The organism is Morganella sp. EGD-HP17 (genome assembly GCF_000512315.2).
Taxonomy (GTDB): domain Bacteria; phylum Pseudomonadota; class Gammaproteobacteria; order Enterobacterales; family Enterobacteriaceae; genus Morganella; species Morganella morganii.
The window spans coordinates 115343-222672 of record NZ_AZRH01000006.1 but is presented as its reverse complement, the minus strand read 5'-3'; the positions used below and the strand labels follow the sequence as shown (position 1 = coordinate 222672).

At 50.8% G+C, this 107330-nt stretch carries 106 protein-coding genes, 1 tRNA gene and 2 pseudogenes (1 of these 109 cut by a window edge); 75 read left to right on the top strand and 34 right to left on the bottom strand.

The window, feature by feature from the left end; all coding sequences use genetic code 11:
* The 3 genes from X965_RS08955 to X965_RS08945 all read left to right on the top strand — a co-directional run.
* A partial coding sequence (locus X965_RS08955; protein ID WP_036417830.1) for a molecular chaperone occupies positions 1-568 on the top strand: 568 nt, incomplete at its 5' end.
* Positions 569-575: 7 nt separating this feature from the next.
* Positions 576-2978, top strand: coding sequence for a fimbria/pilus outer membrane usher protein (locus tag X965_RS08950; protein ID WP_036417828.1), 2403 nt, complete (start codon positions 576-578; stop codon positions 2976-2978).
* A gap of 151 nt (positions 2979-3129) precedes the next feature.
* Entirely contained in the window at positions 3130-4041 is a 912-nt protein-coding gene (locus tag X965_RS08945) for a fimbrial protein (protein ID WP_225806424.1), read from the top strand.
* Between the two features lie 61 nt (positions 4042-4102).
* Here the strand turns inward: X965_RS08945 and X965_RS08940 are convergent, their stop codons facing one another.
* The 8 genes from X965_RS08940 to rluE form a co-directional block, all read right to left on the bottom strand.
* Entirely contained in the window at positions 4103-5224 is a 1122-nt protein-coding gene (locus X965_RS08940; RefSeq protein WP_036417799.1) for a cupin domain-containing protein, read from the bottom strand.
* A 112-nt stretch (positions 5225-5336) separates the two neighbouring features.
* Complete coding sequence (gene phoQ, locus X965_RS08935) at positions 5337-6806, bottom strand: two-component system sensor histidine kinase PhoQ (protein ID WP_032098670.1); 1470 nt, start codon at positions 6804-6806, stop codon at positions 5337-5339.
* A gap of 32 nt (positions 6807-6838) precedes the next feature.
* Entirely contained in the window at positions 6839-7513 is a 675-nt protein-coding gene (phoP, locus tag X965_RS08930) for a two-component system response regulator PhoP (protein WP_032098669.1), read from the bottom strand.
* 174 nt (positions 7514-7687) lie between these two features.
* Complete coding sequence (gene purB, locus X965_RS08925) at positions 7688-9055, bottom strand: adenylosuccinate lyase (RefSeq protein ID WP_004238113.1); 1368 nt, start codon at positions 9053-9055, stop codon at positions 7688-7690.
* A gap of 21 nt (positions 9056-9076) precedes the next feature.
* On the bottom strand, positions 9077-9706 hold the full coding sequence (gene hflD / locus X965_RS08920; protein ID WP_004238114.1) for a high frequency lysogenization protein HflD: 630 nt from the start codon (positions 9704-9706) through the stop codon (positions 9077-9079).
* A 2-nt stretch (positions 9707-9708) separates the two neighbouring features.
* On the bottom strand, positions 9709-10812 hold the full coding sequence (gene mnmA / locus X965_RS08915) for a tRNA 2-thiouridine(34) synthase MnmA (protein ID WP_004238115.1): 1104 nt from the start codon (positions 10810-10812) through the stop codon (positions 9709-9711).
* Positions 10813-10982: 170 nt separating this feature from the next.
* Complete coding sequence (locus X965_RS08910) at positions 10983-11447, bottom strand: NUDIX domain-containing protein (RefSeq protein WP_036417826.1); 465 nt, start codon at positions 11445-11447, stop codon at positions 10983-10985.
* The gene (gene rluE, locus X965_RS08905) at positions 11401-12090 is read right to left on the bottom strand and encodes a 23S rRNA pseudouridine(2457) synthase RluE (protein ID WP_036417797.1); all 690 of its coding nucleotides are present in this window, start codon (positions 12088-12090) and stop codon (positions 11401-11403) included. The genes X965_RS08910 and rluE overlap by 47 nt, the downstream gene beginning before the upstream one ends.
* Before the next feature lie 140 nt (positions 12091-12230).
* Here rluE and icd point away from each other — a divergent pair, with 140 nt between their 5' ends.
* Positions 12231-13484: an NADP-dependent isocitrate dehydrogenase gene (icd, locus tag X965_RS08900; RefSeq protein WP_036417795.1), complete on the top strand. Its 1254-nt coding sequence runs from the start codon at positions 12231-12233 to the stop codon at positions 13482-13484.
* A gap of 385 nt (positions 13485-13869) precedes the next feature.
* Here the strand turns inward: icd and X965_RS08895 are convergent, their stop codons facing one another.
* From X965_RS08895 to X965_RS08875, 5 genes and pseudogenes are all read right to left on the bottom strand, one after another.
* On the bottom strand, positions 13870-15165 hold the full coding sequence (locus tag X965_RS08895; RefSeq protein ID WP_036417792.1) for a hypothetical protein: 1296 nt from the start codon (positions 15163-15165) through the stop codon (positions 13870-13872).
* A gap of 5 nt (positions 15166-15170) precedes the next feature.
* Complete coding sequence (locus X965_RS08890) at positions 15171-16262, bottom strand: nucleoid-associated protein (RefSeq protein WP_051997329.1); 1092 nt, start codon at positions 16260-16262, stop codon at positions 15171-15173.
* A gap of 181 nt (positions 16263-16443) precedes the next feature.
* A pseudogene (locus X965_RS08885) lies at positions 16444-17118 on the bottom strand (IS3 family transposase); the annotation flags it as partial.
* Between the two features lie 39 nt (positions 17119-17157).
* Positions 17158-17625: pseudogene (locus X965_RS08880) on the bottom strand (tyrosine-type recombinase/integrase); the annotation flags it as partial.
* A 64-nt stretch (positions 17626-17689) separates the two neighbouring features.
* Complete coding sequence (locus X965_RS08875; RefSeq protein WP_004239793.1) at positions 17690-18070, bottom strand: helix-turn-helix domain-containing protein; 381 nt, start codon at positions 18068-18070, stop codon at positions 17690-17692.
* An 89-nt stretch (positions 18071-18159) separates the two neighbouring features.
* Between X965_RS08875 and X965_RS08870 the strand changes: the two genes are divergently transcribed.
* The 12 genes from X965_RS08870 to X965_RS08810 all read left to right on the top strand — a co-directional run bounded on the left by X965_RS08870 (position 18160) and on the right by X965_RS08810 (position 26753).
* Positions 18160-19008, top strand: coding sequence for an SDR family oxidoreductase (locus tag X965_RS08870; RefSeq protein ID WP_032098665.1), 849 nt, complete (start codon positions 18160-18162; stop codon positions 19006-19008).
* A 480-nt stretch (positions 19009-19488) separates the two neighbouring features.
* Entirely contained in the window at positions 19489-19761 is a 273-nt protein-coding gene (locus tag X965_RS08865; RefSeq protein WP_051997327.1) for a helix-turn-helix domain-containing protein, read from the top strand.
* A 229-nt stretch (positions 19762-19990) separates the two neighbouring features.
* Positions 19991-20347, top strand: coding sequence for an MmcQ/YjbR family DNA-binding protein (locus X965_RS08860; protein WP_004235029.1), 357 nt, complete (start codon positions 19991-19993; stop codon positions 20345-20347).
* A 290-nt stretch (positions 20348-20637) separates the two neighbouring features.
* Positions 20638-21684 carry an ABC transporter substrate-binding protein gene (locus X965_RS08855; protein ID WP_036417790.1) on the top strand — a complete coding sequence of 349 codons (1047 nt, stop codon included), beginning with the start codon at positions 20638-20640 and terminating at the stop codon, positions 21682-21684.
* On the top strand, positions 21684-22397 hold the full coding sequence (locus tag X965_RS08850; RefSeq protein ID WP_036417788.1) for a substrate-binding domain-containing protein: 714 nt from the start codon (positions 21684-21686) through the stop codon (positions 22395-22397). The genes X965_RS08855 and X965_RS08850 overlap by 1 nt, the downstream gene beginning before the upstream one ends.
* 101 nt (positions 22398-22498) lie before the next feature.
* A complete protein-coding gene (locus X965_RS08845; protein ID WP_015422798.1) occupies positions 22499-23071 on the top strand; it encodes an alpha/beta hydrolase in 573 nt (190 codons plus the stop codon).
* A gap of 330 nt (positions 23072-23401) precedes the next feature.
* Complete coding sequence (locus X965_RS08835) at positions 23402-23710, top strand: DUF3088 family protein (RefSeq protein ID WP_036417820.1); 309 nt, start codon at positions 23402-23404, stop codon at positions 23708-23710.
* 440 nt (positions 23711-24150) lie between these two features.
* The gene (locus X965_RS08830) at positions 24151-24534 is read left to right on the top strand and encodes a hypothetical protein (RefSeq protein WP_015422797.1); all 384 of its coding nucleotides are present in this window, start codon (positions 24151-24153) and stop codon (positions 24532-24534) included.
* Between the two features lie 153 nt (positions 24535-24687).
* Positions 24688-24909: a YdcH family protein gene (locus X965_RS08825; protein ID WP_004239807.1), complete on the top strand. Its 222-nt coding sequence runs from the start codon at positions 24688-24690 to the stop codon at positions 24907-24909.
* Positions 24910-24977: 68 nt separating this feature from the next.
* Entirely contained in the window at positions 24978-25466 is a 489-nt protein-coding gene (locus X965_RS08820) for a GNAT family N-acetyltransferase (RefSeq protein ID WP_015422796.1), read from the top strand.
* Between the two features lie 118 nt (positions 25467-25584).
* On the top strand, positions 25585-25770 hold the full coding sequence (locus X965_RS08815) for a YegP family protein (protein ID WP_004235045.1): 186 nt from the start codon (positions 25585-25587) through the stop codon (positions 25768-25770).
* Positions 25771-25877: 107 nt separating this feature from the next.
* Positions 25878-26753 (top strand): sulfite exporter TauE/SafE family protein, encoded by an 876-nt coding sequence (locus X965_RS08810; protein WP_004235047.1) that lies wholly within the window; start codon positions 25878-25880, stop codon positions 26751-26753.
* Positions 26754-27117: 364 nt separating this feature from the next.
* On the opposite strand, the gene X965_RS08805 is transcribed toward X965_RS08810, so the two are convergent.
* From X965_RS08805 to X965_RS19540, 3 genes are all read right to left on the bottom strand, one after another.
* Positions 27118-27336, bottom strand: a complete 219-nt coding sequence (locus X965_RS08805; RefSeq protein WP_004235049.1) for a hypothetical protein — start codon at positions 27334-27336, stop codon at positions 27118-27120.
* A gap of 245 nt (positions 27337-27581) precedes the next feature.
* Positions 27582-27752 (bottom strand): hypothetical protein, encoded by a 171-nt coding sequence (locus X965_RS19545; RefSeq protein ID WP_004235050.1) that lies wholly within the window; start codon positions 27750-27752, stop codon positions 27582-27584.
* A gap of 130 nt (positions 27753-27882) precedes the next feature.
* Positions 27883-28029, bottom strand: coding sequence for a hypothetical protein (locus X965_RS19540; RefSeq protein ID WP_172794083.1), 147 nt, complete (start codon positions 28027-28029; stop codon positions 27883-27885).
* A 42-nt stretch (positions 28030-28071) separates the two neighbouring features.
* On the opposite strand from X965_RS19540, the gene X965_RS08800 reads away from it, so the two are divergent.
* Together X965_RS08800 and X965_RS08795 are read left to right on the top strand one after the other, a co-directional pair.
* Complete coding sequence (locus X965_RS08800) at positions 28072-29343, top strand: Xaa-Pro peptidase family protein (protein WP_024473390.1); 1272 nt, start codon at positions 28072-28074, stop codon at positions 29341-29343.
* Between the two features lie 32 nt (positions 29344-29375).
* Positions 29376-30038 carry a CerR family C-terminal domain-containing protein gene (locus X965_RS08795; RefSeq protein WP_225904180.1) on the top strand — a complete coding sequence of 221 codons (663 nt, stop codon included), beginning with the start codon at positions 29376-29378 and terminating at the stop codon, positions 30036-30038.
* A 40-nt stretch (positions 30039-30078) separates the two neighbouring features.
* Here the strand turns inward: X965_RS08795 and nlpA are convergent, their stop codons facing one another.
* From nlpA to X965_RS08780, 3 genes are all read right to left on the bottom strand, one after another.
* A complete protein-coding gene (nlpA, locus tag X965_RS08790) occupies positions 30079-30894 on the bottom strand; it encodes a lipoprotein NlpA (RefSeq protein WP_024473388.1) in 816 nt (271 codons plus the stop codon).
* Between the two features lie 473 nt (positions 30895-31367).
* The gene (locus X965_RS08785; protein ID WP_051997326.1) at positions 31368-31652 is read right to left on the bottom strand and encodes a hypothetical protein; all 285 of its coding nucleotides are present in this window, start codon (positions 31650-31652) and stop codon (positions 31368-31370) included.
* A gap of 144 nt (positions 31653-31796) precedes the next feature.
* A complete protein-coding gene (locus X965_RS08780) occupies positions 31797-32504 on the bottom strand; it encodes a LexA family transcriptional regulator (protein ID WP_004235063.1) in 708 nt (235 codons plus the stop codon).
* A 365-nt stretch (positions 32505-32869) separates the two neighbouring features.
* Between X965_RS08780 and X965_RS08775 the strand changes: the two genes are divergently transcribed.
* The 6 genes from X965_RS08775 (at position 32870) to X965_RS08755 (ending at position 34724) form a co-directional block, all read left to right on the top strand.
* On the top strand, positions 32870-33307 hold the full coding sequence (locus X965_RS08775) for a hypothetical protein (RefSeq protein ID WP_036417782.1): 438 nt from the start codon (positions 32870-32872) through the stop codon (positions 33305-33307).
* 73 nt (positions 33308-33380) lie between these two features.
* Positions 33381-33575: a phage holin family protein gene (locus X965_RS08770; RefSeq protein ID WP_004239823.1), complete on the top strand. Its 195-nt coding sequence runs from the start codon at positions 33381-33383 to the stop codon at positions 33573-33575.
* Positions 33565-34041, top strand: coding sequence for a lysozyme (locus X965_RS08765; protein WP_004239825.1), 477 nt, complete (start codon positions 33565-33567; stop codon positions 34039-34041). Before X965_RS08770 ends, X965_RS08765 begins: the two co-directional genes overlap by 11 nt.
* Positions 34023-34181 (top strand): hypothetical protein, encoded by a 159-nt coding sequence (locus X965_RS19535; protein ID WP_164478935.1) that lies wholly within the window; start codon positions 34023-34025, stop codon positions 34179-34181. The genes X965_RS08765 and X965_RS19535 overlap by 19 nt, the downstream gene beginning before the upstream one ends.
* Complete coding sequence (locus tag X965_RS08760; protein ID WP_004235070.1) at positions 34178-34555, top strand: hypothetical protein; 378 nt, start codon at positions 34178-34180, stop codon at positions 34553-34555. Before X965_RS19535 ends, X965_RS08760 begins: the two co-directional genes overlap by 4 nt.
* Entirely contained in the window at positions 34527-34724 is a 198-nt protein-coding gene (locus tag X965_RS08755) for a hypothetical protein (RefSeq protein ID WP_036417780.1), read from the top strand. Before X965_RS08760 ends, X965_RS08755 begins: the two co-directional genes overlap by 29 nt.
* A gap of 358 nt (positions 34725-35082) precedes the next feature.
* Here the strand turns inward: X965_RS08755 and X965_RS08750 are convergent.
* Positions 35083-35157, bottom strand: a tRNA-Arg gene (locus tag X965_RS08750).
* Between the two features lie 191 nt (positions 35158-35348).
* Positions 35349-36314, bottom strand: coding sequence for a DNA-binding transcriptional regulator DsdC (gene dsdC / locus X965_RS08745; RefSeq protein WP_004239828.1), 966 nt, complete (start codon positions 36312-36314; stop codon positions 35349-35351).
* 217 nt (positions 36315-36531) lie between these two features.
* Here dsdC and dsdX point away from each other — a divergent pair, with 217 nt between their 5' ends.
* Positions 36532-37869, top strand: a complete 1338-nt coding sequence (gene dsdX / locus X965_RS08740; RefSeq protein ID WP_036417779.1) for a D-serine transporter DsdX — start codon at positions 36532-36534, stop codon at positions 37867-37869.
* A gap of 12 nt (positions 37870-37881) precedes the next feature.
* A complete protein-coding gene (gene dsdA / locus X965_RS08735; RefSeq protein ID WP_036417777.1) occupies positions 37882-39216 on the top strand; it encodes a D-serine ammonia-lyase in 1335 nt (444 codons plus the stop codon).
* A 65-nt stretch (positions 39217-39281) separates the two neighbouring features.
* Here the strand turns inward: dsdA and proC are convergent, their stop codons facing one another.
* Positions 39282-40091, bottom strand: coding sequence for a pyrroline-5-carboxylate reductase (gene proC, locus X965_RS08730; protein WP_036417775.1), 810 nt, complete (start codon positions 40089-40091; stop codon positions 39282-39284).
* A 182-nt stretch (positions 40092-40273) separates the two neighbouring features.
* On the opposite strand from proC, the gene mlaA reads away from it, so the two are divergent.
* Entirely contained in the window at positions 40274-41032 is a 759-nt protein-coding gene (mlaA, locus tag X965_RS08725; protein WP_004239833.1) for a phospholipid-binding lipoprotein MlaA, read from the top strand.
* Positions 41033-41105: 73 nt separating this feature from the next.
* Here mlaA and fadL read toward each other — a convergent pair whose 3' ends face one another.
* Positions 41106-42446 carry a long-chain fatty acid transporter FadL gene (fadL, locus tag X965_RS08720; RefSeq protein WP_004235077.1) on the bottom strand — a complete coding sequence of 447 codons (1341 nt, stop codon included), beginning with the start codon at positions 42444-42446 and terminating at the stop codon, positions 41106-41108.
* A 338-nt stretch (positions 42447-42784) separates the two neighbouring features.
* On the opposite strand from fadL, the gene X965_RS08715 reads away from it, so the two are divergent.
* The 4 genes from X965_RS08715 (at position 42785) to sixA (ending at position 47466) form a co-directional block, all read left to right on the top strand.
* Positions 42785-43081, top strand: a complete 297-nt coding sequence (locus X965_RS08715; RefSeq protein ID WP_004235078.1) for a DUF406 family protein — start codon at positions 42785-42787, stop codon at positions 43079-43081.
* A gap of 210 nt (positions 43082-43291) precedes the next feature.
* Positions 43292-44584: an acetyl-CoA C-acyltransferase FadI gene (gene fadI / locus X965_RS08710; protein ID WP_036417773.1), complete on the top strand. Its 1293-nt coding sequence runs from the start codon at positions 43292-43294 to the stop codon at positions 44582-44584.
* 12 nt (positions 44585-44596) lie between these two features.
* A complete protein-coding gene (fadJ, locus tag X965_RS08705) occupies positions 44597-46750 on the top strand; it encodes a fatty acid oxidation complex subunit alpha FadJ (protein WP_036417771.1) in 2154 nt (717 codons plus the stop codon).
* A 245-nt stretch (positions 46751-46995) separates the two neighbouring features.
* A complete protein-coding gene (gene sixA / locus X965_RS08700; protein WP_036417769.1) occupies positions 46996-47466 on the top strand; it encodes a phosphohistidine phosphatase SixA in 471 nt (156 codons plus the stop codon).
* Here sixA and smrB read toward each other — a convergent pair whose 3' ends face one another.
* The gene (smrB, locus tag X965_RS08695; RefSeq protein WP_004235084.1) at positions 47467-48012 is read right to left on the bottom strand and encodes an endonuclease SmrB; all 546 of its coding nucleotides are present in this window, start codon (positions 48010-48012) and stop codon (positions 47467-47469) included. It abuts the gene before it with no gap.
* A 194-nt stretch (positions 48013-48206) separates the two neighbouring features.
* On the opposite strand from smrB, the gene prmB reads away from it, so the two are divergent.
* The 7 genes from prmB to X965_RS08660 all read left to right on the top strand — a co-directional run bounded on the left by prmB (position 48207) and on the right by X965_RS08660 (position 53231).
* Positions 48207-49136, top strand: coding sequence for a 50S ribosomal protein L3 N(5)-glutamine methyltransferase (gene prmB, locus X965_RS08690; protein WP_015422786.1), 930 nt, complete (start codon positions 48207-48209; stop codon positions 49134-49136).
* A gap of 79 nt (positions 49137-49215) precedes the next feature.
* The gene (gene aroC / locus X965_RS08685; protein ID WP_004235086.1) at positions 49216-50304 is read left to right on the top strand and encodes a chorismate synthase; all 1089 of its coding nucleotides are present in this window, start codon (positions 49216-49218) and stop codon (positions 50302-50304) included.
* 52 nt (positions 50305-50356) lie between these two features.
* Complete coding sequence (locus X965_RS08680) at positions 50357-51157, top strand: sulfite exporter TauE/SafE family protein (RefSeq protein WP_004235088.1); 801 nt, start codon at positions 50357-50359, stop codon at positions 51155-51157.
* Between the two features lie 25 nt (positions 51158-51182).
* The gene (locus tag X965_RS08675; RefSeq protein WP_004235090.1) at positions 51183-51734 is read left to right on the top strand and encodes an elongation factor P hydroxylase; all 552 of its coding nucleotides are present in this window, start codon (positions 51183-51185) and stop codon (positions 51732-51734) included.
* Positions 51735-51770: 36 nt separating this feature from the next.
* The gene (locus tag X965_RS08670; protein ID WP_036415102.1) at positions 51771-52052 is read left to right on the top strand and encodes a YfcL family protein; all 282 of its coding nucleotides are present in this window, start codon (positions 51771-51773) and stop codon (positions 52050-52052) included.
* Positions 52049-52576: a GNAT family N-acetyltransferase gene (locus X965_RS08665; RefSeq protein WP_036415099.1), complete on the top strand. Its 528-nt coding sequence runs from the start codon at positions 52049-52051 to the stop codon at positions 52574-52576. The genes X965_RS08670 and X965_RS08665 overlap by 4 nt, the downstream gene beginning before the upstream one ends.
* A gap of 391 nt (positions 52577-52967) precedes the next feature.
* Positions 52968-53231 carry a hypothetical protein gene (locus X965_RS08660; protein ID WP_004239841.1) on the top strand — a complete coding sequence of 88 codons (264 nt, stop codon included), beginning with the start codon at positions 52968-52970 and terminating at the stop codon, positions 53229-53231.
* Positions 53232-53490: 259 nt separating this feature from the next.
* On the opposite strand, the gene glsA is transcribed toward X965_RS08660, so the two are convergent.
* Both glsA and mnmC read right to left on the bottom strand, forming a co-directional pair.
* Entirely contained in the window at positions 53491-54498 is a 1008-nt protein-coding gene (glsA, locus tag X965_RS08655) for a glutaminase A (RefSeq protein ID WP_004235095.1), read from the bottom strand.
* 244 nt (positions 54499-54742) lie between these two features.
* Positions 54743-56770, bottom strand: a complete 2028-nt coding sequence (mnmC, locus tag X965_RS08650; protein WP_032098423.1) for a bifunctional tRNA (5-methylaminomethyl-2-thiouridine)(34)-methyltransferase MnmD/FAD-dependent 5-carboxymethylaminomethyl-2-thiouridine(34) oxidoreductase MnmC — start codon at positions 56768-56770, stop codon at positions 54743-54745.
* Positions 56771-56965: 195 nt separating this feature from the next.
* Between mnmC and fabB the strand changes: the two genes are divergently transcribed.
* The 4 genes from fabB to X965_RS08630 all read left to right on the top strand — a co-directional run bounded on the left by fabB (position 56966) and on the right by X965_RS08630 (position 59525).
* Entirely contained in the window at positions 56966-58180 is a 1215-nt protein-coding gene (gene fabB / locus X965_RS08645; protein WP_004235099.1) for a beta-ketoacyl-ACP synthase I, read from the top strand.
* 118 nt (positions 58181-58298) lie between these two features.
* Positions 58299-58568 (top strand): DUF3811 domain-containing protein, encoded by a 270-nt coding sequence (locus X965_RS08640; RefSeq protein ID WP_004235101.1) that lies wholly within the window; start codon positions 58299-58301, stop codon positions 58566-58568.
* Between the two features lie 202 nt (positions 58569-58770).
* Positions 58771-59067 (top strand): hypothetical protein, encoded by a 297-nt coding sequence (locus X965_RS08635; RefSeq protein WP_004235102.1) that lies wholly within the window; start codon positions 58771-58773, stop codon positions 59065-59067.
* A gap of 8 nt (positions 59068-59075) precedes the next feature.
* Positions 59076-59525: a colicin-like pore-forming protein gene (locus tag X965_RS08630; protein WP_072144569.1), complete on the top strand. Its 450-nt coding sequence runs from the start codon at positions 59076-59078 to the stop codon at positions 59523-59525.
* 627 nt (positions 59526-60152) lie between these two features.
* Here the strand turns inward: X965_RS08630 and X965_RS08625 are convergent.
* Positions 60153-61082: a DMT family transporter gene (locus X965_RS08625; RefSeq protein WP_015422784.1), complete on the bottom strand. Its 930-nt coding sequence runs from the start codon at positions 61080-61082 to the stop codon at positions 60153-60155.
* A gap of 101 nt (positions 61083-61183) precedes the next feature.
* Between X965_RS08625 and X965_RS08620 the strand changes: the two genes are divergently transcribed.
* The 11 genes from X965_RS08620 to X965_RS08570 all read left to right on the top strand — a co-directional run bounded on the left by X965_RS08620 (position 61184) and on the right by X965_RS08570 (position 71717).
* Positions 61184-61960, top strand: coding sequence for a helix-turn-helix domain-containing protein (locus tag X965_RS08620; protein ID WP_004239847.1), 777 nt, complete (start codon positions 61184-61186; stop codon positions 61958-61960).
* 144 nt (positions 61961-62104) lie between these two features.
* A complete protein-coding gene (gene pdxB, locus X965_RS08615; RefSeq protein WP_036417766.1) occupies positions 62105-63235 on the top strand; it encodes a 4-phosphoerythronate dehydrogenase PdxB in 1131 nt (376 codons plus the stop codon).
* A 72-nt stretch (positions 63236-63307) separates the two neighbouring features.
* On the top strand, positions 63308-64318 hold the full coding sequence (locus X965_RS08610) for an aspartate-semialdehyde dehydrogenase (protein WP_004235112.1): 1011 nt from the start codon (positions 63308-63310) through the stop codon (positions 64316-64318).
* Positions 64318-65139 (top strand): tRNA pseudouridine(38-40) synthase TruA, encoded by an 822-nt coding sequence (gene truA / locus X965_RS08605; protein ID WP_036417765.1) that lies wholly within the window; start codon positions 64318-64320, stop codon positions 65137-65139. Before X965_RS08610 ends, truA begins: the two co-directional genes overlap by 1 nt.
* Before the next feature lie 45 nt (positions 65140-65184).
* Positions 65185-65856 carry a DedA family protein gene (locus X965_RS08600; protein ID WP_004235117.1) on the top strand — a complete coding sequence of 224 codons (672 nt, stop codon included), beginning with the start codon at positions 65185-65187 and terminating at the stop codon, positions 65854-65856.
* Between the two features lie 101 nt (positions 65857-65957).
* Complete coding sequence (accD, locus tag X965_RS08595; RefSeq protein ID WP_036417763.1) at positions 65958-66908, top strand: acetyl-CoA carboxylase, carboxyltransferase subunit beta; 951 nt, start codon at positions 65958-65960, stop codon at positions 66906-66908.
* Positions 66901-68199, top strand: coding sequence for a bifunctional tetrahydrofolate synthase/dihydrofolate synthase (folC, locus tag X965_RS08590; RefSeq protein WP_036417807.1), 1299 nt, complete (start codon positions 66901-66903; stop codon positions 68197-68199). The genes accD and folC overlap by 8 nt, the downstream gene beginning before the upstream one ends.
* Positions 68189-68881, top strand: a complete 693-nt coding sequence (dedD, locus tag X965_RS08585; RefSeq protein ID WP_004239852.1) for a cell division protein DedD — start codon at positions 68189-68191, stop codon at positions 68879-68881. The genes folC and dedD overlap by 11 nt, the downstream gene beginning before the upstream one ends.
* Before the next feature lie 179 nt (positions 68882-69060).
* The gene (cvpA, locus tag X965_RS08580; protein WP_004235126.1) at positions 69061-69567 is read left to right on the top strand and encodes a colicin V production protein; all 507 of its coding nucleotides are present in this window, start codon (positions 69061-69063) and stop codon (positions 69565-69567) included.
* Positions 69568-69582: 15 nt separating this feature from the next.
* The gene (gene purF / locus X965_RS08575; RefSeq protein ID WP_004239854.1) at positions 69583-71100 is read left to right on the top strand and encodes an amidophosphoribosyltransferase; all 1518 of its coding nucleotides are present in this window, start codon (positions 69583-69585) and stop codon (positions 71098-71100) included.
* Between the two features lie 23 nt (positions 71101-71123).
* Positions 71124-71717, top strand: coding sequence for a UbiX family flavin prenyltransferase (locus tag X965_RS08570; protein WP_036417761.1), 594 nt, complete (start codon positions 71124-71126; stop codon positions 71715-71717).
* Positions 71718-71757: 40 nt separating this feature from the next.
* On the opposite strand, the gene X965_RS08565 is transcribed toward X965_RS08570, so the two are convergent.
* A complete protein-coding gene (locus tag X965_RS08565) occupies positions 71758-72669 on the bottom strand; it encodes a TIGR01777 family oxidoreductase (RefSeq protein WP_004239855.1) in 912 nt (303 codons plus the stop codon).
* A gap of 258 nt (positions 72670-72927) precedes the next feature.
* Between X965_RS08565 and yfcD the strand changes: the two genes are divergently transcribed.
* Positions 72928-73503: an NUDIX hydrolase YfcD gene (yfcD, locus tag X965_RS08560; RefSeq protein WP_004235136.1), complete on the top strand. Its 576-nt coding sequence runs from the start codon at positions 72928-72930 to the stop codon at positions 73501-73503.
* A 353-nt stretch (positions 73504-73856) separates the two neighbouring features.
* Positions 73857-75935, top strand: a complete 2079-nt coding sequence (locus X965_RS08555; RefSeq protein WP_253280770.1) for a M48 family metallopeptidase — start codon at positions 73857-73859, stop codon at positions 75933-75935.
* A gap of 119 nt (positions 75936-76054) precedes the next feature.
* On the opposite strand, the gene pta is transcribed toward X965_RS08555, so the two are convergent.
* Together pta and X965_RS08545 are read right to left on the bottom strand one after the other, a co-directional pair.
* Positions 76055-78202 (bottom strand): phosphate acetyltransferase, encoded by a 2148-nt coding sequence (pta, locus tag X965_RS08550; protein WP_004239858.1) that lies wholly within the window; start codon positions 78200-78202, stop codon positions 76055-76057.
* 72 nt (positions 78203-78274) lie between these two features.
* Positions 78275-79477, bottom strand: coding sequence for an acetate kinase (locus tag X965_RS08545; protein WP_004235141.1), 1203 nt, complete (start codon positions 79475-79477; stop codon positions 78275-78277).
* 367 nt (positions 79478-79844) lie between these two features.
* On the opposite strand from X965_RS08545, the gene yfbV reads away from it, so the two are divergent.
* From yfbV to X965_RS08525, 4 genes are all read left to right on the top strand, one after another.
* Positions 79845-80300: a terminus macrodomain insulation protein YfbV gene (gene yfbV, locus X965_RS08540; protein ID WP_004239859.1), complete on the top strand. Its 456-nt coding sequence runs from the start codon at positions 79845-79847 to the stop codon at positions 80298-80300.
* Between the two features lie 214 nt (positions 80301-80514).
* Positions 80515-81009: a YfbU family protein gene (locus tag X965_RS08535; protein ID WP_004235144.1), complete on the top strand. Its 495-nt coding sequence runs from the start codon at positions 80515-80517 to the stop codon at positions 81007-81009.
* 30 nt (positions 81010-81039) lie between these two features.
* Positions 81040-81708, top strand: coding sequence for a sugar phosphatase (locus X965_RS08530; RefSeq protein WP_036417757.1), 669 nt, complete (start codon positions 81040-81042; stop codon positions 81706-81708).
* A gap of 116 nt (positions 81709-81824) precedes the next feature.
* Positions 81825-83654: an SLC13 family permease gene (locus X965_RS08525; RefSeq protein ID WP_036417805.1), complete on the top strand. Its 1830-nt coding sequence runs from the start codon at positions 81825-81827 to the stop codon at positions 83652-83654.
* Positions 83655-83686: 32 nt separating this feature from the next.
* Here X965_RS08525 and yfbR read toward each other — a convergent pair whose 3' ends face one another.
* A complete protein-coding gene (gene yfbR, locus X965_RS08520) occupies positions 83687-84268 on the bottom strand; it encodes a 5'-deoxynucleotidase (RefSeq protein ID WP_004235147.1) in 582 nt (193 codons plus the stop codon).
* A gap of 114 nt (positions 84269-84382) precedes the next feature.
* A complete protein-coding gene (locus X965_RS08515) occupies positions 84383-85597 on the bottom strand; it encodes a pyridoxal phosphate-dependent aminotransferase (protein WP_004235148.1) in 1215 nt (404 codons plus the stop codon).
* 740 nt (positions 85598-86337) lie between these two features.
* On the opposite strand from X965_RS08515, the gene hexA reads away from it, so the two are divergent.
* From hexA to nuoN, 14 genes are all read left to right on the top strand, one after another.
* The gene (gene hexA, locus X965_RS08510) at positions 86338-87249 is read left to right on the top strand and encodes a transcriptional regulator HexA (RefSeq protein WP_004235149.1); all 912 of its coding nucleotides are present in this window, start codon (positions 86338-86340) and stop codon (positions 87247-87249) included.
* A gap of 678 nt (positions 87250-87927) precedes the next feature.
* The gene (locus X965_RS08505) at positions 87928-88374 is read left to right on the top strand and encodes an NADH-quinone oxidoreductase subunit A (RefSeq protein WP_004235150.1); all 447 of its coding nucleotides are present in this window, start codon (positions 87928-87930) and stop codon (positions 88372-88374) included.
* Between the two features lie 18 nt (positions 88375-88392).
* On the top strand, positions 88393-89067 hold the full coding sequence (locus X965_RS08500; RefSeq protein WP_004235152.1) for an NADH-quinone oxidoreductase subunit B family protein: 675 nt from the start codon (positions 88393-88395) through the stop codon (positions 89065-89067).
* Positions 89068-89145: 78 nt separating this feature from the next.
* Positions 89146-90942, top strand: coding sequence for an NADH-quinone oxidoreductase subunit C/D (nuoC, locus tag X965_RS08495; RefSeq protein ID WP_036406509.1), 1797 nt, complete (start codon positions 89146-89148; stop codon positions 90940-90942).
* A gap of 2 nt (positions 90943-90944) precedes the next feature.
* A complete protein-coding gene (nuoE, locus tag X965_RS08490) occupies positions 90945-91493 on the top strand; it encodes an NADH-quinone oxidoreductase subunit NuoE (RefSeq protein WP_036417756.1) in 549 nt (182 codons plus the stop codon).
* Positions 91490-92842 carry an NADH-quinone oxidoreductase subunit NuoF gene (gene nuoF / locus X965_RS08485; RefSeq protein ID WP_004239866.1) on the top strand — a complete coding sequence of 451 codons (1353 nt, stop codon included), beginning with the start codon at positions 91490-91492 and terminating at the stop codon, positions 92840-92842. The genes nuoE and nuoF overlap by 4 nt, the downstream gene beginning before the upstream one ends.
* A 49-nt stretch (positions 92843-92891) precedes the next feature.
* Entirely contained in the window at positions 92892-95624 is a 2733-nt protein-coding gene (gene nuoG, locus X965_RS08480) for an NADH-quinone oxidoreductase subunit NuoG (protein WP_036417755.1), read from the top strand.
* Complete coding sequence (nuoH, locus tag X965_RS08475) at positions 95621-96598, top strand: NADH-quinone oxidoreductase subunit NuoH (protein WP_036417753.1); 978 nt, start codon at positions 95621-95623, stop codon at positions 96596-96598. The genes nuoG and nuoH overlap by 4 nt, the downstream gene beginning before the upstream one ends.
* Before the next feature lie 14 nt (positions 96599-96612).
* Positions 96613-97155, top strand: coding sequence for an NADH-quinone oxidoreductase subunit NuoI (nuoI, locus tag X965_RS08470; protein WP_004235164.1), 543 nt, complete (start codon positions 96613-96615; stop codon positions 97153-97155).
* 13 nt (positions 97156-97168) lie between these two features.
* Positions 97169-97705: an NADH-quinone oxidoreductase subunit J gene (gene nuoJ / locus X965_RS08465; RefSeq protein ID WP_004235166.1), complete on the top strand. Its 537-nt coding sequence runs from the start codon at positions 97169-97171 to the stop codon at positions 97703-97705.
* A complete protein-coding gene (gene nuoK / locus X965_RS08460; protein ID WP_004235168.1) occupies positions 97702-98004 on the top strand; it encodes an NADH-quinone oxidoreductase subunit NuoK in 303 nt (100 codons plus the stop codon). Before nuoJ ends, nuoK begins: the two co-directional genes overlap by 4 nt.
* A complete protein-coding gene (gene nuoL, locus X965_RS08455) occupies positions 98001-99842 on the top strand; it encodes an NADH-quinone oxidoreductase subunit L (protein WP_004239868.1) in 1842 nt (613 codons plus the stop codon). The genes nuoK and nuoL overlap by 4 nt, the downstream gene beginning before the upstream one ends.
* Positions 99843-99861: 19 nt before the next feature.
* Complete coding sequence (gene nuoM / locus X965_RS08450) at positions 99862-101382, top strand: NADH-quinone oxidoreductase subunit M (protein ID WP_024473343.1); 1521 nt, start codon at positions 99862-99864, stop codon at positions 101380-101382.
* A gap of 6 nt (positions 101383-101388) precedes the next feature.
* Positions 101389-102846, top strand: coding sequence for an NADH-quinone oxidoreductase subunit NuoN (gene nuoN, locus X965_RS08445; protein ID WP_004239870.1), 1458 nt, complete (start codon positions 101389-101391; stop codon positions 102844-102846).
* Between the two features lie 43 nt (positions 102847-102889).
* On the opposite strand, the gene X965_RS08440 is transcribed toward nuoN, so the two are convergent.
* Both X965_RS08440 and X965_RS08435 read right to left on the bottom strand, forming a co-directional pair.
* Complete coding sequence (locus X965_RS08440) at positions 102890-103876, bottom strand: alpha-xenorhabdolysin family binary toxin subunit B (RefSeq protein WP_032098405.1); 987 nt, start codon at positions 103874-103876, stop codon at positions 102890-102892.
* 14 nt (positions 103877-103890) lie between these two features.
* Entirely contained in the window at positions 103891-105090 is a 1200-nt protein-coding gene (locus X965_RS08435) for an alpha-xenorhabdolysin family binary toxin subunit A (RefSeq protein ID WP_004239873.1), read from the bottom strand.
* A gap of 184 nt (positions 105091-105274) precedes the next feature.
* Here X965_RS08435 and X965_RS08430 point away from each other — a divergent pair, with 184 nt between their 5' ends.
* Both X965_RS08430 and menD read left to right on the top strand, forming a co-directional pair.
* The gene (locus X965_RS08430) at positions 105275-106606 is read left to right on the top strand and encodes an isochorismate synthase (RefSeq protein ID WP_004239875.1); all 1332 of its coding nucleotides are present in this window, start codon (positions 105275-105277) and stop codon (positions 106604-106606) included.
* A 126-nt stretch (positions 106607-106732) separates the two neighbouring features.
* A protein-coding gene (gene menD, locus X965_RS08425; RefSeq protein WP_032098402.1) for a 2-succinyl-5-enolpyruvyl-6-hydroxy-3-cyclohexene-1-carboxylic-acid synthase crosses the window boundary here: on the top strand, positions 106733-107330 show its beginning. The gene runs 1073 nt beyond the window's last position; the window shows 598 of its 1671 coding nt (coding positions 1-598); the start codon lies at positions 106733-106735; its stop codon lies off the right edge, out of view.

Sequence of the window (107330 nt, the reverse complement as noted above, 5' to 3'; positions counted from 1 at the left end):
TAAAAAAATGATCACAATTCCTGTTGATAATACGGATAAAAAATCAGCCTATTTAATTCAGAGCTGGGTTGAAAAAAAAGATGGCATGACGAAAAGTAAGGACTTTATTCTCACGCCGGTTATTTTTCAGCTGGATGCAGGAAAAAAAGGAATTTTGCGTGTCATGCTGAAAAAAACAGAATTTCCGGATGACAGAGAGTCATTACTCTGGCTGAATATAAAAGGCATTCCGGAAACAGATGAAAACAGAGAAAATAAACTTCAGATTGTTATTAATTCAAAGTTTAAATTATTCTATCGCCCTGCAGGATTAACTGAGCCTGATTATAATAAACTGAGGTATGAACGAAAAGGAAACAGAATAAAAATCATTAATGACTCACCTTTTCATATCACCGTCAGAAATATTTTGGTTAATAATAAGGAATATACTGTTTCGGAGATGATAGTTCCCTTCGAATCATTAACTGTACCGGTAACAACTATTCATAGTAATGACGAAATAACCATAAGCTACATCTCCGATTTTGGCGGGATTATTTCTAAACCTGTTGTTTTTGATAAATAATATTATTATGCAATTGAAAACACCTTATTTTTTTCTTCTGGCAGTGGTGATCGTTTTTCCTCCGGTAACCGTTTTTGCTGCACCTTATTTTAATCCGGCGGCGCTTGGTCTGGACGGAGATGATCCGGTGATGGATCCTGCACAGTTTCAGTATTTGCGGGAACGGCAATTTCAGGAAGAAGGCCGTTACTTCGTGGCTGTAACTGTCAATCAGCAGGCAGTCAGTGGTCAGTGGCTGGAGTTTCGTTATCATCCGCAGCAAAAAAGATTGCTGCCATGGGTGAACCGCAGGCAATGGCTGATATGGGGATTACGGCCGGATGCATCGCCGGCATTTGCAGAAACAGAAAATACAGCGCCGGTTGCGGATATTACTGCGCTGGTCAGCGGGGTCTCGCTGAGTTTTGACTCCGCGCGGCAGTCGCTGGATATTACTATCCCGCAACGTTTTTTTCTGACAGAAGCACAGCGGGCCGCAGATGCTTCGTTATGGGAACCGGGTATTACTGCATTTATGCTCAATTATGATTATCGCTTTTCGCGGGACAGTAACAGCTTCAGTCAGCGTACCGGACATACTCTTTTGCTGCAAAGTGGTGTTAATGCGGGGGACTGGCGGTTGCGGCATCACAGCAGGGCGGAACACCGTGAGGGTAAACTGACATGGCAGTCAGAGCGGTTGTGGATGTACCGTGCCATTGCTTCCCGGCGCAGCGAGTTACAGCTGGGGGAATTGTTCAGCGGGGATGTGCTGTTTGACAGCCGAGCGTTCAGAGGGATCCGGCTGGCTTCACAAAGTGATATGTATCCGCTGAATCAGCAGGGTTATGCACCGGTTATCCGCGGAATAACCGGTCAGAGTGCAGAACTGACTATCAGGCAGCAGGGAATGACTATCCGCCGTGAAACATTACCTGCCGGTGAATTTGTTATTGATGATCTGAATACGTCTTTTCAGGGAACTGAACTGGATGTCACCATTGAGGAGGCGGACGGCACTGTACAGCGTTTTACACAGCACGGAACCTCAGTTCCGGTTATGCAGCGGGAGGGCCGGCTCAGCTACACGCTGGATACAGGAAAATACAGAGGAAACAGAAATAATAACAAAGACCTGTTTGTGAAAAGTACGGCAGCATACGGCATTAATTCAGTCCTCACACTGTACGGTGGCGGCTATGCAGCACAACACGCTCTGAGCAGCGGTGTGGGGGCCGGTGTCAATATGGGCGCGGCAGGCGGGGTGTCTGCTGATATTCTGATGCGGCATACAACAGCAACGCAGCATCCGCGTTACCGGCTGAATTATCAGAAATTTTTTCCGCTGGCCGGAACATTGGTGAATACAGGGGCTGCACATGAGCAACAATCTAGGCAATGGCAGGTCAGGTTGCTGCAACCGCTGCCGGGGGATAACGGTACGCTGTCGGCAGGCTATCACTATAACCGCACAGGCCATGACGGGCGCGTATACCGGGCGATGATTAACAGGGATGCCGGCTATTCCGGTCACATCGGCCGGGTACATTACGGAGTGAATGCACAATACCGTACAGGCGGGCATTTTCGGAAGGCAGATAAACGGGTGTCTGTTGCGTTGTCGGTGCCGCTGGATTTTGCCGGACAACAAGCCCGCAGTCATTTTCATTACCACCAGCGGGCAGGAAAGGCTTCTCTGCAAACATCCGTGAATGGTTTGCTCGGAGATGAACAACGTCTCGGGTATTCAGTTACACACAGTTATCAGCAGCAGGGGGCTGCACATTACCGCGGGGCGGAGCTGCGCTGGCGTCACGACCTGGCCGATATCCGGGGACGTATTAATCACAGTCAGGGACACAATACCCTGAACGGGGATATACAGGGCGGGCTGATTATTCACGGTGACGGCATCACATTGTCACGTCCGCTGGGTGAAACCAACGGGCTGGCAGATACCGGCGGTACCGGGGGGATCCGTGTGGCCTCAAGGGCAGCGGCGCAGACTGACAGTGCGGGGTTCAGTGTTATTCCGCAACTGAGTCATTATCATCAGAATGTTATCCGTATCGACCCCGAAACCCTGCCGGATAATGCGGATGCGGATGATCCGGTCGTACAGGTGATCCCGTCAAAAGGGGCGCTGGTGCCGGTTCGTTTTGCAGTGAATACCGGTTATCGCGTGATTTATGCACTGCGGACTGCACAAGGCCCGATACCGTTTGCCGCACGGGTGAAGGTGAAAAAAGCAGATGGCAGCAGCGTCAGCGGTATTACCGGTGAGGACGGGGAAGTGTATCTCAGCGGGTTACCGGCTCAGGGGCATTTACAGGCTGTCTGGGGGAAAGGAATGCATGAGCAGTGCGGGGCGGATTTTACTGTCCCGGAAGATCAGCAGGGACTGATAACTCTCCCTCTGATATGCCGGTAAAGGAGAAGCAATGCTTACTCAGATCAGAGCACTATGCCGGGCAGTTTTTTTCCTGTGGCTGACAGCCGGATATATTCCGGCCGCTCCGGCCGGGGAAACCTGTGCACTTATCACACCGGAAACGACTCTCCGCATACCAGCCGGCTATATCATGGCTGCGTATAATGTACCGGTTGGCGGTATTATCGGGGAGACAATATTTTCGGATAGTATTGATGTCTCTCAGTGCCGGATCGACAGCGGCAGAGAGATTGAATTTGTGCTGGTTGGCGGAATGCCGGGTAACAGAACACAAAATGCGTCGGGACACACTATCTATGAACTCTCCGGTGGTATCGGCTACAGCCTGGGGGCGGTGGCGGAGCATCCGGAATGCATGAAATCGTCGCGCTATGTGGACGGTCGTGATTCACCGGACAACAACACGGCCAATAAACGACTGTGTACGATCAGCAGCGGCATGGATCCGTCTCAGCCATATCGGGTACGGGCAGCGGTGACACTCTATAAACTGGAACCTGAAATAGCTGTTCACCATCCGGGAGGCTATCTGGGTGAAATCGCTATGCGTGTGGGCGGGTACTGGGCTGCAGGATTGTATAGTATGCCGGAAACCAAAATCTATCTGGACGGATTTACTGTCCGGCAACATTCCTGTGATCTTGATCCACAAACAGAAACAGATGTGGATTTAGGTGTCGTATCGCGGACTGATTTCAGCGGCAAAGGGTCTGTTGCCCCGGGAAGCATCCGTAACCTGACTATTGCACTGCAGTGCAGCCATGTGACAACGGCGGATATCCGGTTAACAGGCAATGTATTTACTGCCAGAAACAGTCCCGGAACACTGAAGTTACAGCGGAGAAACGGCAGTGCATCCGGTGTGGGAGTCCGGCTGACAAATAAGGGGCAGCCGGTCACTTTCGGAGAGCCACTTTTATTTGATGAAATCACCACTCAGCGGGCCGTATTGCGGTTACAGGCCGCCTTTATACAGACGAGGGATACTATTGAGCCGGGCACGGCGGAAACAATTCTGAATTACACCATTCGTTACCAGTAAAAAAACGCCGCATAATGGTGCGGCGCTTTTATCTGAACGATGAATACAATTTTATTGCGGATTAATCATCAAAATACCAGTAACCGTTATTAATCAGCACTGTCAGCAGGGTCACAAATTCCGGATCGCTGAAGGCAACTCCCAGCATTTCGGCAGTGACTTCATCATACTGGCAGAGCACATCCGCTGCTTCAATATGCGGGGTTTTCAGGGCTTCGCCGTTAACGAAACAGGTATCACCGACACGCAGTACCCGCAGTCCATTGAGGCGGAACAGAGATTCCCCCTGTGACAGCAGTTCCTGAATTTCATCCGGGCTGTATGCCGGCTCCGGCGGTGCCAGATCCAGCTCATGGCGGGACTGGGAAATAAATTCACCGAACCACTTGCGGAACACATCCGGCTGGTCGAGCAGATCCTGCATCATACCATGCAGCTTGGCCAGTTCGCCCTGCTGAATCAGCGCCGGATTATCACGGAACGCCAGATCCGGGTCGCTGTAGCGGTAACTGCCGAGCTCATTGGCAATCACATAGTCGGCAAAGCCGCTGAACAGTTCGCGGGCATTCGGGGCGCGGAAACCGACAGAATAGTTCAGTGATTCCTCAATGGCATAGCCTTCGTGCGGGAATCCCGGCGGAATATAGAGGATATCGCCCGGCACCATTTCATCATCAATAATGGCATCAAACGGATCCACCTGTAACAGATCCGGATGCGGCGCGTGCTGTTTCATCGGGATTTTTTCCCCGACACGCCAGCGGCGGCGTCCCTGGCCCTGAATAATAAACACATCATACTGATCCAGATGCGGACCCACACCGCCACCCGGAACAGAATAGGAAATCATCAGGTCATCCATCCGCCAGTCAGACAGGCAGCGGAACGGCTTCATCAGTGCGGCAGACGGAAAATGCCAGTGATCAACGGCCTGAACCAGGATAGACCAGTCTTTCTCGCCCAGCCCGTCAAACTCCTGAAACGGCCCGTGGCGCACATCCCATTTTCCGCTGAAACGGGTGACGATACGGCTGTCGATTTCATCTTCCATTGCCAGCCCCGCCAGTTCATCCGGGGAAATGGTGTCGCGGAAATTGCGGAAACCGCCTTTGATCAGTAACGGACGTTTTTGCCAGTGGCTTTCCATAAAGGTCTGCCAGTCTATATTCAGTTCATAATCCATGTGTTCGTCCTCAATAAACGCCGTGATCAGGCAGATGAAGGGAGTATAACGGAAAAAGACATATTATATTCATGCATATATTTATAACTTGCCGGCAACAACAGACTGACTCTCAGTCTGTGTCTTCGTCGTGAACAGTCTGACGCCGGAATGTCACAGTAATACGGGCACCGCCCAGCGGGCTTTCAGTGACAACTGCGCCGCCGTCATACTGCTCCAGAATATCGGTGACAATTGCCAGCCCCAGTCCCTGACCCGGCCGCAGGGTATCAACCCGCTGACCGCGGCTGAAAATCAGTTCCCGTTTCTCCTCCGGCACACCCGGACCATCATCATCGACAATCAGAATAACCGCATCATGCTGCCACTGCGCCGTCACCTCGACAAACTCCAGACAGTATTTGCAGGCATTTTCCATAATGTTGCCCATGACTTCCATAAAGTCATTCTGCTGTCCCAGCCAGGTGATATCCGGCGGAATATCGACGGTAATATCCACGCCCTTGCGCTGATACACTTTTGACAGCGCACTGGCGAGACTGTCAATCAGCGCCGGAACGGAGGAAATGTCCCGCATCAGCACGGTATTGTCACCGCCGATACTGGCGCGGTGCAGATAATAACCGACCTGCTGGGAAATTCGTCCGATCTGCTCAAGCATGACAGGCTCGGCGGTTTCAATCGTCATATCTTTGCCGCCGCGCAGTGAGCGCAGGGTACTCTGCAGCACTGCCAGCGGGGTTTTCAGGCTATGAGTCAGATCAGAAAGCGTGCGCTGATAGCGGGTATAGCGCTCCCGCTCACTGTGCAGCAGCAGGTTCAGGTTACGCACCAGTCCGCGCAGTTCGCTGGGCGGGGTTTCATCCAGATCTTCCCGCTCGCCTTTTTCAAGGGCGCTGATCTGCCCGCTGAGAGCATTAATCGGCCGCAGGCTCCAGTGTGCGGCCAGCCAGATCAGCGGTGTGAGCAGAAACAGGTTGGCGAGCACCACGTAACCGAACCATTCCCAGACACGGAAGGTCTTCTGCAGATTCTGCGGGATGGTATCCACCACCACAATCGTCAGCGGCGGCAGGGTACCGGTTTTGCCGTAACGGCTGACAGACACGGAGTGGATCATCCGTCCGTCGTGATCATCATCCAGGTCATTAATCCGGATATCTTCCGTGGCAAAGAGCGGGGTATTGACCAGCAGGGATTTGGTGGCTTCCAGCGAGGTATTCAGATCATACAACCCCTCTTTGGTCAGCCATTTGGCCGGAATGGCTCTCTCCAGCGCGTCAATATGATACTGCCGCCAGAGCAGATTCTGATTGTCATCATAAATCAGCACCACAGACGGGGCATTCAGGGAGAAATTCGGCGGAAAACGGATATTGAGTTTTCCGTCATCCCACTGCGACAGGCTGTAGAACAGATTGCTCTGGCTGCGCAGCATGGTGTAGGTGGTTTTATCAAAGCTGACCAGGTAACCGACCAGCGCCACGGCGCCGTAAGAGAGCGTCATGGCGAGGATCACGGCAAACGTTGCCAGTAAAAACCGGGTCCGCAGAGAGAAAGGGCGCGTTGTCCGCCTGGTCATGCGCAATACCTCAGTGGCTTAAGCCGTGTCTGTTATTTCCCGGCGTCGAAACGGTAGCCCTGTCCGCGGACAGTGACGATGGCATCAATATCGGTAAATGCCTGGATTTTCTTGCGCAGACGGCCCATCAGCACATCAATGGTATGGCTTTCACGCAGTTCGGCATCCGGATAGAGCTGGCGCATCAGGGAATCTTTACTGACGACTTTACCATTATTCCGCATCAGTGTTTCAATAATGGTGTATTCAAATGCGGTCAGTTTGACGGCATTACCGTCAACGAGGAATTCTTTGCGGGAAAGATCGATCACAAAAATGCCCAGTTCCAGTGTCTGGGAGGCGAGGCCGCTGTTACGGCGCATCAGTGCCTGCATACGGGCAACAATCTCTTCCAGCTGGAAAGGCTTGGTGACATAATCATCCGCCCCGGCATTCAGCGCGGCGACTTTTTCCTGCCAGCTTTCACGGGCGGTCAGCACCATAATCGGGATTTTGACCTGCTGCTGACGCCAGCGGGCAATCATCACCATGCCGTCCTCGCCGGGCAGACCGAGGTCAACCACTGCGATATCCGGCTGACTTTCCTGAAGAAAATAATCTGCTTCTTTTGAATCTTCCGCCGCATCAACCTGATGGCCGAGCTCGCGGAGCTGAACCGTCAGATGATGACGGAGTAAATTGTTATCTTCCACGATGAGCACGCGCATACATAATTCCTTACAAAGACAGACATCCCAACAGGAAACGATGTGAATTGTAACAGTTTATATGAAGGATAGGGAACTTGTACGCCAAATAATACGCGCGATATGCGTTTAATCATAAAAAAAAGAGGCAGATATCCTCTGCCTCTGTGTGATTAATTATCAGTGAGTTAATAATTACAACTCATCTGCCAGACGGATAGCATCCCCGAGATAGTTTTGCGGGGTCAGGGTTTTCAGCCGGGCTTTTTCTGCGTCAGGCAGCTCCAGTCCGTCGATAAAGACCTGCATCGCCTGAGCATCAACACGCTTGCCGCGGGTCAGCTCTTTGAGCTTTTCATACGGTTTTTCGATACCGTAGCGGCGCATCACGGTCTGAATCGGCTCTGCCAGTACTTCCCAGTTCTGATCCAGTTCATCACGCAGATGTTTTTCGTTCACTTCCAGCTTGTTCAGGCCTTTTTGCGTGGACTGATAAGCGATCAGCGAGTAACCGATCCCCACACCCAGGTTACGCAGCACAGTGGAGTCCGTCAGGTCGCGCTGCCAGCGGGACACCGGCAGTTTGGTTGCCAGATGGCCGAGTACCGCGTTAGCCAGACCCAGGTTACCTTCTGAGTTTTCAAAATCAATCGGGTTGACTTTGTGCGGCATGGTGGACGAACCGATTTCACCGGCGATCGTCTTCTGTTTAAAGTGATTGAGGGCAATGTAACCCCAGATATCACGGTCGAAATCGATCAGAATGGTGTTAAAACGCGCCACGCAGTCAAAAAACTCAGCGATATAATCGTGCGGCTCAATTTGTGTGGTGTACGGGTTCCACTGAATACCCAGCGAGGTCACAAAGTCACCGCTGAATTTATGCCAGTCAATATCCGGATAGGCAGATAAGTGTGCGTTATAGTTACCGACCGCACCGTTGATTTTGCCGAGGATTTCGGTCTGCTGTAACTGGCGGTACTGGCGCTCCATCCGGTAAGCGACGTTGGCAAACTCTTTACCGACGGTGCTCGGGGTTGCAGGCTGCCCGTGGGTACGGGAGAGCAGCGGCAGGTCGCGGTAATCCGCCGCCATGGCACGGACAGTATCGATCATCTGACGCCATGCCGGCAGCAGCACGGTTTCACGGGCGGTGCTGAGCATCAGGGCGTGAGAGAGGTTATTGATATCTTCGGATGTGCAGGCGAAATGGATAAATTCAGACACCGCGTGCAGGGCAGGCACGGCTTCGGCTTTTTCTTTGAGGAAGTACTCCACCGCTTTCACATCGTGGTTGGTGGTGCGCTCAATCTCTTTGATCCGCATTGCGTCTTTTTCGCTGAAATTCGCGACAATTGCATCCAGGTAAGCGATTGCGTCATCATCAAAAGCCGGAACTTCGGGGATGTCTGCACACGCCGCCAGTTTTTGTAACCAACGCACTTCGACCTGTACACGGAATTTCAGTAAACCGTATTCACTGAAAATATCGCGCAGTGCGCGTGTTTTGTCACCATAACGGCCATCGACAGGGGAAACGGCGGTAAGTGAGGATAATTCCATTGGTTGCAACTCCCGGTAATTTTAGTGTTGAGCGAGAAGATATTTGGCAGTGTCCACCAGGCGTGAACGGGAAAACAGCAACTGTAAACGGTTGCCGCCGACCTGGCGCCAGAGCACGGCGCTGCGGATCCCGCTCAGTAACAGCGAGCGGACTTTAGCCTGAATCAGGGTGTTACGCAGGATCTCCGGCGAGCCGGTTACCTGGATGCGCGGGCCGAGGCTGCTGATGTTGTCCACATAGATACCAGCGATGGTATTAAGCATAGCTTCCTGTGACAGCCCAAAATGGTCGCGCTGGTGTTCAAGATTATCAATACGGCGGCCGAGTTCATCCATCGCGCCCGGCGCTTTGTTCAGGCGGCGCTCCAGCAGCATCACACCCAGCATATAGCGGGTCAGCTCGGCATTCAGCCCCTGAGAGCCGGTCATATTGAACATCCCGGCGAACGCGGACAGGCCGGTATGCAGGTTCTGCACATTGTCGCCGTAGACATTCAGGACAGAAGACGGATTATTATTGATGATGCTGTTGATCATCACATCAACCGCATCATTATCTGTCTGACCTTCATGCGCCAGTTGCTGCACCAGGCGCGCGGCCTGGCAGATCCCGGCCAGGGCGAGGGTTATGTCTTCGTAATTTTTAGCCATAATCACTCCGTAATACGCGCTTCAATGACTCCGCCGCCCAGGCAGACTTCATCCTGATAAAAGACAGCGGACTGACCCGGCGTGACCGCAGCAACCGGGTTATCAAACCGGACACTGATTTTGTCATCACCGAGCGGGGTGACAGTACAGGGAATATCTTCCTGACGGTAACGGGTTTTCACCACACAGCGCATCGGCTGAGTCAGCGGCTCCCGCGATACCCAGTCCAGCTGCTGCGCGATAAGCCCTGCAGACATCAGACGCGGGTGTTCATGGCCCTGTGCGACAATCAGAATATTGTTTTCAACATCTTTATCGACAACATACCACGGCTCGTCGGAACCTTCACGGGTTCCGCCGATTTTCAGCCCTTTGCGCTGGCCGAGGGTATGGTACATCAGCCCGTCATGCTGACCGATTTCCTGACCATCAACCGTCATAATCGGACCCGGTTTGGCGGGCAGATAACGGGCGAGAAAATCACGGAACTTGCGCTCACCGATAAAGCAGATCCCGGTGGAATCTTTTTTCTTCGCGGTGATAAGCCCTAATTGTTCCGCAATCCGGCGGACTTCCGGTTTTTCCAGTTCACCGACCGGGAACAGGCTCTGTGCCACCTGGTCGTGGCTCAGTGTATACAGGAAATAGCTCTGATCTTTATTGCTGTCCAGGCCACGCAGTAACTGCGTGGTACCGTTGATATCACGGCGGCGCACATAATGTCCGGTGGCGATATAATCCGCCCCGAGATCTTCTGCGGCATATTCCAGGAAGGCTTTGAATTTGATTTCTTTGTTGCACAGAATATCCGGGTTCGGCGTGCGTCCCGCTTTATATTCTTCCAGGAAATGCTCGAACACATTATCCCAGTATTCCGCCGCGAAGTTGATGGTCAGCAGTTCAATGCCGAGTTTATCGCAGACGGCCTGTGCATCCGCAAGATCTGCGGCGGCGGAGCAGTATTCGGTATCATCGTCCTCTTCCCAGTTCTTCATAAACAGCCCGGTCACCTGATAACCCTGCTGTTGCAGTAAATAGGCTGAGACGGAGGAATCCACACCGCCGGACATTCCGACGATGACTTTTTTCTGGCTGTTATCTGACATGGCTGATCTCGCGGCGATTCGGTCTGCTCCGCAAACAGTGACGCGAAGAAGAACCGGGGAAAAAAACAAGCGCCGTACTTTACCATGATACGCACAGCGGCGCATCATTCAGGTGCGGGATCGGCACTTTTTTCGCAAAGAATTTTCCGCAGTCTGTTCCCCGCAATGCATTACGGCGCGACCGGTTCCCCGAACGCATCCCCGAACGTTCCCAGCAGCGAGAGTGGCAGCGGTTCGGCGGCAAACCAGGCAAACATACTTTCTTTTACCAGCGGGGAGCGCAGGATCGGACTGTGAATAATCTCATCCGCACTGACCCAGTGGCAGCGGTCGATATCGTTGTCCTGCGGGTGTGTCTCACATTCACTCTCCAGCAGCACACGGAACAGAAAACGGATAAACGGTGTGCCGTCCGGTGCAACCCACTGATGAATTTTCAGCAGGGCATCGGGAGCAGCACGGATCCCGGTTTCTTCATACAGCTCGCGCTCTGCGGCGGCAAGCAGGGTTTCCCCGGCTTCCAGATGCCCGGCGGGCTGATTCCAGGTGGCTTTGCCGTTAACGGTTTCTTCCACCACCAGAAATTTTTCACCGGCGCTGACCAGGCAGGCCACTGTCACATGAGGTCTGAATATCATTCACTTCTCTCCATTCGCCGGGGGCAAGGGTATCAAGGGCAAAATCACCAATCCGCACGCGGATCAGACGCAGGGTCGGGTGGCCGGTATGGGCGGTCATCCGGCGTACCTGGCGGTTACGGCCTTCCCGCAGTGTCAGTTTCAGCCAACTGACCGGTACCGATTTCCGCTCGCGGATAGGCGGATTACGCGGCCACAGCCAGTCCGGCTCATCCACCAGCTCGGCACCGGCAGGGCGGGTCGGGCCATCATTCAGGGTGATACCATTACGCAACTGATTCAGCGTGTTTTCGTCCGGCACACCTTCCACCTGAGCATAATACACTTTCGGGGCTTTGTTCTCCGGCTGTGTCAGCGATGCCTGCAATGCGCCGTCGTTGGTCAGGATAAGTAACCCTTCGCTGTCGCGATCCAACCGCCCGGCGGCGTACACATCTGTAACCGGAATGTAATCTTTCAGCGTGCTGCGTCCGGCTTCATCGGTAAACTGCGGCAGTACATCAAACGGTTTATTGAACAGAATAATTTTGCGCGGACCGCGCGGCCGGGGTTTGCGGGCAGCTTTCTGACGCGGATGGGCGCCTGCCGGACGGGATTGCGGCTTTCGGGAGATGCGGGAGTTCGTGGTTTTACCTGTCATTATCTTTTTTTTACATAAAAATGAGACTTACATTATAGCTTAAAACAGTTAGGATTTGCGTGATGCGATTATTCAAGTAGTATTGACAGGACCATTACAAAAAATTAACAAAGCATTGCGCTTACATAAAGGAGAGGTTGATGGAAAGCAAAGTAGTTGTTCCGGCGAAAGGCGCTAAAATTACCATTGACGCAAAAGGCAAATTAATCGTTCCGGACAATCCGGTTATCCCGTTTATTGAAGGGGACGGAATCGGGGCTGATGTAACGCCAGTAATGATTAAAGTTGTTGATGCCGCTGTAAAAAAAGCCTACGGCGGTAAGCGTGAAATCTCCTGGATGGAAATCTACACCGGTGAGAAATCCACAAAACTGTATGGCAGTGATGTCTGGCTGCCGGATGAAACCCTCGATTTTATCCGTGACTACCGCGTGGCTATCAAAGGCCCTCTGACCACTCCGGTCGGCGGCGGTATCCGCTCCCTGAACGTGGCACTGCGCCAGATTCTGGATCTGTATGTTTGTCTGCGCCCGGTGCGTTACTACGCCGGTACACCAAGCCCGGTAAAACAACCTGAACTGACTGATATGGTGATTTTCCGTGAAAACGCGGAAGACATCTACGCCGGTATCGAGTGGAAAGCCGGTTCTGCGGAAGCTGATAAAGTGATTAAGTTCCTGCAGGACGAAATGGGTGTGACCAAAATCCGCTTCCCGCAGGATTGCGGTATCGGTATCAAGCCGTGCTCTGAAGAAGGGACAAAACGCCTGGTCCGCGCAGCGATTAACTACGCCATTGATAACGACCGTGATTCCGTCACCCTGGTTCATAAAGGCAACATTATGAAGTTCACCGAAGGTGCCTTCAAAGACTGGGGATATGAACTGGCACGCGAAGAGTTCGGCGGCGAGTTACTGGACGGCGGCCCGTGGTTAAGCCTGAAAAACCCGAAAACCGGCAAACAGATCATTATCAAAGACGTGATCGCGGATGCGTTCCTGCAACAAATCCTGCTGCGTCCGGCAGAATATGACGTTATCGCCTGTATGAACCTCAACGGCGACTACATTTCTGACGCCCTCGCGGCACAGGTTGGCGGTATCGGTATCGCACCGGGCGCGAACATCGGTGATGAATGCGCGCTGTTCGAAGCCACCCACGGCACCGCACCAAAATACGCCGGTCAGGACAAAGTCAACCCGGGCTCAGAAATCCTCTCCGCTGAGATGATGCTGCGCCACATGGGCTGGTTTGAGGCTGCTGACTTAATCGTTAAAGGAATGGAAGGGGCAATCGCTGCTAAGACCGTCACTTACGATTTCGAGCGTCTGATGGACGGCGCTAAACTCCTGAAATGCTCAGAGTTTGGTGACGCAATCATCAAACACATGTAATTAAGTTTACAGTAAAATAGTTAACGGGAACTGATTAGTTCCCGTTTTTTATTGTTCAGTCTGAAACGGTTATCAAAAAGTTTGCAAAATGATTTAGCAAAACGGTGTGAAATTTGTGTGGTTTTGGATGGTGTTTTTAGGTCATGTATGTGGGATTTTGAGGTATAGGAGGCTACTTTTGTAAGTAGTACACCCGTTTCAGTTCCACACACTTTTTGAGATTTCGTTATTTTCAGCTAATAACCGGTATTCTTCCGGTGTCAGATTATTCAGGGATTCATGCGGACGCGCCCAGTTATGCCCCAACGCTAGCTAGAGTCTTTGTGCAACAGATCTGTTTTCTCATGCTTTCGCTAATGGAGTGCATTCACGTAATTACCTTGGATTATAATGTTGCTAGCTTAGCTTTAGTCCAGTGACAAACTATTTTAGACATTTCTACTCCCCAATCCCAAATAGCTTTGACCTCTTCTGGATGGTCGGTTTTGAAAACCAATATGAGCATAATAAATGCCAACACTAACCCAAATCCAAGCATCCAGTTGGACATAGTACCGATAAAATCAACTCTTCCTTTAGCTTTATTTAATTGAGTATCAAGCTTTTTCTGTGCATCCATTGCATGAGATTTCACTTCTTCAGCTTCAGTTCTAGATTTCACATAGTGACCTAATGCTCTGTCAAAGGTGTCCTTAAAGTGGTTTAAGTTCTCATGAAGAAGCTCATTAGACTTTGCTATCAGGATTTTTGTCATTACAACACCAACAACAATAGCAACTATTCCTAGGAAGTTGTTTGTCCTTGCAAGTGCACCAATAGCAACCATAACACCAGGCAATGCAAATGCTTTGGTTTGTAATGATGTAACCAAATCCTGTAGTTTACCAATAAAGCTTAAATGCTGTTCATCAATCTCTCGAAGCTGACTATCTACAGTGAATCTATTCACATAGATTTCATAGTTCTCGCAGTACCTATCATGGAACTTTTTGGTACTTGATAGAAACACCTTAAATGGGTTTTCTCCATCTTCCATTGAAGACATAATCTCAGCAAATGAAACCAACATGACACTTTGTCTGTCTTTGGTCTGAGCATCTTCTAAATGCCAGCTTCCGTGCAAACGTTCATATCTAGACTCATCACAGTCTAGTTCCAATTCTTCAATTACTTGAAGATCAACGAACGGATTAATCTGATATGGCTTAGTCTTCCCTTCTTTGTGATGAACAAAGAACACCAGGACATTGTTATCTTGAATATGGTCAGCCATATCAGACAACAACTTCACCCACTTAGTAACCTGAATAACCTTCTTTAATAAGGAGTCGTCTGTATCCGATTCTGATAGTTTCCTATCAAGAATACAGAACTTAGATGGTATGCTCCTTTTTTTAACGCACACTCGCATGAAGTTATCTAAGGTCGGGTAGAAATAGCTCATGAAATCGTCTTGCCAGTGTTCGCTACCAGCTTCAAATTCAAGGCATAATTTCCCACCTTCAATTCTCAGACTACATGAACTATTGACCTCTTTTAGAGCCTTCTCAAAACGCTCAAAGTCCTTGCATTCAGCAATGTCCTCATCAAGCTCATAGGCATAAAGCAGTATATCTCTGTCGTACTCTGTTTGCTCACCACCCTTGATGAACGAGCTAAACAAATGGCTTGAATCATACATCAGACTTAACTCCTATCTGGTAATGCTTCCAATAATTCACGATGCTGCTCTTCATCTTGTACTTCTATATATATAGTTCGTGTTCTGGCATCGTACCTAATGCTCTTTTCCTCATCATCAACATCCCCCAAAGCACTTCTTTTAATGCGATAAAAGTAATCCTGCCCTTTTTGACCTTCAATGTTAGTCGCTTTCTGCAATTGACCGCGTGTTACATCAAAAATTTCACTGATTTTGTAATCATTTTCATTGATGAACATGACAAAATCTTCAGCTGTTATCTCATCATTGCCATCTGGTAGATTCGCAATTACTTTTCTAGCAACACTGTTTACGCTAACTTGCTTACCTTTCTTGTCGGTAATTAATAGCTCAACTTCATCTCGAAGCTTACGAATATGAGCAGTCCTTAGACCCAACTCTTTACCAAACTGTTCAACTGCATCAAAAACACTGGATACACTTACAGTATTATCTATCATGTCATTCGTGCCAAGAGCTTCTTGGAAAAATTGTCCTTTTGAACGACCCGAGATAAATCGTAGGTAAGCTTTATCTTGGTGCTCCTCAATATGGTCAGGATAGACTGAATCGAATAGAGTCAAATCATACAACACAGCTTGTCGCAGCGTATCAACATCAATAGACTTAAATCTTGTAGGTACAAGACCCGCACCAAAATCAAACACGTCTTTCTTGTCTACCATAACAACAAGCAAACGACCTAAGTCTTCTTCTTCACCTTCATTACAGTAATGAATAAAAACCATATGACCGACTTGTGTGTTACCGCGACCATCTTCATTCAATGATGATTTTAGCCTTTCCATCATGCTTTGGGTGGTGTCCTCAAAAGCACTATCAGTATTGGCATTGAAATTAGTCAATATTGTTGGTATCGAATTTCTACCAGTATCCACACTTAAGAAGCCATAAGTCTTAGTTTTACGTCTAAATTTTGCTTCTATCTCTTGAACAAAATTAAGCGCATGCTCATTGCCTCCGTCCCAGACATCTCCAAACTCATAGCCAAAACGACCATCTTGTTTACTAACCTCTGCGGCAATAGCGTTAAGTACAACTAGCGATGCAACCATATTCCTTCCTGATGATGAAGTAATAAAAACTATACGGGTATTATAATGCCGGATGTATATATAAAACTAGGTCATTAAATAATTAATGACTTAGTTTTATATATCTGTTGGGATTATAACTATCGTGATATTTACACGGACTTACCTTAAGAGCGGATGCCCTGTTGTAAGTACACCCGTTTCAGTTCCACACACTTTTTGAGATTTCGTTATTTTCAGCTAATAACCGGTATTCTTCCGGTGTCAGATTATTCAGGGATTCATGCGGACGCTCCCGGTTATATTCCCTCAGCCAGTGTTCCGTGATCTCCAGTACTTCATTCTGTGTCCGGAACAGATAAAAATCCAGTATTTCGGTCCGGAATGTCCGGTTAAAACGTTCGATAAAGGCATTCTGAGTCGGTTTACTCGGTTTAATAAATTCCAGTATTGCTCCATGCTCTTCCGCACAATGTGCGAGTGTCAGTGATATAAGCTCCGGACCATTATCCATTCGCATTTTCACCGAGTATCCGCGTGTTGCAACTATTCTGTCCAATACCCGGACAACACGTTGGGCCGGGATATTCAAATCAATTTCTATCGCTAGGGCTTCACGGTTAAAATTATCCACGATATTGAACGTCCGGAAACGCCTGCCGCAGATCAACGCATCATGCATAAAATCAACCGACCAGCTCTGATTCAGTGCCTCCGGCGTTGCCAGTGGTGCCGGATTACGCACAGGCAGACGTTGTTTGCCTTTACGGCTAAAGTTCAGCTTCAGCAGACAATAGATCCGGTGAATACGCTTATGATTCCACCCGTTGCCCTGCCTGCGCAGGAACTGAAACAGCTTTTTAAACCCGTAACCTGGAAGGTCGACACACAAGTTCAACTATGGGCCAATAAAATATCAGATCAACACCCTTATCCAATCTTTGCCACGATCATCATGATATTTATCAGTTTGCTGCTGGTTTTTATGACCCAACAGGTTTTTGGTATTAATTCCCTGTTCCCGGTATAAACGCTCCGATAATGACCGCATTTCATGAAATGTCGCTGGCGTACTTTCTCCCCGGTCGATATCGGTTTTATCCCTGGCTTTTTTAAAATTGGTGGTCAGGGTATTTGCGGTTACCTGGCCGCCGGGCTGTGACTGTGATGTGTTTCGTGTGTGGTGGACTAAATATTTGCTGACATACAGATCACGGCATCCGGCAATCACATCCCGCAGGCTGATATTGAGTGCCTGACACCGGAGGGAGAGGGGGATAGCAAGGTGCTGTCCGGTAACAACAGCCAGCAACATGGCATTCCCGGGATATTTATGGTCCTTACAAGGGATATCGTAAATTTTCTGCCACTGAAAAGCGGACAGAAATTTAACGGGACAAAGCGTCCGGAATAATGTCTGACGACCCGGGAACCAATAGTGTAAAGCACTATGCTGTTTTATCTTCCTTTTGCGCCAGTATTTTCGAAAGATTTATCTCTATCCAGTCTGCCAGTATGGTGACTTTTTCACTTATCTGTTCACCAAGATCGGTCAGTGTATACTCGACGTGGGGCGGTAATACCGGATATGACACGCGATTAATGAAGCCATCCTGTTCCAGCGCCTGTAATGACTGAGCTAACATTTTCTCACTTATTCCGCCGATTTTGCGTCGTAAATCGCTGAAACGGTGTGTCCCGTCACGAAGGGAAATTAAAATCAGTATCCCCCAGCGGCTTGTTACATGTTTAAGAATTTCCCGGGAAGGGCACTGCGCGGCAAATAAATTACCGTCGCGTAACTGTTGGGATAATGTTGAAGCTGCCACGTTGCACTTACCTTTTTGTATGTACTTACTTTAAGTAAGTCTAGGTGTTATGTTAACGAAACACAAGTGATACATTAAGGAGCTATCTTATGATTGCAATTACCGGTGCGACAGGCCTCCTGGGCCAGCATGTTATTGAAAATCTGCTGCAAACAGTCCCGGCAGGCCAGATTGTGGCGATTGTCCGTAATCCGGCAAAAGGTGCATCCCTGAGCCGGAAAGGAATTTCTGTACGTCAGGCTGATTACAATGATGAAGCATCATTAATCAGGGCCTTACAGGGGGTTGAGAAATTGCTTTTGATTTCTTCCAGTGAAATCGGACAGCGTGTCACGCAACATCGTAATGTGATTAATGCGGCAAAATCAGCTAATGTGAAATTCATTGCTTACACCAGTTTGTTACATGCCGACACCTCTCCGCTGGGTTTACATACTGAGCATGTGGAAACAGAAAAAATGCTGGCTGATTCCGGTATCCGGTATGCCCTTCTGCGCAATGGCTGGTATACGGAAAACTATCTGGCCAGTGTACCTGCTGCACTTGAGCATGGTGTCTTTATTGGTGCGGCCGGAGAAGGCAAAATCGCTTTCGCTGCCAGAGCTGATTATGCGGCGGCTGCCGCCTGTGTTATCAGTGAAGACGGGCATGCGGGTAAGGTGTATGAGCTTGCCGGAGATGAGGCCCGGACATTAAGCCACCTGGCGAAAGAACTGACTGAACAGAGCGGAAAGAATGTTGTGTATCAGAATTTAAGTCAGGCTGATTTTGTTGCCGCACTGAAAAATGCGGGCTTGCCTGATGAGTTGTCTGAAATGCTTGCTGACTCTGATGTTGGTGCGTCCGTAGGAGGATTATTCGATGATAGTCATACTCTGAGTAAACTGATTGGACGACCAACAACAACACTTGCTGAGAGCATCAAAGATATTCTGTAATCTCTCTTTCGGTACAGAACACAGTATTTTCTGGTGGTAAATACCTTCGGGAAAAAGAAACTACGGGGATGATATGCGGAGGGGAAAGTATATCAAACTGGCACCTGCCAGGTCGGATAAACAGACACGATAACCGATGGATATTATTAAAGCAGATACAACTGAAAAAAAACAGCCCGGCTATTGCCGGGCAAATTGATTAACGGAAGGGATACTTGCGACTTCTGCAACCGAATATACCTGCCAAAAGTTAAACGTAATATAAACAAGTATAAATACTTGGCATTAGGTTTATAATTAAGGCTAATGGGGTTAATTGGTCTTTTTGCTTGTCGTTAAATAATAATTTAAGATTTTTTTCCGTCAATGCCTTTTGTTTTTAGATAATTATTCTGAGTTGTATATTTTTTGTTGATAGCTTGGTTTGTCAGTCAGCATATTATGCTTTACCTTTAATATATGTTTATCAGGAGGTTCATAATGAAAGATATTAATTTTATTGTAGGGCAGAATATCCGCGACTTAAGACACCGTAATGGCTTGACTACAAAGATGTTAGCTAAAATGCTGGGGGTCTCACAGCAGCAGTTGTCAAGGTATGAACGAGGTGTTAATAAAATAGATGTCAGTGTTGTATTTAAGATAATAAATATATTTCATGTGTCTTATGAATTTCTGTTTCCTGAAACTCAGAATGATTATACTGAATCAGTAAAAAGCTCCTTTGTATATATAGAGCCTTTAGCAATCTGATGATGCAAAAAATACAATCATAAATGTTATTCATTACCATATAAAAAATGAATATCATTCTTATTTAAGAAGAACAAATACATAATAAAGCCAGCTTAACATATTGTGAGCTGGTTTTAATTTGTACAAAAATATCACTGCATAAAAACAGGGTATATCAGAGCGCCATGATAAATGCTGTAATATCGGTATCTGACATAGCCATTGATGATTTACTTAAGGTGCTGATATGAAAAAGAACGATCTGATTGAATATATCCGGACTAATTACGGCTCAGCCCCTGACTATCCGTGGATTAAATATCCGGATTATGCGGTATTCAGGCACCGCGGAAATGCCAAATGGTTTGCTATCATAATGTCAGTATCTGCTGATAAAATAGGCGCCGGAGACGCAGAGAAAGTAGTGGATATTGTTAATGTTAAGGCTGCGCCGGAAATGGTTGGCTCTCTTCGTTTAAAGGATGGTATCTATCCTGCGTATCACATGAACAAAGAACACTGGGTTACGATAATACTGGATGCTGAGTTCAGTAGTGAAGAACTGAAGTCATTAATTGATGATAGTTACAGACTGACCTGGTAACGATAATTTACAGGATAAACTCTCCGCAATTCCTTGATAGTTAGCATGTTTCGTTATTCCGGAGCCCATATATTAAATTTTCATTTTGTACCTTTATCCAATCTTTGTTGTGATCATCATGATATTTATCGGTTTGTTGCTGATTTTTATGTCCCGGCAGATTTTTGGTTTCCGGGGCATTTACTGGCATGCAGAATATCGCATTCCGGTGCTGTAATACCCCCGGAAACAGTTGACCCATGAAATCAATCGATATATAACCAAGTATATATCGATTGAAGTGGGTAATTATGATGAAAAAGTATCTGATTGGGTTTATTGCTGTCATTTTTTCATTCTCCGGCCAGGCGGCGCGGGAGTTTACAGATCAGCTGGGGCGCAAGGTTGTTATTGATGATCATGTTGAGCGCGTGGCTGTTCTTCAGCATCAGACACTGAATTTACTGGTTCAGATGGATGCAACAGACAAAATTGTGGGCGTGATGGGAAACTGGCGTGAGCAGCTCGGTCAAAATTATGAACGGCTGGCACCTGAATTAGTGAAAGTGCCCAATGTAGGCGATCTGAAAAACGTCAATCTTGAAAGTCTGGTGCAGTTAAAACCGCAGGTGGTTTTTGTCACTAATTATGCGCCACAGGAAATGATCGATAAAATTACGCAGGTGGGTATTCCGGTTATCGCCATTTCATTGCAGAAAGACAACGGCAGTCACGCCAAAAATAATGTGAATCCTGAGCTTGATAATGAAGAGCAAGCCTATAATGACGGGCTGAAAGAAGGGATTACCCTGATTGGTGATATTGTTAATAAGCCGGACAATGCAAAAGAGCTGATTAAACAAACCGTTGACAGCAGAAATAGTGTGACTCAACGTCTGAAAGATATCCATGAAAGTCAGCGTGTCCGGGCCTATATGGCAAACCCGGATTTAACCACTTACGGCTCAGGAAAATATACCGGTTTAATGATGCAGCACGCCGGCGCAATGAATGTCGCCGCTGCGACCATTAAAGGGTATAAACAGGTTTCTCTCGAGCAGGTTATCAGCTGGAACCCGGAAGTTATTTTTATTCAGGATCGCTACCCGGGCGTTGTTGACGAAATTAATAACGACCCCCGCTGGCAGGTTATTGATGCAGTGAAAAACAAACGTGTTTATTTAATGCCGGAATATGCCAAAGCCTGGGGATATCCGATGCCGGAAGCGATGGCAATCGGTGAGTTATGGATGGCGGCTAAATTGTATCCGCAGAAATTTGCCGATATTGACGTGGATGCTGATGTTAATAACTGGTATCAGAAATTCTATCGCACTCAATATCAGGGCAGTCATTAATGCATATTATGGCGGCCGGCAGTCTGCGGGGAGCGCTGACTGTCATTTTAGCCCGTTATTCCGGTAATAAAATACCGCCGGTAACCTGTGATTTTGGTCCGGCCGGTTTATTGCGGCAAAAAATTGAATCCGGGGTAAAGTGCGATCTGTTTTTGTCTGCGGACCGGGCACATCCGGAAGCATTATTCCGGAATAAGACAGCATTCAGGGTTGAGCCTTTTATTGCCAATTACTTAGGAATTACCACCACCATTGAATTAGCTGAACAATATCCTGACTGGCAGCAATTACTGCGTGCTCCGGATTTAATTATCGGTACCTCAACGCCGGTTGATGATCCCTGTGGGGATTATGTGGTGCAGTTTTATTCTGAACTCAGTAAAGCCGATCCGGAACTGGCGGAAAATATCCGCAATCGTACACGGCATCTGGTGGGCGGAAAAAATTCCCCGGTGATCCCTGCGGGACAAATGGCGTCTCAGTGGCTGATTCATTCTCATCAGGCAGATATATTTATTGGTTACCGGCACTATCAGAAAAAAATGTCAGAACTTCCCGGACTCGCGACAATAGCTATCCCGGAGGCGCATAATGTCAAAGCAATATATTGTATGGCCTTAATGTCGCCGATAGCTCAGACTTTTGTTGATTACCTGTTACAGACTGAATCACAACAGATTTTTATGGAAAATGGTTTTGTGTCTCTTAGTTGAAACAACTAAAAAACGGCTAAAAATATGACGGGAAATGTTATATTAAAACAGTCAGATAAAACCAATATGTTGAAAATTCAACCTGAATACCGGGGCTGAGAGTGAAAGGAAAAAACGTTATTATTGTTCATGGTTATACTGCATCACCGGCAGATAACTGGTTTCCGTGGTTAAAAAAAGAACTGGAATTGCTTGGTGCCACAGTTGCCGTTCCTGCGATGCCGGAACCGCATTCTCCTGATCCGCAAAAATGGCAGCAATGCCTTATCAGCAACAATATAACAGCGGATGAAAATACAATTTTTGTCGGGCACAGTCTTGGTTGTATTACGGTGCTGCGATATATCACTGAACATATTCCGGAAGGGACAAAACTGGGTGGTTATATTTTAGTCTCCGGTTTTGATTGCAGTCAGGAAACACTGCCTGAGCTGGAGGCGCATGTTCAGTATCCTCTGGATTATACTAAGCTGACAGAGATTTCTGATAAACGAATTTCAGTCATATCTTCTGACGACTGGGTGGTCAGTCCGCAGGCATCGAAAACGCTGGCGGAGTCGTTGCAGACTCAGGTTATTATTGAAAATAACGCCGGACATTTTTTGGACAGGGAAGGATATACTGAGTTTTCGGCGCTGCTTAATATATTCAGAACTGTCTTTTCTGTTTCCTGAAATGCAATTTATATTATTCCTTATTATTCATGTCGTGCTGACAGGATGTTCAACCTGGCCGGAGGTCGGGCACAACAAAACGGATTGGCCGCAACCCCATAAAAATTCACGTACAGCGGAGCAGAAAAGGGCTGACAGGGCACCGGTGCATGAACAGCAGCGGGCTGTTATGAGAGGGGAGCGCCCTGATTATGAGGTATTTGAACGCTACTGAACCTGTTTTGCGGAAAGAGAATATTTATCCTTTTTTTCATTGGATCTGAGTGAGTTATGGAAATTATTTCCACCGGATGAATGGTAGATTATTTTTATAACAAAACGGAGGAACACATGAAAAATACACTGTATCTTTTAAAAATGGGATTTTCTGACTTAAATTATCCCGGTAGTCTCTTTCTTTGCCCTGACTGCACGCTGTTAGAAGGCGTTCTTGCCACGAATCCTGAATTGCGTGAATCAACAGATGTTGTTTATATTGATTTTGATAAACCAAGAAAACTGCTGGTGGATCTTATCGGGGAAGAAAACCAGTCATTGCCTGTATTAGTTTTCGCGGACGGACAAAACTTTATTAATGACGTTGATGGTATTCTGGCCGAATTTGCCATGACAAACGGATGTCCTGCAAAACATCCTTAAGCGTCATCGATACACCAGAAATCAGCCTCACTTCTGGTGAGGCTTTTTCTGTGTCTTATCCGGTTTTACATCAGTCAATAACGGTTATTTTTAAAGGACGGAATTTACTGTAGCACCATAATCCGATAAAAATCATTGTTCCGAAGATAACAGTAAACGCACCAATAAGCACCGCAATAATCTCACAGGCGGGAACAGGAAATCCTTATAACTGATTAAAATATTAAAAGATTTATTTCAGCGAATAAATCATCTATTAAATGGATAAATATAGGTTATTTATTTTACAAATAAAAGTAATAGTGGTGAAATTCATTTTATATTTTACTTAGTCTCAGGTGGTATTATCAGTTGGTAACATATCGTTATTTTTCATTGTGTTTACATATAAAATAATCTTATGTAATAATGCATGGGTTAAATTATCAGGAATTAACCTTATGCATTATGTAGTTATATCTCATTTGTCATTATGTCTTCTTGTCGGATGTGCTGAAGCAGGCAATAAAACTAACGCCGAATTAACCGTCGCCACCAAAAAAACACCTGAAAATCTTATGAATAAGCCGACCTATATGCTTGCCGGTCATTCGAAATTTGAACAGGATGCAGAGAAAAGCCGAAATAAACAGAATGAACTTTTTAAAGCCGGATTAAAGGAGAGCAGAAATACCGGTATCGATAGTGATTTTTCTTATAAGCCTGCGAAATTTCCTTCTTATGCATATGGCCAGTATGCATCGCCGGAATTTGTCTGGAATAGTGAAAAACAGCTCTATGAAGTAAAACCATCAGCCAGTATGACCTTAACAATAACCCCTTGATTTGTTGTCCGGTCGGTCGCTGCATAATCTTCATGCAAAACGGATACGGTATTAAACCGCAAACCTATGTCAAATTTTTTAAATCCGGCCTTTGATTTGCGAACTGAAATCGCAGATGATGGCACTATAGTCACTGACAGGAGGTAAGTTGTTATGTTTCCGGAATACCGTGATTTGATCTCCCATCTTCGCCAGAATAGTCATCAGTTTCGCACGCTGTTTGATAAACACAACCAACTCGATCATGAAATTGCCCGTCTGGAAAAATCGGACAGAAGCGGCTACAGTGAGGAAGTGGTGGAGCTGAAAAAACAGAAATTACGCCTGAAAGAAGAAATCCACCAGCTTCTTAAAGATCCGCCGGAAGATGACTGAATTTCCTTAATATGCCATCGGTTAATCCGGTGGCTTTTTGTTTACAGGGACAAAAAAGAGGAGGAAACATGATTTGTTACCGGCAGATGGTTAATACAGATTGCGGGCAGGTGGCGGCATTATTACAGGAGAATGCTCAGTCACGGCAGGGCGGATTGCTGGGGGAATATCCCCTGAAGAAAGTTGAAAATATGTTTGCGCATGCACTGACGGTGATTATTGCGCAGGATGGTGACGTGATTGCCGGGGTGGTGTTCAGTTTTCCGGTGCAGTCCGCACAAATATCGCCGGTGACCGCGGTGATTTCACAGCAATTCGGTGAGTTACTGGAAAATAACTGGTTTTACGGCCCGGTCTGTATTGGGGCAGATTATCGCGGGCAGGGAATCTTACCGGCGCTGTATCAGCGGCTATGTGCGGAAAACAGCGGAAAACCGGTTGCCTTTATTAACCAGGATAATGAACGTTCGGTTCGTGCACATCTGAAATCCGGTATGAAAGAAGCCGGTCATTTTATCTGTGATAATACCCCTTACTTACTGATGATTGGCCGCTGAATATCAGTGAATTTTATCTTTTCCGGTTTTTATTTCCTGTTTTTACGTATTAGTGACTATACTGAAATCGTCATTATGATTTGCCGTATTAACATGATTTTCAACCGAGGAGCTTGTTATGGGGTATTACGAGTTAAAAAAATCAACCAAAGATACACCGCAGCCGTACTATTTTGTTCTGAAAGCCGGAAACCATGAAATTATTGCCACCAGCGAAATGTATGCCTCAAAGCAGGGGGCAATGAATGGTATCGCGTCTGTACAGAAAAATGGCCCTTCTGAAGTGATTAAAGATTTGACCTGATCAATAAGCAGCAGATTTATTAAGGCCCCTGAGCACATCAGCGGGCCTTTTCTTTTTCCTGTGCCGCTGAATTCATCCTGGCTGAAATACAATACCGGTTGTCCTGCATGCAAAAGCAGATTGCCTGTCTGCTGTTTATAGTATGGGTAACAATTATGTTCAGCGGGGCGGTTCCTGTGTTTTTACTCTTATTTGCGTGTGGCTGTATTGTCGGGTCGACAACGGTATTGTTTGGTTTTGGCGGCGGATTTTTTATTGTTCCGCTGCTTTATGCATTGTTAACAGCCACGGCAGACAGCCATACCGCGGCGGCGGCCATGCATATTGCAGTGGCGACATCCACCGGGGTGATGATATTCAGCGCATCATTGGCAACCCTTCGCCAGCATCGTGCCGGAATGATTAACTGGCCGCAGGTACGCCCGCTGGCGGGATATATTGCCGCCGGTGCGGTGGCAGGTGCATTGCTGGCGATTGCAGTTCAGGGGATATGGGTTAAGTGGATGTTTATTGCTTACCTTGCCATCACTATTCTGGACAGTATTTTCCGCCCCGGGTTTATGACACAGTCAGCGTCTCATCTGCGGACAATGCCAGCGGGTGCTGTTGCGGTGGCCGGTACTGTGATTGGTGTGGTGGCAGCGTTTCTGGGGGTGGGCGGCAGTGTGATGACCGTTCCGTTGATGCGCCGTCGTGGTGCGGAAATGGCACAGGCGACGGCGATGGCCAATCCGCTGTCTTTGCCGATGGCACTGGCCGGTACGCTGACTTATATTTTGCTGGCCCGCCATGAAACGGCAGAATTCGGCAGCGGTTTTGCCGGTTATGTGGATATTCAGGCTTTTATGTTACTGATTGCCGGATCCTGGCTGGGGCAAAAACTCAGCGCGCCGCTGATTGGCCGGATCCCGGATAAACTCTATGCTAAATCTTATCTGGCGCTGCTGATATTTGTTCTGCTGGTGATGGTGATTGTGCAGTAAGCAGGATATCTCCGCCGAAAAGTAATCATCTGCAGCGAATTAACAGAGTGCAGGTTGCCGGTTGATTTTGTGATCTATCAGCTTTACTTATATCTCCGGATGTCCTTAAATATCTGCGGGTTCTTTGTTTGTCAGATACTAAGTAAGGTTTACAGGAGATTCGATCATGTCACCAATGACGAAAAGTACGATGGTATACCCTATTGGTTTCTTCACCTGCATGGCACTCATTATCTTTATTGTTGCGTTAGTGATTTGATAACGGGTAATGAAGAAGAAAGGAAAACCTCCCGCGTGAACGGGAGGTTTTTTTACGGCCCCGGTATGGCGCCGGTTTAATCCGCGGATAACACCGTTATAATGATCAGATTGCGCCCTGTTTTTCCTCTTTAACTTTTTTCGCTTTTTTCCCTTTTTCACTTTTTACTTTTGCTTCATGTTTTACGGCTTTCGCATGGCTGTCCGCTTTAGTGGCGGTAATACCGGAATGCGCAGCGGAAACTGCCGGTGCCGGAGTCGATGCCATTGCACCGAAAGAGAATAAACCGGCCAGAGTTGCAACAATAAGGGCTGAATGTTTCATTATGATATCCTCAGGATTTCGGGAGTATTTATACCTGCTCAGCGGGTATGGATGAAACATATTCCTGTTTTTTTCGCCGCACAACGGGATATACATAAACAGTGGCAATATTTTCAAATCTCCAGAAAACTGACAAATCCTGATATTCCGCTATAGTTAACAATATTGAATTTATTGTTTAAAATCATTTTGTTATGTCGGTATTTTTTGAAGTTTAAACGGTTCATCAACAGGAAATAAATTTATTATTTTCCCGGATTAAGTTTTTTTTGTAATTCTTCTGTCAGCCGGACCAGTTGCATCTTGTCTTTTTCTGAAAGATATGCAGTGTAATTATCCGCAAAGCGGTTAATACGCTCCATTCCTTTGATTATTTTTGCTGCTGCCTTATCGATATCACTCTGATTTGTATTCATTGTTTTTTCCTTTACAGTGCCGGTGTTATTACTATTATCATAAAAAATAGTGATTAATAGCTTAAATTGAATTAATCCGGTTCATCATAAAGAATTAAGAGAGTCTTCATTTTCTTTTTTCCGGAGAGGATTATTGTGGAAAGTTAAATAAGAAAATACGTTTTTCCACATTGCATAATCCGCCTTCGCGCATTTCCATCGGGTGAACGAGCACCGCGTAGCGGGGAAGCCAGGTGTTGATCCGGATCTTGTCATTGACGGATATCGGATCATTCACTACGATATTAATTCATTCAAATGAATTAATAAAAGGTGACTTATGAAAACAGCAAACACAGCAATACCGGCCGGGTTCTCTTTACAGGAGCGGGATCGCCGCTGGGATCTGGCGCGTGACATCATGCGTCAGCGTAATCTGGATGTTCTGATTGTTTATGGTGACCGGGAATCTGCTGCCCCGGCACCGTTCTGCGTGGATCACTATTTTACCAATGACCGCCTCGGGTCTGTGGTGATCTTTTATCAGGACAATGACCCGGTTGTGGTGACATTTGCGCCGATGATGATTGCCGACCATATGCAGGCCGCATTACGCGGGGACAATCAGTGGTTGTCGCCGTCACAGATTATGGTCGGTAAAACCGGACGTAATATCGGGGCACTGCTCCGGGAGATGAATGTACCGGCGACGGCACAAATCGGCGTGATCGGGCTGGAACCGTATCCGCCGTTCTATTTTGATGGTGCGATGCCGTTCAATACCCTGACCGGGATTAAAGAGGCGTATCCGCAGGCGGCGATTGTACCGGTTTACCGTGACTTTTTTGTCCGCGCTTCCGTAAAAAGTGAGGAAGAGCTGGCACATATCCGTCACGCTGCCGCCATCGGTGAAGCGATGAGTGAAGCCATGCGTGTGACAGCGGTACCGGGAAACAGTGAGGCGGATATTGCGGCAGCAGTCACTGCCACCTGTTTATCTGCGGGGGGATTTACGGCGGAGATCCTGATGGGGTCCGGCCCGGAATATATCGGCTGGGGTCAGCCTGCCTGGCAGTACCGCTCACAGAAACCCCGGGAGATTGAGCGCGGTGATATTGTGTTGTCAGAAATTTTCGCGCTGTACGGAATGTATGAAACCCAGCATCAGGCAGCGGTTGCGGTCGGTAATATTCACCCGCAGCTGGAGAAAGCGGCACAGGTCGCACGGGAATGTTATGACATCGGGGTGTCATATCTGAAAGAGGGCGTGACATTCGGGGAAGTGGTGGATGAGATGGAAAAACCGCTGCTGGCTTCCGGCGGCTGGCATGTGCATCCGCTGATCCACAGTATCAATCCGTATGGTCCGATCGGGTTCGGTACTGCGCCGGGAATTGAATCTCTGCCGCTGGTATCCCGTTACCGCAAAGTGGAGCGTCTGCCGAATCCCGGCCGGGAACTGGTGCTGAAGGCAGGGATGAGCTTTGCATTTGAACCGAATTGTGCCTTTGGTTATCATCTGTGTAACCTTGGTGGTACGGTCATTGTCGGGAAAAACGGCGGAATTGAGCTGAATGATAATTCCACCCGGCTGATGCGTGCTGATCTCTGATTATACCGGTGAATCTGCAGATGACGGAAAAGATGAATAAACATACGCTCTCCTCAGAGCAGACCAGAGAGAAACTGATACAGGCGGGGATCCGCCTGTTTGCCCTCAGCGGTGTCAGCGGTGTCCGGACCCGGCAGCTGGCGGAGGAGGCGGGTGTGAATCAGTCAGCCATTCCGTATCATCTGGGCGGTAAATCGGGGGTGTATGCCGCAGTGATCCGGAAAATTACCGATGACCTGGCCGCGGTGACGGATGTCAGCAGGATCGATGCTGCCACAGAGGCACTGACGGCGCAGGCGCAGCCGGGCAAAACGGCATTGAAAACAGTACTGGTCAGTATGGTCTCCGGGCTGTGCAAGGCATTGTTATCGCCGGAACGCGCTCTGTACGGCACGCTGATCCTGCGGGAACAGCTGGAGCAGACTGAAAATTATGATGTGATTTATCAGTCATTTATTGAACCCTTTCATAAGCGACTCTCTCTGCTGGCACAGCTTGCAGATCCGCAGGCGGATACAAAAACAACCATTATCAGGGCGCATGCCCTGATAGGGCAGATTCTGGGGTTTGTGGTGGCACAAAAGGCGTATCTGTGCCGCAGTGAAGCGAAATCTGTCAGTGAGGATGAACTGGCGGAAATCACCGGGCAGATTGTACTGCTTTCCTGCCGGGCTCTGGGACTGGATGAGGCGTGAATGACAGTGCCGGAGAGTATCCGGCACTGTATTGTCGTGATTACCAGCCGGGAACGGCGCCGCCGTTAAACAGCGTTTCTGCGGCTTTGGCAACTTCCGGTGACTGATAAGCTTTAATAAATTTTTGTACATTCTCCGCGTCTTTATTATCTTCACGGGTCACAATAATATTGACGTACGGTGATTCTTTATCTTCGATAAACACACTGTCTTTTACCGGTGATAAGCCGGTTTGCTGAATATAGGTGGTACTGATAATGGCTACTGTGACTTTCGGATCTTTAATCACCCGGGGTAACTGAGCGCCTTCCAGCTCCATGATATTCAGTTTCAGCGGATTTTCAGTAATATCCAGCGCAGTCGGTAATAAACCGGTGCCGGATTTTAATTTAATCAGTTTCTCTTTTTCCATTAATAATAATGCACGGCCGAGGTTTGTCGGGTCATTCGGCATGGCAATGGTATCACCGGTTTTTAATTCACTGATATTTTTAATTTTATCGGAATAACCTGCCATCGGAAATACAAAGGTATTTGCCACAGCGACCAGGTTATAACCTCTGGCGTTATTATCCTGGGCCAGGAACGGGCGATGCTGGAAGACGTTGGCATCAAGATCCCCATTGGCCGTCGGATCATTCGGTAACAATGAACCGCTGAAACCGACCAGTTCGACATCCAGTCCGTATTTTTCTTTGGCCACTTTTTTGGCAACCTCAGCCACATCCTGCTCGGCGCCATTAATCACACCGACTTTAATTTTTGTCATGTCAGTTGTGCCCTTATCACAGCCTGACAGTAAAAATCCCAGTGCTAAAACAGCACCGGAAAAAAACAGAGAAAATTGCTTTTTCATTATGTTCACCATTCTGTTTACTGAAAGTATGTATCAGTAAATAGCGGTAAAATGAAAGAAAGGTCAACGGGAAGGGTGATGCAAAAATTTCATCTTGACAGAAATAAAAAAAAGCCCGCAATCCGCGGGCATAATCACAACATTTCTTCAGGGTACTCTCTACTTGGATGAACTTACTATACCGGAGCGGATGTGTAGTAGTGTCCGGCTTTTTAAAGCTTGATTAATGTATTATCGGGATTTGTCAGCAAACCATGACAAAGTGTGACAGACAGCACATTAATATCCGAAAGTTATCATGATGAGAAAAAAAGAATATAGCAAACCGGAAAACGGCCGTTGTATTGGATAAATACGCAATTACTGACCTGTTCAGGCGATATACTCATTCCGGAAGCCTGCATAATGATAAGTAATGCATGTTGTTATTTGTCAATGATAAACGGAGCAACAATATGCCAAATAAAATCTTTTCACCAAAATATAATCCGGTAGAGCGGGTCGCTTTTGATATGGCACTGCATTCGGTCGGATAATGTTGTCAATACCGGGCGAATTACAGCATAAGTGCGACGGACAGAGAGTGCTTTTGTGACTCTGTCCATCGGACGTCTGTTCAGAGATAAGACCGGCGCTTTTTCATTGCATTCTCCGTTGATGGCAGCTTTCAGTGCTGCATTAAGCCGGTATTCCGCCTGTAATTGTTGTCTGCGTGCAGCCCGGCGGGCTCTGGCGCACTGATATCCGCGGCAACTCATTTTTACCTCCCTTTATTTCTGAATCATCAGCATAAAAATACTAATGGTATTATTTCCTGGTATTATTTTCTCCGGCAAATAAATACTAAAAGTATTATTTGTAATCAGTAAAATGCCCTCCGGCGGGAGGGCGGCAGGAGATGATTACAGTTTCATCATCATCTGAACGGCAACACCGATAATTTTACAGTCACCGTTAACTTTCATGGCCGGCCACGTCGGGTTGAGTCCTTTCAGATACCAGTTGCCGCCATCGATCACCAGCTTTTTGAACGTTGCTTCGTTGGAATCCGTCAGCTTTGCGACGACCAGGCTGCCATTTTCGGAATCTTTGCCGGTGTCGATCAGGATCAAAGAGCCGTCAGGCACACTCTTGCCGGTTGGTGCGGTCATGGATTCGCCTTCGACTCTCAGCCAGAATGCGGCCCCCTGAACATGGGTTTCTGATTCATACCATTCGTCGATTTGATCCAGCCCGTAAGCTTCATTCGCCTCATTCCAGGCACCCGCCTGTACCCAGCTGATTAACGGGTATCTCGGGGAGGGTTTGTAAGGGCGAAGGCCGGAAATATTGCTGTCAATAGCGGCACTCAGTGCCTGCGCCTCTGCGGCAAGAGACGGACTGAAATCAGAAATAGGGACATTGAGTTGCGTGGCGAACACACTTGCTGTCTGTAAATTCAATGCATTACGGCCGTTAAGATAGTGACCGACGGCGCCCTGGCTGATATTCAGTATGTCAGCAATGCTCTGTTGGGTGATACCCAGCTCTTTTTTCTTTGACTCATACAAAGCTTTCAGTCTTCGGCAGTCTGCCAGCTGTTCTGTCGTCAGTTGTCGTTTTTCATTCATACAATATTAATACCAAAATCAGAATTTTTGTCAATACTAAAGATATTGACATATTTAATACTTATGGTATGATTTGTCTATCAACAGATACTGTTGCCCGCTCTTTAACAGACTGCGCTGAAAAATGCGCACCAACAGCCTGAACCACTCCGTGTGTGAACAGGCTCCGGCATGCTGAATGCATTGCCATCAAAAAAGCATCCCGTAAGCGGGATGGTCGCCGGTATTTCCCGGCACTATTTATATTCAGTAACTTTATTTAAATTTGCCCTGCACATTATTTTTATTTAATGACATCCGGCTCTGCTTCGTTTAATACGCAGCGCAGCCGGTAATTTACAGGATGATACTTCAGAGGATATATTATGACTGAGGAAAAATTTAAAATATACGCCAATATTATCCGGGCCTGCCGGGATTATGATTGCTTTACCAACAGTGATGCTGCGCGATATACAGAGACATCTGAAATATTTATCCGCACATATACCACTATCCTGCATAAAATCGGCAGTCTGATAAAAACAGGGATGGTTAAGCAGGGACGGCATTATATTCCGCAATATGCGGTGGCACCGGATGCTGTCACGCGTCTGTACCGCTATGTCCGTGAAATCAGGGGAGAACCTGAACCTAATCCTGTAATGAAATGTCCGTCAAAGGGAATGAAGCGGATTAAATTCTGCGGACGAGTGGTCAATAAGGCCTTTATTTCGCCGGGGTTCGGACGTTCTGCGATTACCGATATTGATTCACGATTAAAGGCAGTAAGGAATAAAGATCCGGAAACGGTTTTACATTAATTTTTTATATTTCAGACATTATCTGAGTTTACCTTTCAATAATATTTACGGAACACTCTGCAAGGGAGTGTATATGAGCATGTCAGATAAATATTCCGGACCCGCAGCATATACCTGGGGGCTTATCACCTCCGTTTTGGGTGTGTTATCGCTGGATCAGTGGGCAGTCCTTATCGGGATTGTCTGCACCATCGGTACATTTTTTATCAATTGGTATTACCGACGGAAAGAGTTTCAGATAAAAGCCGGAGATCACCATGAAGAATAGTCTGAGCAAAAAAGTGATTGCCGCAGCAGCAGGCGGCGCAATTTCTGCCGCTCTGGTGCTGATTCCGGCCTATGAAGGCGTGGAATACCGGCCCTACCGCGATGTGGCCGGGGTGCTGACTGTCTGTTACGGGCATACCGGCAGTGATATTCAGGCAGGAAAGATTTATACGGCGGATGAATGCCGGGCACTATTGCACCGTGATCTGGATAAAATCCGCCGCGCGGTTGATCCGATGATTACGGTTCCTGTGGATGACACCACCCGGGCTGCCATCTATTCCTTTGTTTACAACGTCGGCCCGGGGGCGTTTTCCCGCTCTTCGATGCTGCGAAAACTGAACAGCGGTGATATTGCCGGTGCCTGTGAGGAAATGAAACGCTGGACATTTGCCGGCGGCCGGCAGTGGCAGGGGCTGATTAACCGGCGTGAAGCGGAGAGTGAGGTATGTCGTGCAACCCTGTAGTGCTGATCATTGCCGCGATTCTCATACTGATAGCCTGCCTGCTGGCAGGCTGTTACCTGTATTCACTCCCGGATTACTGTCAGCCGCTGCCGGGACATCCGCGGGCGGCCGTTATCCACTATCAGTGTGAAAATCCATGAATATACTGACAAAAATACTGGCCGGTCTCTGCATTGTAATACTGACCTGTCTGTTGCTGACACTGCATCTGTACAGCGGTGTAAAAGGTAATTATCTGATACTGAAAGATAAGTATGACCAGCAGCTGGCTGTTAATAATCTGACCCGGGTGGCGTTTATGGCCGGACATCATATTGCGCTCAGCAATATCCGGGCAAAGCAGACGGAGGAGGCGGAGCATATCAATGTTAAGACAATTATTAAAACCGTACTTAAAGAGGATGAATGTGCTGCCGCTTCTGTGCCTGGCCGTGTTACCGGCGGGTTGCAGCAATACGAGAGAGACATTCGTGCCCGCGCCGGTGGTGCCGGTTCCGGCTCATCTTCTCGCTGACTGCCCGCTGCCGGTTATCCCGGATGAACTGACTTACGGCGGCGCGATCCTGCTGCTGACGGATGCGATGAAAACAATCGCGGACTGTAATCACGATAAACGGGCAATACGGGAGTTTGAGCAGATGCGGGCTTCCGGAGCGGAAAGTAACAAAGGAAATGTGCTGTGAGGGTGGGCAGACGGTTATCAGCATTGTTGTTAACAACTGCTGTAAATGCGGGTGTGAATGTAAAGAGCCAGAAAAACCGGAACTGACGTGTCCGCCTGTAACGCCGAAACCTACGTGTCCGCCGGTCACTCAGACATGTACACCGCCGGATACACCGACAACACCAACATTTACTGGTGGGTTTACGCTCGATTTTTGATGCAGCTATAATTTCAAACATTAAATCAGCAATGCCCCGCTAAATTGCGGGGCTTTTTTATCCGGAGGATAGATTATAACTGCCGGGATCACGGACATTTTTTCCGAATCCGGTAAGTCTGGTGTTCATATTGTGGATACGGACAGACGAGCGGTATTTTGGTGTCCCCTGCAGGAATCGAACCTGCAATTAGCCCTTAGGAGGGGCTTGTTATATCCATTTAACTAAGAGGACATGATGTCTGATGGTATGGCCGGTTTTGCGGCGGGTCATATGTTAACGCTCAACCCCGCATTCTATCAAGTCTTTATTTCCGCTTTGTTTTTTCTTCGTTTCCGGTTACCGGTGCGTTTTTTATGTGGTGCGCCGGTCCCGGATGTGCAGATTGAACGTATTACCTGCGGGCTCCCGGGGGGCGGCTGTATTTATGGTAATGTCTTCGTAACCTTTTGTTTCAGCCACGAAATAAAGATATCTGCTTTCGGATTACGCCTGTCTCCTAGCATAGCAAAGTAATATCGCTGACTGCATGTCAGTGAAATATCGCCGAAGGGCATCACCAGCATCCTGCTCTGAATACGTTTTTCCACCAGTTGTTTACGTCCCATCGCGACACCGGCATGATTCATTGCCGCCACAATCGCCAAATCTGAACGATCAAAACACAGATTGCGCCGGTGAGGGAACAAATCAGGCTGATAGTGTTCACTCCAGGCTTTCCATTCGTCGTAATCCGAGTTACTGCTCCATGCCTGGCGGTCATGTAATAACATGCAGTTCCTGAGCTGATGAATATTGTTATGCAGCTCATAACGTTTCGCATATTCCGGGCTGCAAACCGGCACGATTGATTCTGACATCAAATCCTCGCAATAGAGATTAGGTCTTGATATATCGTCGTAATAAATTGCGATATCAATGCCATAGCCGCGGAAATTGACATCATCATTACCGGTTAACAGATTCAACTGAATAGCAGGGTATTGATCTGTAAAATCCGCTATCCCCGGAATCAGCCAGCATTGCGCCAGAGACGGGCGGGAATAGACCGTTAACTCGCCGGAAATTTCCTGATTTTTGATATCAATGATTTCCTGGTTAATGTCATCCAGGTTTTTCCGTAATGCCCAGTAGATGCGTTCACCGTCTGATGTGAGTTCAACCCGCCGGTGAAAACGCTCAAATAACCGGAAACCCAGTTCACTTTCGAGGGTGTTGATACGGTGGCTTACCGCGCCGGGCGTCAGCGCCAGTTCCTGTGCTGCCAGAGCAAATGAACAGTGCCGTGCCGCTGCTTCGAAAGTATGCAGGCGTGACAGCTGATGACCCGATACCCGCTTGTTTCGCCGCAGGGATCCCGATGGTTCATACCGGTTTATATCCGATGACATAGCCGCTCCCTTTTTATTATGCAGGATGATTTTACATAAAGAATACCGCGTTTAAGGTGAATTTATATGATGCAATTCACGGAAAAAGTGCTGATTTTGATGAATGTCACGCATTTGAGTTAACCCAGCTAACCCAAGGCCCCGGTTTCATCGTTTGTCACCCCTGAATATTTATTATCCAATGAATGCACAACAACAATATAACCAGGGGTAGGATATGGACTCTGTAATGTGGATGATCGGCACGCTGGTTTTCAGTATCTTGCTGATTATTATTTCAATTATTAAATTTAAGTTTCACCCGTTTTTAGCACTGCTGCTCACCAGCTTTTTTGTCGGTATCGCCATGAATATGGAACCGCAGGATATGGTCAGCGCCATCGAAAACGGGATTGGCGGGACACTCGGATTTTTGGCGGCCATTATCGGACTGGGAACCATACTCGGGAAGATGATGGAAATATCCGGCGCTGCTGAGCGAATCGGGATCACGCTGGAAAAATGCCGCTGGTTAAGTCCCGATGTCACCATGATATTGATCGGCCTTATTTGTGGTATCACACTGTTTGTCGAAGTCGGGGTTGTATTACTGATCCCGCTGGCATTTTCGATTGCCAAAAAAACAAATACCTCATTATTAAAACTGGCGATTCCGTTATGTACGGCTCTGATGGCCGTACACTGCATTATTCCGCCGCATCCTGCTGCGTTATTTGTCACCAATGAACTCGGCGCGGATATCGGAACGGTGATAGTGGCCGGGTTAGTGGTGGGGCTGGTTGCATCGCTGATTGGCGGGCCGCTGTTCCTGAAATTTTTGGGGGATCGTTTACCGCTCAAAGTTGTACCGGCCGCGTTTGCTGACCTGAAAGTCCGTGAAGAAAAAGATTTACCCTCATTAGGCGCGGCGTTATTTACGGTTCTGCTGCCGATTGTGCTCATGCTGATCAAAACAACCGCTGATTTAAACATGAGCAAAGATAGCCCGTTATTCATCTTTTTATTGTTTATCGGTAATCCGATAACTGCGATGTTTATCGCCGCTTTTGCCGCTTATTACGTATTGGGTATCCGCCGGAATATGGGAATGAGCGTCCTGCTCAGCAAAACAGAAGAAAGTTTTAGTTCGATTGCGAATATCTTGTTGATTATCGGGGCGGGAGGTGCATTTAACGGCATCCTGAAAGGCAGCGGGCTGAGTGATTCTCTGGCACTGGTGCTGTCCGGTATCGATATACACCCGATTTTACTTGCCTGGCTGGTGGCTATCATTCTTCATGCCGCAGTCGGATCAGCAACGGTCGCCATGATGGGCGCGACTGCAATCGTGGCTCCGCTGATGCCGCTGTACCCGCACATCAGCCCTGAAATTATGACGCTGGCTATCGGCTCCGGGGCAATCGGCTGCACCATTGTGACTGATTCCTTATTCTGGCTGGTGAAACAATATTGTAATGCCACGCTGGCGGAAACATTCCGTTATTACAGTGTCGCCACGCTGATTGCATCCGTTGTCGCGCTGGCCGGCACCTTTGCACTTTCCTATGTGATTTAAAAGAGAGTAATGATGACTCAGATTAATATTGAAAAGTTAATTGCTGACTATCCATTGGTTCAGAAACTGATTGATTTAAAACAGGTGGCATGGTTTAACCCCGGCGTAACCACCACGGAAGCGGGTTTGCCGTATGTGGGACTAACGCTTGAGGATGTGAAGGATGCACAAGCACGCTTAAGCCGCTTTGCCCCGTATCTGATGAAAGCCTTTCCTGAAACACAGGTCATGCAGGGGATCATTGAATCTGAAGCGGTAGCGATTCCGGAGATGCAGGCAGCTCTTGCGGCACGCTATCAGACGCCGCTGACAGGGAAAATGTATCTCAAAAAAGACAGTCATCTGCCGATCTCCGGTTCGATAAAAGCGCGTGGCGGGATCTATGAAGTGCTGACCCATGCGGAAAAATTAGCGCTGGAGGCAGGATTGCTGTCAACCGGTGATGATTATGCGGTGTTATTCTCGGATAAATTCAGGCAGTTTTTCAGTCAGTATCGTATTGCTGTCGGATCAACCGGTAACTTAGGGATGTCCATCGGCATTATGAGCGCGAAGCTGGGTTTCAGTGTCAGTGTGCACATGTCTGCGGATGCCAGACAATGGAAAAAAGACAAATTACGTTCTCACGGTGTCAATGTCGTTGAATATGAACAGGATTACAGTATTGCAGTGGAGCAGGGGCGTAAGGAGGCTGAAAAAGATCCGTCCTGCTTCTTTATTGATGATGAGAACTCCTCCACACTCTTTTTAGGCTATGCGGTGGCGGGCCTGCGGCTGAAAACGCAATTTGCAGAAAAGGGAATTACCGTTGATGAGCAGCATCCGCTGTTTGTGTATTTACCGTGCGGTGTCGGCGGGGGCCCCGGCGGTGTTGCATTCGGATTAAAACTGGCATTTGGTGATGCGGTACATTGTTTCTTTGCAGAACCGACGCATTCACCCTGTATGTTGCTCGGGGTGCATACCGGTCTTCATGATGCCATCTCTGTTCAGGAAATCGGTATTGACAATATTACTGCGGCCGATGGTCTCGCGGTCGGCCGGGCATCCGGATTTGTCGGCCGGGCCATGGAGCGGCTGATCGACGGTTATTACACCATTGATGATGAGGAAATGTATAACCTGCTGGGATTGCTTGATCAGACTGAAGCTATCAGGCTGGAACCTTCTGCTTTAGCGGGCATGCCCGGTTGTGTGCATGTGACCCGGAATCAGGCGTATTTACAGGCTGAATCGCTGACACCGGAACGGATGGCGAATGCCACACATCTGGTCTGGGCAACCGGCGGCGGCATGGTTCCGGAAGATGAGATGCAAAAATATTTATCACAGGCCAAAGGTAACTGACAGGGCGGTGAGCAACTGAACAGACCGGGACCGGCGATATGATTGCCGGTTCCGGGAGCAGGTGATTATTTACGGCTCATTTCCTGTGACTTTTCTGTCGCACTGCGGACACCGGCCATCACCGCCTGACGTAAACCCATTTCTTCCAGTTTGATGACTGCTTCAATCGTGGTGCCGCCCGGCGAGCAGACCATATCTTTCAGTTCGCCCGGATGTTTGCCGGTTTCGAGAACCATTTTTGCCGCCCCCATTACGGTTTGTGCTGCAAACTCATAGGCTTGTTTACGCGGCATACCACCGGCTACCGCCGCATCTGCCATTGCTTCAATAAACATAAAAACATACGCAGGAGCAGACCCGCTGACGCCGATCACGGCATCAATCAGTGATTCAGGGACTAACTCAGCGCGGCCGAAACTGCGGCACAGTGACATCACCAGCTCAGTTTCTTCATCCGTCAGATAAGCATTAACGGTAACGGATGTCATCCCGGCATTGACCAGCGCGGGGGTGTTCGGCATCAGACGGACCACTTTGGCGGATGACGGCAGGGCGGCTTCCAGAGCTTCCAGAGTCACACCGGCGGCCATCGAAACAATCAGGGTATCCGCTTTAAGGCAAGGGGAAATATCACGTAATACACCGGGAACGGCGTAAGGCTTTACACCTATAAAAATAATATCGGATTGTTCCGCCACCCGCTGAGCCTGTGTCTCACCGTGAACACCGAATTCCTGCGCCACGCGGTCGGTACTGGCCGGGCTGTGGTTATGTACAAAAACAGTATCAGGGGAAATAATTTTTCCTGAAATCAGGCCGTTAAGGATGGCTTTTCCCATATTTCCGCAACCAATAAATCCGACTTTTTTATTCATGATGGCTCCTGTATTGCTGACAAAGACTGACCTGAAGAGCAGGATACCACTCTGTGCTGCCGGGGTAACCCGGTAATTTCGGCATGATTTACATACACAAATATACAAAATCCGGGTAATATTGACCTATTATAGATACGTGAAACTGTAAATTTTGCTCACGTTTTGGCATGGAGAAACATATGAAGTATCAGGTAAGTGGCCTGACACTTGCTGCGGTGCTGCTGATTGGCGGGTGCGCAAGTTCGGATCAGACACCGGGAACGCGCAGTGATCCGCTCGAAGGATTTAACCGCTCAATGTTCAATTTTAACTATAACGTGCTGGATCCTTATGTGCTCAGACCGGTGGCGGTTGCCTGGCGCGATTATGTGCCGACACCGGCACGAAACGGCACCATCAACTTCCTCGGTAACCTCGAAGAACCGGCCAGTATGGTCAACAATTTTCTGCGCGGGGATTTTTACCAGGGATTTAAGCACTTTAACCGCTTCTTTCTCAACACCGTCTTTGGCCTGGGCGGCCTGATTGATGTTGCTTCTATGGCGAACCCTGAACTGGCGAAAACGGAACCGGCCCGGTTTGGTAATACCCTGGGTTACTATGGTATGGGTTATGGTCCGTATGTGGTTATTCCGGGTTATGGCGGCGCAACACCGCGTGTGGATGGCGGCGACTGGCTGGATACCACGTATCCGATGCTGAGTTATCTGACTATCTGGATGGGTGTCGGTAAATGGGCTATCGAAGGGATCGACAACCGTGCTCAGGCACTGGACGCGGAAGGTGTGCTGCATAACTCCAGCGACCCGTATCTGATGATGCGTGAAGCGTATTTCCAGCGTAATGATTTCCTGGCTTCCGGCGGGGCACTGAAAGTGCAGGAAAACCCGAATGCGGCAGCGATTGCTGATGAACTGGATTCTATCGACAGCGAATAATGTGCTGGTGGCAGACAAATAAAAAAGTTCTGGTCAGTGACCAGAACTTTTTTTATGCATTCAGACCGGAAAATCAGAAGCTGTAGTTAAAGTTAACACCGTATAACCAGGCTTTACCGGAGGAGCTGAATTCGTAGTTTGGCATTTGCAGGTTCGGGTTACCCAATTTGCCACCGATAGCTGCAAGCTGATCTTTACTCATCAGCGGCTCAGAGATATTAACTTTACGCCCGTGCATATAGGCGACACCAACATCAACAGACGCATCTTTGTTGAAGGCGTAGGTTGAGCCCAGGCTGAACCAGATACGATCCTGGTCCGGAATAGAGATAGAGCGGTTGTTTGCCGGGACCGGGCTGTCATCAAAGGCAATACCACCACGGAAGGTCCAGTTATCATCATGATAATAAGTGGTACCTAATGCTACGCGGTATGCATTTTTGAAACCTTCATGCTTTTCAAACAGAACGCCGCCGTTACCTTTATCTGTCGCTTTCAGCTCCTGGAATGAATCCCAGCCGGTGTAAGCAAAGGTATAATGAACCGCCCATTTTGGTGCAACGCGGTGATAAGCGGAGAATTCCCAGATATCCGGTAAATTCAGATCCAGTTTACCTTTGGTGGAGCGGTCAAGAAGACCCGGAATGTTTTGGGTGAAATCACCGTCTTTAAATTTCACAGTGACTTTAGAGCGATATGTCAGACTGAAACGGTTATCTTTATCCAGCTCATATAACATCCCCGCATTCCAGCCGTAACCCCAGCCGTCACCTTTCAGTTTGGCGAGGTTAGAGTTTGCAGGAATTTTTGCTAATGCAGGATTTTTGGTCAGCCCGGCTGCAACCTGGCCCAGCTCACCGGTATGACGCGAAATTTCCGCATCAGCATAAACGGCATTCAGTCCCAGACCAAAGCTGAAGTTATCATTCAGACGATAAGCACCGGCCACGTTAAAGTTGGCCGTCACGAGATCGGTTTTGCCGCCGATAGCACCGGCAGAGTAATTATCTTTAAATTCTGTTGCCAGACCAAAGTTTGTGGTGGTTGATGCACCGACTGACCATTTTTCATTAATCGGCATAATAAAATGCAGATTCGGGACAACCGCGCTTGGCGCGATATCTTTGGCATCAGTGCTGTTACCGGTCAGCGGGGATTTACCGCTGATATCCACTGACGGGTTGATCAGGATCGCACCGGCGGACATGGACGGGCGATCAAATAATGTCATTGCTGCCGGGTTGCGGCTGCCGACGCTGGCATCATCTGCCACGGCACCTTCCCCTGAAAACGCACGTCCGAGTGCAGACGTGGAATACTCATTTAATTGAAAACCCGCCGCAAAAGCCTGAGTTGCTGTTAATGAAACTGCCACTGCCAGTGCTGAACGAGTGAACAGGTTTTTCTGGTTCATGACCAAAACCCTCTTGTTTATTTTGTTTATGTACTACTTTGGTAGTTAGAAGTAGCGCTGGATTGTATGTTTGCTTGTTGATATGACAAATCAGACCAGTTGACAGAGTATAGAATCAGCACACTGGAATGTTATTTTTTTGTACGAAAATAAGCGGATTGAGATGTAAAAATGCGATTTGGATTACAAAAATTTAACAATAACGTGATTTTTGAGAGCAAAAAGTGGCTTTAGCCCGAGTAGATCAAACAATAGATTGAATTTTTATGGTTTACTTTGATAAATGGTATGATTCAGTACTAAGACTGCAGGCTATTTTTAACTAACGGGAGACTGAAATGGCTGACGAAAAAAAACTGTGCAGCGCAGAAGAAACCGCAGCATGCTGCTGTGTGGATGTAGGCACTATTATTGATAACGAAAGCTGCACCTCTTCTTTCGAGCGCGTATTTGCATCTAAAGCAGACGCTGAGCAGATGATGGCAGCACTGACTGCCAAAGCAAATGCAGCAGCATCTGAACCATGCAAAATCCACAGCGAATATAAAGAAACGGCTGACGGCGTTCTGCTGAAAGCGGATTTCACTTTCAGCTGCCAGGCTGAAACACTGATCTTTGAACTGGGTCTGCGTTAATTCATCAGAATAATACGCAAACTGAATTCAGGCCTCCGGTGAATGCGGGGGCCTTTTTTATCGTTTTTTTTGTTATAAAAAGTTTATTTCCTGAGCCACCTCGCAGTTTTCAGTTATTCACATTGCGTGAATGCAACACGATGTTAACAATATCAGCAGGTCAGACCACCGGCAGTTCGTGATAACCTCTCATCATGTAAGGATGAACGAATGAAGCAGGCACAGGCAGAACGTATTGCAGTTGTTGACGGATTACGGACACCGTTTGCACGGCAGTCCACGGTATACCGTGATATCCCGGCGGTTGAACTTGGCCGGGCGGTGGTGCAGGAACTCCTTTTTCGCCAGTCATTTCCGGCAGAACTGGTTGACCTTGTCGTTTTCGGCCAGGTGATCCAAATGCCTGCCGCGCCCAATATTGCCCGTGAAATTGTGCTCAGTACCGGGTTGCCGGTAACCACAGATGCGTATTCAGTAACCCGTGCCTGTGCCACCAGTTTTCAGGCCATCGCCAATGCGGCACAGGCGATACAGTGCGGACAGAATCAGATAGCCGTCGCAGGCGGGGCAGATTCCGCCTCTGTGCTCCCGATTGGTGTATCACGCAAACTGGCCGGAGTATTGCTGGATCTCAGCAAAGCACGAAAATTGCCGCAGAAACTCCGGTTACTGGCCTCACTGCGGCCGCGCGACCTCCTGCCGGTTGCCCCGGCGGTGGCAGAATATTCCACCGGTCTACGCATGGGCGATACCGCCGAACAGATGGCAAAACGTTACCATATCAGCCGTCAGGCACAGGATGCGTTCGCCCATCAGTCACATCAGGCCGCCACGCAGGCGTGGACATCCGGTGTCCTGCGCGATGAGGTGATGACCGCCCGTTTTCCGCCGTTCAGTCAGGTTTGTGAAGAAGATAATACTTTACGGAAAAATTCCCTTCCCGGCAGCTATGCACAACTGAAACCGGCATTTGATAAACGTCACGGCACGGTGACCGCGGCAAACAGCACACCACTGACAGACGGCGCGGCAGCCGTACTGATGATGACCGAAACCCGCGCCCGTGAACTCGGGCTGACGCCGCTGGGCTTTTTGCGCAGTTATGCATTTACGGGTAACGCAGTGCAGGAAGATATGCTGCTGGGGCCGTCTTATGCCGCACCGCTGGCACTTGATCGCGCTGGTCTGACATTGTCTGACCTGACACTGATTGATATGCATGAAGCTTTTGCAGCCCAGGTTCTGACTAATCTGCACTGTTTTGCCAGTGAGGACTTTGCCCGTGAAAAACTCAACCGGACATCGGCAATTGGTGAGGTGGATCCGGCGCGGTTTAATGTGCTCGGCGGGTCAATTGCTTACGGGCATCCTTTTGCGGCTACCGGTGCCCGGATGGTGACACAGACACTGCGGGAGCTGCGGCGGCGGGGCGGCGGTTTTGCAATGACCACGGCCTGTGCGGCGGGCGGACTCGGCGTGGCGATGATCTGGGAAACAGAATAAGACGGGAGACTGATGATGACACAACATGATGAAACACCTTCTGCCTTCCGCCTGACCGTGCGTCCGGATCACACCGGGGTCATTACTGTCGATGTCCCCGGTGAAAAAGTGAATACCCTGAAGGCGGAGTTTGCCGCACAGTTTGAGGCGGTACTGCGTGATGCCCGGCAAATCCCGGGATTACGGGCAATGGTGATTATCTCCGGTAAACCGGATACGTTTATCGCCGGTGCGGACATTCATATGATCGCCGGATGCACAGAGGCCGCACAGGCGCAGGCACTGTCTGAATCCGGACAGCGGTTATTTAATCTGATTGAAAACTATCCTCTGCCGGTCGTGGCGGCGATTCACGGCAGCTGTCTCGGCGGCGGACTTGAGCTGGCCATGGCTTGTCACAGCCGTGTTGTCACAGACAGTGATAAAACCCGGCTCGGGCTGCCGGAAGTTCAACTGGGGCTGTTACCCGGCTCCGGCGGTACACAACGTCTTCCTGGCCTGATCGGGCTGGTGGCCGCCCTGGATATGATGCTGACCGGGCGGCAGTTACGGGCAAAGCAGGCAGTCAAAATGCGGCTGGCCGATGATATTGTTCCGCCGGACATTTTACTGGAAACAGCGGTGGCCCGTGCTTTGTCGGTAAATCCGGCACGGCGGGCCCCGGTACCTTTCCGGCAGAGACTGGAAAAAATGAAGGGGCTGCGGGATATCATCTTTCGTATAACCCGCAGTCAGGTTCACCGCCGCAGTGGCGGACACTATCCGGCGGCTGAACAGATTATTGACGTGGTGCAGTGCGGCCTTGAAAAAGGCCGGGAGGCCGGGTTTAAAGCCGAAGCCGCGGCATTCGGTAAACTGGCGGTTACCCCGGTATCCGGTGCACTCCGTCATCTCTTTTTTGCCTCAACCGCACTGAAAAAAGAGTCTGCCGATGGGGTAAAACCCGCAGAACTGCATCATGTGGCGGTGCTGGGCGGCGGGCTGATGGGGGCGGGAATTGCCGCGATTACCCGTCAGCGCGCAGGGCTTCCGGTCAGAATCAAAGATGTTTCGCAGGAAGGGGCAAATAAAGCACTGGCTTTTTTCTGGCAGCATCTGAGCAAACAGGTTAAACGCAGACGGCTCTCCCCGCGTGAGCGGACACAACTGATGAGCGGCATGACCGGCACTACGGATTACCGGGGATTTCACCGCATTGATTTTGTGGCGGAAGCGGTTTTCGAATCGCTGGCACTGAAACAACAGATGATTGCTGAGATCGAGGCAGTGACATCACCGGATACTATTTTTGCCTCGAACACCTCGTCACTGCCTATCCGTGATATTGCCGCCAGGGCATCACGGCCTGAAAAGGTGATTGGTTTACATTATTTCAGCCCGGCCGAAAAAATGCCGCTGGCGGAGATTATCCCCCATGAAGGCACTGATGCGGTGACACTGGCAACCACGCTGCAACTGGCGCGCAGACAGGGAAAAACAGCGATTGTGGTTGGTGATAAAGCCGGGTTTTATGTTAACCGGATTCTGGCACCTTATATTACAGAAGCGTTACGTTGTCTGACGGAAGGTGAACCGCCGGAAAAAATTGATAAAGCGCTGACTGATTTCGGTTTTCCGATCGGGCCGGTAGCACTGCTGGACGAAGTGGGCATTGATGTCGGTACAAAAATTATGCCGGTGCTGGAAGCCGCATTTGGTGAGCGGTTTGCACTGCCGCCGCAGCTGGATGCGCTTTTCCGTGACAACCGGCTGGGCAGGAAAAACAAACGCGGATTTTATGATTACACCCCGTTACCGTGGTGGAAACGCTGTGGCCGCAAGGCACCGCGTAAAGCGGATAAAGCGATTTATCCGTTGCTGGGTATCACCGTACAGGAGTGTCTGACATCACAGGAAATCACAGAGCGCTGCCTGATGATGATGTTAAATGAGGCTGTAAGGACGCTGGATGAACAGGTTATCCGTTCACCGGCGGACGGGGATGCCGGCGCGGTGTTTGGTATTGGTTTTCCGCCATTCCTCGGCGGACCATTTTACTATATGGATAGTATGTCAGCCGTCGTTATGACAGAAAAACTGACGGCACTGGCGGCACGTTACGGTGGTCGCTTCACACCGTGTGAGGCATTACAGCAGCGGGCTGCGGATAACCGCCGTTTTTACTGAGGAAGTGCAGTGAAGTCACTGAGAACAAGGGGCGGTTGTTTCATTTTTCTGAACAGGTTCTGAACAAAATTCAGGTTTATCTCTGTGCTGAATCATTTTAATTATGATTAATTTGAGGCAGAATGCCTTTCACCTCCCCTGACGGGGACACAGAAATAACGATAATTTTAAACAGATCATTCTTTGATGTGATACGGCCCGGGGATTCAGACATGACCGTATCCGTCCTGTTCAGACGGTGACGTATGCAAGTTCTTATTATGCGACATGGCGATGCTGCTTTGCAGGCCGCCAGTGATTCAGTCCGGCCCCTTACCGCAAAAGGGATAACAGATTCCCGCTGCATGGCAAAATGGCTCGCCGGGCAGCACGTTCAGATTGATACCGTTCTGGTCAGCCCGTATCTGCGGGCAGAGCAGACACTGACCGAAATCCGTGATGCGCTGAGTTTACCTGCTCAGGAAGAGGTGATGCCGGGACTGACGCCCTCCGGGAATGCGGAGAATGTGGCGGATTATATCCGTTTTCTGGCGGAAGAGGGGCGCAATGGGGTGCTGGTGGTATCGCATCTGCCGCTGGTCGGTTATCTGGTAGCGGCATTGTGTCCGCAGGAAACGGCACCGATGTTTGCAACATCGTCAGTTGCCTGTATTGAACTGGGTGATGACGGACGCGGCACACTGCTCTGGCACCGCGGTCCCGGACAGATTGACTGATTACTCGCGCCGGGCGGTTTCAGCAATCTCAATCAGCAGCAGTAATGCTGCGGTACCGCCCCATTCCTTAGGGGCCTGGTGAAAGGCAATCACATCCGGGTGTTGTGCCAGCCATAACGGTGTCTGTTGTTTCAGTACATGCTTGCCGTGCCCGTGCATAATACAGACACAATAGGTGTTTTCACGGCGGGCTGCGGCTATCAGGGCACCGATCTCCTGTTTGGCCTGAAGCTGGGTCAGCCCGTGCAGATCCAAAAACAGCTCCGGCACATAATCCCCGCGACGCAGTTTTTTCAGCTCATACGGGCTGGCATTTTCCCGCAGATAGCGCGCCGGGCCGTCCATATCCAGGTTCGGGCGATATTCATCTGAGAAATAAAAACTGGCATCAATCTGATCCTGCAACAGCCGTTCAGGCGCAATTTTGGTTACACCTGCCCGTGGTTTCGGGTGTACCACAATATCCTGTCTGATTTTACGTGTCCCGCTGATGGCCTCTTTGAACAGGTTCAGGTCATCATCAGTCAGGGGCGTCTTCTTTTTCATAACATCTCATCACTCAGTATTTTCCATAGTGTAACTGATTTTTTTACGGATGTTGACGCTATACTGCCGGTCTCCGCTGACAGGAGCCGCCGGAAAATTGCCGCGCATTTCACAAGATATGCTGATTTAGCAGCGACTTCATGGCAAACTACGCTATCAGATATCTTATTTTGTTTTACCCCGCCGGAGGCACTTTGGATAAAATTTACGTTGATGAAGCCGTCAGTGAGCTTCACACGCTGCAGGATATGCTGCGCTGGGCAATGAGCCGTTTTAATGCGGCCAATATTTACTATGGCCACGGCACAGATAATGCCTGGGATGAAGCCCTCCAGCTGGTACTGCCGACACTGTTTCTGCCTCTGGATTTACCCGCTGAACTGTATCAGTCCCGGCTGACCTCCTCAGAGCGTCACCGCATTGTGGAGCGCGTACTGCGCCGGATCACCGAGCGCGTACCGGTGCCGTACCTGACTAACCGTTCCTGGTTCTGCGGCCATGAATTTTATGTCGATGAGCGCGTGCTGATCCCGCGTTCACCGATTGGTGAGCTGATTAACAATCACTTTGCAGGATTGCTGGATGCAGAACCGGAAACGATTCTCGATCTCTGCACCGGCAGCGGTTGTATCGCAATTGCCTGCGCATATGAGTTCCCGGATGCGGAAGTGGACGCGGCAGACATCTCTGCCGATGTGCTGGAAGTCACAGAAATGAACATTGAGAATCATGGCTTATCTCACCGTGTGGTGCCGATGCGTTCAGATCTGTTCAACGATCTGCCCGGGGTGAAATATGACCTGATTGTCACCAATCCGCCGTATGTGGATGCGGAAGATATGAGTGACCTGCCGGATGAATTCCGCATAGAACCAGAGCTGGCGCTGGCTGCAGGCAGTGACGGACTGAAACTGGTACGCCGGATCCTCGCCAATGCGCCGGATTATATGTCAGAAGATGCGGTGCTGATTTGTGAGGTCGGTAACAGTCAGGTGCACCTGATGGCCGAATTCCCGGAAGTGCCGTTTATCTGGCTGTCATTTGAAAACGGGGGTGACGGTGTCTTTATGTTAACTCGTGATCAATTAGCAGAACATCATGACGCTTTTAAACTTTTCAAATAACCGTTCCTCCTGTAGGAATAGAAACATAAAAACAGGTTAAAACCATTCACTTGCACACAATCAGAGACAGGAAAACACGATGGCCGGAAACAGTATCGGCGAACTTTTTCGCGTAACCACCTTTGGTGAATCACACGGCCCGGCGCTGGGTTGTATTGTTGACGGCGTACCGCCGGGACTGGCGCTGACTGAAGCCGATATGCAGGCAGATCTTGACCGCCGCCGTCCGGGCACATCCCGCTATACCACGCAGCGCCGTGAGCCGGACCAGGTCAGAATTCTGTCAGGGGTATTTGAAGGAAAAACCACCGGAACCAGTATCGGGCTGCTGATTGAAAATACCGATCAGCGCTCACAGGATTACGGTGCCATCAAAGATCTCTTCCGGCCGGGACACGCGGATTACACCTATGAGCAGAAGTACGGCTTTCGTGACTACCGCGGCGGCGGCCGTTCATCAGCCCGTGAAACGGCGATGCGCGTGGCGGCCGGGGCTATTGCCAAAAAGTACCTGCATGAGAAATTCGGTGTGACAGTCCGTGCCTGTCTGACTCAGATGGGGGATATCAAATGTGATATCCGCGACTGGGCACTGGCAGAGCAAAATCCGTTTTTCTGTCCTGATGAACGTCAGCTGGATGCGCTGGATGAATTATTGCGCGGCCTGAAAAAAGAGGGAGATTCCATCGGTGCGAAAGTCACGGTAGTGGCGGAAAACGTCCCGGCGGGTCTGGGTGAACCGGTCTTTGATCGTCTGGATGCGGATCTGGCGCATGCGCTGATGAGCATCAACGCGGTAAAAGGCGTCGAAATCGGGGACGGATTCGGTGTGGTTAACCTCAAAGGCAGCGAAAACCGGGATGAAATTTATCAGACCGGCTTTACCGGCAATCACGCGGGCGGCATTCTCGGCGGCATCAGCAGCGGCCAGCCAATCATCGCGCATATTGCCCTGAAACCGACATCATCGATTACCGTTCCCGGTAATACGCTGAACCGGCAGGGCGAAGAGGTGGCTATGATCACCAAAGGGCGTCATGACCCCTGTGTCGGGATACGTGCTGTGCCGATTGCCGAAGCAATGACAGCGATTGTGCTGCTCGATCACCTTCTGCGTCACCGCGGACAATGTGCGGATGTCACGCCGCCGTTACCGGCCTGGTCATGATTTAAACAGACGTCCCGGGTATTGTGCCCGGGATTTTATTGGCAGGTAAAAAATGGAATGGTTTCAGTTCGGTGTTGAAATCTATATATTGCTGTTCTTTGTTGCTCTGATTGCCGGGTTTATTGATGCGATTGCCGGAGGCGGCGGATTACTGACAATCCCGGCGCTGCTGGCTGTCGGCGTACCGCCGGTGCAGGCACTGGCGACCAACAAATTACAGGCGGTCGGCGGCTCTTTCTCTGCCAGTTTCTATTTTGTCCGGCGCAAAGCGGTGGATCTTGCGGGGCAACGGGTGCCGATAATGATGACGCTGATTGGCGCGGTTATCGGCTCCGGGCTGGTGCAGTTTGTGAATCCGGAATTCCTCCGCCAGTTGCTGCCGCTGCTGGTGATTGCCATCGGCCTCTATTTCCTGCTGACACCCTCCATTGGTGCTGCTGACCAGAAACAGCGCCTGATGCCGTTTGCCTTCGGCTGTACCGCCGGTATCGGCATTGGTTTTTATGACGGTGTTTTCGGGCCGGGCGCGGGCTCTTTTTATGCACTGGCGTATGTGACCCTGGCCGGTTTTAACCTGGCGAAAGCCACCGCTCACGCCAAAGTGCTGAACTTTGCCTCTAACGTCGGTTCACTCTCATTCTTTATTTTCAGCGGTCATGTTATCTGGCTGATGGGCTTTGCCATGCTGGGCGGACAGCTTATCGGTGCCCGCCTCGGTGCCCGTATGGTGCTGAGCCGCGGACAAAAACTGATCCGGCCGATGCTGGTAACTGTCTCTTTCCTGATGAGCATCAAACTGATTTATGACAATCACGGCGATACTATCAGTACGTGGCTGTCTCAGCTTTTTTAATTTTCATTAGTGGTTCATATAATCAATGAGTACACATCAATATCAGCAGTTAATTGAGATTTTTGATAACGAATTTTTTGCTGATTTCAATACCCGCCTGATTAAAGGTGACGATGAGCCGATTTATCTGCCTGCAGATGATGAAGCGCCTTATAACCGTATCGTGTTTGCTCACGGTTTTTATGCCAGTGCTATCCATGAAATATCGCACTGGTGCATTGCCGGGAAAGAGCGCAGAAAGCTGGTGGATTTTGGTTACTGGTACTGCCCGGATGGCCGGGATGCACAAACGCAGTCAGAATTTGAGGTTGTGGAAATAAAACCGCAGGCGCTGGACTGGTTATTTTGTCAGGCTGCCGGTTATCCGTTTAACGTCAGTTGTGACAATCTTGACGGCGATTTCGAGCCTGATCGCGTCAAATTCCGGCGTATTGTTCACGGGCAGGTGATGGAGTATCTGGCGCAGAACTCAATACCCCCGCGTGCAGCAAGGTTTATTAATGCCCTGCAATCGTTCTACAATACGCCGCCGCTGACTGCGGACCAATTTCCATGGCCGGAAGATCCGTTTGCCTGACAAACGATTCCGGTGACTGAACTTTAAGGAACAAACATGCTTGCGGATTATGAAACGCGTATCCTCGCCCAGATTGATGACATGGTCGAACATGCCACAGACGATGAACTGTTTGCGGGCGGCTATCTGCAGGGACATCTGACCCTGGCGGTGGCAGAACTGGAGCAGTCGGGTGATCACTCCGTTGAGGCGCTTCACAACCGGGTGGAGGAGAGTATCCGTCAGGCAATCAGTGCCGGGGAACTGACACCACCGGATCAGGTGCTGGTGCTGGAAACCTGGAAACGACTGCTGCACACCGCGCAGGAGCAGGAATGACAGCCAAACCGCAATACCGTATCCGCCAGGCCCGTCCGGCGGATGCCGCATTGTTACCGGCCGTTGAATCCTCTGCCGGTGCGTTATTTGCGACAGTGCCGGGTTATGAATGGATAGCGCGCAGTGAAGGCCATTCCGAAACGGCATTCCGCAATTATATTGCCAATGGCAATGCGTGGGTGGCGGCGGACAGTCAGGATCAGCCGGCCGGGTTTGTGCTGGTATCCAACCTCGGTACCGGGCTGCATATTGATGAGCTTTCTGTCTCTGCGGCGCATCAGCGTCAGGGGCTGGGGCGTCAGCTGATTGAGCGGGTACAGAATGTGGCGATTGCACGCGGTTGTGCGTCAGTTACGCTGACCACATTCCGGGATGTGGCCTGGAACCGGCCTTATTATGAGCATCTTGGTTTTGAGGTGTGCGATGTTTCCCGCGCACCGGCACTTGAGGCTGTTATGCTGAAAGAGGCAGAATACGGGCTGCAATTCTGTGATCGCTGTTCCATGATTTACCGGATTTTCTGAAAAAGTGAAATATCTGAAGTAATGAGAAAAGGTCGCACTAATATGCGGCCTTTTTTATTTATGGTGAACTAAACATCTGACTATTAAGACGTGAGCAGATAATAATAAAAGATCTTGTGATTGTTACATTAACGGCGAAAATGGTGCCGTTTTTTTATGTCTCAGCGATGGATGTTGTTATCAGATTATAGATTTTTCTGTTCAACAGAATGATTTTTAATCATTTTCCGTATATGCAATATGATGTTTATTTCTGAGATTACAGTCTCTTTTGTTGCGATAAAGTCAACAACTACGTATATGTGTTGAGTAAATAGCATAAACTATTAACTTGCTATTAACATTTATTGTGTCAAAATGTGTTCGTCCCCACAAAACACAGGTATTGATTATGTTTGAATTACAACCGAAAAACGCAGCACAACAGGCTGTGACTATTTACACGAAGATAGCGGTTGCTGCGGTGGTCTTGCTGGCACTGTTATTTTCTTTCTGGTTTAAACTTGACGGAATGAGCGTCATTGAAAGAGCAGTCCCTTCCATCGGTATGATTTTATTTACCGGATTAATAATTTTTAATGCCAAACGGGAATTAGATTCGCTGTACCGTTCAGAGGATAAATGCGCGAAAAGCGTGGTTGCCCTGAACGCCTGACAGAAACAGGATCGCATCACGCGGACTGATAAATATAAAGAAGAGACGATCACGGATCATCAGCGATGCTGATGATCCTGAGTTTGCTGACAAAGCAGGATAAAACGTGGTTTTTCCTGCTTTGTGTTATCAGCCGAAAATCAATAAATCGATTTTCCTGGTTTATTTTTACAACCTCTGCCGGTCGTCGCCAACCCTTGCGGGATTGTCAACGGCCTGCGGATCATCAGCGATGCTGATGATCCTTTTTTATGTCACATTACTGATACAAATCAGCACCGGTTTCCTGAGCAATATAGCGGATAGCCGCCTGTGCCCTGACACTGTTGCCTGCTTTATCCAGCGGCGGGGAATAGACCGCCACGGCATATTTACCCGGAACCACGGCCAGAATACCGCCGCCGACACCACTTTTCGCCGGAATACCGACCTGATACAACCAGGTGCCGGAACCGTCATATAACCCGGCAATAGCCATCTCTGCCAGTACTTTGCCGGTGTTTTCGGCACTCAGTAACTGTTTGCCGTTGTACGGGGATTTACCGTGATTAGCCAGTACCGCCCCCATTTTGGCCAGATCAACGGTTGTGGCATCCACAGAACACTGACGGGTATAGAGATCAACCGCCTCATCCGGATTGCCGTATAACATGCCGTAAGACTGCATCAGCCGCGCCAGTGCCTGGTTGTGCTGATTGGTTTCGGATTCAGAGCGGTACACTTCATCGTTTACCGTCAGTTTGGTATCAGCGTAAGCTTCCATGTTCTCCATAATCTGCTGCCAGCGGTCGTCCGGGTTTTTGGCCTTGATCAGACTGACGGCGCTGATAGCCCCGGCATTGACCAGCGGGTTCTGCGGGCGATCCGGCCGCAGTTCAATTGCCAGCCCTGAGTTAAACGGTAATCCGGTGGCATTGGCGCCCAGTTTCTCCAGAACCACCTCTGAACCCTGCTGATCCATTACCATTGCGAGGGTAAAGACTTTTGACAGGGATTCCAGCGGGAACAGCTTATCTTTATCCCCGGCGCTGTAGATTTTGCCGTCCACCGTGGCAATCACAACGGCGTAATTATCGGGGCTGTATTTGGCGAGAGCCGGAATATAATCCGCCACATCACCGGCTTTTTCGCTTTTGAATTTCTGATACGCCTGCTCAGCAATCGTATCGTAGCGAACAGTATTATCGGGAATATTATTGTTCTTTGCATAAGCAGAGGTAAAACAAAACAGCGAAAAGGTTAGGGCGATAACTATTTTATTCTTCATAATCTTCTCCGGTTATTATTTCCGGATGAAGCGTATAGGCGCACTGACTTTTCTGTAAATTGATCATTGAGCAAGAGAAATTGCCGCTGACAGGCGAACAGAGCCGGTTTTTGTGAGAATGAACACAAAATGACCCGGGTTTGTGGCGGTGATCAATAAAGTCTGCTGATGAAATTTCGTTTAACCGGCGGAAAAAATATCAATAATGTGATGAAGACCAGCCCGGTGGCCGGTCAGAAGCGGGTCAGGATTTTTTCGGCAGCGGACGGCCTTTCAGCAATTTACGGACATAGAAACGGGCGGGATGAATAGCAGCGAGTGTTTCATCATCCAGCGGAAGGGCCTCACCGAAAATCTGTGCTGCCAGCACTTCAGCCGCCAGCGGGGCGGTGCATAACCCCCGCGAGCCGAGAGCGGCCAGCAAAAACAGCTGAGGCAGATGCGGAACACTGTATACGGTTTCCGGGGACGATTTTTGTTCATCCAGATGTGCATAACGTTCTGTTAATTCCGCAAAATCGGGAACATTTCCGGCCAGCGGCAGGTGATCGCGTAATGTGCAGCGGATCCCCTGACGGGACTCCCCGGCGCTGATATCCACCATCTCCGGCCAGCTGACATCCGGCAGCGAGGCGAGCAGCCGCTGTTTGTTGGCAGTTTGTTCCTCTTCGCGGTATTCCGTGCCCAAGTCGTTGCGCTGGTGGCTGGCACCAATACAGTGCAGACCGTCAGCAGGATTCACCGGGGTCAGATAACCTTCATAACACAGCACTTTTTTCAGCCCGGCAATCGCCGGTACCGATGGCACATGGCTGACCTGGCCGCGCACCGGCGTGACCGGCAGCGGGGCGGTCTGCGGGAACTGCGTGATACAGTGACCGTTGGCCAGCACCACCACATCCGCCTCTGCTGTGCTGTTATCTGCAAAGCGGAGCTGCCAGCCCTGTTCTGCCGGGATCAGCGCTTTCACCTCACAGTTTAAACGCAGATGAAGCCCTTCTTTCTGTGCCAGCGCTGCGGTATTGCGTACCAGTTCCTGCGGGCAGAGCCAGCCGCCCTGCGGGTAGTACAGGCCGTCAAAATTGACATCGGTTCCGGCAAGCTCAGAAAGCTGTTCCCGTGACAGGCGCTGCACCATTTCATCCGGCCATGGGACAGATGAAATGTTATTGATTTTTTTACTGCTTTTTTCGTGATACATCAGTTGGATCACGCCGCACCAGTCATGGTCGTATTTCACACCCTGAGCTGACAGTGCATCATATGTACGCCGGGCAAACGGAAATGCGGCGGTAAAAAAGCGCTCAAGCGGATCATCCCGTCCGGTCAGCAGCGGATAAAGCGCACCCTGGCGGTTGCCGGAAGCATTGAGTGCCAGAGCCGCATCCGCGCAATATAAGGACACATCCGCACCACGGCGCAGCAGGGCGAGGGCAGAGAAAACTCCGGCTATCCCGCCGCCAATGACTGCTATCTTCTGCCGGGCAGCAGCCGGATGGCGATCAAACCAGGGTGTCACGGACGGTGCCGCGTCACGGGGATTCACCCCGGACAGGCATTCCCGCTTGTGCGCAAAGCCTTTGCGGCGCTCAACGTCAAACCCGGCCTGCTGTAAACCCCGGCGGACAAACCCGGCGGCAGTAAAGGTGGCAAAGGTGCCGCCCGGTTTTGAAAAACGAATCATCAAATCAAACAGCGACTGCTGCCACATATCCGGGTTTTTGGACGGCGCAAACCCGTCGAGAAACCAGGCGTCGATTTTGTTGTCCAGCGCGTGAGTGAGGGAAGGGAGCAGCTCATTAACATCTCCCAGCCATAAATCGAGGGTAATTTCACCGCCGGACAACTGAATACGGTGACAACCGGGTAATGGCTGCGGCCACTGAGCGCACAGCTGTAAGGAGAAATCCGCGAACTCCGGCCAGTGGCGGTGGGCGGCCTGTAAATCAGCCACGGTCAGCGGAAATTTTTCAAAACTGATAAAGTGCAGGCGCTTCAGAGGATGCACAGGATTGGCATTCCGGAACGCCAGGAAGCTCTGCCACAACGTGAGAAAATTCAGTCCGGTACCAAACCCGGTTTCTGCGACAGTACAGACCGGAGTGGTCATTTGTGAAAATCTGTCCGGAAAACCGTTTCCGTTAAGAAACACATAGCGGGTTTCCGCCAGTCCGTCATCGTTCGAAAAATAGACGTCATCAAAATGTTGCGAAACAGGTGTACCCTGTTCATTCCAGGTTAAATGTGCAGTTTCAATTGCGGTTTTTTTCACGTTACGGCCTGAGGATTCTGTTCGGTTTTCCCTGATTTTACTCTGCTTTGCGCTGTACTGCCATGCCGGATGTGACATAGCACAACATCGGTATGTAAAGATGCGAAAAAACGTCTGATCGGACTTGTTCAGCTTACAGGTGTAAGCTAAAGTAGCGCTAAAATCCCGTACTACTTAAAATGACAGAGGTATTAAATGAAGCGTGCAGTAATCACCGGTCTGGGGATTATCTCAAGTATCGGTAATAACCGGGAGGAAGTACTGGCTTCTTTGAGAGAAGGTCGTTCCGGGATCACATTCTCAGAAGAATTTAAAGAGATCGGCATGCGCAGCCAGGTTTGGGGTAACGTCAAACTGGACACTGCGGGTCTTATTGATCGTAAAACTGTCCGTTTCATGAGTGATGCTTCTGTCTACGCGTATCTTTCCATGGAACAGGCCATTGCAGACTCCGGTCTGACAGAAGAGCAGGTATCTCACTACCGTACCGGTGTGGTTGCCGGTTCAGGCGGCGGTTCCCCGCGCACTCAGGCTATCGCGGCTGACGGCATGCGTGCCAAAGGTCTGCGTGGTGTCGGTCCTTACCTGGTGCCGCGTGCAATGGCATCCGGTGTGTCCGCAAACTTAGCGACACCGTTTAAAATCAAAGGCGTGAACTACTCAATCAGTTCTGCCTGCTCCACCTCTGCACACTGTATCGGCCACGCGGTGGAACTGATTCAGCTGGGCAAACAGGATGTGGTGTTTGCCGGCGGCGGTGAAGAACTGTGCTGGGAAATGAGCTGCGAATTTGACGCAATGGGCGCACTGTCCACTAAATACAACGAAACACCGGACAAAGCATCCCGTACTTATGATCAGGGCCGTGACGGCTTCGTGATCGCAGGCGGCGGCGGTATGGTCGTGGTGGAAGAGCTGGAACACGCGCTGGCGCGCGGTGCGCATATCTACGGTGAAGTGGTCGGCTACGGCGCGACATCTGACGGCGCGGACATGGTTGCCCCGTCCGGTGAAGGTGCGGTCCGCTGCATGCAGATGGCGATGCACGGCCTGGATACGCCGGTTGATTACATCAACACCCACGGCACATCCACACCGGTCGGTGATACCAAAGAGTTGGAAGCTATCCGTGAAGTCTTCGGTGACCATACCCCGGCACTGTCAGCGACCAAAGCCATGACCGGTCACTCACTGGGTGCGGCAGGTGTTCACGAGGCTATCTACAGCCTGCTGATGCTGGAGCACGGTTTTATCGCGCCGAGCATCAACGTGGAAAACCTCGATGAGAAAGCGGAAGGTATGGCGATTATCACCGAACCGACCGAACGCAAGCTGACGACTGTGATGTCCAACAGCTTCGGCTTCGGCGGCACCAACGCCACACTGGTTATGCGCAAATATCAGAACTGATTTTGCCCTGTTGATCAGATAAATGCCCCGGTTTAATCACCGGGGCATTTTCTTTTGCGGCAAACTCTGTCAGGGTATAACGGTACTGTTTATCCTTTTACTGCCACAGGGGTGATGAATGAAAAAGCTGACTATCGCAGAGATGACTGAGCCGCAGAAAATCCGTGTCCGCACCCGGCTGGCTCAGGAACAAAAGAAACTGGGGCGTCCGCTGACCAATGCGGAGCAGAATAAAGTCAAAGATCAGATTATCACCGAGATTTCCAAAGAAGTGGATGCCGCTGCCGCCAAAGTCCGGGCACAGAAAAAAAAGGATAAAATCAAACCCGGCGGCGGAGAAGAAACCTTTAACTGGTCAGCGAAAACCCATACGCGGGGATTGCGCTGAACCTTCCGGATAACTTACTTCCGTTTTTATTACGATAACCGCCACACGGCGGTTTTTTGTATCCCGCCTTGTTACCTTATTTTATAAGATACAGACCTGCGTAATTTTAGTTTTAATAAACAACATATTCCTGAATTACAGTGAAAAACACGGCCGGGAGCCGATTTGTATTCACTGAGCATTTTTATAAAAGGAATATGTTATGACGAATCGATACGAAGACACCACACCGTTTGAACGTGATGTGATGACCTCCATGGGATATCACTGGAAAGGAGAGGGCTGGCAAAAAGCATCAGATAATGGCGAGACTATGGTTGTTACCGGATGGACCGGGGATATCCCGGCAGACAGCAGCAGGATAACTCATATCTGGGATCAGAATATTGCGGATATGAACACATCCCCCAATCCTGTATGGGATGATGCCGATGATGGCTGGATGCATCCGGTGGATGAAGAAATCAGAAAGGAACCGGAGACAAGGCGGAACAATTAGCTGGTGCTCTGGCAGAGCAGGCAAAAGGGAAGAAAATCCGGGATATTGATGATGCATTGAAAGCTTACGAAAAATATAGGAATAACTTTAATAAGAAAATGAATTCTGAAGATCGCAGGGCTATTGTCGCGGCGTTAGAGTCAATCAAGTCAGCAGAAATCGCAAAAAATTTTACAAAATTCAGCAAGGGTATGGGGGTTCTGAGTCATGCAATCAATGCATTTGATTGGGTTGGTGAATTGATTAAATCTGTAAAAACAGATAATTGGCGGCCATTTTTTGTTAAAACCGAAGTCATCGCAGCCGGGAATGCTGCGACTGTTGTAGTTGCATTCATCTTCAGTGTATTGCTGGGAAATCCCGTCGGCCTTATAGGCTATGGTTTGATAATGGCCGGCACCGGAGTATTGATTGATGATGAACTGGCTGAAAAAGCTAATCTGTTTTGGGGGATTTAATTTATAAAAACAGAGGCTGCCTATTTCTGTGGTAGCCTTTTTATAAGAATAGCAATAATAAAAATTATTATTATAGGCAGTGATAATAAAAATACAGAGCAACCATATATGGCCAATAAACCAGTTCTTCCCGGTGTATCAATGAAAAAACCACTTTTCCAGAATTGTGGTGTCGTGAATTTAAGGAAAAAGTATTCAGTTATCCATTTTGCAACAGGATAAAAAATAAATCCAAATATGGATAATAGCAAAAAGGTCAGTCTGTATTTAAAATTATCATTCCAGCAATAGTAAAAGAAAATAGAAGTATAAAACCAGCCCCAGCACATATTTTGAATATAATATTTTTTAGTCACTGTATGGTATTGCGTCGTTTGGTGTGCCACTGACAGGACTTTAACATAGTCATATATGATAATAAGAATCAATACTGATACTGTTTTGTCACTTTGTGACGGATATGAAAAATTGCAAAGATACTAAAAAATAGCAGAGTAAAAATAAGGCATTGATAAAGTTAGTAAAAAAGGGATAACAACAAAAGAAAATTATATGATTCATCAATGAATTAATACTTTTCATTTTTGTTGGTTATCCCTGAATACCGGACCCTGATTTTGTTTTTACCTATTCCCCCGCACCACACCGCTGCGGCTGTGTTTTTTTCGTTTTGCGGCGTATAATCTGTGTCAGCGGTGTGCGCAGACGCTGCGCCATAATGACCCCGATCAGTACCACACCACCGCCGATAATATGATAGCTGTGCAGCTCTTCTTTCAGGAAGACAGCGGCGATAATGGCGGTCAGTACCGGTGCCAGGTTCATAAAGATAGAGGCGGCGTTTGCACCCAGCCGGGTAACGCCCAGGATCCACAACAGCGGCGCAAAAATAGAGGCCGCAATCCCCGCATACAATACCAGCCCGATATTATCGCGGTTCAGTGTCACATCACCGGCGCTGAGGAATACCGGGATCAGCAGCAGCACGCCAAAAACAATCTGCATATACAGCGAGTGAATGCTCGACAGCGGGATAGCCCAGCGTTTGGTCAGCACGCCGTAGAAGGCATAAGCGAGACCGGCGATAAACATCAGCATTTCACCCTGTCCCAGCCCCTGATGCAGTAAATCCGCCGGATGTCCTTTGCTGATAAGCCAGGTCAGGCCGCTCAGGGAGAGAATTGTGCCGAGTACAATACCGATGGTCGGTGCGATCCGCAGTACCGGGATACTTAACACCACGGTCAGCAGCGGGATCAGCGAGGTGATAATCCCCATAAAGGTGGCGCTGACGGTATAAGCAGCGTAGTACGCCAGGCTCTGATACAGCCCCATGCCGAGAAAACCGAGGATAAACAGTTTCCACGCGTGTTGTTTGATCACCGCACGCTGCTGCCAGACCGGCATAATCAGGAACGGCGTCATCACGGCGAGTGCCAGTGCCCAGCGGTAAAAGGAAATCGCGCCGGGGGCGATGGCACCGGCGGCCAGTTTATTCACCACGGCATTCACAGACCAGATTAATACAGCCCCGAGGGGTAAAAGCAGGTTTTTCATTCTTAAACTCATTTTCATTATCAGGCAGGTGGTGTAGTGTAATCTGTCTTAATTATTCTATATAACGATATCCCGCCAATTTATAGAGAGGATCTGACAAGATGGCCCGTAAGTCAGATATTTCATCACTGGGTGTGAAAGACCCGGTGACATTAATCTGCCGTCATGAACAGTTTTATTCGGAAACGGAGTTTGCCCTTCATCATCACCCCTTCGGCCAGTTGCTGTATGTCGCCAGCGGCGTGATGGAAATGACCGTTGAGGGACAGCGCTATCTGGCGCCGGCGGGGTTTTGTATCTGGATCCCGCCGGGAACGGAACATGCCAGTTATAACAAAGCCTGCGCCTCTTTCAAAATTATTGATATTTCGCCGCAGTGGGCACCGCAGTTACCGCAGATGGCCTGTGTGATAGAGCTGACGCCGGTGTTCAGTGCCGTGATGCAGGATTTGTTCGGCCGCAAAGTCCGTGAACCGGAAACTGACGCGGACAGACGGCTGGCGCTGGTACTGACCGATCAACTGCTGCTGTCGCCCTGTCAGCCGACCTATCTGCCGGTCACGGATGATAAACTGCTGGCACCGGTACTCAGCGCGCTGGAGAACGATCCGTCTGATAACACGTCACTGGCGGAGTGGGCGGCGCGGCGCTTTACTTCAGAGCGGACATTATCCCGCCGCTGTCAGCAGAAACTGGGAATGTCCTTCAGTGAATGGCGTCAGCGCCTGCGTTTTCTGCGGGCGGTGGCGTTATTACAGGAAGGCCGCAGTGTGCAGAATGTCGCGCTGGATGTGGGTTACAGCTCATCATCCGCCTTTATTGCCATGTTTTCTCAGCTGGCCGGTGTCACGCCGGAGCGCTTCCGTCATCAGCCTTAATTGCTCTCTTTAGCAACAATCGGTGTTCCGGGCGTAGGTTTTATCCCGCAGAAGTGGCAAAATAGCGGCCATCCGTTTCAATTCCGGTTGTGCCGCCGTACCGACAGGTCTCCGCCGGCCGCCGACAGTATGAAGGTGAAGCCCGTGAAAATCGTTGTAGATGAGAATATGCCTTACGCCGAAACCCTGTTTTCCCGTCTCGGGGACGTGGTGGCGGTGCCGGGACGTCCGTTACCGGACGGGGTGCTGGATGATGCTGACGCACTGATGGTGCGTTCTGTCACGAAAGTGAATGCACAGCTGCTGGAAAATACCCCGGTGAAATTCACCGGTACCGCAACCGCCGGTTTTGACCATGTGGATAAAGCCTGGCTGGCGGAGCAGGGAATTGGTTTCTCCTCAGCGCCGGGTTGTAACGCAATTGCTGTGGTGGAATATGTCTTTTCTGCCCTGATGCTGCTGGCGGAGCGTGACAGTTTTCAGCTGGCAGATAAAACCGTCGGGATTATCGGGGCCGGGAATGTCGGCGGCCGTCTGGCGAAGCGTCTGGAAGCACTGGGTGTTAATATTCTCATCTGTGACCCGCCGCGTGCGGATAACGGTGATGCCGGGGCATTTTATGATATCGATACCCTGGTGGCACAGGCTGATATCCTGACATTCCATACCCCGCTGAATAAATCCGGGCCGTACACCACACTGCATCTGATGGATGAAACCCGTCTCAGTGCCATGAAAGACAACGGCATTCTGATCAACGCCAGCCGTGGTGCGGTGGTGGATAACCGGGCGCTGTTATCGGTACTGGCCGGCGGCAAACCACTGAGTGTGGTGCTGGATGTGTGGGAGCCGGAGCCGGATCTGTCAACTGAACTGCTTTCACTGGTTGATATCGGTACGCCGCATATTGCCGGTTATACCCTGGAAGGCAAGGTGCGTGGTACCACGCAGGTCTTTGAAGCCTTTGCGGAATTCACCGGACAACCACAGCAGGTTGCGCTGTCAGAATTGTTACCGGCACCGGAATTCGGCTGTATCACACTGTCAGGTAAAGTAACGCAAAGTATTCTCAAACGTTTAATGCATCTGGTTTATGATGTCCGCCGTGATGATGCGGCATTACGTGCGGTGGCCGGTGTGACGGGTGAGTTTGATAAACTGCGTAAGTTTTATCCTGATCGCCGCGAGTGGTCATCACTGACTGTTATTTGTGATGATGCACAGAGTGCGGCGCTGTTGTCTGACCTGGGTTTCACGGCAGAATACCGCGCATAAAATCATTTTTTCATCATTCTTTTTCTGACTGTACCGCGCTGACGCGGTGCAGTCTTTGTTCCGGAGATAACTATGTCAGAAGGCTGGAATATTGCCGTATTGGGTGCGACCGGTGCTGTCGGCAGCGCCGTGGTGTCATTACTGGAAGAGCGTGAATTTCCGGTGGGAGAGTTATATTTACTGGCCGGGGAGCGCAGCGCGGGAGAATCGGTGCGCATGAACGGCAAAAGCTATCTGGTTACCGAAGCCCGTGATTTTGACTGGTCACAGGTGCAGCTGGCCTTTTTCATGGCCGGTGCGGAAGCCACCGCTGCGTACTATGAAGCGGCGACGGACAGCGGCTGTATTGTGATTGACAGCAGCGGCCTGTTTGCGCTGGAGCCTGACGTGCCGCTGGTGGTGCCGTCGGTGAACCCGCAGGCACTGAGCGAATACCGCAACCGTAACCTGATTGCGCTGGCAGACAGCACTGTCAGCCAGTTACTGACCGCTATCCGTCCGCTGGTGGAAAGCGCCGGGTTATCCCGCATTAATCTGACTAACCTGTTCTCTGTTTCCCGTTTCGGGAAAAGTGCGGTGGAAGAGCTGGCAGGGGAGTGTGCAAAACTCCTCAACGGCATCCCGCCGGAAGCCGGTCGTTTCAGCAAACAGCTGGCGTTTAACCTTCTGCCATTGCTGACCGATGAGCAGGGCAGTGTGTCAGAAGAGCGCCGTATCGCGGAAGAAACCCGCAAAGTCCTGCAGGATGCCGGTCTGCCGATCAGCGTGAGCTGTGTGCAGTCCCCTGTGTTCTACGGCAACGCGCAGATCGTGCAGCTGGAAACACTGCGTCCGCTCGGCAGTGAGGAAGCCCGTGATGAACTGGAACGGGCAGAGGATATTCAGCTCTCAGAAGAGCAGGAGTTCCCGACTCAGGTGACGGATGCCTCCGGCAATCATCTGCTGAATATCGGTTGTCTGCGTAATGATTACGGTATTCCGGAAATTCTGCACTTCTGGTCAGTGGCGGATAACGTACAGTTTGGCGGCGCACTGATGGCAGTCGAAATTGCCGAGCGTCTGACGCAGGAGCAGTTTTACTGATGTCAGAGGTGACTTTACCGGCGGAAGAGGGTAAAACCACGATCGCGCTGGGCATTGAATATGACGGCAGCCGTTATTACGGCTGGCAGCGTCAGTCAGAAGTCGCGAGTGTGCAGGGCTGTCTGGAAAAAGCCCTGTCAAAAGTGGCTGCAGAGCCGGTCTCGGTTTTCTGTGCGGGCCGGACCGATGCCGGGGTGCATGCCACCGGCCAGGTGGTGCATTTTCATACGGCAGCTGTCCGTAAAGATGCCGCCTGGACGATGGGCGTAAACACCTATCTGCCGCCGGATATCGCGGTACGCTGGGTCAAGACCGTGCCGGAGAATTTTCACGCCCGGTTCAGTGCCACAGCGCGGCGTTACCGCTATGTGATTTTCAATCACCGCTTTCGCCCGGCTATCCTCAGTAAAGGTGTGACCCATTTTCATTATCCGCTGGATGAAAAGCGGATGCATGAAGCGGCACAGAGCCTGCTGGGGGAGAATGATTTTTCCTCTTTCCGCGCGGCGCAGTGTCAGTCCAGAAGCCCGTGGCGTAATGTGATGCATGTGGATGTCACCCGTCAGGGGCAGTATGTGATTGTGGATATCAAAGCCAATGCTTTTGTGCATCATATGGTGCGTAATATCACCGGCGCTCTGCTGGAGGTCGGCTGCGGTAATTTACCGGTCAGCCGGATGGCGGAGTTGCTGGCACTGAAAGACCGGACACAGGCACCGGCGACAGCACCGGCGGAAGGTTTGTATCTGGTTTCAGTGGATTACCCGGAAGAATTTGCCCTGCCGTCACCGGCGATGGGGCCGCTTTTCCTGGCAGATTAATTTATTGGCCGGATAAGCAGAAAGCCGCGTCCGGCGGGGTGAAATATGGAATACATTAAATTTCTGATCGATTTTATTCTGCACATTGATTTGCATATGCAGGAGATGGTGGCGCAGTACGGAATCTGGGTTTATGCGATTTTATTCCTGATCCTGTTTTGTGAGACCGGGCTTGTGGTCACGCCGTTCCTGCCGGGAGATTCGCTGCTGTTTGTGGCGGGGACACTGGCGGCACTGCCGACCAACGACCTGAATATTCATATCATGGTGCTGCTGATGATTACGGCGGCGATTATCGGTGATGCAGTTAACTATACGATCGGCCACTTTTTCGGGGAGCGGCTTTTCCGCAATCCGGACTCGAAAATTTTCCGTCAGAGCTATCTGCGCAAGACCCATGCGTTCTTTGAAACTCATGGCGGTAAAGCGATTATTCTGGCGCGATTTGTTCCGATTGTGAGGACATTTGCCCCGTTTGTTGCCGGTATGAGTAAAATGTCTTACCGCCACTTTGCGATGTTTAACGTTATCGGCGCAATTGTATGGGTGGTATTATTTGCCTATGCAGGGTATATCTTCGGGGAAACGAAGATTGTGCAGGAAAACTTGAAATTACTTATCGTGGCGATTATTTTCATCTCCATATTGCCCGGTATTATCGAGGTATGGCGTCACCGCCGTGCGGCGAAAAAAGCACAGAAACGTGATGACGCCTGAGTGGTTTGAGCAGTTTTTTATCCACAGTGCATAAGCAATGTGGTTTAATGGCAGATAATAATTACACTGGCTGAGCCAGATTTCAGACGGAAAGGTCATTAATGAGCTGGATTGAAAAAATTCTGAATAAGACCCCAATGAACCAGACACGCAAGGCGAGCATTCCTGAAGGTGTCTGGACGAAGTGCGACAGTTGTGGTCAGGTACTGTACCGCCAGGAGGTGGAACGTAATCTTGAGGTGTGTCCGAAATGTGATCATCACATGCGGATCCCTGCACGTGCGCGCCTGCTGACGTTTCTGGATGAAGGCAGCACCACGGAACTGGGAACTGATCTGGAGCCGAAAGACGTCCTGAAATTCCGTGATTCCAAAAAATACAAAGACAGACTGGTGTCCGCCCAGAAAACAACCGGGGAAAAAGAAGCCCTGGTTGCGATGAAAGGCACCCTGAAAACCATGCCGGTTGTCGCGGCGGCGTTTGAGTTTGCCTTTATCGGCGGTTCGATGTCCTCTGTGGTCGGTGCACGGTTTGTCCGCGCGGTTGAACAGGCGCTGGAAGATAACTGCCCGCTGGTCTGCTTCTCCGCAAGCGGCGGCGCACGTATGCAGGAAGCACTGATGTCGCTGATGCAGATGGCCAAAACCAGTGCGGCTCTGGCTAAAATGCAGGAGCGCGGTCTGCCGTATATCTCTGTGCTGACTGACCCGACCATGGGTGGTGTCTCCGCAAGTCTGGCTATGCTGGGTGATATCAATATCGCCGAGCCGAAAGCCCTGATCGGCTTTGCCGGTCCGCGTGTTATCGAGCAGACTGTCCGTGAGAAATTACCGCCGGGATTCCAGCGCAGTGAGTTCCTGATTGAAAAAGGGGCGATCGATATGATTGTCCGCCGCCCGGAAATGCGTGATACCGTCGCGGAAATTCTGTCAAAACTGACGAACTATCAGTTCCCGCAGGAAGGTGAAATCATTGAGATCCTGACCGCGGATGAACCTGATACCGACTTATCTTCTGAAACAGAGACTGATGTCAAAAAACACGATGTCTGATAAGCGAGAAAGACCGACAGCCGCGTCATCGATGATGACGTGGCTTTCTTATCTGGGTGATCTGCATACGCAGGTTATTGATATGGGACTGGAACGTGTCGGTGCGGTGGCGGATATCATGAATCTGCGCTATCCCGCCCCGAAAGTCATTACCGTTTCCGGAACCAACGGCAAAGGCACCACCTGCCACACGCTCGAATCCATCCTGCTGGCCGCAGGGTTGCGGGTCGGGGTGTACAGTTCCCCGCATCTGGTGAATTACACCGAACGGGTCCGGATTCAGGGGCAAAACCCGCCGGAAGCGGATTTCTGCCGTGTCTTTGCGGATATTGACGCGCAGCGCGGCGATATCACACTGACCTATTTTGAAGCGGGCACACTGGCAGCACTGCAGCTGTTCCGCGAAGCCAACCTTGATGTGGTGATTCTGGAAGTCGGCCTCGGCGGGCGTCTGGATGCCACCAATATCGTCGATTCTCATATCACGGCTATCACCAGTATCGCGCTGGATCACACCGACTGGCTCGGTGCTGACCGCGAGCATATCGCCCGTGAGAAAGCCGGGATTTTCCGCCCGCATTGTGTGGCGGTGATCGGTGAGCCGGATGCGCCTTATACCATCGCTGACGTGGCAAACAAGCTGGAAACCTCGCTGTTCTGCCGTGCCGATGACTGGTCTTACAAAGAGCAGGGCGACCACTGGACGTGGCAGTGTGAGGATGAAACCCTCGACAATCTGCCGCTGCCGAATGTGCCGCTGGCAAATGCCGCGACTGCCCTTGCGGTGATCCACAACCTGCGTCAGGTGAAAGACAAAACCGGCCGTGCCATCACCCGTGAGGCGATTGATACCGGGCTGCGTCAGGCACAACTGCCGGGCCGTTTTCAGATTGTCTCACAGCAACCGCTGACCGTGCTGGATGTGGCGCATAACCCGCATGCCGCCGGTTATCTGGTCTCAAAACTGGCACAGTTACCGCGTACTGCGCAGAGCCGTGTCCGTGCCGTGATCGGTATGCTGGGCGACAAAGATATCAAAGGTACCCTGGCTGTGCTGGGTGAGCAGGTGACAGACTGGTATGTCGCGCCGCTGACCGAACTGCGCGGAGCCCCGGCAGAACAGCTGGCGGAGCATCTGACCAACCCGCAGCAGTTTGCCGATGTGGAAAGTGCCTGGGAACAGGCGCGCCATGATGCTTCACCGGAGGATATCGTGGTGGTGTGCGGGTCATTCCACACGGTGGCTCATGTTATGGATGTTTTAGCGAAGGAAGGTGCGGGTGGCCAGTAAATTTCAGAATCGCTTAGTCGGAACCATTATCCTGGTGGCGGTGGGTGTGATTGTCCTGCCGGTGCTGCTGGACGGCGATAAGAAATATAACGAAGACCAGTTCGCAGCCATCCCGCTTATCCCGAAAGAAGGGGAGCAGGATGAGATTGATGCGGTGAATCCGATCAATCAGACCATGCCGACGATGCCGTCAGAAGGGGCATCCAGCGCCATGATTACCGAAGCGGCACAAACCGGGACGGAAGAAGCTCCTGCGGAAGCATCTGCGGGCGGCAGTACCACCTCCAATGTACCGCCGGGGGCGGATCCGCTGCCGCCGGTGGTGATTCCGGATAAACAACCGCAGCCGAAACCGGAACCTAAGCCTGAACCGAAGCCTGAACCAAAACCGGTGCCTGAGCCGGAACCAAAACCTGAGCCGAAACCGGAACCTAAGCCGGAAAAAGTGCCGCAGGGACAGGCTTATGTTGTGCAGCTGGGTGCGTTATCCAATGCCCGTAAGGTGGAGGAGATTGTCGCCACACTGCGGTTATCCGGTTATCAGGTGTATACCGTGCCGCGCGGCAAACTGACGCTGATTATGGTCGGGCCGTCAGCCTCGCAGGCAGAGCTGAAGTCCTCGCTGGGGGAACTGAGACAGCTTACCGGGTTGGATGGCCGGGTACAGTCTTATAAACCGTAGCGAATTTAAGGAATTAGCAATATCCGTTAATAAAATCAGTTAACTCTTTGCGGCGATTATAATTTTTTATTTCGCCGCAATTTATTTTCGGATGGAGCAAAAATCCGTTACGCAAACGTTTTCGTTTTCTGTTAGAATGCGCCCGTCACTGATGCCGGGGCATCAATTTGGATAGTGATATGGTTTGGATTGATTACGCAATTATTGCAATTATTGCTTTCTCGGCATTAGTCAGCCTGGTTCGTGGTTTCGTTCGCGAAGCCTTATCGTTAGTGACCTGGGTCTGTGCGTTTTATGTGGCCAGCGAGTTTTTCCCGCTGCTGGCGGACTATTTTACGCGCTTTGATGATCCGCTGGTCCGCAACGGAATCGCCATCGCGATTTTATTTGTTGCGACACTGATTGTCGGCTCGGTGATTAACCATGTTATCGGTTCACTGGTTCAGCGGACAGGCTTATCAGGCACAGATCGTGTTCTCGGGGTTTGTTTTGGTGCTCTGCGCGGGGTGCTGATCGTGGCGGCAATTTTGTTCTTCCTCGACAGCTTCACGCAGATGAGTCAGAGCAGCGACTGGCAGCAGTCACAACTCATCCCCCAATTCAGTCATGTTATCAGGTGGTTCTTTGACTACCTCCAGAATGCGTCAAGTTTCCTGCCGGAGAATTTTCCTTCTCCGCCCGGCTGATGAGGAAAAAACTACATGTGTGGTATTGTTGGTATCGTTGGTTTTACGCAAGTCAATCAATCAATTTATGACGCGCTCACGGTGTTACAGCACCGGGGCCAGGATGCAGCCGGTATCGCAACCATTGACAGTAACAATGGTTTCCGGCTCCGTAAAGCCAACGGACTGGTGAAAGATGTTTTCGAAACCCGCCATATGCTGCGTTTGCAGGGCACACTCGGGATTGGCCATGTCCGTTACCCGACCGCAGGCAGCTCCAGTGCATCGGAAGCACAGCCGTTTTATGTCAATTCACCGTTCGGTATCACTCTGGCGCATAACGGCAATCTGACCAATGCGCACACGCTGAAACATCAGCTGTTTGAAACAGCCCGCCGTCATGTCAATACCACCTCCGATTCTGAAATTCTGCTCAACGTGCTGGCGTATGAGCTGGATCGCTTTGATGCTCACCCGCTGGAGCCGGACAATATTTTTGCCGCTGTCAGCGCGATGCACACCAAAATCCGCGGCGCGTATGCCTGTGTGGCGCTGATTATCGGCCACGGCCTGCTGGCGTTCCGTGACCCGAACGGCATCCGTCCGCTGGTACTCGGCAAGCGCACTCTGGATGATGGCCGTGAAGAGTACATGGTCGCGTCTGAAAGTGTTGCGCTGGATACCCTCGGTTTTGAATATCTGCGTGATGTGGCGCCGGGGGAAGCGGTGTATATCACTGAAACCGGGCAGCTTTACACCCGCCAGTGTGCGGCGAATCCGTCACTGACACCGTGTCTGTTCGAGTTTGTCTATTTCGCCCGCCCGGATTCCGTTATCGATAAAGTCTCTGTCTATAACGCCCGTCTGCGTATGGGGCAGAAGCTCGGTGCGAAAATTGCCCGCGAGTGGGAAGACCTGGATATCGATGTGGTGATCCCGATTCCGGAAACCTCAATGGACAGTGCGCTGGAAATCGCTCATATGCTGAACAAACCATACCGCCAGGGGTTTGTGAAAAACCGCTATGTGGGACGCACTTTTATCATGCCGGGTCAGCAGGAGCGGAAAAAATCTGTCCGCCGCAAACTCAATGCCAACCGTACCGAGTTCAAAGGGAAAAACGTGCTGCTGGTGGATGATTCCATTGTGCGCGGCACCACGTCAGAGCAGATTGTGGAACTGGCACGGGAAGCCGGGGCGAAGAAAGTCTATTTCGCTTCTGCGGCACCGGAAGTGCGTTTCCCGAATGTCTACGGCATCGATATGCCTAATGCCAACGAGTTAATTGCGCATGGCCGTGAAGCGGATGAAATCTGCCGTCTGATTGGGGCGGATGCCCTGATTTTCCAGGATCTGAGTGACCTTATCGATGCGGTGCGTGAAGAGAATCCGGATATCCGGGGTCTTGAGGCATCGGTGTTTGATGGTATCTATGTCACCAAAGATATCGATCAGGATTATCTCGACTATGTGGAAAACTTACGTAAGGATGATGAATTAAAGTTGCGGGATCATAACGAAATTGAGAACCTTGAGATATATAATGAGGGTTAATCTCTTTTTTGTCAGGTGATGTTATGAAAAAACTGATTGTGGGGCTGACCGGCGCAAGTGGTGCTGTCTATGGTGTGCGGCTGCTGGAGGTCCTGCAAACGGTGCCGGAAGTGGAAACCCATCTGATTGTCAGTCAGGCGGCCCGGCAGACACTGGCGCTGGAAACAGCGTACAGTCTGCGGGAAGTGCAGGCACTGGCGGATGTGGTACATGATGAGCGTGATATCGCTGCCTGTATATCTTCCGGCTCTGTCAGAACACTGGGGATGGTTATCCTGCCCTGTTCGGTGAAAACCCTGTCAGGGATTGTTCACAGTTACACGGACACCCTGGTGACCCGCGCGGCGGATGTGGTGCTTAAGGAAGGGCGCAAACTGGTGCTGGGCGTCCGTGAAACGCCGCTGCATCTGGGACATCTGCGGCTGATGACACAGGCGGCGGAAATCGGTGCGGTGATTATGCCGCCGATGCCTGCGTTTTATCATCAGCCGGAAACGGTGCAGGATATTATTGACCAGACGGTCAACCGTGTGCTCGATCAGTTTGATATTGCATTACCGGAAGATTTATTTACCCGCTGGAGCGGGGCGAAAAATCCCCGCTCTGCACAGCCGTAATCTGAATCACCCGGCCGTTTGTTTCCGGCCGGGCTCTGCATTAATAGTCCGCCGGACTGTCCAGTAAATCCCGCAGTGCTTCTTCCAGATTAATAAACTGACAGCCGAACCCGGCTTCCTCCAGCCGTTTCGGCAGGGCATTCTGACCGCCGAGTACCAGTACCGCCGCTTCTCCCATCAGCGCCTTCACCACAAATGCCGGAACACGCAGCAGATGCGGGCGGTGCAGGATCTGCGCCAGTACCGCTGCAAACTGCTCATTATGGGACGGATAAGGCGCGGTCATATTGAACGGGCCGTTCTGTGCGGGATCGTCGAGCAGAAACAGAATGGCGCTGACCATGTCACTGATATGGATCCACGGCATATACTGACGGCCATTACCAATAGGGCCGCCAAGACCGGCGCGGTACACCGGCAGCAGTTTTGCCAGCGCGCCGCCTTCCGGGGAGAGCACAATCCCGGTGCGCAGCAGACAGACGCGGGTTTTCTCACTCTGTGCTTTCATCGCCAGGGATTCCCAGCGGTCGCACAGAGTGTGGGTGAATTCCTGATTCGGCTCGTCATCCTCCGTCACGACGGATTGTCCCTGATCACCGTACCAGCCCACGGCAGAGCCGGAGAGAAACACCGCCGGCGGCGTTTCACTGGCATTAATAAGCTCACTGAGTCGTTCGGTTATCTGCCAGCGGCTCTCACACAACAGCTTTTTCTGCTCTTCACTCCAGCGTTTATCCGCGATAGGCTCACCGGCGAGGTTAATCACCGCATCGATGTCATTCAGATGTGTTATATCATTGAGTGAATTAAGGTTTTCTGCGGCTGAGCAAAAACGGGAATAGACTTTCTGCGGTGAGCGGCTCAGAACCACCACCTGATATTTCCGGGCAATCAGTGCCTGCACCAGCGGAGTGCCGACAAGTCCGGTGCCGCCTGTGATCAGAATACGCATAGATGCTCCTTCTGCCGGTAGGTTTCTCTGACTATAGCAGTTTTTGCCGCCGGGGGATGTGATCGGCAAGAAAGAAAAACAATCATAGAACCGCTATCAATTCTTGATATACTGATTCAATGACCATAATGGCACACTATCATTATTAGTTTGGTATATAAAAGCGGTATAAAGCAGCGGCCCGCGGATTAACAGCGTGTGTCACTGAAAAAACAGAAACAGCATCCGTAATGCTGATAAAAAAGAAAAGGTTAGAGGATGGAACAAGATAGCGCTATCGAGTGGGTGGACGTGGTCGATGAGAATAATGATGTCATCGGCCAGGCAACCCGCGAGCAGATGCGGGCGGAAAACCTGCGTCACCGGGCAACCTACATCGTTGTGCATGACGGCATGGGAAAAATTCTTGTCCAGCGCCGGACTGAGCACAAAGACTACTGCCCGGGTCTGCTGGATGCCACTGCCGGCGGCGTGGTGCAGCAGGGCGAGCTGATGCTCGATTCTGCCCGGCGCGAAGCAGAGGAAGAACTCGGGATCGCCGGTGTGCCGTTTGCCGAACACGGTCTGTTTTATTATGAAGAGCCGGTCTGCCGTGTCTGGGGCGGGTTATTCAGCTGTGTGACTCACGGGCCGTTCGCGCTTCAGGAAAGTGAGGTATCGGAAGTCACCTGGCTGACCCCGGCAGAAATCACTGCCCGCTGTGACGAATTTACGGCCGATTCACTGAAAGCACTCTCACTCTGGCTGACCCGGAATAATCAGAATTATACCCCGGCAGAGCGGCAGAAGCCGGTTGCAACGCCTGAAGCTGAAATGAGCAGCGACAGCGAATAAAAAAGAATAAAAACCGGAGAAGCCTGCAATATGCAGGCTTTTTTATATTTAAAATACGGTGAAATAAAACGCAGGCAGTAAATATATCGGCAAAATAGAATATTATCAGAGACAGTTCAGTATAATTTGTATTATTCCGGTTTCTGGCTTTAATCATTTTCCTGTAGAATGCCGTTCTGAATACAGATAATAATATCAAACCATAAAAACTTCCGTTAACGGCATGAATTACAATGATTTTATGTAATAAACCTTATGCTTTATTAAAAAATATTAAATAACAAAGCCCGGTTAATAAGAATTATCCGGAAATAGACGGAAGATGATAAAATACAACCTGAATGAGAATAATGATGAGAAATAAATTAGCAGGATGGCTGTTGTTATTACCGCTGCTGCTCACCGCATGGGGTGCATTTCAGTATTGGCGCATCAGTGATGAATATCAGGCTTACCAGTATATTATGTCAGAAAAAGCGGAGCTTCAGCGTCTGATTGCGGAAGATCCGAATACACAGATTACCTACGATGACGGGGAAACTGTGTCTGCCGGTCAGCAACTGGGGATGATTAACCGTGATCTGAATAAATACAGCAGCGAAATTGCCATGATTCTGGCCAGGGCGGGTGTCAGTCTGGGAACTGTCGCCACCGGGATTTTATCACTGCTGTTTGGCGCAGGGGCGATTTATCTCTGCATCAGCAGCGGCCGGGCTGCCCGGCGCTCCCGCGATACGCTGCTGAACGTCTTTGCCCGCTGCCGCAAAATGCTGCCGTTTATCCTGACCGGGCAGATGACGCTGGTCGGCCTGAGCATCATTTGTGTGATGGCGTATGAAGCGCTGTGGTTCGCCGGTAATTTCGTGCTGAGCGGCGGCGGTGCGAAAATCATGATCTTTATTCTGATCAGTATCCTGCTGATTATCTGGTACATCATCAAAGGGCTGTTTAAGCTGCGCAAGAGTTTTGCCATGTTCCGCAGCGAACCGTCGGATGTGACAGGGCATGCCGTCAGCCGGGAGGAAGCCCCGGGACTGTGGCAGTGGGTGGATGAGATTGCCGCGAAAGTCGGCACGTCGTCGCCGGATCATATTGTTGTTGGTATGACAGAGTGTTTTTATGTGACATCCCACAGTATCAGCCTGAATGAAAATCAGCTGATTGAAGGGAAAACGCTGTACTTTCCGCTGCTCTATTCCGCACTGCTCAACCGTGAGGAAGCCAGTGCGGTTATCGGGCACGAACTGGGGCACTTCACCGGCGAAGATACCACCTACAGTCTGAACTTTGCGCCAATCTATGCCGGAATGAGCCACAGTATTTCGCTGGTGGCCAACGAGGTGCAGGATTACTACAGCAAAGTGATTATGAGCCCGTCGGTGTATCTCGGAATCTTCTTCCTTGAGCAGTTTGATTTTGCCGTCAGTCACTGGAGCCGTATCCGTGAGCTGGAAGCGGATAAAGCGGGGGCATCGGTCAGCTCACCGGCGGCTGTGGCGTCATCACTGCTGCGTATCTCTGCGGTCAGTGAGGTGATTTCGGAAACTCTGGGTGAGTTGTATGAAGGTACCCTGAAAACAGATGATTTACTGCCTGTGGTGATGGCGCGTCTGCGTGAGCGCGGTGTGCCGGAAGCCGGACAGTTCCTGAATGAGGCAACCAGTCACCCGAGCGACACACATCCGCAGACCCGTACCCGTATCGAAGCACTGTCTCAGGATCTCAGTGATGAGCTGCTGGCCGACGCTTCCCGTGAAGTGCAGTCGGATGATTACGCCAATATCGCGGACCTGTTCACGGATGCCAAAGCGATTTCCATGATGCTGACGGCGTCACTCTCCGGCATGGTCGCGGAGTACACCACACAGCGGACAGAAGCACTGGAAACGATGCTGCATGAATCTGACGCGGCAGATGAGGTGATCATCACCGAGCGGCGGAAAATGTTCCGGATGATGTTTATCTTTGGTCTGGTGGTTGCGGCCGGGATGGGTATTGCCACGGTGAAACTCGGCGCGGAAGATCTGGTAGCTTCCGGTGCGGTTCACGGCTTCTGGCTGTTACTGCTGTTCTGGGGTGTGGCCTTTATGTACCGCGACAGAGGCAAAGCACCACTGTTTGCGTTCCGCCACGGGCAACTGGTCAGTGAAAAGCTGACACAGCCGTATCCGCTGCACTACATCGTTGATTATGACATCGCGGAAACTTCCGGTGTGGCGACACTCACACTTCATGTGGCTGATGGTGCACCGGCACCGGGTATGGCAGCAAAAAGCCGTTTCTTTAAATACGATGCCAAAAAGCAGAAGCTGATGATTATGATGGCCGGTGTCCGGATCTGGCAGGGAAAATCATTATCTCTGCAGGATTTATCAGAACTGGTACATGGTCAGTTGCAGACGGCACATGTGAAGCATGAATTGCGGCAGTAATTTTTCTGCTGAAATACAGGGAACCGCCGCAAGGCGGTTTTTTTGACAGGATGCATAAAAAAATCCCGGCGGGGAAACCCGGCCGGGATTATGGTCTGTAACTTTTCAGTCAGCAGAACTTATTTTTTCTTCGCTTCGTCCTGCGCTGCCTGAATAGCAGTCAGTGCGATGGTGTATGCGATATCGTCAACTAACGCACCACGGGACAGGTCGTTAACCGGCTTGCGCATACCCTGCAGCATTGGTCCGATAGAGACCAGGTCTGCTGAACGCTGAACCGCTTTGTAAGTGGTGTTACCGGTGTTCAGGTCAGGGAAGATGAAGACGTTTGCTTTACCTGCAACCGGAGAGTTTGGTGCTTTGGTTTTCGCAACGTCAGCCATCACGGCGGCGTCGTACTGTAACGGACCGTCGATGCACAGGTCAGGACGTTTTTCCTGAGCAATGCGGGTCGCTTCGCGGACTTTCTCAACATCGTCACCCTGGCCGGAGGTCCCGGTAGAGTAGGAGATCATCGCAACGCGCGGGTCGATACCGAATGCTTTCACAGAGTCAGCAGACTGAATTGCGATTTCTGCCAGCTGTTCAGGGTTCGGATCCGGGTTGATTGCGCAGTCACCGTAGACCAGCACTTCTTCAGGCATCAGCATGAAGAACACGGAAGATACCAGTGAGCTGCCCGGTGCAGTTTTGATTAACTGTAACGGCGGACGAATGGTGTTCGCAGTGGTGTGAACCGCACCGGAAACCAGACCGTCAACTTTATCCTGCTCCAGCATCATTGTACCCAGTACAACGTTGTCCTGTAACTGCTCGCGGGCAACGACTTCGGTCATGCCTTTGTTTTTACGCAGTTCAACCAGACGCGGAACATACAGCTCGCGGATGTCAGCCGGGTTAACCAGTTCGATACCGGTGCCCAGAGTCACGCCCTGTGCAGCAGCCACGCGGCGGATTTCTTCCGGATCGCCTAACAGTACGCAGGTCGCCAGACCACGTTCAGCACAGATAGCGGCGGCTTTGATAGTACGCGGCTCATCACCTTCAGGCAGAACAACGCGTTTTTTCGCTTTGCGTGCCAGTTCGGTTAACAGGTAACGGAATGCCGGTGGTGACAGACGGTTCGGACGCTCTGAATCCGCAACCAGGGAATCGATCCATTTGGTATCGATGTGGCTTGCCACGTAGTTCTGAACCAGTTCGATGCGCTCACGGTCATCAGCAGGAACTTCCAGGCTGAAGCTTTGCAGGTTCAGCGAGGTCTGCCAGGTGTTGGTGTTCACAGTGAAGATTGGCAGGCCGGTTTCGAACGCACGTTCGCACAGCTTGGCAATGCTGTCGTCGATTTCATAACCGCCGGTCAGCAGGATCGCACCGATTTCCACGCCGTTCATCGCTGCCAGGCAGGCAGAAACCAGAACGTCAGGACGGTCAGCAGAGGTTACCAGCAGAGAACCCGGACGGAAGTGCTCCAGCATATGAGGAATGCTGCGTGCACAGAAAGTCACAGATTTCACACGGCGGGTTTTGATGTCGCCTTCGTTGATGATTTTCGCGCCCAGGTGGTTCGCCATGTCGATTGCACGGGTGGCAATCAGTTCGAAGTTCCACGGTACACTGCCGACAACCGGCAGAGGCAGGGATTTCAGATCATCCGCGCTCAGGTGAGCGATAGTCGCTTTGGATGAATCATCAAAAATTTCAGACAGATCAGGACGGGTACGGCCCTGCTCATCAACCGGTGCGTTAACTTTGTTAACGATCACGCCGGCGATGTTGGTGTTCTTGTGGCCACCGAATTCATTGCGGATCAGTTCCAGACGCTCTTTGATTTCCGCTGCGGTGTCATTACCCGGTGCTGTCACGAACACGATTTCCGCACCCAGAGTCTGGGCGATATCGTAGTTCAGGGACTGAGCATGCGGGTAGTTGCGGGTCGGTACCAGGCCTTCGATCAGGATCACTTCCGCACCCTGAGTATGCTCGTGGTAACGGGCAACGATTTCTTCCATCAGAATATCTTTCTGATTGGTGGTCAGCATGGTTTCGACATAATCCATATCCAGCGGCTCGGCCATCTTCAGGGAAGAGTGAGCGCGTAAGATCTGGGTGGTCTGATCTTCAATACCTGCACGGCGCGGCTGTGCAACCGGTTTGAAGAAACTCAGGCTGACGCCTTTTTGTTCCATTGAGCGGACAACCCCGAGGCTGACGCTGCTTAAGCCGACACTGGTGCCGGTAGGAATGAGGATAATAGTACGGGACACATGAACCTCTTATTTTTTCACAATTCGGTGTTCAAAATAAATCCGCCGGCGGGGGCCGGCGGAGAGCAAAGATTATGCAGTCAGACGGGCTGCATCCTGTGCGATGACTAATTCTTCGTTAGTCGGGATCACCAGGGCAATGCTGCTGTCGTCAGTGGTGATTTTGCCTGCGTTACCGAAACGGGCAGCCAGGTTACGTTCGTGGTCCAGTTTGAAGCCCAGCAGAGCCAGTTTCTCCAGAGTGTGTTCACGAACCATCGCTGCGTTTTCACCGATACCGCCGGTGAAGATGATCGCATCCAGACGGCCTTCCATCAGGGTTGCATAACCACCGACGTATTTCGCCAGACGGTGGCAGAATACGTTCATTGCACGGGTCGCATCAGCTTGTTTACCGTAGTTTTCTTCAACATAACGGCAGTCGCTGGTGACTTCAGTCAGACCCTGCAGGCCGGATTCTTTGGTCAGCATTTTGTTGATTTCTTCAACGCTCATGCCCATTGAATCATGCAGGTGGAAAATGATAGCCGGGTCGATATCACCGGAACGGGTACCCATGACCAGACCTTCCAGCGGAGTCAGACCCATAGAGGTGTCCACGCACTCGCCGTTAACGATAGCTGCAACAGAACCACCGTTGCCTAAGTGGCAGGTGATTACGTTCAGTTCTTCAACCGGTTTGTTCAGCATTTTAGCTGCTTCACGGCTGACGAAGTAGTGGCTTGTACCGTGGAAACCATAGCGGCGGATACCGTGGTCTTTGTACAGGCTGTACGGCAGGGCATACAGGTAAGCTTCTTCAGGCATGGTCTGATGGAAAGCGGTATCGAAAACACCAACGTTTTTATCAGCCAGGTGAGGGAAGGCTTTCAGTGCTTCTTCCACGCCTAACAGGTTAGCCGGGTTGTGCAGAGGAGCAAAGGCAGAGCACTCTTCCATTGCTTTGATAACTTCGTCAGTGACGATAACAGAGTGAGCAAATTTCTCACCGCCGTGAACCAGACGGTGGCCGATGCAGCCGATCTGTGCAGACAGCTCAGGTTTGTCGCCCATGATATCTTTCACGATGAAACGCAGTGCTTCGCTGTGAGCAGCGCCCGCGCCTAATTGTGCTTCGTGTTTAGCACCATCCATTTTCCACTTGATACGTGCTTCCGGCAGGTTAAAGCATTCTGCCAGACCCGTCAGATATTCATCACCAGTTGTAGGGTCAATGATCGCAAATTTCAGTGAAGAACTACCGCAGTTAAGTACCAGTACCAGCTTACTTGACATGGAATTACCTATAATCTTGTTGTGGATAAGTCTTATGTATTAAGACAGTGGTTAAAACGTAATCTAACTAAGCGTAGCGCAATATTTCAGCGCCGTTCATGATTAACATCATGCAATTTTTATATTGAACGATAAATCATCGCTGCAATCTGTTGTCTGAGGCCTGATGGCGTAAAAACACACATTTTGCCCTTGAAAAAGGCGGCATCAGACAAAATAATTAACTCAGGATTATTTCACCGTGATTAAACGGGCGTAGCATACCCGCAGATGACAGCAATTTCAAAATATACTTAATCCTACAAAAATATTTTGACTGAATGTAGCCATATTTTAATTATTATGTTTTTTATTGATTGAGGTCATAATGCCTGATAACACACCGGCAAAACCGGGTCTGTTCCGCGCACTGCGTCTCGGCAAACGTTACGCCGCCACCTGGCCGGCCGTGAAACAGCTCGCCCCGGTTTTTCCGGAGAATCGTGTCATAAAATCCACACAGTTCGGTATCCGTTTTATGCCGCCGCTGTCGGTGTTTACCCTGACATGGCAGATAGCCCTCGGCGGGGCATTAGGTCCCGCAGTCGCCACCGCACTGTTTGCCTGTTCGCTGCCGCTGCAGGGGCTGTGGTGGCTGGGACGGCGCGCCGCCACGCCTTTACCGGCCGGGCTGCTCAGCTGGTTTTATGAAATCCGTGCAAAATTTGCCGAAGCCGGGATTGCGATTGCACCGGTTGAGGGCACACCGGATTATATGGCACTGGCCGAGTTACTGAAACGCGCTTTTAAGCAGCTGGATAACTCTTTTCTGGATGACCTGTAAGTTGCGCTGTTTTCCGCCCGGTTATGCGGGCGGAAGAACCCCTTCCTTTATTAATCGATTCAGCTTCTGTAACCCCCTGTTTTTCCTCTCCGTATAATTACCCGGGCGAAATTCCCCGCTGAGATCAAAAAAGGTGTGTATTTCACTATCTTATAGATTTGAGTAATGCGATGATTCTGACCATACCTCGGATTACTTTTTCAGGAGATACACCATGGAAATGACCAATGCACAACGCCTTATCCTCTCTAACCAGTATAAAATGATGGCTATGCTGGATCCGGATAATGCCGAGCGCTACCGCCGCCAGCAGACTATTATTGAGCGCGGCTTCGGGCTGCAGATGCGCGAGCTGGATCGCGATTTCGGCGAGCTGCCGGAAGAAATCTGCCGCCGTGTGATTGATATGATGGAAATGTACCACGCACTGCGTATCTCCTTCGATAACCTGAAAGAAGCAAAAGATATCGACCCGCGCCGTATCCACTTCTTAGGTTTTGATGCGGCGACCGAAGCACGTTATTTAAGTTATGTGCGTTTTCTGGTAAATACGGAAGGGCGTTATACCCACTTTGACAGCGGCAGCCACGGCTTTAACTCCCAGACGCCGATGTGGGATAAATATGTCCGTATGCTCGGTGCATGGCATAACTGCCCGCGTCAGTATCACCTGAGTGAAGTGGAAATTAATCAGATCCTTAACGCATAATATTCCGGTATCCGTAACGGCGAGGCACGCATGGCACTGACTGCAAAAGGCTTTTTGTTTGATCTGGACGGCACACTGGCCGATTCCCTGCATGTGGTGGAGCGTGCCTGGCTGGCGTTTGCCCGCCGTATCGGTGCGGATGAGGATGAAGTAAAACATTTTATTCACGGCAAACCGGCGGTTGAGTCCATCCGCCATTTTCTGCCGGATGCGGATGAGAATGAAATCGCCGCGCAACTGGCGTGGGTGACAGAGCAGGAGATCAGGGAGAGTGATCAGGTCACGGATCTGCCCGGTGCGCAGGTACTGCTGGCGCGTCTGACCTCCCTTGATATTCCGTGGGCAATAGTCACCTCCGGTTCTGTGGCTATTGCCCGTCCGCGGCACAGTGCGGCAAATCTGCCGGAGCCGGATGCCTGGGTGACGGCGGATAATATCACCCGCGGCAAACCGGATCCGCAGCCCTATCTGCTGGGCGCGGAAAAGCTGGGGCTGGCGCCGCGCGACTGTTTTGTGTTTGAGGATGCCACCGCCGGTCTGCTCTCCGGGCTGGATGCCGGTTGTCAGGTAATTGCCGTGCATGTTCCTGCCGGAACACCGCGCACGGATGAACTGGCTATGCGGGTGGATTTACTGACAGAAATTGAGGTTGAGAAAGCGGCGGACGGTACGGTAACACTGACCCGCCGTCCCGGCTGACAGCCGGAACACCGCTGCACAGCACCGATCAGACGATGAGGGAAAACGGGCTGTGCGTTAACAAAAACGATGAGACAGGATGTTCGCTGTCCGGGCATTGACGAAAGAGGACGTTGGTGAATACGGAACTCGTGTGGGTGCTGACCCTGCTGTTTATCGCCATTGTTTTATTTACCACCAACAAAGTCCGGATGGATGTTGTGGCGTTGCTGGTGATCACCGCTTTCGTACTGAGCGGCACGCTGACGGTTAATGAAGCCGTCGCCGGTTTCAGTGATCCCAATATTCTGCTGATCGCCGCCCTGTTTGTGATCGGGGAAGGGCTGGTGCGTACCGGGGTTGCCTATCAGATGGGGGACTGGCTGGTGCGGGTGGCCGGTTCCGGTGAAACCCGCCTGCTGGTCTTCCTTATGGTCAGTGTTGCCGGGCTCGGCGCGTTTATGAGTTCGACCGGTGTGGTGGCCATTTTTATCCCTGTCGTGCTCAGTGTCTCCGCACGTATGAAAATCTCCCCTTCGCGGCTGATGATGCCGCTCGGCTTCGCCGGGCTTATCAGCGGCATGATGACTCTGGTGGCAACACCGCCGAACATGGTGGTGAATAGTGTCCTGGAAATGGAAGGCATCAAAGGCTTTAACTTCTTCTCGATTACCCCTGTCGGATTACTGATCCTGCTGGCCGGTGTCGGCTATATGCTGATTGCCCGTCACTGGCTGGGCAGCAAACAGCCGGAAAAAGCAGGGGACAATGTGCGGCGTACCTTTCGTGATCTGATCCGCGACTACAAACTGAGCGGCCGTGCGCGGCGTCTTGCTGTCCGTAACGGTTCGCCGCTGATCGGCAAAACGCTGGATGAACTGCATCTGCGCACCCGCTATGGCGCGAATGTGGTGGGGATTGAGCGCTGGCGGCGTTTCCGGCGGGTGATGGTCGGCGCGACCGGCGGTATGGAGCTGCGTGACCGTGATGTGCTGCTGATAGATATGTCTGCCAGTGATATGGATTTACGCGAATTTTGTGCCGAGCAGATGCTGGAGCCGATGATCCTGCGCGGTGAGTATTTTTCCGAACACTCCCAGAACGTGGGCATGGCGGAAGTCTCCCTGAACCCGGAAAGTGAGCTTATCGGCAAAAGTCTGCGGGATATCGGCTTTCGTACCCGTTACGGGCTGAATGTGCTGGGTCTGCGCCGGGGCGGGGCCGCCCTTGACGGCAACATTGTGGATGAGCCGCTGCAGCTCGGGGATATCCTGCTGGTGGTCGGGGACTGGAAAATTATCCGTGTGCTGGCCACCAAACGGCGTCACTTTATTGTGCTCAACCTGGCGGCGGAAGCGGAGGCGGTGGTACCGGCCGCATCCCAGGCACCGCATGCGCTGTTTTGTCTGGCACTGATGGTGGCGATGATGGTCACCAATGAAATCCCGAATTTTATCGCGGCACTGATTGCCTGTCTGCTGATGGGGAAATTCCGCTGTATCGATATGGAAAGTGCTTACCGGTCAATCCACTGGCCGAGCATCATTCTGATTGTCGGGATGATGCCGTTTGCGCTGGCATTACAGAAAACCGGTGGTATCACGCTGATTGTCAGCGGGCTGATGGACGTGGCCGGTGATCTGGGCCCGCATGTTATGCTGACAGCCCTGTTTGTGCTGTGTGCGACTATAGGGCTGTTTATCTCGAATACCGCGACAGCGGTTCTGATGGCGCCGATTGCTATCCAGGCAGCGCATGAAATGCAGGTTTCGCCGCTGCCGTTTGCAATGGTGGTGGGTGTGGCGGCATCCGCTGCCTTTATGACACCGGTTTCCTCCCCGGTAAACACGCTGGTGCTCGGGCCGGGGAATTACACCTTCGGGGATTTCGTCAAAATCGGTGTGCCGTTTACGCTGGTGGTTATGGCAATCAGTATCGCGGTGATCCCGTTACTCTTTCCGTTCTGACGGTGTGCCCTGATGAAAGCACAGTTGCCCGGTTACTGGCTGATTTCATCCAGTGACAGACTGAATCCCGGAATAAACACGTCGCGGAAATAGTCCATTTCCGGGCTGCGGCGTTCTTCGAGGGTTTTTTCCAGCCGCGCTTTCGCCAGATGAAACTCGGTATTACCCGCACCTATCTCTTCCAGACACTTGAGATAAGCACACAGGGCATCGGCCTGTTTGACGATTGCCGCATCTTCCGGTGAATGCGCGTCTTCATCAATCAGCGGAGCAAAATCCGCCTGTAACTCTTCAGGGATCATGGCAATCAGTTTCTTTTGCGCCATGCGCTCAATTTTTTTGTACTCATGAGCTATCTGCGGATTGTAATACTTGATAGGTGTCGGCAGGTCGCCGGTAATCACTTCACTCGCATCATGGTACATCGCCAGCAGGGCAATTTTTTCCGGATTGAGTGTGCCGCCGAATTTGCGGTTTTTAATCACGGCCAGTGCATGTGCCACAAACGCCACCTGAAGGCTGTGTTCAGAGACGTTTTCCTGAATCACATTGCGCATCAGCGGCCAGCGGGTGATCAGTTTCAGACGGGAAAGGTGGGCAAAAAAGTAACTCATAGACAACATTCCTGGCAGCAATCTGTTGATAACAAGAGCGGATATTCTGCGGTGTTCCGGGCGGGATGTAAATAAAAACGGCTTCCCGGGGGAAGCCGCTGACAGCAGAAACGATTACTGACGGTAGTGAGAGAGGAAACGCCCGAAGCGGTTAATCGCCATCTCCAGGTCATCCTCACGCGGCAGTGTCACTATACGGAAGTGGTTCGGTTCCGGCCAGTTAAAGGCAGTACCCTGTACCAGCAGTACTTTTTCCTGTAACAGCAGGTCGAGGATCATCTTCTGGTCATCGTGAATATTAAAGCGCTTGGCATCAAATTTCGGGAACATATAGAGTGCGCCCATCGGTTTGACACAGGAGCAGCCCGGTATCTGGTTAATCAGTTCCCAGGCTTTGTTGCGCTGTTCATACAGGCGGCCGCCCGGATGAATAAACTCATTGATGCTCTGGTACCCGCCGATTGCGGTCTGGATAGCATGCTGCATCGGCACGTTGGCACACAGACGCATGGACGCGAGCATTTCCAGCCCTTCAATATACCCTTTGGCGTGTTTCTTCGGCCCGTTCAGGACCATCCAGCCCTGGCGGAAACCGGCGATACGGTAGGTTTTTGACAGGCCGTTGAAAGTGACGGTCAGCAGATCCGGCGCCATCGCGGCGATAGAGTGGTGGACGGCATCGTCATACAGAATTTTGTCGTAGATTTCGTCAGCAAAAATGATCAGGTCATTCTGACGGGCGAGTTCGACAATCTCCTGTAACAAATCTTTGCTGTAAACAGCCCCGGTCGGGTTGTTCGGGTTAATCACCACAATACCGCGGGTGCGCGGGGTGATTTTCTTTTTGATGTCCTCAATGTCCGGCATCCAGCCCTGTTCTTCGTCGCACATATAGTGGACGGCAGTACCGCCGGAGAGGGAGACCGCACCGGTCCATAACGGGTAATCCGGTGCCGGTACCAGCATTTCATCACCGTTATTCAGCAGCGCCTGCATGGACTGCACAATCAGTTCAGAAACCCCGTTACCGATATAGACATCTTCCACCGTCATATCGCGCATGCCGCGTTCCTGGTAGAACTGGACAATGGCTTTACGGGCGGAATAGAGGCCTTTTGAATCGCTGTAACCCTGGGAGCTTGGTAAATTACGGATAACATCAACCAGAATTTCGTCCGGGGCATCAAAACCAAACGGCGCCGGGTTACCGATATTCAGTTTGAGAACTTTCTGGCCTTCCTCTTCGAGACGTTTAGCCTCTTTGAGCACCGGCCCGCGAATGTCGTAACAGACATTATCGAGTTTGCTGGATTTCTTTATTATATTCATCTGTTCAGGACCTTAGCGCGTTAATCTTATATTTTATCAGGTAAAACCCGTTATAACCCACTCTACTCTTACCGTACGGGGTTTTGAAGACAGTAAACGTCTTTTGGTTAAAAACAACAGGATTTGTTTTGGAAAGGATCGGGAGTGCCGGTTAATCATTGATATGGCGGAGTATAATGCCTGGTATTGTGATTAATTCAGAGCTTACAACTGGTAGGAGGAGGGGGTATTGAGTTTTGTAAAGTTATCTATCGGAAGATCATAATTGGTAAAGTAATACAGTGTTTTTACTAAATAGTCAGCAGTTGTTGAAATTGTATAATCTTTTCTTATATATTAAACCCTGATGCTGGTAATTATTAGTAGTATAACTAATAGGATTTTACGGCATAATGTGGTTTTCAGAGTATTTGACCTTAAAGTTGCAGAATAATCGGGTTTATATTGCAGCAAGGCTTATTGGCAGCATGCATTTTCGTCAGTTACAAATTGTCTTATTTCGTAATATTCGGAAAACAGTGTTGTAAGATACGAAAAATTTGTGTGTTTGTACAGGTGGCCTGCTGTTTTAGTATGCAGCATTACATAATGGAGTTACTCACAGTTACATATTTTTGTTAGTGTTAGTTATGTTTTACTCTACCCTGATGTATAGGGTAATGTCTTCGTTGGCGAAGCAATTTTTCACGCCAATAAACACCAGGTAGTTATTAAAAATCAAAATTAGTGAAGAAAAAACAATGATAAATTCAAACCGTCCAGTGTTAAACCTGGATCTCGATCTGCTGCGAACGTTCGTGGCAGTCGCGGATCTGAACACCTTCGCAGCGGCAGCTGCGGCAGTATGCCGCACCCAGTCTGCCGTCAGTCAGCAAATGCAGCGTCTCGAGCAGCTTGTCGGGCGCGAACTGTTTGCGCGTCATGGTCGTAACAAATTACTGACCGACCATGGGTTACAACTGTTAGGTTACGCCCGTCAGATCCTGCGGGCAAATGATGATGCCACCGCATCACTGGCATACAACGACGCAGAAGGGGAGTTACGCATCGGTGCATCCGATGATTCCGTTGACTCACTGCTGCCTTTCTTACTCAACCGTATTGCATCGGTATACCCGCGTATGGCGGTTGATGTCCGCATCAAACGCAGCCAGTACATTGAAGGTATGCTGGATAATCACGAGATTGACCTGGCGCTGACCACTGCGCGTATTGCCCATCACCCGCGTACTGCTTTGCGTACCGCGCCGGTGCTGTGGCACTGTGCGCCGGATTTCCAGTTACAGCCTAATGAGCCGATTCCGCTGGTGGTGATGGACGAAACCAACCCGTTCCGTCATCTCGCGGCTGAAACCCTGGATGAGGCAGGGGTGCAGTGGCGGATTGCTTACGAGGCGGCATCACTTTCTGCTGTCCGCGCAGCAGTGAATGCCGAAGTCGGGATCACAGCCCGTCCGCTGGAAATGCAGAATGCCGACCTGCGTATTCTGAGCGTCAGCGAAGGGCTGCCGCGTCTGCCGGAAATTCAGTACTGGTTATACCGCAACAGTGACGAGCAGAGCGAGTCAGTGCTGACGGTGTATCAGGCCATTGAAAACAAGAAGACACCGTATACTGTCACACCGGTTGACGATGACAAAACAGCGGAGTAACGCTGTCATAATCTGACGCCTGACTGACATAATTTGTGACAGTCAGACACACAGCCGGGGGATCATTTCCCCCGGCTTTTTTGTATCCTCTCCCCCTTACGCGGAAATATCATATAAATGTTAACAGCATCACGCCGTGTTCAGGTTTTTGATGCCGTTTTAAGCGCCGCATCGCAGTTTTGTTTACTTGTTTGTTACAATGTTAACAAAACGCATGTTCTGTGATTGCCAAAATTAACAGTGCTCATTACATTGCAATAAAACTTTGTTAAAAACCTGACCTGTTTTCTCAGGTTTTAAGAAACGGTTATGAATTAATCATTTGTTAAATAATTTTCAGCCAAACTGTGATTGAGATCAAAAATATTGCCCCTGTTTGCCGATGGAAAGACAGGTTTTTCCTGAGATAATGGGTTAGTAAAAGCGATGTATCCGTTAATATAATAAAGTTAATTTTCAATTTAGTTACTTACTGACACGTTTTAGCGATAAAGTCGCACAACGGGTTAATCTTAAGTTGACGGTTTGTAACAAAATTGGGAAGAGCGGGGAACAATCCGGGTTACCGGCTTTCTCATCACGATAAGTGTTGTATCCGCCACTGAGTTGTTCCTCTCGTGTGTCGCTGTGGTGCTGTATGCAGGTACGGCAGGCAACACCACCTTTAATGAGTAAGCAATGAGTATGTCAACAGCCACTGAAGTTCTGGCCCATAACTGGGCATTTGCCATCTATCTTTTAGGTGCTCTCGGGTTATGTGCATTTATGTTGCTGGGCGCCCGTTATCTCGGGGGCCGTGCAAAAGCACGCGCCAAACATCTCCCTTACGAATCAGGTATTGACTCGGTCGGCAGCGCACGTCTGCGGATGTCTGCAAAGTTCTACCTGGTTGCCATGTTTTTCGTGATTTTCGATGTTGAAGCCTTATACCTTTTCGCCTGGTCTGTTTCGGTCAGAGAATCGGGCTGGATAGGGTTCACCGAAGCCGCGATCTTTATTCTGGTGTTATTGGCAGGTCTTTTCTATCTGGCACGTATCGGCGCGCTGGACTGGACTCCTGCACGTTCGCGCCGCGAGGTGAAACACCCGAGCGTTGTGAACAAAATCAATAACAATCAACCGTAGTCAATAGTGAGGCACAAGATGGATTATACGCTCACCCGCATCGATCCAAACGGTGAGAATGACCGTTATCCCCTGCAAAAACAAGAGGTTGTCAGTGACCCGCTTGAGCAGCACGTTCACCGCAGCGTGTATATGGGGAAACTCGAGCATGCATTACACGATATGGTTAACTGGGGCCGTAAAAACTCCCTGTGGCCGTATAACTTCGGTCTTTCCTGCTGTTATGTAGAGATGGTGACCTCCTTTACGGCGGTGCACGACGTTGCCCGTTTCGGTGCGGAAGTGCTGCGTGCCTCCCCGCGTCAGGCGGACTTTATGGTTGTGGCCGGAACCTGCTTTACCAAAATGGCCCCGGTTATTCAGCGCCTGTATGACCAGATGCTGGAACCGAAATGGGTTATCTCCATGGGCTCCTGCGCCAACTCCGGCGGTATGTATGACATTTACTCCGTTGTGCAGGGCGTGGATAAATTCATTCCGGTGGATGTGTATATCCCGGGCTGCCCGCCGCGTCCTGAAGCCTATATGCAGGCGCTGATGCTGTTACAGGAATCTATCGGAAAAGAGCGCCGCCCGCTGTCGTGGGTGGTGGGTGATCAGGGCGTTTACCGCGCCAATATGCAGTCAGAAAAAGAACGAAAACGCGGTGAACGGATTGCAGTGACCAACCTGCGCTCCCCGGACGAAATTTAAGGCTTTCGGGCCACCGGGCGCAATATTTGCAATGTGTTGCGTCCATTGAACCCTGAACAACTGTTGTGGTGAAGAATGATGACAGAAAGTAATACGCAGACCGCACAGCGTCCCGCGTGGCAGACTCACGATTACCTGGATGATCCGGTAATTGAGGAGCTGCGCCGTAAGTTCGGTCCTGACGCATTTACGGTTCAGCCGACACGTACCGGGATGCCGGTCGTCTGGGTGAAGCGTGAGCAGCTTCTGGAAGTACTGTTTTATCTTAAATCGCTGCCGAAACCGTATGTGATGCTGTTCGATCTGCACGGGACGGATGAGCGCCAGCGCACCCATCGCGAAGGTCTGCCGGCGGCGGACTATTCCGTGTTTTATCACCTGATTTCCATTGAGCGTAACCGCGATATCATGCTCAAGGTGGCGCTGAGTGAAAACGACCTGCATGTGCCGACGGTGATTTCCGCATTCCCGAATGCAAACTGGTATGAGCGTGAAACCTGGGAAATGTTCGGTATCATTATCGACGGACACCCGAATCTGCGCCGTATTATGATGCCGCCGACCTGGGAAGGGCATCCGCTGCGTAAAGATTACCCGGCGCGGGCAACGGAATTTGATCCGTTTGTCCTGACCAAACAGAAAGAAGATCTGGAAATGGAGGCGCTGACCTTCAAACCGGAAGAGTGGGGCATGAAACGCGGCAACGAGAACGAGGACTTTATGTTCCTGAACCTCGGCCCGAACCACCCGTCTTCTCACGGTGCTTTCCGTATCATCCTTCAGCTTGACGGTGAAGAGATTGTCGATTGTGTGCCGGATATCGGCTACCACCACCGTGGTGCGGAAAAAATGGGCGAGCGCCAGTCCTGGCACAGCTACATTCCGTACACTGATCGTATCGAATACCTCGGCGGCTGCGTCAACGAGATGCCGTATGTGCTGGCGGTGGAAAAACTGGCGGGGATTGAAGTTCCGGCACGTGTGGATGTGATCCGCGTGATGCTGTCAGAACTGTTCCGTATTAACAGTCACCTGCTGTATATCAGTACATTTATTCAGGATACCGGGGCGATGACGCCGGTCTTCTTTGCCTTTACCGATCGCCAGAAAGTTTATGATGTGGTGGAAGCCATTACCGGTTTCCGTATGCATCCGGCCTGGTTCCGTATCGGCGGCGTGGCACACGATCTGCCGAAAGGCTGGGATCGCCTGCTGCGTGATTTCCTCGACTGGATGCCGAAACGTCTGGAATCCTATGTCACTGCCGCACTGAAAAACTCCATCCTCAAAGGCCGTTCCGTCGGTGTGGCCGCTTACAACGCGAAAGAAGCCCTCGACTGGGGTGTGACCGGTGCCGGTCTGCGCGCCACCGGGATTGATTTCGACGTGCGTAAATGGCGTCCGTATTCCGGCTATGAAAATTTCGATTTTGAAGTGCCTGTTGCCGCTAACGGCGACTGCTATGACCGCGTGATGCTGAAAGTGGAAGAAGTGCGCCAGAGTCTGCGCATTCTGGAACAGTGTCTGAAAAACATGCCGGAAGGGCCGTTCAAGGCGGATCACCCGCTGACCACGCCGCCGCCGAAAGAGCGCACGTTACAGCACATTGAAACCATGATTAACCACTTCCTCCAGGTGTCATGGGGTCCGGTGATGCCGGCTCAGGAATCTTTCCAGATGATTGAGGCCACGAAAGGGATTAACAGTTACTACCTGACCAGTGACGGCAGCACCATGAGTTACCGTACCCGAATCCGTACACCAAGTTATGCCCATCTGCAGCAGATCCCGTCGGTGATCAGCGGCAGCCTGGTCTCTGACCTGATTGTGTACCTCGGAAGTATCGATTTCGTTATGTCGGATGTGGATCGCTGATTATGCAAGAACTGAACCCTGAAGCAAAAAAAGCACTGCAAGGCGCAGTGAATGCGGCGCAGCCAGCCGGAAAAAAACCTGATTTTGTGCTGAGTGACGAAGAGCGCGCCGAAATCGAAGCGGAAAAACACCATTACGAAGATCCGCGTGCCGCCTCTATCGAAGCGCTGAAAATTGTGCAGAAGCACCGTGGCTGGGTGGAAGACGGCGCAATTTACGCCATCAGCGATGTGCTGGGCATCTCGGCGAGTGACGTGGAAGGTGTGGCGACATTCTACAGCCAGATCTACCGCCAGCCGGTCGGCCGCCATGTGATCCGTTACTGTGACAGCGTGGTGTGCCACATCACCGGTTACCAGGGGATCAAGGCCGCACTCGAGCGCAAACTGAATATTCAGCCGGGACAGACAACCGCTGACGGCCGCTTTACGCTGTTGCCGACCTGCTGCCTCGGAAACTGTGACAAAGGGCCGACCATGATGGTTGATGAAGATACCCACAGTCACGTTACGCCTGAAGCCATTGAAACGTTACTGGAGCAGTATCCATGACAGTGAAAACGGTTTGCCGTACTGCGGAAACGCATCCTCTCACCTGGCGGTTGCGCGACGACCATCAGCCGGTGTGGCTGGATGAATACCGCAGCAAAAACGGTTATGCGGGGGCGGAACGCGCCCTGAAAGGCATGGCACCGGATGAGATCACCAGTCTTGTCAAAGACGCGGGTCTGAAGGGCCGCGGCGGTGCGGGGTTCTCCACGGGTCTGAAGTGGAGCCTGATGCCGAAAGACGAGAGCATGAATATCCGTTACCTGCTGTGTAACGCCGACGAAATGGAACCGGGTACCTACAAAGACCGGCTCCTGATGGAACAACTGCCGCACCTGCTGGTGGAAGGGATGCTGATCAGCGCCTTCGCCCTGAAAGCATACCGGGGCTATATTTTCCTGCGCGGCGAGTACATTGAGGCAGCGAAACATCTGCGTCATGCCATTGAAGAAGCGAAAGCCGCCGGTCTGCTGGGGAAAAATATCCTCGGCAGCGGGTTTGATTTCGAACTGTTTGTGCACACCGGTGCCGGGCGTTATATCTGCGGGGAAGAAACCGCACTGATTAACTCCCTGGAAGGCCGCCGCGCCAATCCGCGCTCCAAACCGCCGTTCCCGGCCAGTTCCGGGGTCTGGGGTAAACCGACCTGTGTCAACAACGTCGAAACCCTGTGTAACGTACCGGCGATTCTGGCACACGGCAAAGAGTGGTATATCGGTCTGAGTGAAGGTAAAAGCACCGATGCCGGTACCAAACTGATGGGCTTTTCCGGCCGCGTGAAAAATCCGGGTGTCTGGGAACTGCCGTTCGGCACCACCGCCCGTGAAATCCTCGAGGATTACGCCGGGGGCATGCGCGACGGACTGACTTTAAAAGCCTGGCAGCCGGGTGGTGCGGGAACCGACTTTCTGACACAGGATCACCTTGATTTACCGATGGATTTTGAGCACATCGGCAAAGCGGGCAGCCGTCTGGGAACGGCGCTGGCAATGGCGGTGGACAATGAAATCAACATGGTGTCACTGACCCGTAACCTCGAAGAGTTTTTCGCCCGTGAATCCTGCGGCTGGTGTACACCGTGCCGTGACGGACTGCCGTGGAGCGTGAAAATTCTGCGCGCAATAGAAAAAGGGGAAGGCCAGCCGGGAGACATTGAGACATTAGAGCAATTATGTCGTTTCCTGGGACCGGGTAAAACCTTCTGCGCACACGCGCCGGGCGCGGTAGAGCCGTTACAGAGTGCGATCAAATATTTCCGTGATGAATTTGAAGCGGGGATCGTACAGCCGGTTTACGGTAACGTGCAGACCATTGCCGGGATCCAGCCGAACCTGCTGAAGCAGCGCTGGTGATCCCTTACGGATTTTCGTTTAACGCCTGCATAGCAGGCCTTTTGGAAGCATGCTGACTATGGCTACAATACATGTAGACGGCAAAGAATATGAAGTCGACGGCGCGGATAACCTGCTGCATGCCTGTCTTTCGCTCGGACTTGATATTCCGTATTTTTGCTGGCATCCGGCGCTGGGAAGCGTCGGCGCTTGCCGCCAGTGTGCGGTAAAGCAATATCAGAATGCCGATGACACCCGTGGTCGTCTGGTAATGTCATGTATGACACCGGCACAGGACGGCACCTTTATCTCGATTGATGATGAAGAAGCCAAAAAGTTCCGGGAAAGTGTGGTGGAATGGCTGATGACCAACCATCCGCACGATTGTCCTGTCTGTGAAGAGGGCGGTAACTGCCATCTTCAGGATATGACCGTCATGACCGGGCATTCAGTGCGCAAATACCGCTTCACAAAACGTACTCATCAGAATCAGGAGCTGGGGCCGTTTGTTGCACATGAAATGAACCGCTGTATCGCCTGTTACCGTTGTGTCCGTTACTACAAAGATTATGCGGACGGTACAGATTTCGGGGTTTACGGCGCACACGACAACGTGTACTTCGGGCGTCCGGAAAGCGGCACGCTGGAAAGTGAATTCTCCGGTAACCTGGTGGAAATTTGTCCGACCGGGGTCTTTACCGACAAAACCCACTCTGAACGTTATAACCGCAAATGGGATATGCAGTTTGCACCGAGCGTCTGCCAGCAGTGCAGCGTCGGCTGTAACATCAGCCCGGGCGAGCGTTACGGCGAACTGCGCCGTATCGAAAACCGTTATAACGGCACCATCAACCATTATTTCCTCTGCGACAAAGGCCGCTTCGGTTACGGTTATGTCAACCGTGATGACCGTCCGCGTCAGCCGCAGCAGCGCCGTGGTGATGACTGGCTTACTATTAATGCGGAGCAGGCAGAACGCGCGGCGGCAGATATGCTGTATCACGCGAAACGCACCATCGGTATCGGTTCGCCGCGTGCCAGTGTGGAAAGCAACTTTGCACTGCGTGAACTGGTCGGGGTGGAAAACTTCTTCAGCGGCCTGTCAGCCGGTGAACAGCACCGTCTGGAAATGATGCTGGAAATCTTACAGCAGGGCGGTATCTACACCCCGTCACTGCGTGAGATGGAAAACTATGATGCCGTGCTGGTGCTGGGTGAAGATCTGACCCAGACCGCTGCCCGTGTGGCACTCTCTGTCCGTCAGGCCGTGAAGGGCAAAGCCCGCGAAATGGCCGCAGCACAGAAAGTGGCGGACTGGCAGATTGCCGCTATCCAGAATATCGGTCAGCGTGCGAAATACCCGCTGTTTGTCACGGCGGTGGATACCACCCGTCTGGCAGATGTGGCGGCACTGCACTACAACGCGCCGGTGGATGACCAGGCGCGTCTGGGCTTTGCTGTTGCTAATATCATTGATAACACCGCGCCGGCAGTCACGGATTTACCTGCGGATGTGAAAGCACAGGCTGAAATGATTGCACAGGCGCTGAACGGTGCGAAAAAACCGCTGATTATCAGCGGCAGCAATCCGGGCAGTGATGCACTGATTCAGGCTGCGGCAAACGTGGCCTGGGCACTGAAAGATAAAGGCATTGATGCCGGGCTGACCTTTGTCGGCGCGGAAGCCAACAGCTTTGGTGCCGCGATGACAGAAGCGCAGCCGCTGGATAAAGCACTGGCTCTGCTGGCAGACGGCAGCGCGGATACCGTGGTGGTGATGGAAAACGACCTTTACCGCCATGCGGATAAAGCCGCTGTTGACCGTGCGCTGGATGCAGCAGCAAATGTGATTGTGCTGGATCATCAGCGCACTGACATTATGGATAAGGCTTCGCTGATCCTCTCCGCCAGCAGTTTTGCGGAAAGTGACGGTACACTCATCAACCACGAAGGCCGCGCACAGCGCTTCTTCCAGGTCTATGAGCCATCCTTCTACGACAAATCCATCATTATGCATGAAAGCTGGCGCTGGCTGACTGCCCTGTACAATGACCTCAATGAAAACACCCGTGACTGGTCACAGCTGGATCATGTGATTGATGCCTGCATTGAACAGATGCCGCACCTGGCCGGGATCAAAGATGCCGCACCGGATGCTGCATTCCGTATCCGCGGACAGAAACTGGCCCGTGAGCCGCACCGCTACAGCGGGCGTACCGCGATGCTGGCGAATGTCAGTGTGCACGAGCAGCGTCAGCCGCAGGACAAAGACACGGCGTTTGCCTTCTCGATGGAAGGGAACAACAGCCCGTCAGCACCGCGTCAGCAAATTCCGTTTGCCTGGGCGCCGGGCTGGAACTCACCGCAGGCATGGAACAAATTCCAGGCGGAAGTGGGTGGTCATCTGCGTTTCGGTGATCCGGGTGTGCGTCTGTTCAGCGAAAAAGACGGCGGTATGGATTACTTCAGTACCATTCCGGCGGCATTTGCGCCGCAGCAGAATGTCTGGACGGTTGCGCCGTATTATCACCTGTTCGGCAGTGAGGAATTATCACAGCGGGCGCCGGTGATTCAGGAACGTATGACGGACAGCTATGTGATGTTAAATGCACAGGATGCACAGCAGCTGAATGTGGCGGAAGGTCAGATTCTGTCGGTACAACTGACTGACGGCGCACTGACACTGCCGGTACGTATCAGCACACAGCTGACAGCCGGGCAAATCGGTCTGCCGCTGGGTATGCCGGGCATTTCGCCGGTACTGGCGGGTGCGGTGGTTAATCTGCAGGAGGTGGCACAATGAGCAGCTGGTTTACACCTGAATTAATCGATGTGCTGATTAATGTTCTCAAAGCCGTTGTGATCCTGCTGGTGGTTGTAACCTGCGGTGCCTTTATGAGTTTTGGTGAACGCCGCCTGCTGGGGCTGTTCCAGAACCGCTACGGGCCGAACCGTGTGGGCTGGGGCGGGTCGCTCCAGCTGGTCGCGGACATGATCAAAATGTTCTTTAAAGAGGACTGGACACCGAAATTCGCTGACCGCTTTATCTTCACCCTGGCGCCGATGGTGGCATTCACCTCGCTGCTGCTGGCCTTTGCGATTGTACCGGTCAGCCCGGACTGGGTGGTGGCGGATCTCAATATCGGGATCCTGTTCTTCCTTATGCTGGCGGGACTGGCGGTATATGCTGTTCTGTTCGCGGGCTGGTCGAGTAACAACAAATACTCACTGCTCGGCGCAATGCGTGCCTCGGCGCAGACGGTCAGTTATGAAGTGTTCCTCGGACTCTCGGTTCTGGGTGTGGTGGCGCAGGCGGGTTCCTTTAACCTGCTGGATATCGTCAACTCCCAGACCACAGTCTGGAACGTTATTCCGCAGATTTTCGGCTTTATCACCTTTGCGATTGCGGGCGTGGCAGTGTGTCACCGTCACCCGTTTGACCAGCCGGAAGCTGAGCAGGAACTGGCGGACGGTTATCACATTGAATATTCGGGGATGAAGTTCGGTCTGTTCTTCGTCGGGGAATATATCGGTATCGTGACAGTTTCCGCCCTGATTGTGACGCTGTTCTTCGGGGGCTGGCACGGACCATTCCTGCCGCCGTTTGTCTGGTTCGCGCTGAAAACCGCTTTCTTTATGATGATGTTTATCCTGATCCGTGCGTCGCTGCCGCGACCGCGTTATGACCAGGTGATGTCATTCGGCTGGAAAGTATGTCTGCCGCTGACACTGATAAACCTGCTGGTGACAGCAGCCGTGATCCTGATAGCTCAATAAGGGGTGATTGAACCATGACATTGAAAGAGTTAGTGGTTGGTTTCGCCACCCAGGTACGCAGTATTTGGATGATAGGGCTTCATGCCTTCCATAAACGCGAAACCCAGATGTACCCGGAAGAGCCGGTTTACCTGCCGCCGCGCTACCGCGGCCGGATTGTGCTGACGCGCGACCCGGACGGTGAGGAGCGCTGTGTCGCCTGTAACCTGTGCGCCGCGGTATGTCCGGTCGGCTGTATCTCTCTGCAGAAAGCAGAACATGAGGACGGCCGCTGGTATCCGGAATTTTTCCGCATCAACTTCTCACGCTGCATTTTCTGCGGATTATGCGAAGAAGCCTGCCCGACCACCGCAATCCAGCTGACGCCGGATTTCGAACTGGGTGAGTTTAAGCGCCAGGATCTGGTGTATGAAAAAGAAGATTTATTAATCTCCGGTCCGGGTAAATATCCTGACTATAACTTCTATCACAAAACCGGGATGGCGGTTGCGGGCAAAGCCAAAGGCGAAGCCGACAACGAAGCCAAGCCGATTGATGTGAAAAGTCTGCTGCCATAAGGGGAGAAAATCCATGGAAATTACCTTTTATGTCGCCGGACTGATCGCCATTCTGGCTACGCTGTGTGTGATCACACAGACCAATCCGGTGCATGCGCTGCTGTATCTGATCACCTCGCTGCTGGCACTCTCTGCGGTCTTCTTTGCTCTCGGCGCCTATTTCGCCGGGGCACTGGAGATTATCGTCTACGCAGGTGCCATCATGGTGCTGTTCGTGTTTGTGGTGATGATGCTCAACCTCGGGCGGGCGGTTGTCGACCAGGAACGCAAATGGCTGTCCCCGTCTGTCTGGATGGGGCCGGGCCTGCTTTCGGCGGTTCTGCTCGGCGTGATGATTTACGGCATCAGCTCTCTGAAAGATAACGGTATCGCCGGTGAGGTGGTTACCGCAAAACAGGTGGGTATCAGTCTGTTCGGCCCGTATGTTCTGGTGGTTGAACTGGCCTCCTTCCTGCTGCTGGCGGGTCTGGTGGTGGCATACCACATCGGGCGTGACGAAAAAGCGGGCGGCGATATTGTCAGTCAGCGCAACACGGAGGAAAAAGCATGATCCCTCTGCACCACGGATTAATTCTCGCGGCTGTGCTCTTCATCCTCGGTTTCACCTGTCTGGTGATCCGCCGCAATCTGCTGTTTATGCTGATTGGTCTGGAAGTGATGATTAACGCGGCGGCTCTGGCGTTTGTCGTCGGCGGCAGCTACTGGAACCAGCCGGACGGACAGGTGATGTATATCCTGGCCATCAGTCTGGCGGCGGCTGAAGCGAGTATCGGGCTGGCACTGTTGCTGCAATTGCATCGTCAGCGTCAGGATCTGGATATTGATAAAGTCAGTGAGATGCGCGGATGAACTTACTCTTTTTAACCATTTTGCTGCCGCTGATTGGCTTTCTGTTATTAGCCTTTTCACGCGGCCGCTGGTCAGAAAATGTGTCAGCCACCATCGGCACCGGTTCGGTGGGACTGGCGGCACTCACAGCGCTGTGGGCGGGGATGGATTTCTTCGCTAACGGCGGCGGGGTGTATCAGCAGACACTGTGGACATGGATGGATACCGCTTCCTTCTCCATCCCGGTTACCCTGGTGCTGGACGGCCTGTCGCTGACCATGCTGGGTGTGGTCACAGGTGTCGGTTTCCTGATCCACATGTATGCCTCCTGGTATATGCGCGGTGAAGAGGGCTATTCCCGCTTCTTCGCCTACACCAACCTGTTTATCGCCAGTATGGTGATTCTGGTGCTGGCCGATAATATGCTGCTGATGTACCTCGGCTGGGAAGGGGTGGGGCTGTGCAGTTATCTGCTGATCGGCTTCTATTACACCAACCCGGCCAACGGCGCAGCGGCAATGAAAGCCTTTATCGTCACCCGTATCGGTGATGTGTTCCTGGCGATCGGCATGTTTATCCTGTGGGATAAACTGGGCACCCTGAGCTTCCGTGAACTGGCGGTTCTGGCTCCGCAGCATATTGCGGCCGGTTCTGACCTGATTTTCTGGGCGACTCTGATGATCCTCGGCGGTGCGGTCGGTAAATCCGCGCAGTTACCACTCCAGACCTGGCTTGCGGACGCAATGGCCGGTCCGACACCGGTTTCGGCACTGATCCACGCCGCAACCATGGTAACCGCGGGTGTGTATCTGATTGCCCGTACCCATGAGCTGTTCCTGTTATCACCGGAAGTGCTGCATTTAGTCGGCGTGGTCGGTGCTGTCACCCTGGTGATGGCCGGTTTTGCCGCGCTGGTGCAGACGGATATCAAACGTGTTCTTGCCTACTCCACCATGAGCCAGATTGGTTATATGTTCCTGGCGCTCGGTGTGCAGGCGTGGGATGCGGCGATTTTCCACCTGATGACCCATGCATTCTTCAAAGCCCTGTTATTCCTGGCCTCCGGCTCGGTGATCCTGGCCTGCCACCACGAGCAGAACATCTTTAAGATGGGCGGACTGCGGAAAAAAATTCCGTTTGTCTATCTCTGCTTCCTGGTGGGCGGTGCCGCACTGGCCGCACTGCCGCTCATCACCGCCGGTTTCTACAGTAAAGATGAAATCCTGTGGGGTGCGGTGGTTCAGGGTCAGAACCCGCTGTTTATCGCCGGTCTGGTCGGTGCCTTTATGACATCGCTCTATACCTTCCGGATGATTTTCATCGTGTTCCACGGCAAAGAGCATACACAGGCGCATGCGGTGAAAGGCTTTACCCATACTTTCCCGTTACTGGTGCTGATGGTGCTCTCCACTGCCGCCGGTGCCTTTATCCCGCAACCGCTGCACGGCGTGTTCCCGGCGGAAACCCTTACCGGTTCTGCTGACGGCAAACTGACTACCGAAATTATTTCCGGTGTGGTTGCTGTGGCGGGGATTGTGCTGGCCGCAATGCTCTGGCTGGGCCGTCGTACGCTGGTGACAGCGGTTGCGAATTCCGCGCCGGGACGCTTCTTCTCGGCCTGGTGGTTCCGCGCATGGGGCTTTGATGACCTGTATGATGCGATTTTTGTTAAGCCGTTTAAAGCGGTGGGCTGGTTGCTGCAGAGTGACCCGCTGAACAGCCTGATGAATCTGCCTGCGCTGTTTGCCCGCTGGAGTAACAAAGGACTGAGCCTGAGTGAAAACGGACAGGTCCGCTGGTATATCGCCTCTATGGGGCTGGGTGCAGTGCTGGTTCTCGCTCTGCTGTTTTTGGTTTAAATAAGGGACACATTGCGCCATGCTATTACCCTGGCTGATTTTACTTCCCTTCATCGGCGGCCTGCTGTGCTGGCAGGCTGAGCGCTTCGGCACAAAGCTGCCGCGCTGGATCGCGCTGCTGGCGATGGGGATCACGTTATTTCTTTCTCTGTATCTGTGGATGCAGGGGAACTACAGCTTAGTTAACCCGAAAGGCGTTCCGGACTGGCAGGAGCAGTATTTCCTGGAGTGGATCCCGCGTTTCGGTATCAATATTCATCTGGCTCTGGATGGTCTGTCGCTGCTGATGGTGGTGCTGACCGCGCTGCTCGGCCTGCTGGCTATCCTCTGTTCCTGGGGTGAAAACCAGCCGTATCAGGGCTTCTTCCATCTGAACCTGCTGTGGATCCTCGGCGGTGTGATGGGCGTGTTCCTGGCGATGGATCTTTTCCTGTTCTTCTTCTTCTGGGAAATGATGCTGGTGCCGATGTACTTCCTGATCGCACTGTGGGGACACAGTGGTTCCGACGGCAAAACCCGTATCGGGGCGGCAACCAAGTTCTTCATCTACACCCAGGCGAGTGGTCTGGTGATGCTGATTGCCATTATGGCACTGGCGATTGTTCATCATAACGCCACCGGCCAGTGGAGCTTCGCGTATGAAGATCTGCTGAACACGCCGATGAGTTACGGTGTGCAGTATATGCTGATGCTGGGCTTCTTTATCGCGTTTGCGGTCAAGATGCCGGTGGTTCCGCTGCACGGCTGGCTGCCGGATGCACACAGTCAGGCGCCGACAGCAGGTTCTGTCGACCTGGCGGGTATTCTGCTGAAAACCGCTGCTTATGGTCTGCTGCGTTTCAGTCTGCCGCTGTTCCCGGAAGCCTCTGCGGACTTCACACCAATCGCCATGTGGCTGGGTGTCGTCGGTATCTTCTACGGCGCGTGGATGGCGTTCAAACAGACGGATATCAAGCGTCTGATCGCCTACACCAGCGTGTCGCATATGGGCTTTGTGCTGATTGCGATTTACTCGGCGAGTATGCTGGCGTATCAGGGTGCGGTGGTGCAGATGATTGCACACGGTCTGTCGGCGGCGGGTCTGTTTATTCTGTGCGGTCAGTTATATGAGCGCCTCGGCACCCGTGATATGCGTCAGATGGGCGGTCTGTGGAAGCGGATTAAATTCCTGCCGGCACTGTCACTGTTCTTTGCGGTGGCAACGCTCGGGATGCCGGGTACGGGTAACTTCGTCGGTGAATTCATGATCCTGTTCGGCAGCTTCGGCAGCTACACCCTGATCACTGTGATTTCCTCTGCGGGTCTGGTGTTTGCTTCCGTTTACGCGCTGTGGATGATGCAGCAGGCGTATTACGGTGCACCGAAGTCTGAAGAGCCAATCGCGGGCATGAATCTGCGTGAATTTTCCATCGTGATGCTGCTGGTGGTCTTACTGGTGATTCTGGGTGTTTACCCGCAGCCGGTGCTGGATACCTCGTCAGCGGCGATGGCAAACATTCAGCAGTGGTACACTGCTTCAATTTCAAATACAGGGTTGTAACGCGCCATGACAATAACTCCTCAACAACTGATCGCACTCTCACCACTGCTGATTATCGGGTTGACAGTGGTGGTTGTGATGCTGTCCATTGCGTGGCGACGCGATCACTTTATTAATGCCACACTGACCGTCGTTGGTCTGAACCTCGCGCTGCTGTCTCTGTACTTTGTCGGACAGCAGCCGGCGATGGATGTGACACCGCTGGTGCACATCGACGGCTACAGCATGTTTTACACCGGGCTTATCCTGATCTCGTCACTGGCCACCACGACCTTTGCGTATTCGTGGCTGGAGACCTATCCGGATAACAAAGAAGAGTTCTATCTGCTGGTACTGATTGCCACACTCGGCGGCATCCTGCTGTCGGGCGCGGATCACCTGGCATCCTTCTTTATCGGGATTGAACTGCTGACACTGCCGCTGTTCGGGTTGATCGGCTATGCCTTCCGCCAGAAGCGTTCGCTGGAAGCGTCCATCAAATATATGCTGATGTCAGCGGCGGCTTCGTCCTTCCTGCTGTTCGGGATGGCGCTGCTGTACGCGGAATCCGGTGACTTATCTTTTCAGGGCTTAGGCCGCAGCCTGGCGGACAGTCAGATCCATCAGCCGCTGGTTCTGACCGGACTGGGGATGATGATTGTCGGTATCGGCTTTAAACTGTCCCTGTTCCCGTTCCAGTTATGGACACCGGATGTGTATCAGGGTGCTCCGGCACCGGTCTCCACCTTCCTGGCAACCGCCAGCAAGATCGGGATTTTCGCTGCGGTGCTGCGCCTGCTGGTACTCGCGCCGATGGCGGATTCCGGGACATTGCAGACCGTTCTGACGGTGATTGCGATTGCCTCAATCCTGTTCGGTAACCTGATGGCGATCACCCAGAACAGCATCAAGCGTATGCTGGGTTACTCTTCGATCGCACACCTCGGTTATCTGCTGGTGGCCTTTATCGCGGTGAATGATCCGAAACTGGCAGAAGAGACAGCGGGTATCTACCTGGCGGGTTATCTGTTTGCCAGCCTCGGTGCGTTCGGTGTGGTCAGTCTGATGTCCAGTCCGTACACCGGGCCGGATGCGGATTCCCTGCATGCCTATCGCGGCCTGTTCTGGCGTAAGCCGGTTCTGGCTGCGGTCATGACCGTAATGATGCTGTCACTGGCCGGGATCCCGATGACGTTCGGCTTTATCGGTAAGTTCTTCGTGGTGGCGACCGCCGTGAATGCGGAACTGTGGTGGCTGACAGCCGCTGTGGTACTCGGCAGTGCAATCGGTCTGTATTACTACCTGCGTATGATGATCAGCCTCTATATCCGCGGTTCGGAATCTCCGGCCCGTATGGCACCATCCAACTGGGCGATGAGTGCAGGCGGTATTGTGGTTCTGCTCTCCGCGATTATCGTGGTCGTGCTCGGTATCTGGCCGCAGCCGTTTATTACACTGACCGGATTCGCAGTTCTGAGTTACTGATATTTGTACTGAGAAAAACCGGGCTGATTTCAGCCCGGTTTTTTTATGCCATACCGATAAAGACCGAAAAATAGCGGCGGTGCGCCAGAATAAGGCTATCGAGCCCGGGAAGAGGGACATTCTGGCTTAAATAAGGCTCATACTGACTGACACTTTGCAGCCAGTGCAATAATACCGTACTGATCCGGTTGTTAAATTCCCGCAGCTCAGGCAGTAACACCTGCGCATTACTGACTTCCTGCATCTGATCCTGCATGTGTTTCAGGTCTTTTTTCAGATTACGGATAATTTTACTGAGATCATAGATCCGTTGACTGACTGTTGTTCTGGTATCGACCAGCTGAGCATAGCTCAGCCCCTCTGTCAGAGTATTTACTACAGCGGAAATAACACGCTGGAGTTCATTGAGAATAAATCGTTCGGAAGAGGACAACTCTACATCCTTCAGTTGTTCAGCGGTTGGCAGTGTGGTTGTACCGAAGATTGACTGAAATCCGCGCTGATGAATAATCTCTTCTGACTGAATAATTACAGCCAGTTTTTCCTCCCAATACAATTTATCACAGGTAAATTTTTCAATATCCGGCAGTGCCATGGTGATCGTTTTGTCCAGATAGGACTGCTGATGTAATAATCCGCCCTGCAGTAACGGGAGCGCGGTAGTATCATATTCAGTATTAAACTGAGTATTAATCGTATTCACAGAATGATAGATGGTATTAATCTGACTGAGCAAAAACCCGTAAATTTGTTTTTCATGAGGTAGTGAAAAAGAATTAGCTTCGGTATCCGAAGAGAGGGCATTAAATAGAACATCCGGATCTAAACTATGCAGCTGAGAATAAATGGTTGCGGATTCTGATGAAATAATATTCAGCATCCGTGTCTGCCATTTTTTAATATCACGGAGCTGAGCATGCAGATCAGCGGTAGGTAATGACAATGCTTCAATATTCTTACTGATATCATTAATTTTAGCTTTAATATGTGCCAGGGTAATGTTTTCAGGATTGATGTCAGAATATATCATAATAATCTCCTTCATTATGCTGCCAGATTAGCGGTATCAAAAATAGCGACGAGTTCTTTTGCATAGCCACGAACACGCTGCCAGGGAAGTGTGATTTTTTTCAGATGCAAAGAAAATTGTAAGAGGCTGTATGCATCATTTATCTGCATAAAGGTATTCAGGGATTCAGTAATTTCTGTCAGCATGACCTGCCACATGAAATCGAGATGATCGACGGCAACATGAGCATCAGTAAAATAACCGTCCAGTGTGCTCAGTTCTTTATCCAGTCTGATAATCAGCTGTTGTATAGCTTGCCGGGAAATAACCTGTTCTTCCAGCTCTGCTACTTCTTCCAGTAATTTATTTTTACGGCGGCGTACCTGTTCGGCGCGGTAACCAAAAATACCCCCTGTGATAATCAGCCCGATAATACCGCCGACCAGACCGGAGAATGAGAGCTTCACAAACTGGCTGTACTCGCGCTTCAGAATTTCAATCTCTTCATTTCTGACCCGTATCTCAGACTGCAGTTCGCGGGTGGTGTCACCATCCCGGTTTTTTAATAATATTTTTTGTTTACGTTTGACTTCATAAATCAGAGACGGAATTTCATTCCCGGATTCATCTGTTCCGCCGGTTAATTCCAGCCGGAAGCGGGAAATGATATTTTTTACCTGCTGTGTTTTTTGCCGTTCTTCCGTAATATCGTCTTTCATGGCAGATAATATTTTTGTCAGTTCTCCGGAAATAACGTTGTCCTGCCTCCTGTAAGTGATATCTTTTAATTTATCCGCGGTTGCATCCTGTAATAAAACTTCAGCCCGGCGGATCACCGGCATTTCATTGATGGCATTCAGAATATAGTTACCGGTTGCCGTAATAGCGGCACCGGCAATTTCAAGATCAATCGCCTGTTGTTTTGTCATGGATTCAACATGCTCCCAGCTCAGAGCATGCTGATGAATATGGACAAATAAATGCTGAATATTATGAGGCTCAAAACCGGGCAGCTCTGTATCTCTGTATCCGATAAACTCAATAACATCTTCTGTTTCCCGGGGAAGGGTCATTCCGTAGTGAATATAACGTTTGATATGAACCAGATCATTATGTGTGAATATACCCGCAGGCCGGAAAGTATCGTCTTCTTCATTCAGAAGTAACTTTAACGTGGCGGGGGCAATTTCATCCGCTGTAATAATCCGGTCAACCGGCATGGTTTGTGTGTGCATAAATATCTCCCTGTAATGAGATACGTAACTCTGTGGTGAATGGGGCCGAAGCAGAATCGGTTTCCGCATTAATTGTTCAAAATGCACAACGGTGACAAGGATAAAAAAGAAGGATGGTTTTAATAATTTTTATCTCACCGTATAATCACAGAGACCCGCGCATTTTGCATATCCGGAGCAAGCAGTGACTCTTTTTTCTGATTTTATTTCTCAGGTCTGTACTGAAATAACGCATAACAAAAATAAACCCGATGGTATTTATCAGTACGCGGTGACTCTGTCGCCATTACTGGCAGCGGTATTACCCCCGTCAGCGCTGACCGGCTGGCTGAATGCGCAGACCTGCTGGCCGCAATTCTACTGGCAGCACCGCGACGGTACAGAAACAGCGGCAGTGTGCGGGGAAGTGTGTCGCTTCACGCATATCAGTGATGCTCAGGCGCTGCTGGATACCTTACCGGCACAGAGTCAAATCCGGATCTGGGGGCTGAACAGCTGGCAGTTTGATACCCCGTCTCCGCCACAGGGTACCGGCGGCAGTTATCTGTTTGTTCCCCGTGCCGAACTGCGGATATCCGGCAGTGAAACACACTTTCTGGTCAATATTGACAGCCGCCGCCCGGCGGAAGAGACCACAGAATTTCTGCGTTCGCTGGTCTGGCAGACAGAAATTCCGGCATTGAACAGCACGGTTATCAGTGCGCGGCATCAGCCGGATGAAGCGGGCTGGACACAGCTGGTGACGGATGCGGTGACAGCCATTACCGGCGGAGAAATGGAAAAAGTAGTGACGGCCCGTAAAACCGCACTGGAACTCTCCGCGCCGGTCTCTCCGGCGGCATTTATGCAGGCCAGTTGTGACTGCAATCACCGCTGTTTTCACTATATGCTTGCCACCGGACCAAATACTGCGTTTGTGGCTTCACCGCCGGAACGCCTCTATTTCAGGGCCGGAGCTCAGTTGTATACCGAAGCGCTGGCGGGAACAGTGGCAAACTATCCGGAAGATGACCGCGCGGCACAAGCGGCGCAATGGCTTCTGGCTGATAAAAAGAATGTGCATGAAAACAGTGTGGTGGTTGATGATATTTGTCAGCGCCTGCAGGGGGCAGTCAGTGCGCTGGATGTGAGTGCAGCGGCGGTGATCCGCCTGCGCAAAGTGCAGCATCTTTACCGTGTTATTTCTGCCACGTTATATGCCCCCCGTGACAGTGATTGTTTACAGCGTCTGCAGCCGACGGCCGCCGTTGCCGGTCTGCCGCGCAGTGCCGCGCTGGCCTTTTTACGGGATAACGAACCGTTTGACCGTGACTGGTATGCGGGCAGCGGCGGTTATTGCAGCCCGTCCCGCAGTGAATTTGCGGTGTCGCTGCGCTGTGCGAAAATCAGCGGCAGCCGGGTGGATTTGTATGCCGGAGCAGGCATTGTTGCCGGTTCGGATCCGCAGGCAGAGTGGTGTGAAATTGAAAATAAAGCCGCGGGTCTGAGAACACTGCTGGAGAGCGACGCTCACTGATTGTGCAATTTTCTGCTTGCCGGGGCAGAAACCGTGAAATAATCCACCGGTTTATTGAACTACATTAAGGTATTTCCTGAGTCAATCCGTAGACTACGGAGAACTACAGGTCAGGAAAGGTGAGCTATGTCAAACAGTGCATTGAACCGCCGCTGGGCGGAAGTGATTTTGGAGGCGCTGAGCCGTCACGGGCTGCGTCATATCTGTATCGCCCCGGGATCCCGGTCAACACCGCTGACACTGGCTGCTGCCGCCGATGACAAATTTATCTGTCACACCCATTTTGATGAGCGCGGACTCGCGCATCTGGCGCTGGGACTGGCGAAAAGCACCCGGCTGCCGGTGGCGGTGATTGTCACCTCCGGTACGGCGGTGGCAAATCTTTATCCGGCACTGATTGAGGCCGGACTGACCGGCGAACGCCTCGTTTTTCTGACCGCCGACCGCCCGCCGGAACTGATTGACTGCGGTGCAAACCAGGCTATCCGCCAGCCCGGTATTTTTTCTTCTCATCCGTTTGCCGCACTGGCATTGCCGCGTCCGGTTTTTGATATCCCGGCGTCCTGGCTGGTCTCTTCCCTCGATGACATCATGAACCGCCTGCAGCACGGCGCAGCGCATATTAACTGTCCGTTTGCCGAACCGCTGTATGACGATGACGGACAGACCGGCAAAGAATGGCAGGCACAACTCGGCAACTGGTGGCAGAGTGATAAACCCTGGT

Excerpts from the sequence above, each read along its gene's own strand:
- X965_RS08950 (WP_036417828.1), top strand. The coding sequence starts at position 576 with ATGCAATTGAAAACACCTTATTTTTTTCTTCTGGCAGTGGTGATCGTT.
- X965_RS08945 (WP_225806424.1), top strand. The coding sequence starts at position 3,130 with ATGGCTGCGTATAATGTACCGGTTGGCGGTATTATCGGGGAGACAATA.
- X965_RS08940 (WP_036417799.1), bottom strand. The coding sequence starts at position 5,224 with ATGGATTATGAACTGAATATAGACTGGCAGACCTTTATGGAAAGCCAC.
- phoQ (WP_032098670.1), bottom strand. The coding sequence starts at position 6,806 with ATGACCAGGCGGACAACGCGCCCTTTCTCTCTGCGGACCCGGTTTTTA.
- phoP (WP_032098669.1), bottom strand. The coding sequence starts at position 7,513 with ATGCGCGTGCTCATCGTGGAAGATAACAATTTACTCCGTCATCATCTG.
- purB (WP_004238113.1), bottom strand. The coding sequence starts at position 9,055 with ATGGAATTATCCTCACTTACCGCCGTTTCCCCTGTCGATGGCCGTTAT.
- hflD (WP_004238114.1), bottom strand. The coding sequence starts at position 9,706 with ATGGCTAAAAATTACGAAGACATAACCCTCGCCCTGGCCGGGATCTGC.
- mnmA (WP_004238115.1), bottom strand. The coding sequence starts at position 10,812 with ATGTCAGATAACAGCCAGAAAAAAGTCATCGTCGGAATGTCCGGCGGT.
- rluE (WP_036417797.1), bottom strand. The coding sequence starts at position 12,090 with ATGACAGGTAAAACCACGAACTCCCGCATCTCCCGAAAGCCGCAATCC.
- icd (WP_036417795.1), top strand. The coding sequence starts at position 12,231 with ATGGAAAGCAAAGTAGTTGTTCCGGCGAAAGGCGCTAAAATTACCATT.
- X965_RS08895 (WP_036417792.1), bottom strand. The coding sequence starts at position 15,165 with ATGTATGATTCAAGCCATTTGTTTAGCTCGTTCATCAAGGGTGGTGAG.
- X965_RS08890 (WP_051997329.1), bottom strand. The coding sequence starts at position 16,262 with ATGGTTGCATCGCTAGTTGTACTTAACGCTATTGCCGCAGAGGTTAGT.
- X965_RS08870 (WP_032098665.1), top strand. The coding sequence starts at position 18,160 with ATGATTGCAATTACCGGTGCGACAGGCCTCCTGGGCCAGCATGTTATT.
- X965_RS08865 (WP_051997327.1), top strand. The coding sequence starts at position 19,489 with ATGAAAGATATTAATTTTATTGTAGGGCAGAATATCCGCGACTTAAGA.
- X965_RS08860 (WP_004235029.1), top strand. The coding sequence starts at position 19,991 with ATGAAAAAGAACGATCTGATTGAATATATCCGGACTAATTACGGCTCA.
- X965_RS08855 (WP_036417790.1), top strand. The coding sequence starts at position 20,638 with ATGATGAAAAAGTATCTGATTGGGTTTATTGCTGTCATTTTTTCATTC.
- X965_RS08850 (WP_036417788.1), top strand. The coding sequence starts at position 21,684 with ATGCATATTATGGCGGCCGGCAGTCTGCGGGGAGCGCTGACTGTCATT.
- X965_RS08835 (WP_036417820.1), top strand. The coding sequence starts at position 23,402 with ATGAAAAATACACTGTATCTTTTAAAAATGGGATTTTCTGACTTAAAT.
- X965_RS08830 (WP_015422797.1), top strand. The coding sequence starts at position 24,151 with ATGCATTATGTAGTTATATCTCATTTGTCATTATGTCTTCTTGTCGGA.
- X965_RS08825 (WP_004239807.1), top strand. The coding sequence starts at position 24,688 with ATGTTTCCGGAATACCGTGATTTGATCTCCCATCTTCGCCAGAATAGT.
- X965_RS08820 (WP_015422796.1), top strand. The coding sequence starts at position 24,978 with ATGATTTGTTACCGGCAGATGGTTAATACAGATTGCGGGCAGGTGGCG.
- X965_RS08815 (WP_004235045.1), top strand. The coding sequence starts at position 25,585 with ATGGGGTATTACGAGTTAAAAAAATCAACCAAAGATACACCGCAGCCG.
- X965_RS08810 (WP_004235047.1), top strand. The coding sequence starts at position 25,878 with ATGCAAAAGCAGATTGCCTGTCTGCTGTTTATAGTATGGGTAACAATT.
- X965_RS08805 (WP_004235049.1), bottom strand. The coding sequence starts at position 27,336 with ATGAAACATTCAGCCCTTATTGTTGCAACTCTGGCCGGTTTATTCTCT.
- X965_RS19545 (WP_004235050.1), bottom strand. The coding sequence starts at position 27,752 with ATGAATACAAATCAGAGTGATATCGATAAGGCAGCAGCAAAAATAATC.
- X965_RS08800 (WP_024473390.1), top strand. The coding sequence starts at position 28,072 with ATGAAAACAGCAAACACAGCAATACCGGCCGGGTTCTCTTTACAGGAG.
- X965_RS08795 (WP_225904180.1), top strand. The coding sequence starts at position 29,376 with ATGAATAAACATACGCTCTCCTCAGAGCAGACCAGAGAGAAACTGATA.
- nlpA (WP_024473388.1), bottom strand. The coding sequence starts at position 30,894 with ATGAAAAAGCAATTTTCTCTGTTTTTTTCCGGTGCTGTTTTAGCACTG.
- X965_RS08785 (WP_051997326.1), bottom strand. The coding sequence starts at position 31,652 with ATGAGTTGCCGCGGATATCAGTGCGCCAGAGCCCGCCGGGCTGCACGC.
- X965_RS08780 (WP_004235063.1), bottom strand. The coding sequence starts at position 32,504 with ATGAATGAAAAACGACAACTGACGACAGAACAGCTGGCAGACTGCCGA.
- X965_RS08775 (WP_036417782.1), top strand. The coding sequence starts at position 32,870 with ATGACTGAGGAAAAATTTAAAATATACGCCAATATTATCCGGGCCTGC.
- X965_RS08770 (WP_004239823.1), top strand. The coding sequence starts at position 33,381 with ATGAGCATGTCAGATAAATATTCCGGACCCGCAGCATATACCTGGGGG.
- X965_RS08765 (WP_004239825.1), top strand. The coding sequence starts at position 33,565 with ATGAAGAATAGTCTGAGCAAAAAAGTGATTGCCGCAGCAGCAGGCGGC.
- X965_RS19535 (WP_164478935.1), top strand. The coding sequence starts at position 34,023 with ATGTCGTGCAACCCTGTAGTGCTGATCATTGCCGCGATTCTCATACTG.
- X965_RS08760 (WP_004235070.1), top strand. The coding sequence starts at position 34,178 with ATGAATATACTGACAAAAATACTGGCCGGTCTCTGCATTGTAATACTG.
- dsdC (WP_004239828.1), bottom strand. The coding sequence starts at position 36,314 with ATGTCATCGGATATAAACCGGTATGAACCATCGGGATCCCTGCGGCGA.
- dsdX (WP_036417779.1), top strand. The coding sequence starts at position 36,532 with ATGGACTCTGTAATGTGGATGATCGGCACGCTGGTTTTCAGTATCTTG.
- dsdA (WP_036417777.1), top strand. The coding sequence starts at position 37,882 with ATGACTCAGATTAATATTGAAAAGTTAATTGCTGACTATCCATTGGTT.
- proC (WP_036417775.1), bottom strand. The coding sequence starts at position 40,091 with ATGAATAAAAAAGTCGGATTTATTGGTTGCGGAAATATGGGAAAAGCC.
- mlaA (WP_004239833.1), top strand. The coding sequence starts at position 40,274 with ATGAAGTATCAGGTAAGTGGCCTGACACTTGCTGCGGTGCTGCTGATT.
- fadL (WP_004235077.1), bottom strand. The coding sequence starts at position 42,446 with ATGAACCAGAAAAACCTGTTCACTCGTTCAGCACTGGCAGTGGCAGTT.
- X965_RS08715 (WP_004235078.1), top strand. The coding sequence starts at position 42,785 with ATGGCTGACGAAAAAAAACTGTGCAGCGCAGAAGAAACCGCAGCATGC.
- fadI (WP_036417773.1), top strand. The coding sequence starts at position 43,292 with ATGAAGCAGGCACAGGCAGAACGTATTGCAGTTGTTGACGGATTACGG.
- fadJ (WP_036417771.1), top strand. The coding sequence starts at position 44,597 with ATGATGACACAACATGATGAAACACCTTCTGCCTTCCGCCTGACCGTG.
- sixA (WP_036417769.1), top strand. The coding sequence starts at position 46,996 with ATGCAAGTTCTTATTATGCGACATGGCGATGCTGCTTTGCAGGCCGCC.
- smrB (WP_004235084.1), bottom strand. The coding sequence starts at position 48,012 with ATGAAAAAGAAGACGCCCCTGACTGATGATGACCTGAACCTGTTCAAA.
- aroC (WP_004235086.1), top strand. The coding sequence starts at position 49,216 with ATGGCCGGAAACAGTATCGGCGAACTTTTTCGCGTAACCACCTTTGGT.
- X965_RS08680 (WP_004235088.1), top strand. The coding sequence starts at position 50,357 with ATGGAATGGTTTCAGTTCGGTGTTGAAATCTATATATTGCTGTTCTTT.
- X965_RS08675 (WP_004235090.1), top strand. The coding sequence starts at position 51,183 with ATGAGTACACATCAATATCAGCAGTTAATTGAGATTTTTGATAACGAA.
- X965_RS08670 (WP_036415102.1), top strand. The coding sequence starts at position 51,771 with ATGCTTGCGGATTATGAAACGCGTATCCTCGCCCAGATTGATGACATG.
- X965_RS08665 (WP_036415099.1), top strand. The coding sequence starts at position 52,049 with ATGACAGCCAAACCGCAATACCGTATCCGCCAGGCCCGTCCGGCGGAT.
- X965_RS08660 (WP_004239841.1), top strand. The coding sequence starts at position 52,968 with ATGTTTGAATTACAACCGAAAAACGCAGCACAACAGGCTGTGACTATT.
- glsA (WP_004235095.1), bottom strand. The coding sequence starts at position 54,498 with ATGAAGAATAAAATAGTTATCGCCCTAACCTTTTCGCTGTTTTGTTTT.
- fabB (WP_004235099.1), top strand. The coding sequence starts at position 56,966 with ATGAAGCGTGCAGTAATCACCGGTCTGGGGATTATCTCAAGTATCGGT.
- X965_RS08640 (WP_004235101.1), top strand. The coding sequence starts at position 58,299 with ATGAAAAAGCTGACTATCGCAGAGATGACTGAGCCGCAGAAAATCCGT.
- X965_RS08635 (WP_004235102.1), top strand. The coding sequence starts at position 58,771 with ATGACGAATCGATACGAAGACACCACACCGTTTGAACGTGATGTGATG.
- X965_RS08625 (WP_015422784.1), bottom strand. The coding sequence starts at position 61,082 with ATGAAAAACCTGCTTTTACCCCTCGGGGCTGTATTAATCTGGTCTGTG.
- X965_RS08620 (WP_004239847.1), top strand. The coding sequence starts at position 61,184 with ATGGCCCGTAAGTCAGATATTTCATCACTGGGTGTGAAAGACCCGGTG.
- X965_RS08610 (WP_004235112.1), top strand. The coding sequence starts at position 63,308 with ATGTCAGAAGGCTGGAATATTGCCGTATTGGGTGCGACCGGTGCTGTC.
- truA (WP_036417765.1), top strand. The coding sequence starts at position 64,318 with ATGTCAGAGGTGACTTTACCGGCGGAAGAGGGTAAAACCACGATCGCG.
- X965_RS08600 (WP_004235117.1), top strand. The coding sequence starts at position 65,185 with ATGGAATACATTAAATTTCTGATCGATTTTATTCTGCACATTGATTTG.
- accD (WP_036417763.1), top strand. The coding sequence starts at position 65,958 with ATGAGCTGGATTGAAAAAATTCTGAATAAGACCCCAATGAACCAGACA.
- folC (WP_036417807.1), top strand. The coding sequence starts at position 66,901 with ATGTCTGATAAGCGAGAAAGACCGACAGCCGCGTCATCGATGATGACG.
- cvpA (WP_004235126.1), top strand. The coding sequence starts at position 69,061 with ATGGTTTGGATTGATTACGCAATTATTGCAATTATTGCTTTCTCGGCA.
- purF (WP_004239854.1), top strand. The coding sequence starts at position 69,583 with ATGTGTGGTATTGTTGGTATCGTTGGTTTTACGCAAGTCAATCAATCA.
- X965_RS08570 (WP_036417761.1), top strand. The coding sequence starts at position 71,124 with ATGAAAAAACTGATTGTGGGGCTGACCGGCGCAAGTGGTGCTGTCTAT.
- X965_RS08565 (WP_004239855.1), bottom strand. The coding sequence starts at position 72,669 with ATGCGTATTCTGATCACAGGCGGCACCGGACTTGTCGGCACTCCGCTG.
- yfcD (WP_004235136.1), top strand. The coding sequence starts at position 72,928 with ATGGAACAAGATAGCGCTATCGAGTGGGTGGACGTGGTCGATGAGAAT.
- X965_RS08555 (WP_253280770.1), top strand. The coding sequence starts at position 73,857 with ATGAGAAATAAATTAGCAGGATGGCTGTTGTTATTACCGCTGCTGCTC.
- X965_RS08545 (WP_004235141.1), bottom strand. The coding sequence starts at position 79,477 with ATGTCAAGTAAGCTGGTACTGGTACTTAACTGCGGTAGTTCTTCACTG.
- yfbV (WP_004239859.1), top strand. The coding sequence starts at position 79,845 with ATGCCTGATAACACACCGGCAAAACCGGGTCTGTTCCGCGCACTGCGT.
- X965_RS08535 (WP_004235144.1), top strand. The coding sequence starts at position 80,515 with ATGGAAATGACCAATGCACAACGCCTTATCCTCTCTAACCAGTATAAA.
- X965_RS08530 (WP_036417757.1), top strand. The coding sequence starts at position 81,040 with ATGGCACTGACTGCAAAAGGCTTTTTGTTTGATCTGGACGGCACACTG.
- yfbR (WP_004235147.1), bottom strand. The coding sequence starts at position 84,268 with ATGAGTTACTTTTTTGCCCACCTTTCCCGTCTGAAACTGATCACCCGC.
- X965_RS08515 (WP_004235148.1), bottom strand. The coding sequence starts at position 85,597 with ATGAATATAATAAAGAAATCCAGCAAACTCGATAATGTCTGTTACGAC.
- hexA (WP_004235149.1), top strand. The coding sequence starts at position 86,338 with ATGATAAATTCAAACCGTCCAGTGTTAAACCTGGATCTCGATCTGCTG.
- X965_RS08505 (WP_004235150.1), top strand. The coding sequence starts at position 87,928 with ATGAGTATGTCAACAGCCACTGAAGTTCTGGCCCATAACTGGGCATTT.
- X965_RS08500 (WP_004235152.1), top strand. The coding sequence starts at position 88,393 with ATGGATTATACGCTCACCCGCATCGATCCAAACGGTGAGAATGACCGT.
- nuoC (WP_036406509.1), top strand. The coding sequence starts at position 89,146 with ATGACAGAAAGTAATACGCAGACCGCACAGCGTCCCGCGTGGCAGACT.
- nuoE (WP_036417756.1), top strand. The coding sequence starts at position 90,945 with ATGCAAGAACTGAACCCTGAAGCAAAAAAAGCACTGCAAGGCGCAGTG.
- nuoF (WP_004239866.1), top strand. The coding sequence starts at position 91,490 with ATGACAGTGAAAACGGTTTGCCGTACTGCGGAAACGCATCCTCTCACC.
- nuoG (WP_036417755.1), top strand. The coding sequence starts at position 92,892 with ATGCTGACTATGGCTACAATACATGTAGACGGCAAAGAATATGAAGTC.
- nuoH (WP_036417753.1), top strand. The coding sequence starts at position 95,621 with ATGAGCAGCTGGTTTACACCTGAATTAATCGATGTGCTGATTAATGTT.
- nuoI (WP_004235164.1), top strand. The coding sequence starts at position 96,613 with ATGACATTGAAAGAGTTAGTGGTTGGTTTCGCCACCCAGGTACGCAGT.
- nuoJ (WP_004235166.1), top strand. The coding sequence starts at position 97,169 with ATGGAAATTACCTTTTATGTCGCCGGACTGATCGCCATTCTGGCTACG.
- nuoK (WP_004235168.1), top strand. The coding sequence starts at position 97,702 with ATGATCCCTCTGCACCACGGATTAATTCTCGCGGCTGTGCTCTTCATC.
- nuoL (WP_004239868.1), top strand. The coding sequence starts at position 98,001 with ATGAACTTACTCTTTTTAACCATTTTGCTGCCGCTGATTGGCTTTCTG.
- nuoM (WP_024473343.1), top strand. The coding sequence starts at position 99,862 with ATGCTATTACCCTGGCTGATTTTACTTCCCTTCATCGGCGGCCTGCTG.
- nuoN (WP_004239870.1), top strand. The coding sequence starts at position 101,389 with ATGACAATAACTCCTCAACAACTGATCGCACTCTCACCACTGCTGATT.
- X965_RS08440 (WP_032098405.1), bottom strand. The coding sequence starts at position 103,876 with ATGATATATTCTGACATCAATCCTGAAAACATTACCCTGGCACATATT.
- X965_RS08435 (WP_004239873.1), bottom strand. The coding sequence starts at position 105,090 with ATGCACACACAAACCATGCCGGTTGACCGGATTATTACAGCGGATGAA.